Source organism: Paenibacillus sp. UNC496MF, from assembly GCF_900113915.1.
GTDB lineage: Bacteria > Bacillota > Bacilli > Paenibacillales > Paenibacillaceae > Paenibacillus_Z > Paenibacillus_Z artemisiicola.
Genome location: NZ_FORE01000007.1, coordinates 113,225 through 227,916 on the forward strand (window position 1 = coordinate 113,225; position 114,692 = coordinate 227,916).

Sequence of the window (114,692 nt, forward strand, 5' to 3'; positions counted from 1 at the left end):
TGGGTTTATCGTTATTCGGAAAGGAAATGGGCCGGATCTTCCGCAGCCCGAAGCTGCTCATTCCGATCCTCGGGATTTTGTTCATTCCGATCATGTACAGCGGGATGCTGATCGGCGCGTTTTGGGATCCGTACGGCAAGCTGGACCGGATGCCGGTCGCGGTCGTCAACGCCGACGCCGGCGCGGACTTCCGGGGCAAAGCGCTCGCCGTCGGGCAGGATCTCGTCGACGAGCTGAAGACGAACAAGACGTTCCATTGGGCGTTCGTGGACGCGAAGCAGGCCGAAGACGGCCTGAAGCACGGCGATTATTATTATGTCATCGAAATCCCCGCGGCATTCTCCAAGCAGGCGACGACGCTGCTGGATCCGGAGCCGCATCCCGCTGCGCTGCGCTACTTGACCAACGACAGCGAGAACTACTTGGCCGCGAAGATCGGCTCCTCCGCCATCGAGAAGCTGCAGACCGACATTTCGCAGCAGGTGACGAAGGCGTACGCCAAGGCGGTCTTCGGCAGCCTCGGCGAAGCGTCGGAAGGTTTCGCGCAGGCGAGCGACGGCGCCGGCAAGCTGGCCGGCGGCGCGAAGGACGCCGAGCAAGGCGCCGCTCGGCTGCGCGACAACGTGGCGAAGCTGGCGAGCGGCTCGAAGGAGCTGGCCGGCGGCGTCGGCGCGCTGGATAGCGGAGCGGGCCGGCTGAAGACCGGCACGGCCGCCGTCCGCGACGGCGCGGCGAAGCTGTCCGCCGGCCTCGGCAAGCTGGAAGCCGCCGGCGGCGAGCTGAGCGGCGGCGCGTCGCAAGCGGCGACGGCCGCGGCGTCGCTGGCCGACGGCCTGGCGACGGCGAAGCAGGGCAGCGCCGATCTCGCCGGCGCGGCCGCGAAGCTGTCGGCGGCGCTGGACGCGTACGCCGCCGCGAAGCCCGACGCCGCGCAGGACGCCGCGCTGCAAGGGCTGGTCGCCGCCGCCCGCGAAGTGTCCGCGGGCGCGGCGAAGCTGTCGGGCGGCAGCGGCGAGCTCGCCGCCGGCGGGGCGCAGCTGCGGCAGGGGCAGGCCGCCCTGCAGCAAGGGCTGGCCGCGCTGCACGCGCAGCTCGCGGCCGCGGACAAGAGCGGCGCCGAGCTGGCCGCCGGCGCCAAGAGCGCCGCGTCCGGCGCGTCGCGGCTCGCGGACGGCGCGGCGGCCGCGGGCCGCGGCGCGGCGGAGCTCGCGGGCGGCGCCGGCAAGCTCGCGGACGGCTCCGCCGCCCTGGCGAGCGGCGCGTCGCGGCTCGCCGCCGGCTCCGCCGAGCTGCAGGGCAAGCTCGGCGACGCCGCGAGCCAAAGCGCGGGCGTCACCGGCACCGACGCCCTGTACGACATGTTCGCGAATCCGGTCCATGTCGAGGAGCGGAAGCTCACGAGCGTGCCGAACTACGGCACGGGCTTCGCGCCGTACGCCTTGTCGCTCGGCCTGTTCGTCGGCGCGCTGCTCTCGACGATGGTCATCCCGATGCGCGAGACCGGCGCGAAGCCGCGTTCCGGCTGGAGCTGGTACCTCAGCAAGGCGCTGCTGTTCATCGGCGTCGGCATCGTGCAGGCGCTGATCGCCGACGCGATCCTGCTGTACGGCATCGGCCTGCACGCCAACCATCTCGGCGCGTTCGTCGGCTTCTCCATCCTGACCAGCGTCACGTTCATGATGATCATCCAGTTCCTCGTGACGCTGCTGGACCAGCCGGGACGTTTCGTCTCCGTCATGCTGCTCATCCTGCAGCTGACGGGCAGCGCCGGCACGTACCCGGCGGAGCTCGTGCCGGCCTGGCTGCAGCGCATCGGCGACTGGCTGCCGATGAGGTATTCCATCCGCGCGTTCCGCGAGATTCTGACGGGCAACGACCTGCGGGTCGCGGGCGGCTGCGCGGCGTTCCTCGCGGTCGTCGCCGTCGTCTTCGCGGCGCTGACGCTGGCCGTATTCCAGCTGATGCACCGCAAGGAACGGAATCGCGGCGCGGGAGCTACGGCCGAGCTGTCGGTTTGATGATCGCACTGTCGGTTTGAGGACCGAGCTGTCTGTCGGTTTGATGATCGAACTGTCGGTTTGAGGACCGGATTGTCGGTTTCATCGGTCGGATCGGCATGTAGACGACTCATGTATAAGGCACCGTAAGTATTATGCATTCCAGGTACACGACGAAAAAGGGCGGGATCCCCGGCGCAGCGAAGGCTGCCCGGGCGATCCCGCCCTTTTCGAATCGTCCTCTAGTTGCATAGCCGGCTCTGGCGTACTTCGCTCTTGCCCTAGGAGCAGCGTCGCGCCAGCCGTGCTACGGATTAATAAACACCGTCGCGATCGGCTTCCGGTATTCGACCTGGTAGCCCAGCCCGCGCGAAAGCGCGGCGAGCGGCAGATACGTGTAGGCATGGCCGCCGGACGTCTGCAAGTAGGCCGGCGTCTCGAGCGGCACGGTTTGGCCGTCGACCATCATCGTGTTCGCGCCGATCGTGAACGCGACCTTCTTGCCGTTCGAGGCGATCGTCGCCGTTTGCGTCTTGGGCTCCCAATTCAGCGTCGCGTGCAGCGCGTTCGCCACGTCGCGCATCGGCAGGAACGTCGCGCCGTTCTTCAGGACGGGCTTGTTGCCGCCCTTCAGGTCCGCCCCGTTCACCACGACGCGCAGCGGCGTGCCGGCGGGAAGCGCGCCCGGCTCCCGGTAGCTCCCCCAGATGCCGTCCGCGAACGCGCGGCCCATGAGATCGTAGCCGTATTGGTTCGGATGGATGTCGCCTTTCGCGATATAGGTGTACGTCAGCTCTTTGCCGCGGAACGGCTTGGAGACGTCGACCGCGCGGACGTCGTAGCCTTCCTTCGTCAGCTTGGCGGCGAGCGCCTCGTTCAGCCCTTTCAGCCGGTCGACGCCCGCCGTCAGAACGTCGTACTGCGACTGCGTGATCGCCTTATTGATGACCGAAGGCGCCGGCACCGGCAAATACTGGTCCGCGAACGCGATCGTCGCCTTCGGGTTCAAGCTCAGAATCGTCCGCAGCGACGCCTCGAACTGCGGGATGTAGCCGTCCAGCATGGCGTTCAGCTTGTCTCCGAGCCCGGCGTCCGTCAGACCGCCCTGCTTGATCGCGTCGAAGATGGGCGTAAAGTCGTTGCCCCCGATCGTCACCGTCACGAGATCGGCTTGCTTCAGGTCCGCCGCGAGCGCGGCCGTCTTGGCGACCGTTTCCGGGGCGAGCGGGTACGTCGACAGGTTCGCTTGGACGTCCTCGGCGGCAATCGTCTTGCCGTCGGCCGCCGCTTCCAGGAATTTGCCGAGTCCCGGCGTCTTGAGCGCGATGATGCCGTAGTTCTTGAGGTCGGCCCGGCCGCGGTACAGCGCCTGCTCATAGACGCGTTCCGCGTAGCCGTACGGCACGGAGGCCGTATTCATGCCGAGCTCGTACCCCACCGTGAGCGAATCGCCGACGGCGACGATATGCAGCGGCTCGTTCGCCTGCGCTTTCGGCGCGGCAGGCGCGGCCGCGGCCGCGGCCGCGTAGGGCCGAAGCCCGGCAGCCGCGGCGCCCGCGGTTATCCGGTTCCCTTCCGCGGCGGCGCTTCCCGCGGCTGCCGTTACGGCAAGCAGCGCAGCCGCCGCGAGCAGGGCCGCGAGGCCAGACGGTTTTCGAATCGCAAGGAACAAGGCCAACACATCCTTTTGCATAATTATGCGCCCGAGTGAAAAGAAATGTACAAATAGTACAAGTCTTGCCCGCGGGTGCGCGTTGCTCCGTTAAAGAACTCTTATCACTTTCATAAAAATATTAAATTGATATCGTTTGGGGGTGATGATAAAATAATATAATAACGAAAATCCATCTAGATGTTTGCTTTGCCGAGGGATGCTGATGAATACGGCATTTTTATCCAGCCGCAGCTCAGCGTCTTTTTTTGAAGCGAGCCATGAAAGCTTGGAGGAAGGTTTTTCATGTCTTCTCCATTGTACGCGATCTTGGCCCGGAAATGAAGTCGCGACCGATGCATAAGAATCCATCCCTTGGGACGTTCCCAGGATGCGGCCAGGGGCCGGGGGGACCCGCCGTTTGCTTCGTTTATCCAAAAATTTCTTTATAGAAAGGTTGCATCCAAGTGAAAGAGAACCGTTTAGGATTGCCGCCGAAGCAAGGCCTGTACGACCCGCAGTTCGAGAAAGACGCCTGCGGCATGGGCTTTGTGGCCAACATCAAGGGATTGAAGTCGCACACGATCATTCAGCAGGCGCTGACGGTGCTCGAGAACATGGAGCATCGCGGCGGGCAAGGCAGCGAGCCGAACACGGGGGACGGAGCCGGCATTCTGCTGCAGATTCCGCACGCGTTTTTCGCGCGCGAGCTGAAGGCGCAGGGCGTCGAGCTGCCGGCGGAGGGCGACTATGCCGTCGGCATGCTGTTCCTGTCGCAGGACGAGCGCGTCCGCGGCATGCAGGAGCGCGAATTGGAAGCCATCATCCGGGAGAAGGGCCAAACGCTTCTCGGCTGGCGGACCGTTCCGACCAACGACGAGAAGCTGGGCCAATCCGCGAAGTCGGTGAAGCCGTACGTGCGCCAGGTGTTCATCGGCAAAGACGCGTCGCTTCGGGATGAGCTCTCGTTCGAGCGCAAGATCTACGTCATCCGCAAGCGCGCCGAGCTGGCGATCCGCTATGCCGGCATGGAAGGCGCGGACACGTTCTATTTCTCGAGTTTCTCGAGCAAAAAAATCGTTTACAAGGGGATGCTGACGACCGAGCAGGTCCGTTCGTTCTACGTGGATTTGAACGACGAAGCCGTGGAAACCGCGCTCGCGCTCGTTCACTCCCGCTTCTCGACGAACACGTTCCCGAGCTGGGAGCGCGCGCATCCGTACCGCTACCTGATCCACAACGGCGAGATCAACACGCTGCGGGGCAACGTCAACTGGATGCACGCCCGCCAGACGCTGTTCGCGTCCGAACTGTTCGGCGACAGCCTGGATCAGATCAAGCCGATCGTCAACCCGGACGGCTCCGATACGGCGATGTTCGACAACACGCTGGAGTTCCTGTACCTCTCCGGCCGCTCGCTCCCGCACGTCGCGATGATGATGGTGCCGGAGCCGTGGGCGAACCACGAGGGCATGAGCGACGAGAAGAAAGCCTTCTACGAGTACCACAGCACGCTGATGGAGCCGTGGGACGGACCGGCCGCGATGGCGTTCACGGACGGCACGCAGATCGGCGCGATTCTCGACCGGAACGGCCTGCGTCCCGCACGTTATTATGTAACGAAGGACGACGTCATCATTCTCGGCTCCGAGGCGGGCACCGTCCACGTCGATCCGGAGAACGTGCTGTACAAGGACCGTCTGCGTCCGGGCCGCATGCTGCTGGTCGACACGAAAGCCGGCCGCATCGTCTCCGACGAAGAAGTCAAGGCGCAGATCGCCGCCGAGCACCCGTACCGCGAATGGCTCGACGAGCATCTCGTCGGCCTGGATGAGCTGCCGGACGCGCCGGAGCTTCCGGAGCCGGACCACGAGACGGTCGAACGGCGCCAGCAGTCGTTCGGCTATACGTTCGAGGACCTGCGCAAGGTGCTCGAGCCGATGGCGGGCAGCGGCGTGGAGCCGATCGCGTCCATGGGCTACGACGCGCCGCTCGCGGTGCTGTCGGAGCGTCCGCAGCGTCTGTTCAACTACTTCAAGCAAATGTTCGCGCAGGTGACGAACCCGCCGATCGACGCGATCCGCGAGGAGATCATCACGGCGACGGGCACGACGCTCGGACCGGAGCGCAACCTGCTGAACCCGGAGCCGGAGAGCTGCCGCCAGATTCGCCTGGCGACGCCGGTGCTGTCCAACGAGGACTTCGCGAAGCTGCGCCACGTTCGCCGTCCGGGCTTCAAGTCGATCACGCTGCCGACGCTGTTCAACGCCGCCGACGGCGTGGAAGGCTTGCGTTTCGCGCTGAAGCAAATGTGCGAAGCCGCGGACCGCGTCATCAAGAAGGGGCATAACGTCCTGATCCTGTCCGACCGCGGCGTGGACCGCGAGAACGCGGCGATTCCTTCGCTGCTGGCGGTATCCGCCCTGCATCACCATCTCATTCGCGAAGGCACCCGGACGAAGGTCAGCCTGCTGCTGGAATCCGGCGAGCCGCGCGAGGTGCATCACTTCGCGCTGCTGCTCGGCTACGGCGTGAGCGCGGTCAACCCGTACCTGGCGTTCGAGACGCTCGACGACATGATCCGCCAGGGCATGCTGAAGGGCGTGACGCACGAGAAGGCGGTGAAGAACTTCATCAAGGCGGCGACCAAAGGCGTCGTGAAGATCCTGTCCAAGATGGGCATCTCCACGATCCAGTCGTACCGCGGCGCTCAAATTTTCGAAGCGGTCGGCCTGACCGAGGAAGTCGTCGACGCGTACTTCACGTGGACGCCGACGCGGATCGGCGGCATCGGCCTCGAGACGATCGCGGAAGAGACGCTGAAGCATCACAACCGCGCGTTCGCCGAACAGGAAGGCCGCGTGCGCGAGCTCGATTCCGGCGGCGAATACCAATGGCGCAAGGACGGCGAAGACCACCTGTTCAGCCCGCAGACGATCCATACGCTGCAGATGGCTTCCCGCGCCAACGATTACAAGCTGTACAAGAAGTTTTCGCAGCTCGTGCAGGGCGAAGACAAGAAGCATCTGACGCTTCGTTCGCTGCTCGACTTCAACTATACGGCGGATCCGGTGCCGCTCGACGAGGTCGAATCGGTCGAATCGATCGTGAAGCGGTTCAAGACGGGCGCCATGTCGTACGGCTCCATCTCGAAGGAAGCGCACGAGTCGCTGGCGATCGCGATGAACCGCATCGGCGGCAAGTCCAATACCGGCGAGGGCGGCGAAGATCCGGCGCGCTACGTTCCGGACGCGAACGGCGATTCCCGCCGCAGCGCGATCAAGCAGGTCGCTTCGGGCCGCTTCGGCGTCACGAGCAACTACCTGGTCAACGCCGACGAGATCCAGATCAAGATGGCGCAAGGCGCGAAGCCGGGCGAAGGCGGGCAGCTGCCGGGCCGCAAGGTGTATCCTTGGGTCGCCGAGGTTCGCGGCTCCACGCCGGGCGTCGGTCTCATCTCGCCGCCGCCGCATCACGATATTTATTCGATCGAGGACTTGGCCGAACTCATTCATGACCTGAAGAACGCCAACCCGCGCGCGCGCATCAACGTCAAGCTCGTATCCGAAGCGGGCGTCGGCACGATCGCGGCGGGCGTCGCCAAGGGCCGCGCGGACGTCATTCTCGTCAGCGGCTACGACGGCGGCACGGGCGCGTCGCCGCTCGCGTCGATCCGCCACGCGGGCATGCCGTGGGAGCTGGGCCTCGCGGAAACGCATCAAACGCTCATGATCAACAACCTCCGCGACCGCGTCGTCGTGGAGACGGACGGCAAAATCATGAACGGCCGCGACCTCGCGATCGCCGCGCTGCTCGGCGCGGAAGAATACGGCTTCTCGACGGCGCCGCTCGTCGTGCTCGGCTGCATCATGATGCGCGTCTGCCAGCTGGACACGTGTCCGGTCGGCGTCGCGACGCAAAATCCGGAGCTGCGCAAGAAGTTCATGGGCGATCCGAGCCACGTGGCGAACTACATGCTGTTCGTCGCGCAGGAATTCCGCGAAATCATGGCGGAGCTCGGCTTCCGCACCGTCAACGAAATGGTCGGACGCGTCGACCGCCTGCAGACGAAGGACCTGATCGACCACTACAAGCTGAAAGGCATCGATCTTCGTCCGCTGCTGCACCAAATGGACGTCCCGCAGGACGCCGCGCGCTACAACACGCAGGCGCAGGATCATAAGCTCGAAGAGTCGCTCGACCTGCAGAAGCTGCTGCCGCTGGCGCAGCCGGCCATCGAAACCGGCGAGCGCGTCCGCGCGACGCTGCCGATCACGAACATCAACCGCGTCGTCGGGACGATCGTGGGCAGCGAAGTGACGCGCAAGCACGGAGCGAAGGGCTTGCCGGAGGACACGATCTCGTTCCACTTCGTGGGCTCCGCCGGCCAGAGCTTCGGCGCGTTCGTGCCGAAGGGCGTCACGCTCTCCCTGGAAGGCGACTCCAACGACTACGTCGGCAAGGGCCTCTCCGGCGGCAAGATCATCGTCGCGCCGTCGCCGAAGGCGACCTTCAAGGCCGAGGAGAACGTCATTATCGGCAACACCGCATTCTATGGCGCGACGAACGGCGAAGCATACATCCGCGGCATCGCGGGCGAACGGTTCGCGGTGCGCAACTCCGGCGTGAACGTCGTCGTCGAAGGCGTGGGCGACCACGGCTGCGAATACATGACGGGCGGACGCGTCGCGATCCTCGGCGCCACGGGCCGCAACTTCGCGGCCGGCATGTCCGGCGGCGTCGCGTACGTCCTGGACGAGAGCGGCGACTTCTACAAGCACTGCAACATCGAAATGGTGCTGCTGGAGCGCGTCGAAGACGCCCGCGACATCGACGAACTGCAGGGCATGCTGAAGCGCCACGCCGAGTACACCGGCAGCGCCGTCGCCGACCGCCTGCTGTCCGACTGGGACAACGCCTTGACGAAGTTCGTCAAGATCATCCCGAAAGACTACAAGCGGATGCTCGAGCAGATCGAGAAGATGGAACAAACCGGCCTCGCCGGCGAAGAAGCGCTCCTCGCGGCGTTCGAAGCCAACATGAAGGAACTGGCGCGCGTGGGCGGGAATTAAATAACGAAGGAAGGGTAGTATCCTTCCGCTTGAAAGGGATGCCGCAGATTGCGGCATCCCTTTTTATGCATTTCCAGCTAACCGGATAGATTTTAACAGATCGTAGGCGAACTGCCGTTCACGGTCTTTTTTCATGCGACTAAACGGCCAAATAAGAAGATTTTATGATACGAATAGTAGCGCCTTGAAATATGCGGACGAACTATGTTACATTATGTATACATAAATTGTTCAGATGGAGGTCATTTTACGATGGATTTCGAGTTAAAAGAGTACGTCAAGCTCCTCAAGAAGCGAATTTGGCTTATTGCGGTGATTGTTCTTGTAATCAGTCTGGGAACCGGGTTTTTCAGCCGGTATATCATCAAGCCCCAGTATGAAGCAAGCAATAAGCTTATCTTCACCGCGGATAAGCAAGAGGAAGGCTCGAATGTAATCACGGATGACGTCGACGCCAGCATCAAACTCGTCGGTCTGTACAAGGAGCTTCTCGTTTCGCCTGCCACGCTGCAGCAGGTGGTTACCAATCATCCCGATCTTAATGTTACCGCCGCTTCCCTTGCCGGGATGATCCAAGTCGAAAAGATAACGGACGCTCCCATCATTAACGTGACCGTAACGAGCGAAAGCGACAAACTCTCCAGAGACGTGCTTGCCGATTTGACCCATGAATTCAAATCCAAAGCGATGAATCTTATGAAATCGGGCCAGATTACGGTGTTGAACGAGACCGCCACGGAACCGGAGCCCATCCAAGCGAATATGGTCATTAATGTGGTGATTGCCTTCGTCGTTTCGCTCATGCTCTCATTTGGCTTAATCTCGCTGCTGGATCATTTGGACGATTCCATCAAGACCGCGAAGGACGTCGAGCAAGGGCTTGGCATCCCGAACCTGGCGTTTATCCGTTACACGCGGACCAAGGATTTCATCAATCGCTCCAAGGATAAGCCTTTAAAGAAAATCATGGGGGAAACCGCACATGCGAACATCAACCAATAACGCTGCCTTGGCATCCTACTTAAGTCCGCAGTCCGCGATCGCCGATACATACCGCTCTTTGATGACGAACATCAGCCATATTTCCAAGGAAACGGAAATGCGCTGCATCCTCGTGGCTTCGGTGCACGGTAAGGAAGGGGCGACGACGACGGCCTCCAACTTGGCGGTTGCATACGCGCAAGCGGGAAGAAAAGTACTGCTCGTCGATATGTCTTGGCGGAGCCCGAACTTGCATCAGGTATATTCGCTCCAAAACCATAAGGGGACCACGGACATTTGGTACCGGAACCTCAATTGGCGGGACATGGTCAAGGATACGGATATCGCGAAGCTGTTCGTCATGACATCGGGCTCGAAACCCGATAAAACGTCCAACTTGTTTTCTGCCCGACATGTCGAACGATTCCTGGCCGAGGCAAGGGAAGAATATGAAGTCATTATCATCGATTCTTCGCCGGTGCTGGAGTCCGCGGACTCCAAGATTCTGGCGGCTCTCTCCGATGGGGTACTGCTGGTCGTGAAGGAAGGCAAAACGAAAAAGCCCGAAGCGGCGAAAGCGCTGAAAGAGTTGGATTACGTCCACGCGCGCGTAATCGGCACCGTCATTAAGCAGAGAAAGTAATGGTGAATATGGAACGGTTGCTGGCGATCGATGATCGGCTCGGGAGCCGCTATGCGTCGGTCAATCAATTTCATAAGGGACTCACGCTGTTGGCGGCGCTGATGATTTACGGTTTGCTCAGCTCGCCTTTCCCGGATAGCCCCGGTCTTATCGAGGGTATGGTCGCTGGGCTGCTGGTTCTCTTCGTGACGATACCGGTCGGTTTTGTCGTCATGATCGGCGATTTTCCGATCTACCGGAAGTACAATTTATTTCCGGTTTGGATCCATGTCGGTTTCTTCGCCTTGCTTTGGATCGGATTGTTTAACGGGATCGTTGTGCAAGGGTGGCAGGCGTCGGACTTAATCCGCGACGTCATCCCTTTCATCTACTTGTTTATGCCGCTGCTGCTCGTTCCGGTGATGGTGCGCACGCGGCTGAATTGGAAGGTCATCCTTCCATGGGCGCTCTCGCTAGTCGGCATCATCTTTGCGGTCCGGTTTTTTATCGTCATCGGCATTGCTCCGTGGGAGATCGGAACGCGCAGTTATTTCGATAATTTTCTCTATCTTCCCTACGATCCTAGCGTCGTCTTTGCTGCCGTCTTTCTGCCTATCATGGCAATCCAGCATTTCAAGGTCACTCGTTTGAACAGCTGGTTGGCAGGGCTGCTCATGCTGGTAGGAGGTATGCTTTGCCTCGCATCCTTAATGGCGATCGCTCAGCGCGCGCCGATCGGACTTGCCGTCGGTTGCTATTTCGTTTACGGCCTGTGCCACTCGCTCAAGAAATTCATTGCCTTAGCGCTCATCTTGGTATTTGTTTTCTTTGCCGCGCAAAGCCAAATCAGCGGGTCGTTCCAACTGCTGGCAGATAAGCAGGAAGAGGTTGGCGCGAACGGAAAATTGGACGAGCTGAGGACGGTGTTTCACGAGACTTCCGACTCCGTGGAATCGTTGTTTTTCGGAACCGGCTGGGGAGGGTTGTTCAATGATCCGATCTACGGTGACGAGCCGGTGTCGTATACCCATTCCGTGATTACGTTTTTTCTATTAAAGGCAGGACTGACGGGACTCTTTCTTTTCTTCTCTTACTTTTTCTGGGTCGTTCGCAGAGCACTGCGGAACGTAAGCTTCAAGGTTCTTCCCGGCCTACTGGCAGCGATTGTGCCGATTGCCGTCGGGTTCGCGTTTCAGCCCAGCTATAAAACCTTGACATACGGAATTGTATTGGCTTATTTATGCATGCTGCATAAACGCCAGGAGCGGGAGGACGGCAACGTTGGAACTTAAGACGACATCTCCATCGGCAAGCTTGTCGCTGCCAAATAACCGTAAAGGCGCAAGCTGGAGCGGGTGCGCATTTATCGTGGCGCTGCTGTTGTACGCTACGTTGAGCGGACCGTTTCCGGCTCAGCCGGGCATGCAGGAAGGCTTAATTGCGGTATTATTGATAGGTTTCGTGTCACTGCCGCTTGGCATGCTCGTCATGTGCGGGGGATTTTCCATCTATGAAAAATTTCAAACCGTCCCCGTGTGGCTGCATATTAGCTTCTTCCTGCTTTTTTGGCTGGGGCTGTACAACGGCGGCGTCATTAACGGTTGGGGGATGACGGACATCGTCCGGGACGCCATTCCTTGTCTCTATTTATTCCTCCCGATCTTGCTGCTTCCCGTGATGCGCAAATCAAACCTGGACTGGCTTCGCATCCTTCCGTGGGTCCTTGCGGCGGTCGGCGTTATCTTGTCCATTCGCTTCTTCATGACGATTCATGCATCGCCCTTGGACGTCGGCAAGATGCACTTCTTCGATAATTTTCTCTACCTTCCTTATGATCCCAGCGTCGTATTCGCGAGCATCTTCCTCCCGATCATGGCCATCCATACGTGGCGTAGCCGTCCGCTGCATTGGGGGCTTAGCCTGCTGATGGTCGTCGGCGGGCTCGTCGCGTTAAGCTCGCTCATGGCCGTGGCGCAGCGGGCACCGATTGCGCTGACGTTCCTGTGCTATGTCGTTTATTGCATCGCCATCTCCCGGAAATCGTTCGCCAAGCTGCTCCTGCTAGTACTCGTATGGGCGGGGATCCTCTATTTCGCGCAGGATCAGATTTCCGGCTCTTACGGGCTGCTTGCGGAGAAGCAACAAGAATTCGGGTCAAACGGTAAGCTGGATGAGCTGCACTCCGTGCTGCGCGAGACATCTCATTCCGGCTTCGCGATGCTGTTCGGAATGGGGTGGGGCGGGTTATTCTCGGACCCGGCGGTTAAGGGGGTTAGGGTGTCTTACACGCATTCGGCCGTTACGTTCTTTCTATTAAAAGCCGGGATCGTCGGGCTGTCTCTATTCCTGCTCTATATCGCCTGGGTTGTTTACCGGGCGCTCCGCTTTTTCCGTTCCGGGCACTTGCCGCTAATGCTCTCGCTGACGGTGCCGCTCATCATCGGGCTATTATTTCAAGTCAGCTACAAGACGCTCACGTTCGGAATCATCTTGACCATGTTTTGCCTGTTTGCGGAATCGCGTCGTCAGGCATACGGGCAAAATCAATCGACGACATGGGGCCGGGAATATGCTTAAGAAACTGACGGATACGCGGAATACGAAAATCATATCGGTCATTCTCGTCATCATCAGCGCTTTGTCTTCCTTGCTGGGCATTCTGCGAGAATCTCAGATCTCCTATCTATTCGGGATGTCCGCCGAGACGGACATCTTTTACATCGGCGCGATCATACCGGACTTGATCTCGAACATGATCGCCAATATCTGTTTGAATGTGTATATGCGTCAGTACGAGATGAGCTCGGACAAAAAGGACTTTACCGTATCGGTTTTGGCCATGTTCCTTATTTGTGCCACGGCAATCATCATCGCGGCCTGGGCGGTCTTCCCTTTTTTAGCTCACCTGATGGCACCCGGTTTAAATGGCGAGCAACTCCAGGATTTAGTACATATCAGCAGAATTATGATTGTCTCTATTTTCTTCTCGGTGCTTTGCTTCGTAGCAACGGTAACGATGAATATTAATGGAAAGTTTTACTTAACCGGCATTACATCTTTGATACAGAACACTTCGCTGATTGTCCTTACCTTTTTCTTCTACGAGAAATTCGGATTCTACGGCTTGGCGTGGAGTTACCTGGGTGCGAACGCGATAAGGGCTCTGTTAATCCTTCCCGCCGGCTGGAAGGATATGAAGGGTAGAATCAAGCTGAAGAAGTCCTATCGGGTTATGCGGCATCTACCGCAGATTTCGCTCAACGAGATCGTGCTTAACATGCAAATCTTCGTGGAACGCAGCCTGGCTTCTACGTTCAACGGGGGTACGGTCACCGCGTTGTATTACGCCGGAAAGATCAATGCGCTCCCGAATAACATGCTCATTAATTCGGTTATTACGGTCATGTACCCGAAGATTATCAAGGAGACGAAGGATAACCAAGGAGAAGCAGCTTCGAGAACCATCATCTCCACGCTTCGCATCATTCTGTTCTGCTTGGCTTTCTGCGGTTGTTACTTAATTATCTTCCGTCAACCGGTTACCTCCCTGCTGTTCGAGTACGGTAAATTCAATGCGGAGGACAGCAGAACCGTAGCGAGCCTGTTCGTGTTCTATGCGCCTGCGGTGCTGCTGAACGGAGCGGCCCAATTGTTCATGAAGGTCGCCTACGCTATCGGCAAAGTAACGAGCGTGCTCGTCGCCATGATTTTATCATCAGTGGCTTATATCGTGTTCGCGTATGCGCTGAAGTTGATCTGGGGGGCCGAAGGCGTCGCCGCCGGATATGTCGTCTACAACTTCGTTATGGCGGTGTCCCTCGTCATGGTCATCCGTTCGTTAGGCCGCAATATTAGGCTGCAGCTGAAGCCGAGCCAATGCATGGGTCCGGTGATCGTCATCGTCGGTATTCTAGCCGGGTTCAGTTGGATTCATGTTGAGGGATTCCTATCTTTAATCGTGTACTCGCTTATTTACGTAGCGGCATTCCCCGTCTTAGTTGCAATCGCCGACCGGGAAGTAAGAATGATCGTATGGAGGTTCATGGCGAAAGTCGTAAACAGGCATGCCCGAGAGACCAAAGAGAAAGAGAGGGGAAGAGATGTCGCAACGCGATAATAGGCAAAGGGCTAAACGGAAGAAGCCGGGAGAGAGCCCGTTCTTATCGGTCATCACGGTCTGTTTGAACAATCTTGACGGACTGAGGAAGACGAAGGACAGCCTGGGACTGCTTTCATGCCGGTATGAATGGATCGTAATCGACGGCATGTCGACAGACGGAACGGTAGCTTATCTGGAAACCTTGGATCAAGATAACGTGAATTGGGTCAGCGAGCGGGATCGCGGCCTATATGACGCGATGAACAAAGGAATCGCGCGCAGCTCGGGGACGTATGTGATCTTTATTAATTCAGGCGATGAAATCGCCGGCGATTGGTCGGCCTCTTTGCCGGATGAAGCGCAACGCGAAGGGATGCCCGACCTGATCTACGGGGATTCATACGAGCGGACGATGGAGAACAAGCTTCTTTACAAGAAAGCCAGATCGCATCGATGGTTATGGTACGGCATGTTCACGCATCATCAGGCAATGCTTTATAAGAGAAGCGCCATCTCACAGACGGCCTACCAAGCGCAGTATCCCGTCGGCGCGGATTACGCGTTTACAGCCGAGGTGCTGCTTAAGCGGGGAAGAGCAATGTACGTCCCCGCGGCGGTTTGCATCTTTGAGCAGGGCGGTATTTCGTCCAAGCAGCGGCTGCAAGGCCGGCTTGATCAGTGGAACATAAGAAAAGACATCATAAAGATGCCTTTTGTGCAGCGCTGGTCGATTCGGTTGTTTCACGACGCGTCCTTTCTCTGTAAATCCCGGTTTCCTTTCGTCTACCGGAAACTGCGATTCAAGAGCCGAATCAGCGGCTAGCTAGCAAATCTCCGTCCATGCATAGCTGCCGTCCGCGAGTTTCTTGCAAAGATAGACGATATCCGTGGCTTGATTTACGGCCGACAGCAGGACCATCCGTCCGCGCTGGGTTTCGTCCGCCGCCGGCAGCTGATTCACCTTCGCCACGCTCGACGCCTCACCCAATACCCCGAAGGGCATCCACTGATTCGGCGAGACGCACACCCAGCCGAGCTCCTTTCCCGCCGCGGGCGCGGCATTCAACGTCAGATCTCCGACTCGGCCTCCCGTCGAAGGGGCGGATGTCCCATGCTTAATGGCGCTTCCGCCGAGGAACAGCTGGGAGGCCGTCACATGCTCCGAGCCGTAAGGCACCTCGTACGTATTGTTCGGCACCACGTACATGCTGTAGATATCCAAATCAAGCGAATTGTACACGACAAGATCCAATAGATTCGTCGTTTGCTTGCGCAATGTGAAGGGCAGCGTGAACTGCGCGTCCGACGAGGGCAAATAATACGGTCCGTCATTGCCGTCTCCGCCCAAATCGATCCAGAGCGGGATACTGCGGCCTGTGCGGTTTCGGCCGACAAGGAACAGCGTATAGATGTCGTACTTATCCAGCGCCATGGACGTGTAGAAGCGAAGACGGTACGGGATGTCCGGCGCGGTAAGCTTCTGAACGACCTTGCAGCCCGACGGAGCCAGCTGCGTGAACGCGTAGTCCCCCGAGAGCACCTCGATGCCAAACGGAACCGAGGAGGGGGAATCCGCATACAACGCGGGGTTCATTAACAGGTTTGCCGCCGATTCGCCAAGGCGGGAGGCGAACCGCCGTTCCGTCAAGTAGAAGGAGTCGGCGAAAGGCGTCGCATCCGCGAAGCCCTCGAATTTGACGCACTGGACGGGATCGCTGATGATGACGCCGTGCGTCGTGGCGGGATGGTTGGATTGCGTGTGGTAGTTGCGCTTGCCGATGACAATATCGCGGGAGTATGCGGATCCTGGGTCGACGGCGACAATGTAGCCTTGTTGCTGGTTGTAGTCCGAAATTGCGTAGTGATCCAGTCTGCAGCCATCGATAAGCACGTTGGAGGAGTGGTTGTAGATGCCGACGAATGCCGGGTAAGCCGCTTCGGCATGGCTTTCCAGAATGGAAATGGCCGTTGATTGATCCAGCCGGATCAAAGGAGCCGTAATTAGGGCATTCGCTTCGACTGCCATCTTTTTAAGAATGTTTTCCTTCTCTTCCGGCGTCAAGTCCGGGTTATTGGCGACGTCGGGAGGAAGCGAGACCTGCTGTTCCGTCCGTTCAAAGGCACAGGCCGTGATATGGACGCCGTAGCAGCGATAAAGCTCCAGGTGCGGAGCATTGGTGACGGCCCGCGAGAAGAAGCAGTTGTCGAACGTGGCGCAGAGCGCCATGTCTTCCAGGCGGACGCCGGTACCGTTATACCCCTGCTCCGACCAAAAGCGGCAATTGCGAAACGTCGTCATATAAGAACCGTATCCGGCGGTTGAATCGGTATTGGCCGTGCTGCCTTGGATAAGCACGCCGAATTTGCCTGTCCCGCACGCGCTGGAGAAGAAGCGATCGAAGATTTGATGTGCGCCCTGCGGGAGACGAATCCCTCCGCCGCGAGCGTGATTGATGTAGAAGTTCTCGAAGCAAATCGCTTCGGAAAATACTTTGTCCGAATAGATGGCATAGTCGACGCCTGTATAGACGATGCCGGAATCGTACATGCCGTTGCCGGTGATGCTGAAGCCCGAGCCTTGCGTTCCGTTCGTATTCGGTCTGACGGGTTCCGGGAGAACGAGCGGCTTGGTCGTTTTGTAGCGACCGGAAGGTAAATATACGGCATTGCTGCCCAGCGCATGAGCATCGTTAATCGCAGCCTGCAGGGCGGCCGTATCATCCTTGACGCCGTCACCCGCAGCGCCGTAATCCATGACGTTGAGAATGCCGAAATCTTTTCGAATCACGTCAATTCCTCTCCTTTCTATAAAACTGGTAGTACTGCATTCTATGCATTGGCTAGGAATATAGTAATGGGTGTAAACGAAAAACTTACAACAATTAGCAAAACACCGTAGACGTACTAAAGAATCAGTGATATGATACATATTGTATCATATACGACAAAGATGTTCCTGAATGTATCGGAAATTCTACCAAGTTAGCTGAATTTAGGGGAGTGGCAGCAAATGCAGAAGGATTCGGTGATTTATGTTTCTGGGCATAAAGGCCTAGTTGGATCTTCCATAGTTCGGGCTTTGGATCGGCAAGGCTTTACGAACGTCATCTATCGGACAAGCTCGGAGCTGGATCTGCGAGACGCTGCTCAGGTGGAGGAATTCTTTCGTCAGCATGCGATTGAATATGTGTTCTGCGCGGCGGCAAAGGTAGGGGGGATCGTCGCGAACGATACCTACCCCGCGGATTTCATTCGGGACAATCTGATTATCCAGACGAATCTCATCGATGCGTCCTATCGTCATCAGGTCTCGAAGCTGCTCTTTCTCGGCTCGACTTGCATCTATCCGCGTCTTGCGCCGCAGCCGCTCAAGGAGGAATACCTCCTGACGGGCGAGCTGGAGGAGACGAACAAGCCTTATGCGGTGGCGAAGATTGCAGGAATCACGATGTGCCAGTCCTATAATCGTCAGTACGGCACCCGGTTCATCTCCGCGATGCCCACGAATCTATATGGGCCGAACGATAATTTCCACCCCCAGAACTCCCACGTGCTGCCGAGCTTGCTTCGTAAATTCCACGAAGCCCGCGTCGAAGGCAAGCCTTTCGTGGACGTATGGGGATCAGGTACGCCGCTGCGCGAATTCCTTCACTGCGATGACTTGGCGGAGGCTTGCTTGTACCTCATGGAGCACTATGAAGGAAACGACATCGTCAACATCGGCGTCGGCCAAGATATCTCGATCCGCGAGCTGGCCGAGCTGATCGGCGACATCGTCGGGTACGAGGGCGAGATTCGCTTCGATGCCTCCAAGCCGGACGGCACGCCGCGAAAGCTGGTCGACGTGACCAGAATCAATCAATTAGGCTGGCAGTCGCGCATCTCGCTGCGGGAGGGCATTCAATGGACATACGAATGGTTTCTGCAGTCTCAGCAGCAGCTCCAATACCGATAAGGGGGATAATTAAACAATGAAACAAGCATTGATCACGGGCGTTACCGGGCAAGACGGCTCCTATTTGGCCGAGCTGCTGTTGGAGAAGGGCTACAAGGTGTTCGGACTCCGGAGAAGAACGAGTACGCCGAACTATGAAAATATCGAGCATATCAAAGACGAGATCGAATGGGTGTCCGGCGATTTGACCGATCTGGGCTCCTTGATCGAAGCGGTTCGTTACTCGAATCCGACGGAAATTTATAATCTCGCCGCGCAATCGTTCGTCGCCGCTTCGTGGCCGCAGCCGATGACGACCGGTCAAATCACGGCTCTCGGCGTGACGAACATGCTGGAGGCGGTAAGACTGATCAAGCCCGATGCCCGGTTCTACCAAGCGTCCAGCAGCGAGATGTTCGGGAAAGTCGTCGAGGTGCCGCAAAGCGAATCGACGCCGTTCTATCCGCGCAGCCCTTACGGCGTGGCCAAGCTGTACGGTCACTGGATTACGGTCAACTACCGCGAGAGCTTCGACATGTACGCCTGCTCCGGCATTCTCTTCAATCACGAGTCTCCCCGCCGCGGCGTTGAATTCGTCACGCGCAAGGTGACCGACGCCGTCGCGCGAATCAAGCTGGGACTGCAGTCCGAGCTTCGCATGGGCAACCTCGATTCCTTGCGCGACTGGGGCTTCGCCGGCGATTATGTCAAGGCGATGTGGCTGATGCTGCAGCAGCCGGTGCCGGATGATTACGTCATCAGCACGGGCGAGATGCATACGGTCCGCGAACTGCTGGAAGCGGCTTTCGGCTACGCTGGATTGGACTACCAAGACTACGTCGTCATCGATCCGAAGCTCGTTCGTCCCGCCGAGGTCGATCTGCTGCTCGGCGATTGCTCCAAAGCCAAGGAGAGACTGGGCTGGGAGCTGGAAGTCAGCTTCAGGCAGCTGATTCATATGATGGTCGACAGCGATTTGGAAAAATACCGTTTCGCGCAGCGTCAATTTGCCGTGGCGCGCAGTGTCTGAAGCAATTCAAGGAAGGACGGCTCAAAAAATGGAAAAAATTCCGCTCTCCGTCATCATCATGACGAAGAACGAGGAGAAGAACATTCGGAAATGCCTGAACTCCGTATCGGCCTTCTCGCAAATCTTCGTCGTCGATTCGGGCAGCACCGACCGTACCGTCGAGATCGCGAGCGCGATGGACGCGACGGTCGTGCCGTTCGACTGGAACGGCAAATACCCGAAGAAGAAGCAATGGTGCCTGGACAATCTGCCCTTTGCGCATGATTACGTGCTGTACGTCGACGCCGACGAGGAAGTCGTGCCGGATTTCGAACGGGAAGTCCGGGGGCTGTTCGAGCGCGGCAACCTGAAGGACGGGTACTTCGTCGGCTTCTATATACTCTTCATGGACAAGCTGCTGAAGCATGGCCATCGGAGCTATAAGCTCGTGCTGTTCAACCGGCATAAAGGCCGGTTCCTCGACTACGACGACTTGAACGCGTCGAACATGTGGGAGGTCGAAGGCCATTACCAGCCGGAGATCCAAGGCAGCACGGCCGTCATCGGCTCTTGCTTGATTCACCACAACCACGATTCGCTCTACGATTATTTTCACAAGCACAACCGCTACTCCGATTGGGAAGCCATGGTCCGTTCGAACGGGGCGTACAGCAACCTGAAGGAATCGCAGATCTGGATCCGCGCGCTGCAGAAGAAGCTCTTTCATAAATTCCCGCTGAAGTGGGTCGTGTCGTTCCTGCATTCCTACGTGCTGAAGATGGGCTTCCTCGACGGCAGCCCGGGCTTCCATTATGCGCTGGCCCGCTCGCTCTATTATTGGCAGGTCGAGATCAAGATCAAAGAGCTCTATTATATGAAGGAACGTTCGGTATGAAGAAGCGGATCATATTCGTCATCAATTACTTCTATCCGGACTATGCCTCGACCGGACAGCTGTTGACGGAGCTATGCCTGGAGCTGCAGCAGCACTTCGACATTACGGTTATCGCCGTCCAGCCGGAGGCATACAAGGAGCAGGGCAAGCATAAGCTGTTCGATGTGGCGTACTACGAGCAGATCAAGGTCATACGCATCCGGACGCCGCGCGTGGACAAAACAAGCAAGCGAAGCCGGGCGACGTTCATTCTCTTCTACTTCTTCGCGGCGCTCTGCGCGCTGATGCGGGAGAAGAAGGCGGAGATCATCTATACGATCTCGTCCCCGCCGATATTGGGCGGATTAATCGGCGCGATCGGCAAGATCGTCCGGCGTACCAAGCATGTGTACAATATCCAGGACTTCAATCCGGAGCAAGCGGAAGCCATCAGCTACACGAAGCAGAAGTGGTTGTTTCGGCTGGCCAGGAAGGTCGATACGTGGAGCTGCCGTTGGGCCGACCATATCGTCACCGTGGGCAGAGACATGCAGCAGACGCTGTATAAGCGATTCGAGGGCGGGAAGGTGCCGCCGAACTCGGTCATCAACAATTGGACGGACGAGAAGGACATCGTGCCGCTCGCCAAGGACCACGCGGAGGTCGCGGCGTTCCTTGCGGACAACGGCCTGGAGAACAAGTTCATCGTCATGTATTCCGGCAACCTGGGGTTGTATTACGATCTGGAGAACATCATCCGGGTCACGGAGGCGTTCAAGGATCATCCGCGCATTGCCTTCGTCTTCGTCGGCGACGGCGCCGTGAAGCCGGCGATGATGGAATTCGTGGAGCAGCATGGCATCGGGAACGCGTACTTCCTGCCTTTCCAGGATAAAGCGAAGCTCAAATATTCGCTCAACGCGGCGGATGCCCATCTGGTCGTCAATCAGAAAGGCATTAAAGGCGTTTCCGTGCCGAGCAAGATCTATGGCGTCATGGCAACCGGCAAGCCGATTCTCGGCATGCTCGAGCAGGGCAGCGAAGCATCGAACCTGATCCGAGACGCCGGCTGCGGCTTGATCATGGAGCCGAACCAATACGAAGAACTGAAGCGGGCCATCGAACGGCTATATATCATGAACGAAGACGGGCGCGGGCAGATGGGGGCGAGCGGCCGGCTTTATCTGGAGAAGCACTTGGCCAAGGAGCAATCGCTGCGGAAGTACAAACTGCTGCTTGAAAGTATTTAATGTACTGAAAAGAAGCACCATCCGACAAAATAACAAAAAACATGTGACTTTCGGGGCAGAGGGTTCGACACCATTTTTGGATAGGGATGGATATAATGGGAGGAGATAAATGTTAGACAAGTATGAGCACGTATAGAGATGGTAAAGGGAGAGGTTCCAGTGGCACAATTGGTAATGAGAAATCGTCTGTGGAGGAGTAGGAGCCAGGGGATGACGATGAAGCGCGATCATGCGAATGAGGGAAGTACGGCTACGCCGGCCGTACAAGTGGACGTTCTTGAAATTCTCGAGCAGCTCGGAATCGATCGTGCGAACTGGCCGGATGACCTGCCGCCTTTAACCCAAAAATAATCAGGCATACATAACGATACCCCATTAACAAAAACCATAGCTGGCCGATAGGGCCGGGCTATGGTTTTATGTTTTGACTCGTATTTATTTCATGTGTTTTATTTCATGTTTCGTTCGGCTCGAACGAACGCGATAAACCGGCGTGCTTCTTCGGAGGATAGTTTTACACCGTCTATCGTCAAATCAAATTTTTTGAGAATCTCTTCCTCGGACAGCTCAAGCTGATCCACGAACTGCTTGATCGGCTCGTCCAGCGTGACATGCGGCACGTTGGTGCGGCCAACCAAGTAGTCGACGGACACATGGAACAAATCGGCGAACTTCGACAACGTCTCCGTGTCCGGTTCGCGACGATTTTTCTCGTAGTGGGACAGCGCGGCGCGCGAAATGCCGAGCAGCGCGGCCGTCTGTTCCTGAGTCCATCCTCGGTCTTCCCTCAGTTTGAAAATGATGTTTCCAATGTTCATATTTCTCCTCCTAACTAGCTATAACTCCATATTATAACGAAACGCTTACAAATGCATGCATAGTTACGAAACGTCGCAATGGAGCGATTTTAACGAAAAAAGTGTTGACATGTTACGTTCTGTATCGTAAAGTAAGAACTGTCAAACGATACATATTGTATCTATTTGTAGCTTTAGCATGACCCAACGGCAGCCATTCTAAACGTGCTTTTTAGGCAGTGCATGACAAATTTTTTTTGAAGGTGGCCAGCATGATCGAGATCCACTCCCATATTCTACCCGGGATAGATGACGGAGCCCAGAGCAAGGAAGAATCGCTGGAGATGGCCTTTCAAGCCGTCGAGCAAGGCATCACCGACATTATCGCTACGCCGCATCACGGAGACGGAACGTTCGAGACCCCTCCGAATATCGTCAGACGCCATGTGGAAGCACTGAACGAATGGTACAACCGGAACGAGGTTCCCGTCAAGGTCCACGCGGGCCAGGAGATCCGGGTGCATGCGGAGCTGATGGACGACTGGGAGCGCGAACAGCTGCTGACGTTGGCCGGCAGCCGCTATATCCTGATCGAGCTGCCCTCGAGTCACGTCCCGTCCTACATGAACGACCTGATCCACGAGCTGCGCGTCAGGGGCTTGGTGCCCGTCATCGCGCATCCGGAGCGCAACAAGGAAATCGCATCATCGCCTGGCATCCTCGGAACTTGGATTGAGCATGGCGCGCTGTGCCAAGTCACCTCGCATTCGCTGACCGGTTATTTCGGCCGGAAGGTCCAGCGCCTGTCGCTGCAGCTTTGCAGGGATAGAATGATACATTTTGTTTCATCAGATGCCCACCATTATCAGCAGCGAGCGTTTGCCCTGCAAGCTGCGATTCGTAGCATCGAGCGGTCGCTCGGCTGGGAAATCGTCGACCGGTTCCGTGAAAACGGCGAACGTCTGCTGCGCAACGAAGCGATCGAAGCCGGGGCGCCGAACAGGGCGAGGCGCAAGCGGTTCTTTTGGTAATTTCTTATTCCATTAACGGAGGTTGCTTACGTGGAACTAAAACGATATATGATGATTCTTCGCAAAAAAATGTGGCTCATCAGCGCGATCGTAGTCGTCATATGCGCGCTGACCGGGGTTAAGAGCTTCTTTTATACGGATTCGGTTTACAAGGCTTCCGCCAAACTGATTGTCAGCCAATCGTTCAACGTGGAAGGCACGCAAATGCTCGATTGGACGAATATTCAGAGCAACATCATGCTGATCAGCTCCTACAAGGAAATTATTAACTCCTCGGCCATCCTGGATAAGGTCGTGAGCAAATACCCGGACTTGAAGATTACTCCGAACGAACTGGGCGCTCAGTTGACCGTTAGCGCGGCTAGCGATTCGCAGGTCATGAACATCGACGCGACGGACACCTCTTATCCGCGCGCGGTCAAGATCGTCAATGCGGTCTCGGAAGTGTTCAAGAACGAAATTCCTTCCATCATGAAGATCGACAACGTCACGATTCTCTCCAAGGCCAACCTCAAAGACGAAGCGGGACCGATCAACACAAGCCCAATTATTACCGTTATTCTGAGCTTCATTGTATCGCTGTTCCTCGGTATAGGCATCGTGTTCTTGCTGGATTACCTGGACGACACGATCAAGACGGAAGACGATGTGCTCGGTACGCTGGATCTCCCGATGCTGACGTACATCTCGAAGATCAACAAGTCGGATCTGTCGCCGCGCAGAATGCGTGCCAAAAACAAACAGGTAGGAGAGGGCGCATATGCCACAGTCGAGCACTAACCATAACTTGATTACGATGGAGAATCCGAAGTCCCCGATCTCCGAAGCGTATCGTTCCTTACGGACGAACATTCAATTCTCCGCCATCGACCAGAACATGAAGGTGCTGATGGTCGCATCCGCCAAGTCGGGCGAGGGCAAGACCACGACCGTCACGAATCTCGCCATTACGTATGCCCAGGAAGGCAAGAGCGTCCTGCTCATCGACGCCGACCTCCGCAAGCCTTCGCTGCATCAGGTGTTTCAATTGACCAACCGCACCGGGTTGACAAGCGCGCTGATGAACCAACACGCGCTCCCCGAGCTTATTCGGAGCACGAGCGTCGATAACTTATCCGTCATTACGTCCGGACCGATTCCGCCGAACCCTTCGGAGATTCTCGGGTCTCAGCGCATGCTGTCGCTGCTCGAAGAGTTCAAGGGGATGTACGATGTCATCCTCTTCGATACGCCGCCGGTGCTGGCCGTGACGGACAGTTCAATCGTCTCCTCGTTCTGCGACGGCGTCATTCTAGTCGTCTTGGCCGGCAAAGTCAAGAAGGACCTCGTGAAGAAGGCCAAAGCAAGCCTGGATCACGTTAAGGCCAAGATATTGGGCGTCGTGCTGAATAACAACACCCGCTCGAAGTCGGGCGAACATTATTACTACTATTACGGAACAAGGGAATAGCGGCAGGCAACGAGCATTACAGGCGTAGGAGTTCAGGTAATGTCTACTGTACCTTTATCACCGTAGGCACTCGGTCATGCTGTGGGCTACCCAGCCTTAGACGTTCATCGTCGAGGGTGTGACGTGAGGCGGGGTTGAATGCCCCTTGATTTACCACTTTGCCATCTAAAAAGGCGAGCTATGCTTTCGATGCGAATGGAAGGCATAGCTCATTTTTTTAGCAGCTTGTTCAGGCATAGCCAAAGTAGAGAAAAGAAGACTATAGGATAGGGTGAGCGATGATGAAGAAAGTCAGAAAAGCGATTATTCCCGCAGCCGGGCTAGGTACGAGGTTCTTGCCGGCTACCAAAGCCATGCCGAAAGAAATGCTTCCGATCGTAGACAAGCCGACGATCCAATACATCGTAGAGGAAGCCGTACAGTCGGGCATCGAGGACATCATCATCGTCACGGGCAAAGGAAAGCGCGCCATCGAGGATCACTTCGATATTGCGTTCGAGCTGGAAACCAACCTTCAGGAGAAGGGCAAGCTCGAGCTGCTCGGAGAGGTGCGCAAATCCTCCAACGTCGACATTCACTACATACGCCAGAAGGAACCAAAGGGGCTTGGACACGCGGTTTGGTGCGCGCGGAAATTCATCGGCGACGAGCCGTTCGCAGTGCTGCTGGGCGACGATATCATCATGAGCGAGGTACCGTGCACCAAGCAGCTGATGAATCAATATGAGATGCTCGAGCGCTCCGTTATCGGCGTACAGACGGTATCCATTGAACAAACCGAACGATACGGCATCGTGGATCCGCTCATTGCCGACGGCCAGCTCTATCAGGTAAACCGGTTCGTCGAGAAGCCGAAGCTCGGCCAGGCACCTTCGAATCTAGCGATCATGGGTCGTTATATCCTCACTCCTGAAATTTTTGAGTTTCTTGAGAAACAGGAAGCAGGAGCAGGCGGCGAAATTCAATTGACGGACGCCATACAGAAGCTAAATGAAATTCAAGGTGTATATGCCTTTAATTTTGAAGGAAAGAGATATGACGTCGGAGAGAAATTAGGGTTCATTACGACAATGCTTGATTTTGCGTTGCTGAATCAGGAATTACGTCATCCGCTGCTTATGGCATTAGAAGACATAATCGAAAATGAACGGTTGAAAAAGTATAACCAATAATAGGGGAGCGGTTAAGAGATGAGTTTATCGACGCAGCGCAACGAAGGCGACGCACTGTTGGAAGGAAACTTTTATACATCGACTCATTTGATGGAAAGAAAGCGGAATATAAGATTTTATTTAATGACCAAACGGGCTATTGATATTATTGGGGCTGCAGTTGGGCTTGTGTTATTGTCGCCGCTGTTTTTTATTGTGGCTATCTTGATTAAGATGGAAGATCCAAAAGGCCCGGTTTTCTTTCAGCAAACACGCGTTGGAAAACATCAACGTGCGTTCCGCATGTATAAGTTCCGTTCTATGGTATCGAATGCCGAAGAGCTGTTGAAGGACCTCCTGGCGAAGAACGAAATTCAAGGCGCGATGTTCAAGATGAAGGACGATCCTCGAATTACGAGGATTGGCAAATTCATTCGCAGAACAAGCATCGACGAACTGCCGCAGCTGTGGAATGTCATTCGCGGAGACATGAGCCTCGTTGGCCCGCGCCCGCCGCTCCCACGAGAAGTTGAGGAATACACAACATACGATAAGCGTCGGCTTCTTGTACAACCTGGTTGCACTGGACTTTGGCAGGTGAGTGGACGCAACAATTTAGGTTTCAGTGAAATGGTAGAACTTGATATTACATATATTCGGGAACGGACTCTTTTCTATGATTTTAAAATTATATTGAAAACAATAAGAGTACTCTTTGGAGCTAAGGATGCATTTTAAGGGGGGAAATTCAATGATCTCCGTGTTGATACCAACTTATAATGCCGGGAAAGACATTTTCGATCTTATTCAAATGTTATATCGACAGAATCGTAATGAATCCGAACTGGAAATAATTATTGTTGATTCTTCTTCTAGAGATAATTCATTACATACCGTACGATCACACTTTCCTGAAGTGAAAATAATTATTATTGATAACAGAACTTTCGATCACGGTGGAACAAGAAATAAACTCGCTTCTTACGCAAGAGGCGAGTTCTTGTTGTTCATGACCCAAGATGCAATTCCTAAGGATGAGTTCTTATTGGAGGAACTTGTCCGTCCATTTCAAGATAAGAAAGTTGCTGTAAGCTTCGCTAGACAGATACCGAAAGAAGATGCTTCTGTACTCGAAAGGTTCGCCAGGGGATTTAATTATCCTGCACACAGTCGGCTAAAGACAAAAGAAAGCATCAAGGAGCTTGGTATCAAGACGTTTTTTAATTCTAATGTATGTTCCATGTACCGTGCGGAAACCTTCGTCAAATTAGGCGGATTTCCTGAAAACATAATTTTAAATGAAGATATGGTGTTTGCATCGAAAGCAATCCTTAATGGTTATGCGGTATCGTATACAGCATCGGCCGTAGTGTTCCATTCCCATAATTATTCTTTAAAGCAGCAATTTAAAAGATATTTTGACATTGGAATGGCTTTTCATCAAACAAGTTATTTACTTCAATATGCTTCCAATGAAAAAGAAGGCTTTCGCATGGTGTTTAATCAAATCAAATTTTTAGCCGGCGAGAGTAAGTACTTTATCATTCCAAGGGCTGTCTCCGAAGTTGTTTGTAAATATGTCGGTTACAACTTAGGGAAAAAGCATACTATTTTACCACTGAAACTAAAGAGAAAATATTCTGCGTACATGAAAACATAAAAGGCGGGATAGGAATGGGAGCCTTCCATATTAATTCTTTGTTTTTATCAGATCAGCCAACGGGGTTAGGCGTCTATACACGGGAGATATTAAAACGTTCCATTGAATTTGTTAATCTCAATCAGTTCAATGTCTTATTAACCAAAAACCAAACAATTGAATTGATGGGAATTGAACGAAAAAAAGAAATAACCCCTCATATTGCCCTTAATCCACTGATCCGTCCCATGTACTTAAATCGTATTTCTACCGAGTTCATGTACTCGCTGACCCATCATGGCCGTACAAGCAAGAGAGGAAGACAAATAATTACGATTCACGATTTAATTCCGTTAAAATTTCCCAAACAATATAAAAGTCAATATTATTACTACAAATACATATTACCTAAAACAATTGCTGCCAGCGATCTCATTATAACTATTTCTGAACATACGAAAAAAGATATCATAGAACAATTTAACGTCAGAGAAGAAAAAATAAAAGTCATCTATAATGGTTATGAGCATATAGTAAACGAGAATGACGTTGTAGAAGAAAGTACTTCCGGAAAACCTTATTTATTAATGGTTGGTGCTACATATGCGCACAAAAATATTCATACTGTACTACAAGCTTATGCAAAGATAAAAGATAAGACTGAACTGAATGCGATTATTGTAGGTAAATCTTCAGAGTACTTTGACGAAATCAAAAAATTATCTAGTGATCTGGGGATTGAGAATCGTGTGCAATTCCTAGGATATGTAAGCAATAAAGAATTAAGCGACTTATATAGAAATGCACGGATCTTTATATATCCGTCTTTATATGAAGGTTTCGGCTTGCCAATATTAGAGGCAATGCACTACGGAACTCCGACCATCGCAGCCAATGCATCGGTTATTCCGGAAATTGCCGCTGATGCAACGGTGTATATAGACCCTTTAAATACTGAGGATATCGCTGATGCTATACTATTGTTAAATCATGACTCCGCGTTGCGAGAAAAGATGATTAGAATCGGCAAGGAGAACGTTAAGCGGTTTACTTGGGATAACGCGGCGGCTGATATAAAGGAGCTGCTTCAATCCTATGTTTAACAAAGCTATTTTAAGAAAAAGCAGTCCTTTCTTTGACCAAATCATAATAGCTGCATTTAATTTTTTACTACTGTTTTGCTCTTCGTTTCTGTTGAATACAAAAGAGTTCGTGTTGCTTAGTAATTTTATTCTGTTCAACATGTTGTTATTAAATATTTTAAATGCCGGAATTCTCCAGCCCTTCATGCATAAGAGTAGAACAACGAAAGATGACTGGCTGGTTTTTTCAATTATAGCATCTGTTTTATTATGTTTCCTTTTTTCCGGTTTCGTTTTCTTGCTTAAAGAGCATTATGGTTTTTCATCGAAGCAAATCGCGATATTAGCTACGCTAAATCTATTTTCTTCCTTATTTGAATTATTTAGGCGCCGCAATATGCTTTTACAGAAGTGGTACTCGAATATAGTAGCTGGAGTAACATTGGTTACCTTAACCGCAATGATTTCGTTTTTTACGGGAATTCATCGCTTCGAGGGCATTATTGAAGGTGTGACGCTTAGTTATATTATTGTTGTAGTTTTACTTGTTATTCAAAATAGCAAAGTAGGAGTTCCCTTAAAGATTGCTCTGAACAAAGAACATGTTCGGAGCTTTTTTACATTTGGATGGTGGCTGCTGGGAAGTGCCATCGGCTTTTGGTTTGTAAGCGGAGGCTACTTACTTTGGTTAAGCCATATCATTCATGATTCTCAAACCATAGCAGAACTTCGTATTACGCAGAACTTAATGAGCGGAATTGTTATTTTGCTTACGGTCGTTGATAATCTTCAAATGACTGGATCGCGTAATTTCGTCTTACAGAAACGAATGATATTCTTAGGAACTCCAGTTGTAATCGTTGCATATGGAACAGCGATGTCTTTATTTTTTTACGCAAGCTATGATCAGCTGCGTTCTTCATGGAATCTTATATTTCTATGGACAGCCGTATACATATGCTTAGCGATAATTCGGATAATGACAGGGTACTTAAAAAGCCAAGGAAAGGCCAGACCATCTTTTTATTCTCAAGTAGGAGTTGTACTTCTTTTTATTCTAATTACCGAATTAGCTTCAATAACTCAACAAGGATTGAATCCATTCATTATTGTGGTTTATTGGCTAGTTTCGTATTTAATAATATCCGCTATAACTATGACGGTTGTTTTTAGACTTACTCGAGCAAACCGGCTCTACCAGGAGGAGAACATGTCCAAGAAGGAAGTAACATTTTTTGGTTCGGTTGGCTATAACATCGGTGATGAGGCAATTGCGATTATTTCAGCTAAATATCTTAAAAAATTGAACAATCAATTAAATATTCGGATTGGTACGATCACCGAAGGCGCAGTCAAAAATAGATATGATGGCATCGATGAATTCGTAATCGACCGTACTTCGGTATCGGGATGGCGCAACATCATAGATGCGATAAAACGTTCGGATATTGTCGTTCTAGGCGGAGGGACAATGATTCAAGATAAGTTAGGAATATCATTAACCCGTGGAATGATACCCTATATGCTGCAAATTACGATGATTGCGAAGTACTTTAAGAAAACAGTGATCACTTTGCCTATTGGCGTGGATGAATTGCATACTCGTTTTGGAAAGTTTTTGGGACGCCAACTTATCAAAAGAATTGATTCTCTAAATGTGCGGGATGAAAAATCTAAGCAATTAGTCAATGCGTATTGTCCTGCTAATAAGAACGAAGTCAATGTTATTGCGGATCCGGCATTTTTGATTGATGAAGTCATGCACGACGAGATGATTAATGACGAATACATCAACCGCATTGTTGAGAAACCATTCATTGCCCTCAGTTTGGTCAATGAAAATATTATTGATCAAGAGAAGACCAATCTGTTTGTCAAATTAATGAAGGAAGTAGTGAGTAATACCGACTTTAATATATTGCTTGTTCCGATGGATAGAAGAATGTCGGAAGAACTGTCGTTATTTGAATCGATTAGGCAAGAATTGATTGAAGATACAGATCGGATAACGATACTTAATCCTGATTTAAACTCTATCCAAATATCTTACGTACTTAGACAAGCAAAATTATTAATTGGTATGAGATTACATGCGATGATTTTTTCAGTTGGCCATATTCCAATTATCGGCATTAGCAGAACAACAAAGACGGATACATTTCTAAAACAGTTCGGGCTAGAGGGCATGAGGATCGACGAGTTTCAAAGTTGGGATTATAAGAAGATTGCTAAGCAGATCGAATCGATCGCGAGTATCGACTCAAATGTTAGTGATCAATATCAAGTTAAATCAAAATTGGTTGAGACCTTAAAATTAGGTATGAATACAATAGCGGCTAGGCTTGGAAATGAACGACTAAAGGAGTCGGCCTTATGACGGTTCTACTACTAACGGCTTTACTGCTAATTACATTTATTTTTTTGATTATGACGATTTTTAGGCACGGAAGACAACAATTATTCAAACCCATTGTTGTAACTGGAATCGTATTTAGTATCTTTTATATTTTCGATATGTTCTTTACTTTATGGGATGCAAGCCGATCGAAATCTTTCTTATTATCCAGTCGGATGTTTATTTATGAGGAAAAGTCATTAGTGTTAACCGGACTTTTTATCGTAGTTTGCATATGGGCGTGGACCATAGGAGATCATTTTGCTGGTCGAATACTAACCAAGAAAAATAAAAGCGTCTTAGCAGAAGAAGTAAACGTAGGTTTCTACTCGATCGTCAATAAAAAGCACCACGTAGTGGTTTTAGGATTAATAGCACTATTAATAACGGGCAGTATTTTTTCCGTGTTTAATAGCTTTATTAATTCTTTGGGAGGATTCGAATGGTACAGTAACAATATTTCTGCAAGATCCTTGATTTTCCAAAATGCGTCCGTATTGTATTCCGGTTTGCAAATCATATCCGTATTTTCTTCCATCGTGTGTGCAATGTTATACATCCACTGCTTTAAAATCAAGTTTTCTTGGTCTGTATTCCTAATCGGAACAATGCTGTTTCTTGCTATCATTGCTATAGGGCTTCTAACCGGCGCTAGAGCAAATGTTATCAAAAGTTTATTTATCGTAGGTTTTGTTTGGAGCATGTATGGATCCAAATTAAAATTAAACTTTAAAGCCGTGATTGTAATCATCTCGATTGCGATACTTTCAATATTCTATTCTCAGTCCACAAGGAATCTTGAGAGTGATCAATCGTATATCAGTTCGGTTTTTAATACCGAGGAAGTTTCGCAGGCTAACAACTTATATTTGTTAATTCAATACAATCCGCATTTACATTTAGACGGCGGTTCCATTATTAATGGAGCGCTGGCAGCAGTCCCGCGAAGCGTTATGGGTATAATCGGCTTAGACAAAGAAAAAGGTGCGAATGCTGTATTCACTCAAACATTTTGGCCAACACGATGGACGGATTCAAAGTCGGAGGTCGCGTTAGGGGTAATTGGTGAAATCGTGCTGAATTTCGGGTTTTGGATTACTCCATTTATTCTTTTAATCATTGCGGGACTATACAATTTATTATTCGTGTTTTTTGCGAAAGCCAAGCTATTCCAGCCCTGGCTCCAATTGCTTCAAGTTGGTTTATTATGGTCGATCTTTCAATTGCTTCGTGGTGACATCTTTAATACAATAAACAATTTTGCTTTATTCGTAATTCCGGTGTTATCTCTCGCCGGTATTTCGTCTTTAATGTCTTACTACAGCACGAGTGCGTCCAGTAAGAATAATCTTAACCAGCTTAAAAAAATAAATGTACATCCTGTTTTTATCAAATAGGAGCCTTGATATGAAAGCCAATTTTAAACGAATTGCTTTTTTCTTCTTTCTCATCGCCGGCATTTTAATCAGTACTAATAGTAATATTTCTTACGGACTTAAATCAAAAACAGAATATTACGATCTTGCAGTAGTCGGTTGCCATTCTTCAGGTTTTGCCGCAGGCGTTACGGCAGCAAGACATGGATTAAGAGTCGCGCTTATTTGTAAAGAAAAGATTGCAGGCGGAATGTTGACGGCCGGTCAAATCGGGTTCGTTGATGGTTCGCCTCTTTTTAGTTGGTATGAGCTGCCGGGTTCAGAATTAAACAATTTAAATGGCGAAATCATGAAAGACAGATCATCATGGAGTTTGACCGGGGGGATTTGGAAAGAATTTAGAGAGCGATTAGCAGCGAAAAACCTAGAACTAACGGAACGATTTGAGCCAAGCCAGGCAATAAAAGTAGTTAACCGAATGATCTCTGAAGAGAAGAAGCTGAAAGTCTTCTATGAGAGCTATCCTACTGCGGTCAACAAAAAGACCGATCATGATGGAAATACTACGATAAGTTCGATCCAGGTTGGTGGAAAGTGGGAAGGGAAAATAGTAGCATCCTACTGGATTGATGGCAGTGACACGGGAGAGTTAATTAGTCTTGCCAAATTGCCTTACCACATGGGGAATGAAGCTGGAGGCGGGGGTCTTGGTGATCAAGCGGTTATGGACTACTCCTATCGTTGGACTGCTGTCGAGAACAGCAGCGGTTACTATCCAACGACTCCCCCCAAGTACTACGAAGTCAATGTAAAAGATTATCAAGCGGCAGCAAAAGAACGGTGGAATCCCTACAAGCAGGCTATGGGTATAACGGACGATCAAAATTATGAGGTTCATCCGCTTCGATTGTTCAACAATCAAGGTAGATTAACGGGCAGCAGCAAAGACAACGTCGGCAATCCTGTTAATCATGCCTCCCCCGGCGGGATCCCCGATAAATCGCCAGTTCAAAAGTGGGATGTCAATGGCGGGATGAATTCTGCAGGGAGTCTTGCTATTGCTAAGATGCTGCGAACGAACGCTGAGGTTGTTGAAGTATTCAGAAGAAACAATATTGCATTCCCATATGGTCAAGTGATTGATCATAAATGGACGAATATTAGTTTTATTCAAGACACTGTTCTATTGAATAGTAAGGACAAAGATATGCTGGTATCGGAAATACAAAGCGCGGTAAAATTCCGAGCGCTGGGGTTTTTGTGGTTTATTAGAAGCGGGGATTTAGAACGAGCCTTAAAGAGTTTTCCGGGAGGTAAGAACATAAAGGTCAGATCTGATTGGAGCATAAGCATTGAAAACAAGAATCAACCAGACGGAATGCCCGAATTAATGTATCAGCGCGAGGGTCGAAGAATTGTTAGTGAGTACTTCGAAACTATATATGATCTGTGTCCCACTTATGATAAAGATGTGTTAACGGATCGAGTTTGTCATTCTGATCCGCTCCAATTAAAAGATTCCATCGCCATCTCGGATTATCCCATGGATATACACGGCACTAACGGGCTTCCTCCAAAATCGTTCGTTCTTCCGAAGCCGCATCAATTATCATTTCGCACAACCATACCTGTAAAGACTAGCGGATTATTAGTTGGGAGTGCCTTGGGTGTTGATCGGGAAGCGTTCGGCTCTTTTCGAACCGAACCATTTCGACTTGCTGTAGGAGGAGCGCTGGGGGAAGCGGTTGTGCTTGCCATGGAATCGAAAACGCTGAATTTTAGCAAAATTAATATTACCCAATTGCAGTTAAGGCTTGCGGAAAACGCTCAAGATTCTATCTACTATCCGTATCGAGATTGGAACCAGCAAGAAAAAGCCTGGACAAATGCTGGCACGGCAAAGGCAATTCAAAAGTTACTTATAGTTGGTTGGATCTCTATGAATGATCTAACCGGTGATTTAAACCCTAACAACGCTCTGACCGGCACGAGAGGCAAAAAGCTTGCATTATTGCTAAAGAAGCATCAAGATGCACCAAGCCAACTGCCCTGGTATCAATTTGGAGGCGACCTAAGGAAAACAACTTTAAGTCAGTTTGGTTCGAATTCAAAATCAAACGAAACCGCAAAAGTCTCGGATGCTTATTTATGGTTAGAGAAAAAGATAAAATTAAAATAAGGGAGATGGAGACATGAGAGGAATCATTCTAGCAGGCGGTACGGGATCAAGGCTTTATCCGTTAACGAAGGTGACGAACAAGCACTTGTTGCCGGTCGGGCAGTACCCAATGATCTACCACGCGATTCACAAACTCATAGCAGCCGACATTAACGACATCCTCATTGTCACGGGACGTGACCATATGGGCGATGTCGTTAATTTATTAGGAAGCGGATATGAATTCGGCGCTTCCTTTTCCTACAAGGTGCAGGATCAGGCCGGCGGGATTGCGCAGGCGCTAGGATTGGCGCAAAGTTTCATTAAGGACGAACCGATGGTCGTCATTCTCGGCGATAATATCTTCTCGGATGATCTTACTCCATATATCGAAAACTTCAAGCGCCAGGGAACTGGCGCTAAAATATTGCTTCAAGAGGTCCATGACCCGGAGCGCTACGGCGTCGCGGAGCTGAACGGCCCGCTGATCGTCGGCATCGAAGAGAAGCCGAAGGCACCGAAGAGCGCGTACGCGGTAACAGGCATTTATATGTACGACGCCTCCGTCTTCGACATCATTCGGACGCTGAAGCCTTCCGGGCGCGGCGAGCTGGAGATCACCGACGTGAACAACGCGTATATCGCGCGCGGTACGTTGACGTACGATATCCTCTCCGGCTGGTGGACGGATGCGGGGACGCATGAATCGTGGGCGTATGCGAACGAATTGGTTCGGCATAATGAGTTTGATTTAAGCTTCGGGAAATTGGCGGCTGCAGTAAAGTAAAAGGGGAAGTCAATTGAACATTGCCGTCTTTGGAGCCGGTACAACCGGATTAGCATCAGGCGTGTGTTATGCGGAACTTAACCATTCAGTAATTTGCATGGATGTCAAAAAAGAACACACCGGAGGTTATTTGCGAGGCGAAGTTGTGATCTACGAACCGGGCCTCCAGGAGCTAGTCGTCCGCAACATGAATGCCGGGCGCTTGTCCTTCACGACGGATATCGACCTGGCGGTCCGGCAATCGGAGATCATTGTTCTGGCGGTCGGGACGCCTTCCTTGCCGAACGGCGAGGCCAACCTGGCGTACATCGAGCAGGCGACGCGGGACATCGCGCTTGCAATGAACGGGCCGAAGACGATCATGACGAAGAGCACGGTTCCGGTCGGCACCAACCATAAGCTGCAGACGCTGCTCGCGTCGCTGACAGACCATCCGTTCGATGTCGTGTCCGTGCCGGAATTTCTTCGCGAAGGCTCGGCGGTCCGGGATACGTTCAACCCCGACCGGATCGTGATCGGCGCGGATCGGCCGGAAGCGGCGGAGGCGATCGTCGCCCTCCATCGGCCGCTCACGACCAATATCGTGCAGACGGATATCCGCAGCGCCGAGATGATCAAGTACGCGTCCAACGCCTTTCTCGCGACGAAGATCTCGTTCATCAACGAGATCGCCAACATCTGCGAGAAGGTCGGCGCGGACGTAACCAAGGTCGCCGAAGGCATGGGACACGATCACCGGATCGGGCATTCGTTCCTTCGGGCCGGCATCGGCTACGGCGGCTCCTGCTTCCCGAAGGATACGCAGGCGCTCATTCAAATCGCGGGCAACGTGGATTACGAGTTCAAGCTGTTGAAGTCCGTCGTGGACGTGAACCAAGACCAACGCTTCAGCATCATCCACAAGCTGCAGCACATTTTCGGCGAGCTGCAAGGCCGGACCGTTGCCGTCTGGGGGCTTGCCTTCAAGCCGAACACGGACGACGTCCGCGACGCGCCGGCGCTCGACATCATCCAAGCGCTGATCGCGCAAGGGGCGAATGTCCGGGCTTGCGACCCCATCGCGCTGCCGAACTTCCGGGCGCGCTGCGATCATGAGCGGATCGCCTGGTGCGCGGACGCGCTGGAAGCCGCATGCGATGCCGATGCGATCTGCCTGCTCACGGAGTGGCCGGAATTCGGCGGCTTCGACCTCGCCCGGCTGAAGCAGGTGATGAGGCGCCCGGTGCTGATCGACGGCCGCAACGTGTACAGTGCCGAGCAGGTGGAAGCGTCCGGCTTCATCTACAGCTCGATCGGCCGGCCGGCCCTGAACCGCGGCTTGGACGCACCCGCGCCGCTGCCGCTCGCTTAAACCGAATACTGGATCCGCGAACGCGCCGCTTCAATCGAAGCGGCGCGTTCGCTTATAAAGGAGTGCCATCATGAACATTATTCAGACCAAATTGGAAGGCGTCCTGATCGTCGAGACGGACGTGTTCGGCGACCATCGGGGCTTCTTCACCGAGTGCTACTGCAAGCCGAAGTTCGAAGCCGCAGGCATCGCGCATGATTTCGTGCAAGACAATCATTCGTATTCCGCGGAAGCCGGTACCTTGCGCGGGCTTCACTACCAGCTGGCGCCGTACGCGCAGACGAAGCTGGTTCGCGCCATCGCCGGGGCCATCTACGACGTGGCCGTCGATATCCGGAAGGGCTCCGCGACGTACGGCAAGTGGGTCGGCGTCATTCTGAGCGAGAGCAACAAGCGGCAGCTGCTCGTGCCGAAGGGCTTCGCCCATGGCTTCTGCACGCTGACCCCGCATACGCAGGTCATGTACAAGGTCGATCAGATCTACTCGAAGGATCATGACCGCGGCATTCTGTGGTCGGATCCGTCGCTTGCGATCGATTGGCCGGCGACGAAGGTCGTCCTGTCCGACAAAGATAAAACGCATCCGCCGCTGAGCGATGCGGACAACAATTTCAGGGTATAGGAGAAGGATTCAGATGAAACTACTGGTTACCGGCGGGGCGGGCTTCATCGGCAGCAATTTCATTCGCTATATGATGGACTGCTATCCGCATTACACGATCGTGAATTATGACCTGCTGACGTACGCAGGCAATTTGGAAAACCTGGCATCGGTCGCGGGAAGCGATCGCTACGCGTTCGTCAAAGGCGATATCGGCGACGCGCAGCTCGTCGGCGAGACGATCCGGGAGCATGGCATCGACGCGATCATCAACTTTGCGGCCGAGTCGCATGTCGACCGCAGCATCGCGGAGCCGGACGTCTTCATCAAGACGAACGTGCTCGGCACGCAGGTGCTTCTCGATGCCGCCCGGAAGCACGGCGTCGCCAAATACGTGCAAATTTCCACGGACGAGGTGTACGGCTCGCTCGGCGAGACGGGGTACTTCACGGAGTCGACGCCGCTGGCGCCGAACAGTCCGTATTCCGCCAGCAAGGCGGCCGGCGATCTGCTGGTACGCGCTTACTACGAGACGTACGGGATGAACGTGAACATTACGCGCTGCTCCAACAATTACGGGCCGTACCATTTCCCGGAGAAGCTCATTCCGCTCATGGTGACGAACGCGCTCGAAGATAAGCCCTTGCCGGTGTACGGCGACGGTCTGAACGTCCGCGATTGGCTGCACGTCATGGATCACGCGTCCGCCATCGACCTGGTGCTCCATGAAGGCAAACCGGGCGAAGCGTACAACATCGGCGGCCATAACGAGCGGCGCAACATCGACATCGTCAAGCTCGTGCTGAGCCTGCTCGACAAGCCGGAGACGCTGATCCGCTTCGTGGAGGACCGCAAGGGGCATGACCGCCGCTACGCGATCGATCCGGCGAAGCTGACGTCGGAGCTGGGCTGGAAGCCGAAGTATACGTTCGAGACCGGCATTCGCGAGACGGTGCAATGGTACCTGGACAATCCGGGCTGGTGGCAGCGGATCAAGAGCGGGGAATACGCCGCTTACTACGAGAAGCAATACAGCGTGATGCACCATGGCTAAGCTCACGGTCGTCGTGACGGGGGCCCAGGGACAGCTGGGCCGGGACATGGCGGAGCTGCTGCAGGCCCAAGGCCACGACGTGCACGGCTTTGGGCGGCAGGAGCTGGACATTACCGATCCGGCTCAAGCCGAGGCGAGGCTGGCGGCCATCCGGCCGGATGCTATCGTCCATGCAGCCGCGTATACGAAGGTGGATCAAGCGGAGACGGACCGGGAGGAAGCGCGGCGGGTCAACGGGGAGGGCGCGCGCATCCTGGCGGTCGTCGCCGAGCGGATCGGCGCCAAGCTGGTCTACGTCAGCACGGACTACGTGTTCAACGGTCAGGGGACGCATCCCTACGAGGAGCAGGAGCCGACCGATCCGATCAACGAGTACGGCCGGTCGAAGCTGGCCGGCGAAGAAGCCGTGAAGCAGCATTGCTCGCGGTTTTTTGTCGTGCGCACGTCATGGGTGTACGGCGCGCACGGGCAAAATTTCGTGAAGACGATGCTGAAGCTCGCCGAGGACCGGTCCGAGCTCGGCGTCGTCAATGACCAGTTCGGCTGCCCGACGTTTACGAAGGATTTGGCCGCCGTCATCGCGGAGCTGGTGCAGACGGAGAAGTACGGCGTCTATCACGTGTCCAATTCCGGCAGCTGCTCCTGGCATGAATTCGCGGTCGCGATCTTCGAACTGGCCGGGAAGACGCACGTCAAGGTCAATCCGATCTCGTCGAGCGAGTTTCCCCGTCCCGCGAAACGTCCGGCCTATTCGGTGTTCGCGCACAAGGCGCTCGCGGACAACGGCTTTGGCCCGATGCGGCATTGGAAAGAAGCGCTCGCCGACTATTTCGCGGAACGCCGCGTCGGCGTCAATTGATTAGAGAAGGCATGGAGGGGCACAAATGAGACTCGTACTATTATCCGGGGGTTCCGGAAAGCGGCTGTGGCCGTTGTCCAACGACTCCCGCTCGAAGCAATTTCTGAAGGTGCTCGAAGATCCGGACGGCGGCACGGAATCCATGGTGCAGCGGGTATGGCGGCAGATCGATTCCGTCGGCCTGGCGGACCGGACGTTCATCGCCACCAGCAAGCCGCAGGTGGAGGTGCTGCAGAGCCAGCTCGGCTCGAACGTGCCGCTGATCGTGGAGCCCGAGCGCCGGGACACGTTCCCGGCGATCGCGCTCGCCGCGACCTATTTCTATTCGATTCAAGGCGCCGGGCTGCAGGAGACGATCGCCGTCCTGCCGGTCGACCCTTTCGTCGAGGCGGCATTCTTCCGGCAGGTCGAGCAGCTCGACCGCGCCTTGGACGATTCCGGCGCCGACCTGGCGCTGATCGGCGTGAAGCCGACCTACCCGTCGACGAAATACGGCTATATCATTCCGAACGTCAAGACGGTCGATTATGAATCCGGCGACTGCGTGCAGGTCGCGCGGTTCCAAGAGAAGCCCAGCGAAGAAGCGGCCGCCGCGATGATCGAGCAAGCGGCGCTTTGGAACTGCGGGGTGTTCGGGTTCAAGCTCGACTTCATGATCAACCTGCTGCTGGCGATGAACCTGCCGATTCAGTACGACGAGATGCTGAAGCAGTACGCCAAGCTGCCGAAGATCAGCTTCGATTATCAGGTCGTGGAGCGGGCGTCCAAAATCGTCGTGACGCCGTACGACGGCGAATGGCGCGATCTCGGCACGTGGAACACGCTGACCGAGGAGATGAGCAGCCGCATTCTGGGCAAAGGCAGCATGACCTCCGATTCGGTCAATACGCACGTCATCAACGAGCTGGACATTCCGGTTGCGGTAATCGGTTTGTCCAACGTGGTCGTGGCGAGCAGCCCCGACGGCATTCTCGTGAGCGAGAAAGCGGCTAGTCCCCGGATCAAGGAGGTGCTGGGCGACTCCGCCAGCCGTCCGATGTACGAGGAACGCCGCTGGGGACACTACCGCGTCGTCGATTACGTCAAGTACCCGGACGGCAGCGAAGTGCTGACGAAGCGGATCTGCGTCACCGCCGGACGGAATTTGAGCTACCAGTACCACCAGAAGCGCAGCGAGGTATGGACGATCGTGCAGGGTACCGGGGAAATCGTCCTGAACGAGACCGTTCGGGTCGTTCGCGCCGGCGACGTGGTCATTGTGCCGCAGGGAAGCCGCCATACCATCCGGGCAATCACGGATGTGGAGATCATCGAGGTGCAGACGGGCACGGAGCTCGTGGAAGAGGACATCATCCGGCTCAGCCTGAGCTGGGACGAAATTGAAGCGAAGTGCTACTAGAAGGGGGGAGACGCCGTGATGCTCATTGATTTTCTCCAGAACATGTACGATGAATCGGACATGACCTGCAGCGAGCCGGAAGGGCTGTGGGAGGAAATCGAGTACTACAGCGTCGCTCCTCAGGTGTATCATCTTCTTCGCGCCCGGGGCGGGCTGGACGGCCTGCAGGAGGAACTCCGGGCGAAGCTGAAGGAGGCGGCCGACGCCGTACTCTTCCATAACATGTTCGTCCGGAGCGAGATGAACAAGCTGCTTGCGCTGTTCGAGCGCGAGGGCATCGCGGTCATCCCGCTGAAAGGCACGATTTTCGCCGAACGGTATTTCGGTCACTTCGCCGCGCGCGGCACGTCGGATATCGACTTGCTGATCGCGCCGGCGGAATTGGCGAAAGCTTCCGGTCTGCTGCGCGGGATGGGCTATGAGCAGCAAGGGGCGGCGGACAAAACGCATTTCCATGTGCTGTTCAATAAGACGTTCCCTACGGGCAACTTCGGCTTCATCGGCGTGGAGCTGCACTGGGGGGTGCTGCGGACGCATGTATCGAGCACGGACATCGACCAGCTGTGGAGGGATTCCGCGCCATACGGCGTCTATCAACATGTACGCGAGCTGCGGCCAGAGGCCGTATTCTACCATATCTGTCTGCATGGCTACCATCATCAGCTGTTAGGCTTCAAATATATCCTGGACGTCGCGCACCTGCTCTTCGCGATCGGGGGGCAGATCGATTATGACGAGCTGTTTGCCCAAGCGAAGCGGGACGGCAACCTGGCCAAGGTCAGGATCGTCCTCACGCACGTCTATGGTCTCTTTCCCGCGCTTGAACACCTGAAACCGCTTCCGAAGCGAAAGCGGTGGCCCTTCTGGGGCATGGGGCTTGTTCGGGATGCGGTCGTCGGCGCCAAGGGCTGGCGGTATTACGCGTTCCGGATCGCCGCGTCCTTCGTCACGTTCGACAGCTGGAAGCAGAGCGTCTCGGACATCCGCTACAGCTGGTTCCCGACGAAGGAGTTCGCGCAATACGAGGAGCTCCAGCTTCGGGAGAGCGATTCCACCTTCAAGCTGTACCTGAAGCTGTACGCCAAGCGCTTCCAGCGCATTCGCAATTCCCAGCAGCCCAAAGCGAAATAATAAGGAGTCTTGTACCATGAAGAAAAAGATGAAGCGCGTCTTCATTTGGTCGGGATCCGCCGTCGCGCTCATTCTGATCGCGGCCGGTGCTTTTACCTGGTATACCTACCACTCCGTCAAGTCGACGGCAGCTAAAATGTACGAAGATCTGGGTCCGGTCAAGCCGGTTTACGTCAGCAAGGACACCGAAGTCAAGAAGCCGGCCGAGCCGGTGAAGATGAAGCAGCTGGATCCGTTCACGGTCCTCGTGCTCGGCGTCGACCAGCGCGCGGGCGATCGGGGCCGCTCCGACACGATGATCGTCCTAAGCGTCAATCCGGAGAAGCACAACATGCTGATGTTCAACATTCCGCGCGATACCCGCACGGACATTATCGGACACCATACGGTCGATAAAATCAATCACGCGTACGCCTTCGGCGGCGTGCAGATGTCGATGGCGACCGTGGAAAATTTCCTCGATTATCCGATCGACTATTACGTTAAAGTGAACATGGAAGGTTTCGCCCGCCTGATCGATCTGATCGGGGGCGTTGAAGTCGATAATCCGTTCGCCTTCGATTACGAGGGCTATTCGTTCAAGCAAGGCCACCTCGCGCTGAATGGCGCCGAAGCGTTGAAGTATTCCCGGATGCGGTACGACGATCCGCGCGGCGATTTCGGACGCAATTCCCGGCAGCGGGATATTTTGCAGGAAATCATGAACAATGCCGCCAGCGTCAACAACGTCGTCCACCTGCAGTCGATGCTGAGCGAGCTCGGGGACAGCGTCAAGACGGACGTGACGTTCGGCGAGATGAAGACGTTCGCCGCCGATTACCGGCCTCAGATCAAGAGCATCGAGACGGTGGAGATCAAGGGCACGGGCAAGATCATCGACGGCATCTGGTATTACCTCGTGGACGAGAAGGAGCGCGCGCGAATCCATAACGAGCTGAAGGCCCACATGAGCAAGCAGACGCAGCTGGCGTCCAAATGAGCGCCGCGGCATGGGTGAGGATCGCCCGGCTTGCGCTCCTGGGCTGGGTCGCGCTCATCTTCGTCTTCTCCTCGCAAACCTATCAAGAACAGAGCATCCAACCGAAGCTGCACCACAGTCTGTCGGAGTCCCGCGCCAAGGCGCTGCTGCCCGACATGACGTTCCGTTATCACGACGCCGAGTACGTCGCGCACCAGGATCCGTACGGCGTGCTGGAGTTTCTGTTCCGCAAGGGCGCGCATCTGTTCGTGTACGCCGTGCTCGCCTGCCTTGGAGCCGTCGCGTTCCGAGCCGGCCGCCGCCTGTCGAGGCGGTGGCCGATTCCCTTGTTGCTCGTGCTGCTGGTCGCTTCGCTGGACGAAATCAACCAGCGGCGCATCCCCGGCCGGACGTCGAATCCGGAGGACGTGCTCGTCGATCTGGCGGGAGCCGCCGCCGGCCTGCTCCTCTGGCTGATCTGGCTGCTCGTCTCCCGGCTGCGGCATAAACGCTTCTCTCCCGTCATAAAGTGAAGGAGCTTTAGGACAAGGGAGGGATCGCCGTGGGACGCCTTGGACGAGGCAGGCGGCTGCCGGTGCTGCAGCTGTTCGTCGGCGCGGTCATCGTCGCCGTCATCGGGCTGGCCTGGCACAACGCCAAGCGGCTGCTGCCGGGCAGCGACAGCGAGGGCGCGCTTCAAGCGGTGGAGCAGTTCTACCGGTTCGAGCAGGCGGGAGACTTCGGCAGCGCCTGGGAGCTGTTTCATCCGCTCATGCAGCAGCGCTTCGACAAAGCCGGCTATATACAGAAGCGGGCGCACGTTATGATGCAGGATTTCGGCGTCGACACCTTCGACGTGGAGCTCGGCGCGGCGAAGGCGGTCGCCGACTGGCGGATGGACGCGGCCGCCGCGCCGATTCCGAAGGTCTACCAGGTGCCCGTAACCGAAACCTTCTACAGTCCGTACGGCAACTTCCAGCTGGTGCAGAACTGCTTTGCGGCGTACGAAGCGGGCGCGTGGAAATTGCTCTGGTCATATCAAGCCGACCCCGCACAAGCGCAGCTAGCCGGCGCGAAATAATTGTGCGGAAACGCTTGACTTGATACAATTTGTATCATAAATTAAAGGAAAAGGAGAGTGATTCTCATGAAGAGGTATACGAAGCCGCGGATTCTGACCATTTCCAACCTGAACTTCGGCACGCACATCCCGTCCAACTCGGATTTTGCGAAATGGTGCCGTACGCCGCCTCACGATCCGTTCGAGGCGAAGTTGAAAAAGCTTCTCTGCCGTCATATCCATTAATCGGTAACCGGCAAGCTTGCGGCGGAGCGGACTTCGGTCCGCTCTTCTGCGAAATGGGCGCCAGCCCGACTAACTTCCATAAGGATGGAATCCCATGTACAAATACGAAGCCGTTGTCGGACCGAACCTCCTCTATTTCCAAATCGCGACCGCGCATCTGTACGAATGGGTCGCGGCGCATTTCAAGGCGCTTGAGCCCGGCGTCCGCCCGGACGTGACGGAAACCCGGGGCGCCGAGCTGCGCATCACGATCCACGACTTCTACGGCGGACCCTACGACGATGAAGATCCCGTCATCGAAGACACCGGCTCCGCGATCCTATATATGCGTTCCGACTACAAGCTGATCGCTTCGTCCCATTATTGCGAAGCCGAGATCTACGTCTTCGACGAGCTGGCGATGAAGCACGCGCTGATCAATCTGTACAGCGCCTTCCTCATACACCGCCGCGAAGGGCTGCTCGTGCACTCCTCCTGCCTGATCCAGGACGACAAGGCATACATGTTCGCCGGTCCGTCCGGCGCGGGCAAGTCGACCGTCGTCGAGCTGTCCTATCCGCGCCCGATTCTGTCGGACGAAGCGACGTACCTTCACGTGGAGAGCGACGGCGCGATCCGCGTGTACGATTCGCCTTTCCGCAGCGACGTGGAGACGCCGTGCAGCGTGCCCAGCTGCGCGCTTGCGGGCATCCTGTTCCTGAACCAGTCGCCGGACGTCTACACGACGCCGCTCAGCAAGAGCGACGCGTTCCTGACGCTGCTGGATAAAGTGTTCTATTGGAAGCATAACCGGTTGGAGACGGCCAACATGATTTGGCTGACCAAAGCGGTCGTCCAGCATGCGTCCGCCCATCAGCTTTATTTTCAAAAAAACGCGACTTTCTGGGAGAGGATCTCATGATGAACGAAACGGAGCTTTCGCGCAGAGCGCTCGTGCGCAATGACGCGCAGTTGGAGGTCGCGGAATTGGACGACGAATGGGTGCTGATGAACGTCGACACGCAGGTCGTCATCAAGCTGAACGGACTCGGCGGTTACATCTGGTCGAAGCTGCCGGAGTATCCGAACGTCCATTCGCTGGCCGGGCAGATTCGGCTGGAGTTCGAGGACGGCGGCGACGAGGTGGCGGCGGACGTGGAAGCGTTCATCGAGGATCTGCTCGCGGCGGGGCTCGTGTCCTATGCCTGAACAGCCGTGGCTGACCTTGCAGGCGGATGTCGCCCGCGACCACCGGTTCGAGCGGTATCAGATCTTTGCGACGTCTAGCGCTTTCCAAGTCTCGGACGCGAGCGGCCGCATCGCCATGACCGTACCGAAGGCGTCGATTCTGTCGTTCGAGGTACGGGAGGCGGTCGGCGGCGGCGCGCTCCTGCTCGCGACGGCGGGCGGAACCGTGGAAGCGGGGCGCTTCACGCTCCCTTACCTGGAAGCCTGCCGTCATGCGCTGCCCGCGCTGACGGCGTGGCTCGCCGTATCCCCCGCGGACGAGCCTTCGGAAGCGGAAACCGCCGTCCGGGCGGACAGCCGCGCCTGTCCCCGCTGCGGCAAGCCGGTGAAGCTGGGCCGGTCCAAATGCATGCGCTGCAGCAATAAATGGAGCATGCTGAAGCGCATCCTCGCCTACAGCACCCCGTACCGCAAAGCGCTGCTCGGCAGCGCGATTCTCCTGATCGCCTCCGTTATGCTCGAGCTATTCCCGCCTTTCCTGACCAAGCTGCTCATCGACAATATCGTCTCGCCGGGCGCGAGCTTCGCCGTGCTGGGCGCCGCCGCGGCAGGCCTCGGACTGATCTATGTCGTCAGCGCCGGCATGCAGATGGCGCGCAACTACCTCGGCACCGTGATCGGGGGCAAGCTGATCGGCGATATCCGGCGCGACATGTTCCGCTCGCTCATGCGGCTGTCTCTCCGATATTACGACCGGCGCCAGGTATCCCAATTCATCGGACGGATTCAGGGCGACACGGAGTCGCTCAAATTCGTGCTGAACGAAGGCATCATCCAGTTCGTGTCGCAGCTGCTGCTCGCGGCCTCCATCCTCGGCATGCTGCTCTATATGAGCTGGGAGCTCACGCTCTATCTCCTGCTGCCCGTGCCGCTCATCGGCGCCGGGTTCCTCTGGATCTGGCCGCGGGCAAGGAGGCTCTGGTACAGCCAGTGGCAGTCGCAGATGACCATGCAGAACCGGATCGGGGAGACGCTCCAAGGCATTCGCGTCATTAAAGCCTTCGCCCAGGAAGGGGCGGAGCGCGAGCGATTCGACCGCGCCAACGAGGAGCAGGTCAGGCGGACGGTGTCCATCTCCAACCTGTGGCTCGGGATGGGACCGTTGTTCGCGCTGTCGACGTCCTTCGTCGGCCTGATCATTTGGTTCAAAGGCGGCCGCTTGGTTATGGACGGGGAAATGACGGTCGGGACGCTGATGGCGTTTTCGAGCTACCTGCTTATGTTTTACGGACCGGTGCAGCTGCTGGCCTCTTCGATGAATTGGATGACGCAGGCCTCCAGCGCCGCCGAGCGGGTATTCGAGACGATGGACGCGCCGATCGACGTGGCGGATAAGCCGGAAGCCGAGAGGCTGGAGGCCGTGGAAGGCGAGATCCGGTTTCAGAACGTTCATTTCGGCTACGAGCGCGACACCACGGTGCTGAAGGGCATTCAATTCACGATCCAGCCCGGCGAAATGATCGGCGTCGTCGGTCATTCCGGCGCGGGCAAGACGACGTTGATCAACCTGATCTGCCGCTTCTACGACCCGAGCGAAGGCGCCATCCTGCTCGACGGGCGGGATTTGCGGGACATCGAGCAGGAGAGCTTGCGCCGCCACATCGGCGTCGTGCTGCAGGAGACGTTCCTCTTCGACGGCACGATCGCGCAAAACATCGCGTACGGTCTGCCGGACGCCGATCCGGAGGCCATCATCGCGGCCGCCAAGACGGCGAACGCGCACGCGTTCATCAGCCGGATGGCGGAAGGCTACGACACCATGGTCGGGGAGCGCGGTCACCGGCTCTCCGGGGGCGAAAAGCAGCGGATCGCCATCGCCAGGGCGGTGCTGCTCGATCCGCGCATCCTCATTCTCGATGAAGCGACCGCCTCCGTGGACTCGGAGACGGAGCGGCAAATCCGGCAGGCGCTTGACCGCTTGATCCAAGGACGGACGACGATCGCCATCGCGCATCGGCTGTCGACCCTGCAAGGCGCCGACCGGCTGGTGGTGCTGGACAAGGGCCGGATCGGCGAGGTCGGCACGCACGAAGAATTGTACGCGCGCCGGGGCGCCTACTACCGGCTCGTCGAATCGCAGCAGCAGCTTACGGAATCCCCGCTGGAGGTTGGTTAACCATGTCGAACGTCTTGTATTTGAAACCGAAGCCGAAGCCGGCCGTCGCGCTGCTTCGCCTGCCCGACGGCTCGCTGGCCGCCGAGAAGGACGGCGTCACGCACGAGCGGATCAGATTGATCCGCAATTTCCCTTTCTCGTTCCCCGACAGGTTCATCTCCGTCCGAACGGAGGACGGCGAGGAAATCGCGCTGCTGCGGGATTTGACGGATCTGGGAGAGAGCGGGCTGCGTCTGGCGCAGGAAGAGCTGCGCAGGCAGTACATCGTGCCGTCCATCAAGCGTATTCTTGCCGTGGTCAAGCAGCGCGCCGAATGGGTGTGGCAGGTGGATACCGATTACGGGAAGTGCGCGATACGCATGGAAAACCTGCACGAGCACATCCATCCCGTCGCGCCGGGCCGGTTCGTGCTGACGGACGCGGACGGCCGCCGTTATCTGCTCGCCGGCGTGGAAGAGCTGGATCCGGAAAGCCTCGGCTTATGGCGGAAGATGAATTGAGGGTTCGCGCGAAAGACAATGGCGATCCATGAAAATTTTTGATACATAGTGGAATATTTTCGCAGGTAGTGATACAATTCGTATCATAACGGGATCAAAAATAGGAGAGGGGTCGCATACGCATGAGCACGAACGCGCAGCCGCTGGCGGCGGATACGTGGATCGTTCAGACGTCGGGCCACTTGGCCAGCGATATGAACGGCGAGAAAGTCCTTCTGAGCATAGGCAGCGGGAACTATTACAACCTCGGCCGGGTCGGAGGGCGCATCTGGGAGCTGGCCGGGCAGCCCGTATCGATCGGCAAAATCGAGGCCGTCCTGCTGGGCGAGTATGACGTCGAGGCGTCGGCATGCCGCTCCGAGCTGCTGGCGTTCGTCGAGCTGATGCGTCGCGAATCGCTCGTCCGGGTCGGCGGCGCCGCAGGCGAACCGATCGCGTGAGGCGGGCCGCTCGGCTTGCCCGCGCCGTGAAGCGATTCCGGGCGCTGGACCGGGAACGCCGCTCGCTGCTGCTGGAGGCGTATGCCTATCTGGCTTGGGCCCGCATCCTGAAGGCGCTGCCGTTCCGCTGGACCGTGCCGTCTCTGGGCAGCAGCATGGTCGAAACGCCGCATGAAGGCGATCCTTCGAATGAGGAGCGGCTGCGGCGAATCGCGAGCGCGGTGCATCTCGCGAGCCGGCACAGCTGGTGGGAATGCGCGTGCCTCGTCAGGGCCGTGGCCGCCATGAAGATGCTGGAACGCCGCGGCATCGAGAGCACGCTGTATCTTGGCACGGCCAGAGATGCCGACGGCGCGATGATCGCGCACGCTTGGCTGCGAAGCGGCTCCCGCGTCCTGACCGGCGCGGAGGAGATGGCCGGGTTCGCGGTCGTCGGCGTCTTCGGGAAACGAATCGAAACGGGGGAGAAGCGGAGGGACGCGGCTTATGGCTGATACGGGCGATATGGAAGGGGAATCCCTGCCGAAAGAATTGTCGTTTCTTCTCGGCTTGCTTCGGGAAGAGGAGGAGCCGGACCTCGACGGGATCGACGACCGTGGACCCGATCCGGCGCTGGATTGGAACGCGGTGCTCTACTTGGCGCAGCATCATCGGATTTATCCGACGGTCTACGAACGGCTGAGCCGGCTGGAGGGCAATCGCGTGCCGGAAGCGGTGGGCCGCGAATTCGAGGCGCTTTACCGGCTCAATACGTTTCACATGCTCCATCTCTCGGGCGAAATGGAACGCGTCTGCGCGGCCTTCGCGGAGAGAAGCGTTCGCTGCCTGCAGCTCAAAGGACCGATCCTGGCCGGCGAGCTGTACGGCGATCTGTCCAGACGGACGTCGAAGGATTTGGATATGCTGGTGTACGAAAGGGAGTTAGAGCAGGCGGAACGCGTTCTCGCTGAGCTCGGCTATGTCTCGGAAGAGGAGCCAGCGGTCTTGAATTCTCGCAAGCGGGTATCGCATCATGCCTCGTATTGGAACGACGAACGCGGCGTGCAGATCGAGATTCATTGGAAACTGAACGGTTACGGCATGCCGGAGCCGGGGTTCGAGGCCTTATGGGAACGTCGCCGCCGCAGCGAGCGGTCGGGCGACCCCGTTTACTTTCTCGGTCCCGAGGACCTCTTCCTTCACTTGGTGACGCACGGCGCCCGCCATGGCTGGTTCCGGCTGCGCTGGCTGACGGACCTGGACCGGCTGGCGCGCCAAGGCTTGGACTGGAAGGGGCTGCTTCCGCACCTGCGGCGCTATGACGCCGAGCATCTGGCGGGACAAGCCTTCCTGCTGATGTTCCGCCTCTTCCGCACGCCCGTGCCGCAGGAAACGGCGCCGATCACCTGCAGCCGGCAAGGAGAACGGCTGGCCGAGGCCGCGTTCGAGCTGATCCGGACGCCGCTCGACCCGCGCGTGAATTTGAAGTTCGAGCGCTACTTGCTCGCGTTTCTGCCATGGCGCCAGCGGCTGCGTTACGTCGCCGCCCTCTTGTACCCCAGCGCAAAGGACGCAAGGGCCGTTCCGCTGCCGAAGCCGCTGCACGTGCTTTATTTCGGCCTGCGTCCGATGCTGCTCGTATGGCGGCTGCTTCGCGGCGGCGAACGGAGTGACGCTGCCTGATTGGGGCGGATTTGTCGCGCTCTTGGTGATACATATTGTATCTGAAATCGATTTTATTGTGGAAGAGGCGGAATGCTGTGAACATGACGAACGGCAAAGCGCGAAGAGGCGCGGTGCGCATCCGGATCTGGAACGGCGTGAAGGCCGACGTGGCGATCGACGACGTCTTGGGCAGCAGAGTGGAGTCGAAGGCGACGCCCGTTCTGATACGGGATGTCTGCCCGATCGGCGTGCGCTTCCTGACCCATCTTCGCTTCCCGGTCAGCCCGGACTACCGGATCCGGCTGTCCTTGAGCTTCGGCGAGTGGACGTTCAGTCTGGCGGGGTACGTCGTCTGGCGGCGGAAGGAAGAGAATCTGTACGCGTACGGCTGCCGGTTGATACCCGATCCCCAAATCCGGCGGGCGCTGTCGGCCGCCCTGAAGGAGAAGCTGGGGCTGATGATTCCCGAACGGCGGCGCATTCTCAGCCTGTACCAGCAAATGCTGGACGGCGCCGCGGTCCCGTCCTCCGCATACATGGATACGAGTCTATGAGGTCGTCGAGCGCGTCCGACTATCGTCCGGCAAAGGCCGGGATATTTTTTGATTCCTTAGTTACAAAATGTATCGAAATAGGGTAGAATCGAACTAGTCGAACAAGTGGGCAAATCGAACCGGCATTGGAGTTGGAAGGACCTATGAGCGCGATCATCGGCTTGCTCTATGAGGACGAAGCCCGTCCGGGCGATGACGCGATCCGTACGATGATGCGCGCGCTGGATCGCTATCCCGCCGACGATAGGCGGGTTTGGAACGACGGGCGAGCGGCGCTTGGCTGTCATGCGCAGTGGATTACGCCGGAGTCCGTTAAAGAACCGATGCCGTATTACGACGAAGCCGGCCGGCTGGCCATCGCGGCGGACGCGATTCTGGATAACCGGCACGAGCTGTACGACCGGCTGAACATCCCGTACGGCCAAGGAAAATGGATGTCCGACGGCGAGCTGATCCTGCGTGCGTACCGCCGCTGGGGAGCGGACGCGCCGGGTTATCTGATCGGCGATTTCGCCTTCGTCATTTGGGACGAACGGGCGCAAACGCTGTTCGGCGCCCGCGATTTGGTCGGAAACCGTACCTTGTATTATCATGCATCGGACCGGCTGTTCGCCTGCGCGACGGTGGCCGATCCGCTGTTCGCCCTGCCCGGCCTGAAGAAACGGCTGAACGAAGCGTGGCTGGCCGAGTTTTTGGCGATCCCGTCCATGCTCGACTGTGCCGATCTGCACGCCGCGCCTTATGACGGCATTCGGCATTTGCCGCCGGGCCATTCGTTTACGGCCGGAGGCGGGAAGCTTAAGCTGCGCCGATACGGATCGCTCATTCCGATGGAAGAGCCGCCGGGGCTCCGGTCCAACGGCGAGTACGAGGAAGCATTTCGCGACGTATTTATGAAAGCGGTATCATCGAAGATGCGCGCCCGCAAAGGAATCGGGTCCAGTCTCAGCGGCGGCTTGGACTCCGGCGCGGTGGCCGCTTTCGCGTCGGCCGCCCTGCGCGGCACGGGGAAGATGCTGCGGGCTTACAGCTACGTGCCGCAAGCGGATTTCTCCGACTGGACGCCGAAGAGCCGGTTCGCCGACGAGCGGCCTTATATCCGGGCGACGGCTCGCCATATCGGCTTAAGCGAGCAGCAGGACTTGGAGTTTCCGGGCGGGAGTCCTTGGACGGCGGTGGACGATTGGCTGGACCTGTTGGACGCTCCGTACAAGTGCTTTGAAAATTCGTTCTGGATGACCGGGATCTTCGAGCAAGCGGCGCGGCAGGACATCGGCGTGCTATTGACTGGCGCGGGCGGTAACCTGACGGTGTCGTGGGGCTCGGCCGTCGATTATTACGGCTTGCTGGCCAGACGGCTGCGGCTGCTGAAGCTGGGCCGCGAAATCCCGCGCTTCAGCGAACGGATGGGCATCGGCAGGTCCCGGCTGCTCAAGATGGTGCTGAAATCCGCTTTCCCCGTGCTGGACAAGCCGGCCGGAGAAGAGCCCGCCTTGATTCATCCGGATTTCGCCAGGACGTCCGGGGTAGAGGAGCGGCTGAGACGGCGGGGAATCGGACCGGCTGCCTCGCCCGCCGATTTTATTCGAGCCCGGCTGGACGAGTTCGAGTCGCTGACGTTTCCCCATATGACGGGCAACTTGGAGACGAGACTGTCGCTGCGTTACGGAATCTGGGAGCGGGACCCGACGTACGATCCCCGGGTAATCCGGTTCTGCTTGTCGGTACCCCTCGAGCAGTATGTACAGGACGGCGTCGACCGCTCGCTCATGCGGAGGGCCACTCGCGGTTATCTGCCCGACGAAGTCCGGCTTAACCAGCGTTATCGCGGCGTGCAAGGGGCCGATTGGATCCATCGGATGCGGCCGGAGTGGCGGGCGTTCATGGACGAATTGAAGCGGTTATGCGCCGACAGCGTCTCCGCGCAGTTCCTGAACGTCCGTCAAATCAAAGCGTCCATGGAGGCGGTCGGCACGGAGCCGCGTCCCGAGTTGGCCTTCGATTCGAACGCGAGACTGCTGATGCGCAGCCTGATCGTCTACCGGTTTCTGAAACGGTTGGCCTGAGGCGGCGCTTCGGCATTGAAGGGAGGTGAACAACGTGGAAAAGCAGTCGAAGAAAGAATGGACGACGCCTACGCTGGAAGTGCTCGACATCAAGAATACGATGCATGGAGCCGGTGGCTCGATCGTAGACAAGAATCGTATCGATGCGAAGCATCCGAGCTAATCCGCCCGGGCATGTAACGGGACTGGGGAGGTCATGGCCGATAGGCGGCCGAAGTGAAGGCGCCTATCGGCTAGACTCATAAGCTGGATACGTAGGCTGGGAACGTAGGCTAGATAGTAGGCTTGGTACATAGGCTGCTTAATAGGCTAGACACAGCGCTAGGTTCAATATAATAGATAGGTAAATAAGCCAGATACATAAGCCAGATACATTAGCTAACTATTTCAACTCTATACATATGAGCTAGACTCATCGGCGAAAGGAGACAATCATGATCACGACCGCACGCGACTATCGCTATACCGTATTCGGCCTGCGGGTCGCGAGCGAGTTCGAGCTCGCCGAGCTGCGGGTCGCTAGCGCAGAGGATGATGCGGCCGGCGACGCCGGCGGGAGCGCCGTCGAGATTCGGCGCGGCGAGCTTGCCGCGGAATGGGCCGCGCACGGCGCCGAGGCCGAAGCGAACGACGATTGGCTCGCGTTCCCGGCGCACGGCGTACTGTTCCGCGTCCCGGACGTCGCGATCTATCGCATCAGCGACGGGGAGCGGATCGTCGTGTCGCCGTTCCCGGGCGCGGACGACGCGCTGCTGCGCCTGTACCTGCTCGGCACGTGCATGGGCGTGCTGCTGATGCAGCGCCGCATGCTCCCGCTGCACGGGAGCGCCGTCGTCATCGAAGGCCGCGCGTACGCGATCGTCGGCGAATCCGGCGCCGGCAAATCGACCTTGGCGGCGGCCTTCTTAAGCCGAGGATGCCGGCTGCTGACCGACGACGTCATCGCGGTCGCGCCGCGAAGCGCCGACGGCGCGCCGCTCGTCTATCCCGCCTATCCGCAGCAGAAGCTGTGGCAGGCGAGCCTGGAGCGGCTTGGGATGGACGCGGGCGCGTACCGGCCGCTGTACGACGCCAAATTCGCCGTGCCGGTCGCGGCCCGCTTTTGCGAGCGGCCCGTCCCGCTTGCCGGCGCGTTCGAGCTCGTCCGATCGGAGGACGACGCGGCGGTCGGGCTGCGGAGCATCGCCGGCATCGAGCGCCTGCCGGTGCTTCGGCGGCATACGTACCGCGATTTTCTGATTCCTCTGCTCGGCGGGGAGCAGTGGCACTTCGAACGGATCGCGGACTTGGCGGGCCGCATCGGCCTGTATCGGCTGAGCCGGCCGGCAGTCCGGTTTAGCGCGGGCGAACTCGTCGACGCGGTGCTCGAGGCCGTGCGCGGCGAAGCGCGGACCGGGGAGCGGACGACGTGACGGAACTCTATCAATATATGAAGCAGCTGCATCGCTACGCGGGCATCCGGCTGTACGCGAATTTGGCCGGCATGCTGGCGACCGGCATGCTGGAGGGAATCGGCCTGTTCCTGATGGTGCCGATGCTGGCGCTGATCGGGGTGTTCGATTCCGGCGCGGCGGCCGGCGTGCCGTTCGTCTCGCACGCTGCCGCCCTGCTGGGCGGCATCGAAGACCGCTGGAAGCTGCCTGCCGCGCTCGGCCTGTTCGCGGCCGTCATGGCGGGACAGGCGTATTTGACGCGGAGCCTGACGGTGTTGAACGAATCGATCGAGCAGGGCTTCATCCGCCGGATGCGGCTGGACGTCTACCGGGCGCTGATGCGCGCGGAGTGGTCGTTCTTCCTGAAGAAGCGCAAATCGGATTTCATCCATATCATGACGCAGGAGCTGTCCCGCGCGAGCTACGGCATCTACCTGGCGCTCCGGCTCGCGACGACGCTGCTGTTCACCGCGGTGCAGGTCGGTCTGGCCGCCTGGCTGTCCTGGCAGCTGACGGCCTCCATTCTCGCCGCCGGGGCTGCGCTGGCCCTCGCGCTGCGGCCGATCGTCCGGAAGTCCAAGACGAACGGCGCGGAGTCGACGGAGCTGCATCAACGCTACTATGCGGGCATGACCGAGCATTTCAACGGCATCAAGGACATCAAGACGAACGGCATGGAAGCCGCGCACCTGAGCTGGTTCGAGCGGCTGTGCGAGGGGCTGGACGACAACGCCGTCCGGTTCGCGAGACTGCAGGCATCCTCGCAATTCTATTACAAGGCGGTCTCCGGCGCGCTGATCGCGGGCTTCGTCTACCTCGCCTTCGAGGTGCTCCGCGTCGAATCGGAGAAGGTGCTGCTCGTCGCCGTCCTGTTCTCCCGGCTGTGGCCGAGGTTCCTTGCGCTGCAAGCCAGTCTGGAGCAGCTCGTCCAATCCCTGCCCGCCTTCAAAAGCCTCTCGGAGCTGCAGCGCGAATGCGAGACGGAAGCCGAGGAGAACGTGGCGGAAGCCGATGACGACGACAATACGCCGGGCATGCGCATGGAGCGGGGCATCGAATGCCGCGGCCTCGATTATCGGTACGACCGGAACGGGGCCGCCTACGCGCTTCAAGCGATCAACCTGACCATTCCGGCCAACGGCATGACCGCCATCGTCGGCAAATCCGGCGCGGGCAAAAGCACCTTGATCGACCTGCTCGTCGGCCTGCTTCGGCCCGAACGGGGCGAGGTGCTCGTGGACGGGCGGCCGCTGGCCGGCGCGGAAGCCCGCGCGCTGCGCAGGAGCGTCGGCTACGTCTCGCAGGACCCGTTCCTGTTCCATGCCAGCATCCGGGACAATCTCGCGATCGCCCGCCCCGGCGCGAGCGAGGACGCGATGTGGGAGGCGCTGCGCGCGGCCGCGTCGGAGACGTTCGTCCGGCGGCTTCCGCTCGGACTCGACACGGTGCTGGGCGACCGGGGCGTCCGCCTCTCCGGCGGCGAACGCCAACGGATCGTGCTCGCGCGGGCGCTGCTGCGCCAACCGGCCGTGCTCGTGCTGGACGAAGCGACCAGCGCGCTCGACGGCGAGCACGAAGCGCGGATTCAGGAAGCGCTGGACCGCCTGAAGGGCAGCATGACGATCATCGTCATCGCCCACCGGCTGTCGACGATCCGGGGCGCGGATCAGGTCGCGGTGCTGGAGAGCGGCCGGCTCGCGCGGCTGGGGGAGTATCGGCAATTGGCCGGCGAAGAAGACGGGCCGTTCGGAAAACTGCTGAGCTATCAGCGCACGAGCAGCGGGTGAGGCGAAAGCCGGGCCTGCCGCTTTTTTTGTTTTGCCCATTTTCGTAAGCGATTTCAGAAAAAAGCGTCTTCACGGCGACAAAATTTCGGCCCTTCCGATTGACAATTGGCGAATGTTGTCATATTCTAATCTTAATTGATACGAAACGTAACATGTAATTCATATTTTGATACAAAAGGTATATAAATAGAGGGGACATTCGATACCGTAAAAGGGGAGATCCATGATGAATAAGGATCAATTTTATTGCGTCGGCTGCGGGAAACTGACGGGCAACGCGGAAGCGGACAAGCTGTTCACGACGGGCTTTTACCGGATCGTTTACCGTCTCGGCTGCTGCAAGGCTTGCTTGAAGCGGGCCGCCGAAGAGGACCGGCAGCAGCGGAGCCGCACGCTCCCGCAGGATGCGCCGCCCTATGGCAGGTTCTCGGCGATCGGCTTCGAAGCGCCGAAGGAACGGTTCCTCGTCTTTAATTGATCGCCGACCGATTCACTACGTTTCCCGCGCATGATCTCGCCGCCCGCTTCGCCCCCGTTACCTTCCCGCCTTCCAATCGCTTCCTGCATTCGGTATACTGATGGGGACAAGACGCGGGTCCGAGCGGCAACGCCAGGGCACCGCGGTTACGGGGGGTTAGGACAATGGCGTATGGGACCGTATCGGACGAGCAGCCGATCGTGCGGCTGCAGCAGGTCACGAAGGTCATCGGCAAGCGGACGATCATCGACGGCTTGACGCTCGACATTCCGCGGGCGGAGGTGCTCGGCTTTCTGGGGCCGAACGGCTCGGGGAAGACGACGACGATCCGGATGATGGTCGGGCTGATGCGCATGACCAAGGGCGACGTGCTGATCGGCGGGCACAGCGTCCGCGACGAGTACGAGCAGGCGATCCGGCATGTGGGCGCGATCGTCGAAAATCCGGAAATGTACAAGTATTTGACCGGGTATCAGAATCTGCTTCATTTCTCCCGGATGGTGCCGGGCATCACGAGCCAGCGGATCGACGAGGTCGTCGAGCTGGTCGGGCTGAAGGAGCGCATCCACGATAAAGTGAGGACCTATTCGCTCGGCATGCGGCAGCGGCTCGGCGTGGCGCAGGCGATCATGCACAAGCCGTCCCTGCTCATCCTGGACGAGCCCACGAACGGGCTCGATCCGGCGGGCATCCGCGAGCTGCGCGACTACCTGCGCAAGCTCGCCAAGGATGAGGGCATCGCCGTCTTCGTCTCCAGCCACCTGCTGAGCGAGATGGAGCTGATGTGCGACCGGGTCGCCATCATTCAGGGCGGCAAGCTGATCGACGTGCGGCTGATCCAGAGCGGCGCGCAGCTTGCCGAGACGAGCGGGCCCGTGGTGTTCGAGGTCGACCGGCCGGACGACGCCGTGCGGCTGCTGGCGCGGCACGAGCCGGCGCGCGTGGAGGAAGGCGCGCTCGTGCGGGCGGACCGCGAGACGGTGGCGGGGATCAACGCGGAGCTGGTCGGAGCGGGCATTAAGGTATACGGGATTCGCGTCCTGAACAAATCGCTGGAGGACCAATTCCTCGAGATGACGGGAGGCCAACAGCTTGTATAACTTTTTGCAGCTCGTCCGCAACGAGAATATGAAGATTTACCGGCGCATCGGCACGTGGATCATGTTCGGCATCATTCTGCTGATCGTCATTCTGCTCAGCGTCCTGTCGAAGTCGTTCGACAAGGGCGGGGAGTCGATGTGGAGCGTCATGAACAGCATCGAGCAGTTCAGCTACCTGCTCGTCACGATTTTCACGGTCGTGGTGTCGGCGGAGAGCGTGGCGGGGGAATTCTCCTCGGGTACGATCAAGCTGCTGCTCATTCGGCCGTGGAGCCGTTCCAAAATCCTGCTGTCCAAGTACGTCGCGCTGCTGCTGTTCGCGCTGCTCATGACCGTTGTCATGCTGGGCAGTTCGTTCGTGCTGAACCTGATTCTGTTCGGCTACGGCGACGCCAAGACGGCGAGCGACGCGCTCGGCGTTCCGAACAGCTCCGGCCCGTTCAGCTATATGATCCAAGCGTACATCCTCGATTATATCGGGCTCATCATGATCGTCACGTTCAGCTTCATGCTCTCGACGCTGTTCCGCAGCGGAGGGCTGGCGATCGGCCTGTCGATGTTCATCTACTTCTTCGGGATGATCGGGAGCAACCTGCTGATGATGCTCGAGTACAAGTGGGTGGACTACCTGCTGTTCCTGCACCTGAATTTGAAAGGGTACTTGGGCAGCAAGGAAATCGCCCGCGGGATGACGCTCGGCTTCTCGCTCGCCGTGCTCGCGGGCTACTACATCGTGTTCGTCGCGATTACGTGGCTCGTGTTCAACCGGCGGGATGTCGCGACCTGACGGCTTCCCGGGCATCGCGTTCCAAGACGGCTCCTGACTTCGGTCGGGGGCCGTTTGCGTTGGTATCAGCCATTCAGATGCCAGGCATCGGTATCTCGTATTAACCGCGATGACAAGAGGCGCGGTATGCTGGAGATACAAGCTTGCGTCTAGCGCAGATATCGGGAGGGAACGGTAACCATGGAACGACCTGCAAGCGAACGTAAAACGATCCTCGTCCTGCTCGGAGGCGCGGCTGCTTTAATCGTCGCGATGGGCATCGGGCGGTTTGCCTTCACGCCGATCCTGCCGTCGATGCTGGATCGGCAGTTGTTCACGGCCGCGGGGGCCGGTTATTTGGCTTCAAGCAATTATTTGGGGTATTTGCTCGGCGCGGTCGCGCTCACGCTGGTCCGGGTGAAGAACCGGTCCGCGGTGCTGGCCGCGGGACTGCTCGCCAGCATCGCGACCACGTGGGGCATGGCGGCTTGCGGCAGCCTCGACGGCTGGCTGGCGCTCCGCTTCTTGTCGGGCTTCGCCAGCGCGGTCGTCTTCATCCTCGTATCCGGCATCGTGCTGGAACGGCTGTCGGCGCTGCAAACCGGTGTGTTTTACGGCGGCGTGGGCACGGGCATTCTGCTGACCGGGCTTTCGGTTCCGCTGCTCAGCCGGCAAGGCGACTGGAGCGCGGCCTGGCAAGGCTTGGGGGCGATCAGCCTCGTCTTGGGCGCTGCGGCGTGGCCGGCGCTGCGGGTTCGCTCCGGCGGGGCGAAGCCGTCCGTCCAGGCTGCGATTGCCGCTCCGCCGTCCGACGCCCGCCGGATCGTCATCGTGCTGATGATCGCCTACGGGCTGGAAGGCTTGGGGTATATCGTAACGGGGACGTACTTGGCGGCCTTCGCCAAGACGGTCTCGAGCCTGCCGAATTTGGCGTCGGTCAGCTGGATGGTGGTCGGCGTCGCCGCGGCGCCGTCGTGCCTCGTCTGGTCGCTGCTTGCCTCCGCGTGGGGGAAGAAGCGGACGCTGACCGCCGCCATGCTGCTGCAGGCAATCGGCATCGCCCTGCCGGTGCTGGCGCCGTCGTCCGTCGCCGTGTTCGTCGGCGCGTTCCTGTTCGGGGCGACGTTCATGGGCATTACGACGCTATTCGTCGCCTACGCCAAAGAGCTGTATCCGCAGAACAACCGGACGATGATCGGCTGGCTGACCGCGTTCTTCGGGCTCGGGCAGATGATCGGGCCGCTCGTCGCGGGCATCCTGCTCGCGGGGAACGGCGGTTATCGCGAAGCGCTGCTCGGCGCGGCGAGCATCGTTTTGCTGGGTGCGCTGAGCCTGTCGCTCGGCATCGGCCGTTCGTCGGGACGGGCGGCGTTGAATCGGACGGTTTAGGAAGGCTTCGCGGCCCGCGAAATCGAAAGCGCCCGGAATTTTTTCGTTTTTCATGCGGTTCGTGGCTTTGCAGACGCGCTCACCCGGTTCGTTCGGCGCCTCTGATGTCCGCCCGGCTACCCGCCTGCCGGGATTTTTCCTTGGCGGGGATCTCCTTGGCCGGCTGAGGGGCAGGCTGCGACGGATCGTGCTCCCGCAGATGGCGCGGCTTGGATTCCGTCTGGCGTTCCATGCGACAATGGCCGTTATAGATCCCTCCGTCCTGAACGAGTATCGAATGCGCCAAAACGTTGCCGTGCGGCTGGCCGGAAGCGGCGATGGTCAGGCGTCCCTTGACGTTGACGTCGCCGAAGACCTTGTCGGCGATCGTCAGGATCTGCGCCGCGATGCCGGCCCGCGCGATGCCGTATTCGCCGACGATGACGTCGCCTTTGCATGCGATCTCGCCTTGGAATTCGCCTTCGATCCGAATGCCGGAATCGCTCGCCAGCTTGCCTTCCGCGCGCGTCCCGAGGCCGATGGTCGTTTCGGCGTAACCGATCCGTTTGGAGTCTTGGACATCGCGTCGATTCATCCTCCTTCCTTCGGTGGTAACGTGCTAATAGCTATTTATTCTTGGACATGAGGAACATGCTATGGCGCATCGGGGATCGTCCCTGCAAAGGGGATCCGCGATGTATAGGGCCCGGCGGTTGCGAGCAAGCTAAGGGGTGCGGCATCCGGGCCGACTCGGGGGGAGGGGCGCCATGATTTGGGCATTGCTCGTACTGATCGTCTTCATTTTTCAAATCGCGACGATACTCGTGCTCGAGTACCGCCGCCCGTCCAAAACGGTGGCCTGGCTGCTTATCCTGTTCGCGCTGCCGATCATCGGCTTCGTCATGTACTACTTCCTGGCGCAGGAATACAGGCGGCGGCGGACGCTGCGCCGGCGGGGCGTCGTCCCGAAGGAGACGATGCTGCAGGCGCTGCTGCGCTGCAAGCTCGTGCACCGGCCGGAGGACATGCGCGGCGAGGAATTCCGCAGCCAGGAACGATTGTACCGGATGCTGCAGAGCATGACGTTCTCGCCGATCACCGGCTGCAACGAGACGACGGTGCTGACCAACGGGGACGCGACGTTCGCGGCCATGCTGGCGGCGATCGAGGAAGCCCGGCATCACGTGCACGTGGAATTTTATACGATCCGCGACGACGGCATCGGACGCCAGCTGAAGGACGCGCTGATCCGCAAGGCGCGGGCGGGCGTGGAGGTGCGGGTCATCTACGACGGTCTCGGCAGCCTGGAGCTTCCGGCCCGCTACGTCCGCGAGCTGACGGAAGCGGGCGTCGAGACGCAGTGCTTCCTGCAGGCGAAGCTCGCCTTCTTCAACAAGCGGATGAACTTCCGCAATCATCGCAAAATCGTCGTCGTCGACGGGCTGGTCGGCTTCGTCGGCGGCATCAACATCGGCGACGAATACCTCGGCGGCAACCCGAAGCTCGGCTTCTGGCGGGACACGCATTTGCAGGTGAAGGGGGATGCCGTGTACTTCTTGCAGGAAGTGTTCATCCAGGACTGGTGGTTCACCGCCCGTAAGCGGCTCGCCAAACCGGCGTACATGCCGGCGCACGCCTGCAAGGGCGAGGAGCAGGTGCAGATCGTGGCCAGCGGGCCGAACAACAAGGACGCGGCCATCCTGGAATGCGTCTTCGCCGCTCTGGCGGTCGCCAAGACGCGCATCTACATTACGACGCCGTACTTCATCCCCGACCCCAGCGTGCTCATGGCGCTGCGCACCGCGGCGCTGAGCGGCGTGGACGTGCGCATCATCATCCCTTACGTGGCGGATACGAGGCTCGTGCTGTTCGCGACGTTGTCGTACGTGGAGGAATTGGTCACGGCGGGCGTGCGCGTCTACCGGTATCACGGCGGCTTCGTGCACGCGAAGGTGGTGATCGTGGACCGGCTGCTCGCGTCGGTGGGGACCGCGAACATGGACATGCGGAGCTTCTTCAGCAATTTCGAGATCAACGCGCTGCTGTTCGACGAGAAGGCGATCGAGCGGCTCGAGAAGGACTTCATGGCGGATTTGGCGTCGTGCGAGGAAGTGAACCGGTCGCATTTTCAGCGGCGGCCGGCGTGGCAGAAGGCCGGCGAGATGGCCGCGAGAATGCTGTCGCCGCTCCTGTGAAGGAGCGGCTTTTCGGCAGTTTGCTTATTGGCGAAGGACGGTATCGCGGAATGGCGGGACGACGAAAAACCGGCAGGGGCGGCGTCGGACGCCGGGTCAGCTCGGCTGGAGCGACGGGCGGTCGAGCCCGACGATGCCGGCAAGGGGATGCTTGCGGCCGAGAATGAGCGCGCGGAGCAGCCCGGCGCCGATCATGCTGTAGACGGTGCCGTTGCCCCCGTAGCCCAGGCAGTAATAAACGCGGGGCCACTTCGGATCTTCGCCGATGAACGGCAAATCGTCCCGCGACCGCGCGAAGGTCGCGTTCCATTCGTAGTCGGGCCGCGCGTCGAACGACGGGAAGAGCTCCTGCACGCGCGCCGACAGCTTCTCCGCGATGCGGTCGCGGGCATTGTGCCCGGCGAGGGGCTGGCCGTATGGCTCGTCGTAGCCGCCGGCGATGACGCGGCCGTCCTCGGTCAGCCGGGTATAGAAATAAGGACGGGCCGTCTCCCAGATCATATAGCGCCCGTACCAAGGCGACAGCTCCCGCTGCGGCGGGGTGACGATGACGCTCGAACGGTCCATCTCGGACCGGATCAGGCGGCCGCGCAGCTCCTCCGGCTCATAGCCGACGGCGTAGACGACGTGCTTCGCGCGGAGTTCGGGGCCGGCGGCGGTTCGCAGAACGTGCGTGCCGTCGCCGGCCGTTTCGTGGGCGACGATATCGGTTTGTTCGTGTGCTTGCAGGCCGAAGCGCGCGGCGGCCTCGTCGACGACGGCATGAACGAACCGGTACGGATTGACCTGGGCGTCCCCGTGCGTGACGATGGCGCCGGGCTTGCGGAACGGGTAGCGGGCGCCGATCTGCTCCGGCTCCCAATATTCGACGTCGAAGCCGGCGGTCTTCAGCGCTTCGTATTCCCGCTTCAGCTTCGGCACGTCCTGATCCGTGCTGGCGCAGTACAGGCTGCTCGCGGGTCTGTACTCGGCGTCGATCGGGAGCGCGGAGGCGATCGCGCCGAGATCCTGAACGGCCTCGGCGCAGGCGCGGTAGAAGCGGACCGCGTCCCGCTCGCCGATCCGGCCGATCAGCTCCGAGAGCATAATGTCGTTGCAATACTGCAGCAAGCCCGTATTGGCGAGCGAGCTGCCGGCGGCGACGCCGCCGCGCTCCACGAGCGCGGTCCGCAGGCCGGCGCTTGCCAAGACATAGGCGACGACGGCGCCGGACATGCCGCCGCCGACGACGGCGGCGTCGACGTCCGCCGAATCGCGGAGCGCCGGGTACGTACGGGGATGGGGCAGCGTTTCCTGCCAATACATGCGGCCTTCGTGCAAATCCTTCATCTCTCATCATGCCTCCCGCGGGTATTATGCCCAATTCCGGCCGCAAAATGAACCGGCGGAACCGGCGACGGACCGGACCGTCCGGCCGCGCGACGCGGACCCGTGCCGCCGGCAAGCGGCGGACGGGCGGCGAACGCCGCGGCCCGGTCCGGGGGCAGCTCAAAAAAGAGGGGGAGCGCCCCTCTTTCGTCCTTGCCGCGCCTACTCCTGTATCGGATCCGGAACCAGCCCTTCTTCCTGCAGCTGGCTGTTCGTTTTCATCTGCTTCATGTCGTGGCCGAGACGCTTCAAGTCCTGCATATCCTGCACCATCGAGCCGTTCTTCGCCCGCTCGACCGGCTCGGATTTGCGGCCCGCCTGCCCGGCGGACGAAGCCTGCTGTTCCCGGAGCGGATTCGCTTCCGTCATCGTCGTCACTCCTTTCGGGTTCGGCTTAAGCTTTACTACACGCGCGGGCGGAGATTTGAAACGCTCCCGGCGGAACGTCGCGGCGGCAGGCGCGTCTGTCGAATCGCGGAGATGCGAAGCGGCGCCGCGGCGCATAGGCTGTCGTAGCGCGTGGGATGGTAGGAGACAAACGCGATTTCGTGGTACAATCAGGTGTTGGCATTATACGCTGTACAGCTTTGGAAACGACAGGGGATAGCAGGATGATCAATCAAACACCGACGCCGGCGGACGTGCTGGGCGTGCCGCTTGTCTGCTCGACGCGCGGCGGCGTCGTGGAAAACGTGCACGCCGGCCATGCCGCGGTCGTCTCCGCCTCCGGCGAGCTATTGGCGGAGGCGGGCGACGCCTCGATCCGGACGTATATGCGCTCGACGGCCAAGCCCGTCCAAGCGCTTCCGGCCGTCATGGGCGGCGTGGCCGAAGCCTTCGGCCTGGGGGACGACGCGATCGCGCTCATGTGCGCGTCGCACCAAGGCACGCCGGCTCATGTCGAGGCGTTGGAGCGCATGCTCGCGCTGACCGGCGTCCGCGAGGAGCAGCTCGTGTTCGCGCCGCAGCTGCCGGCGAACCGGGAAGCCCGCGACGAGCTGCTTCGCCGCGGGGGCGGCCCGCGCAAGCTGTACCACGTCTGCGCGGGCAAGCATATCGGCATGCTGGCGCTGTGCAAGCTGCGCGGCTGGCCGATGGAGACGTACGCGGAGCCGGAGCATCCGCTGCAGCGGGAGGTGCTGCGGACGGTCGCCGCGCTCGCGGATCTCGAACCGGACGCCGTCGGCTGCGCCGTCGACGGCTGCGGCTTGCCCGTGTTCGCGCTGCCTTTATGGCGGCTCGCGCTGATTTACGCGCGCTTCGCCGCGTGGGACGCCGCCGCCGGCCCCGGCGGCGCGACGGGCGCTTCGCCCGCGGGCGCGGAGCGGGCGGGCGGCGCCTGCGCCGCGGCGGCGGCCCGCATCGCCGCCGCCATGCGCCGCCACCCGGTCCTGGTGGAAGGACCGGACCGGCTGGCGAGCGTGCTGCTTGGCGACGGGAACGTCGTCGCCAAGAGCGGCGCGCAGGGCGTGTTCGTCTTCGCCCTGCGCAAGGAAGGCATCGCCGGCGTCGTCAAGCTCGCAGACGGAGGCGAAGCGCCGTGGCCGGAGGCCGTCTGCGGCATGCTGGAGCAGCTCGGCCTCGGCGAAGACATCGTCGCCGCCGTTCGGCGGAGCTTGCCGCCGGAGATGGTCAACGACGCCGGCCAGGTGACCGGCCGGCGCGAGCCGTGCCTGCGGCTGCGCCGCTTCGATCGGGGCTAGCGCCCTTGCAAGCCCCTTGAACCGGTTTCCGATCGGGACCGGTTCAAGGGGCTTTTTTGCGCGGTTTCGCGCCGTTCGGGCCGCCCGGCGGAGACGCGTTCGCGGGGCCGGGGCGTTTCAAGCCGCGGGCAGACGGTGTATAAGCCAAGTAGCAAGGGGCGGCAACGCCGACAACGAAAAACCGAAAGGGTGATGGTTATGTTAGGGTACGCGGTATTGTTTTTGATTGTTGCGCTGGTGGCGGGGGTGCTGGGGTTCTTCACGTTGGCTTCGGCCGCCGCGGGCATCGCGAAAATTCTGTTCGTCGTATTCCTCGTCCTGTTCATCCTGTCGTTCTTCTTCGGCAGAAGACGCGCCTAGCCGGACGGCCTGATGAACGAAAGGCGAACGGCAGACCGCGCATGAGTTCGGCTCGGCGTTCGATCGCGGCTTAGCCCGATGACGGCTTTGCGATCGCGACGCCGGCGCGCGCATCGTGCGGCGGTCAGCAGGACAAGCATGAGCGTAGGAAGTCCACGCACGGCAAGAAGCCTCCACATCCGCTTGAATAGTGGACGTGGAGGCTTTTTAGCTTGTTGATGTAGAAAAACCGGAGGTGCCCGAAGCTTCCCTAGGGATCGAGCGAACCTGCCTCGTATTAGATGAAGGGGGCCGGTTCGCCTTCATTCCCCGAAATGCCATGCAATCCAACCAAGGCAGGTAGTCGAAGCATCTTCATCTTCCGAAATGCCCTGCGTTCCGGCCAAAGTAGGTTACTGGAACACCTTCACGTCCCGAATTCCCCTGCGTTCCAACCCATATAGGTAACCGGATCACCCTCATCCCCCGAAACGCCGCGCCTTCAAACCGATGTAGGTAACTGAATCCCCTTCACGCCTTGTAACGTTGTGCATCCCGCATATGTAGGCTGCCGAACCGCCTTCATCCCCCGAAACGCCCTGTTTTTAACGCATCAAGGCTCCCAGCTCGCCCTTCACGCTCCGGCCCGCCAGCGGCCCCCTCCGCCGACCGCGCCGATTCACGCCTTCCCGCCAGTTCGGCTCTCCTTCTCCCGCAGCGACTTCATCGCGTCCCGGTACGCGGTCGGCGACTGGCCGTAGAACCGGCGGAACTGCTTGGAGAAATAGAGCGGGTCCTGGAAGCCGACCGACGCCGCGATCTGCTCGACCGTCAGCTCCAGCCGTTCGCGCAGCAGGAGATGCGCCTTGTCGATGCGCAGCTTGAGCAGGAAGGTAACGGGCGTGACGCCGGTCTGCCGCTTGAATTGGCGCGAGAGATAGGCGCGGTTGTAGCCGAGCGTGTCCGCCATGTTTTCGATCGTGATCGGCTCGGCGTACTGGGTGGACAAGTACCGGAGCACCTGCCGGGTGAGCGCCTCGCCCTCGCCGCCGCGCGGCTGCGCGCCCGTTTCGCCGTCCGTCAGCGCGGAAGCGTACTCGGCGAACAGCAGCTGCAGATAGCCGGCGGACCGCAGACGGGCGGCCGAAGCGCCCTGCCGGAAGGCCTGCATCGTCTGATGGTACAGCACGCCGATCCGGCGGTTCCGTCCCGCGTCGGCGACGGGAGCGGGCAGGCCGAGGCCGGCTTCCGCGACGAGCGCGGCCGCCTGGCGGCCTTCGAAGGCGAGCCAGCGGTAGCGCCACGGATCCGTTTCGCTCGATTCGTAGCTGATCAGCGTGTCCGGATGGATCAGAAAGGAATGGCCGGCCCGCAGCTCGTGCCGCCGCCCGGCGCACGTGAAAGAACCCGAGCCGGAGAGGACATGATGAATCAAGTAGAAGTCGTACACCTTGGGCCCGACCGAATGGCCCGGCTTCGTCTGGCTTTCGCCGGCGAACAAGACATATAAATCACCATGCGGATTGGGGTCGGGATTGGACAGCACCTTATAGGTTGCGCGCAGCTCCATCTTCAGGAAACTCCTTTGTTTACAATTCGTCCATCTGTCTCTCATTGTACCATAGGCGATGGCGCGACTTCGATGCGGGGTCACAAAATTCCATCCTATCCTCACATCGTACCATTTCGCTCCGCGCGCCCTTCGGCTATACTGATTCTAGAATCAGACCCCAACATTCGACGGAAAGCGGTGCGGCATAATGGCGAACCTGCAAGAACTGACCCAACGATTTTTGAACGTATACGGCGAATCCTCCGAATCCATCGCGATTTTCCACGCCCCGGGCCGCGTCAACCTGATCGGCGAACATACGGACTACAACGGCGGCTACGTGTTTCCGGCGGCGCTGACGTTCGGGACGACGATGCTGGTCCGCAAGCGCGGCGACATGCGGCTCGGCCTCGCGTCCACCAACTTCGAGGAGCATAAGCATCTGCCGATCGCGCCGATCGTCTACGACGAAGCGGACGACTGGATGAATTATCCGAAAGGCATCGTGCACGAGCTCGAGAGCCGCGGCGTCGTCTTCGGCAGCGGCTACGACCTGCTGTTCCACGGCGAGATTCCGAACGGCGCGGGCCTCTCGTCCTCCGCCTCCATCGAAGTCGTGACGGCCTACGGGCTCTTGACGATGGAAGGCCGCGAGACGGACACGGTCCAAATCGCGCTGCTCGCGCAAAAGTCCGAGAACGCGTTCAACGGCGTGCAGTGCGGCATCATGGACCAGTTCGCGGTAGCCAACGGCAAGAAGGACCACGCGATCCTGCTCATGTGCGATACGCTCGAGTACGACCTCGTGCCGTTCAACTCCGGCGATTACCGCCTCGTGATCGGCAACACCAATAAGCGCCGCGGCTTGGTCGATTCCAAATACAACGAGCGCCGCAGCCAATGCGAGCAGGCGGTCGGGGACCTGAAGGCGGCCTTCCCGGACCTGACGCTGCTCGGCCAGCTGACGCTCGGGCAGTTCAACGCGAACAAGCACCTGATCAAGGACGACGTCGTGCGCGCCCGCGCCGAGCACGTCGTCGAGGAGATCGACCGCGTGCTGCAATCCATGAAGGTGCTGAAGGCCAACGATCTGGCGGCGTTCGGCCGATTGATGAACGCGTCGCACGACTCGCTGCGCGACCTCTACGAGGTGACGGGCGCCGAGCTCGACGCGATGGTGGCCGCGGCGCGCACGGTGGACGGCGTCCTGGGCTCCCGCATGACGGGCGCGGGCTTCGGCGGCTGCACGGTGTCGCTGGTGCGCAAGGACGGCATCGAGACGTTCAAGGCGGAAGTAGGCCGCAAGTACACGGAAGCGACGGGCTTGGTCGCGGACTTCTACGAGTGCTCGATCGGGAACGGCGTCGAACGCCTCGCCTAAGCAATACGGCAAGGCACGGCGGAGGTTCGCCGGCAAGCCCGGTCAGGGAGCAGGGTTTTCCGAAGAAGCATGGTTATCGCACGATCGCACGACAATACGGATTGGAAATCGAGAAGGGAGAGGAAACATATGGCGGTATTGGTAACGGGAGGCGCGGGCTACATCGGCTCGCATGCGGTGGCGGCGCTCCTCGAGCGCGGAGAGGACATCGTCGTCGCGGATAATTTGCAGCAGGGTCACCGGAACGCTGTGCTCGGGGGCAAGCTGTACGTCGGCGATCTGCGCGACGGCGATTTCCTGGATACGGTGTTCGGGGAGAACGACATCGACGCGGTCATTCATTTCGCGGCGAACTCGCTGGTCGGCGAGAGCATGAAGGATCCGGCCAAATATTACCACAACAACGTATACGGCACGCTCTGCCTGCTGGAGAAAATGAACGCGCACGGCGTGAAGCGGATCGTCTTCTCGTCCACGGCGGCGACCTACGGCGAACCGGAAAACATCCCGATCCGCGAGGACGACCGCACGCTGCCGACGAACACGTACGGCGAAACGAAGCTCGCGATGGAGAAAATGATGAAATGGTTCGACGTCGCGCACGGCGTCAAATACGTCTCGCTCCGCTACTTCAACGCCGCGGGCGCCCACGCGGGCGGACGGATCGGCGAGGACCATCACCCCGAGACGCATCTCGTGCCGCTCGTCCTGCAGGCGGCGCTCGGCCAGCGTCCGCATATCGCCGTCTTCGGCGAAGACTATCCGACGGAGGACGGCACCTGCATCCGCGACTACATCCACGTGAGCGACCTGGCGGACGCGCACGTGCTGGCCGTCGACCGGCTGCGCCAAGGCGGCGACAGCGCCGTCTATAACCTCGGCAACGGCACCGGCTTCTCGGTCAAGCAGGTCATCGACATCGCCCGCCAAGTGACGGGGCGCGACATTCCGGCCGTCGTCGAAGCGCGCCGCGCCGGCGATCCGGCGGTGCTGGTCGCCTCGTCCGAGCGCGCCCGCCAAGAGCTGGGCTGGAACCCGACGCGCAACAAGCTGGAAGACATCATCGGCAGCGCGTGGGCCTGGCACCAGGCGAACCCGAACGGCTACGGCGACCGCTAAGGCCCGCGAACGAACGCGCGGCGAGAAGGAGACTAGAACATGACGGAACAACAACGAACCGGCGCGAACGACGCGCTGCTGCTGATTGAGCGGCTCGTGCGATTCGCGGCCCGGCGCGGCATGATCGAACCGCCGCTGGATGCGATCGCGTCCCGCAACGCTTTGCTCGACCTGTTCGGCTTCGCGGAAGCCTACGACGGAGAAGTGCCGGAGGAGCAGCTGGACAGCCCGGCCCCGCTGCTGGAGCCGCTGCTCGACTACGGCGCCTCCATCGGCCTTATCCCGGACGATACGACGACGTTCCGCGATCTGCTGGACGCGCGCGTCATGGGGATGCTCATGCCGCGTCCGTCCGAGACGGCCGCGCGGTTCCGCCGCACGGCGGAGCGCGACGGCATCGAGCGGGCGACGGACGACTTCTACCGGCTCAGCATCGATTCCAATTACATCCGGATGGACCGCATCGCGAATAACCAATATTGGGAGCAGCCGACCGCGTACGGCAAGCTGGAGATCACGATCAACCTCTCCAAGCCGGAGAAGGATCCGCGGGAAATCGCGCTGCTGAAAACGGTGGCGCCGAGCAATTATCCCAAATGCCTGCTCTGCGCGGACAACGTCGGCTACGCCGGGCGCGCGGACCATCCCGCGCGGCAGAACCTGCGCGTCGTGCCGCTTGAGCTGCAGGGCGAGGCATGGTACTTCCAGTATTCGCCGTACGTGTATTACAACGAGCACAGCATCGTGTTTCATAGCAAGCACGTGCCGATGCGCATCTCGCACGCGACGTTCGCGCGGCTGCTCGACTTCACGGACGCGTTCCCGCATTACTTCATCGGCTCGAACGCGGACCTGCCGATCGTCGGCGGCTCGATCCTGAACCACGACCATTTCCAGGCGGGACGCCACGTGTTCCCGATGGAGACCGCCAAGGCGGAGCGGCTGTTCGTCCGCCCGGAAGACGACGGGCTGACCTACGGCATCGTGGCGTGGCCGATGAGCGTCGTTCGGATCGGCGGCGCGGACAAGGCGAAGGTGCGCGAAGCGGCGAACGCCATCTTGGATGCTTGGCGCGCTTACGGCGATCCGGAAGCCGGCGTGTACGCGTTCACGGAGAAGGACGGCGAGCAAGTGCCGCACAACACGATCACGCCGATCGCCCGCGTCCGCAAGGGCGGCGGCTGCGAGCTCGACCTGGTGCTGCGGAACAACCGCACGAGCGAGGAGCATCCGGACGGCATTTTCCATCCGCACGCGAACCTGCACCACATCAAGAAAGAGAACATCGGCCTCATCGAGGTCATGGGCCTCGCCGTCCTGCCGGGCCGGCTCAAGACCGAGCTCGAGGGGATCGCGGGCTTGCTGACCGGCGAGGCGGCGTACGACGCGGCGTCGCTGCAAGGCGGACCGCTCGCGAAGCACGCGGACTGGATCGCCGCGATGATCGAAGCGCACGGCACGAGGCTGTCGGCGGAGCGGGCGCAGGACGTGCTGCGGGACGAAGTCGGCCGCAAGTTCCTCGACGTGCTGAAGGACGCCGGCGTGTATAAACGGACGCCGGAAGGACAGGAGGCGTTCGCCCGGTTCCTGCGTTCGCTCGGCCTCGTCGAGCGGGAAGCGTAAGGCGATAGACGGCCGAAACGGAGGCCGGGCAAGACGAGAAGGCTGTTCGCGCCCCCGGGCCGAACGGCCTTTTTCGCCGCCGGCGCAAGCCTTAATGCTGACATAATAATCGTTTGTTATGCTGGCGGGGTAACAGATCACGCATACTGCGGGCGGGAGTGGGACGAATGAGAATAACGGTAGTCGGAACGGGATACGTAGGGCTGGTATCGGGCACGTGCTTCGCGGAGCTGGGACATGACGTCGTCTGCGTCGATAAGGACCAAGCGAAAATCGCCCTCCTGACGGGCGGGGACATTCCGATCCACGAACCGGGGCTTCGGGAGCTCGTCGAGCGGAACGCGGAAGCGGGCAGGCTGGGCTTTACCACGGATCTGGGGGCGGCCGTCGAGCGGGCGGAAGCCGTCATCCTCGCCGTCGGCACGCCGTCGCTGCCGAACGGAGAAGCGGACCTGACGCATCTCGAGGGCGCCGTCCGGGAGATCGCCTCCGCCATGAACGCGTACAAGCTGATCATGACCAAAAGCACCGTGCCGGTCGGCACGAACGCGCGGCTGCGCGCGCTGCTCGCGTCGCTGACCGGCCGGCCGTTCGATATCGTGTCGGTACCGGAATTTCTCCGCGAAGGCTCCGCGGTGAAGGACACGTTCCATCCGGACCGGATCGTCGTCGGGGCGGACCGGGAGGAGGCCGGAGCGGCCGCCGCGGCGCTGCACCGGCCGCTGACCGACCGGATTTTCGTGACGGACGTCCGCAGCGCGGAGATGATCAAGTATGCTTCGAACGCCTTTCTGGCGACCAAGATATCGTTCATCAACGAAATCGCGAACATCTGCGAGAAGGTCGGCGCGGACGTCGAGCAGGTCGCGGCGGGGATGGGGCTGGACAACCGGATCGGCTCGTCGTTCCTGAAGGCGGGCATCGGCTACGGCGGCTCCTGCTTCCCGAAGGATGCGCGGGCGCTCATCCAGATCGCCGGCAACGTCGATTACGAGTTCAAGCTGCTCAAGTCCGTCGTCGACGTCAACCGCGACCAGCGGTTCGGCGTCGTCCGCAAGCTGCGGCGCCTGTACGGCGATCTGGCGGGGCGGACGATCGCGGTGTGGGGGCTGGCGTTCAAGCCGAATACGGACGACGTCCGGGAGTCGCCCGCCGTCGACATCGTCGCCGCGCTGCTCGACCTCGGAGCGCACGTCCGCGCGTGCGATCCGATCGCGCTGCCGAACTTCCGGAGCCGCCATGACCACGAACGGATCGCGTGGTGCGGCGACGCGCTGGAGGCCGCCCAAGGGGCGGACGCCGTCTGCCTGCTGACGGAGTGGCCCGAATTCGCGGCGGTCGACCTCGGCCGCTTGCGGCAGGCGATGCGGCAGCCGGTGCTGATCGACGGGCGCAACCAGTTCGACGCGGAGCGGCTCGAGGGCGCCGGCTTCGCGTACAGCTCGATCGGTCGCCCGGCATTGAACCGGGAAGAGGGCGAAGCGGCCGAGCCGGCGGACGCGCAGCCGAACCGAAACCATATCGCGTAAACGACGAATACAGCCTTGAACTCATCGCGCTTCAGGCTGTATTTGTTTAAATATTGATAATTTCACGCGAATATGACAAAATAACTGGAATATTTTTATAAAATGAAAAGGAAAAACGGAGGTTACGGCGAAACTATGAACGAAGCGTAATTTCCAGATTCGGAGGGACAATCTGATGCCGCAGCCGATATTACCGATTGACGAATTTCTCGCGCTGGAGACCGACGAGCAGGTGGAGAAATTAAAGCAGTGGAAAATGGACTACACGCTCAAGGATATCCGCGAAGCGTGGGGCTTCAAGCATTCCGCGCAATATTACATGCTGCTCAAGAAGCTTCGCATATACGAGCGCGTCGTCAACAAGTCCGATAAATTTTCGCCGGAGCAGCTGCTCGCTTCCCGCGGCGGCGCCGACGCCTATGCCGGTGCGCCTTACTCGGCTGCGGGGCGGACGTCGCCGGAGGACCAGTTCGGCTACGAGCTGAACGTGACGCTGACGGGACCGGAGCTCGCGGAGAAGCTGGAACGGCTGGCGTATTTCCTTAAGGGCGAGCACAAGACGGTATCCGTCAAGCTGTCGATTTCGGCGTCGGGCGCGTTCGCGCAGCAAGAAGAGGAACACGAAGAAGAGCGGTAAGCCGGGGACGAGCCGGCGATTCGCTGGCAGTATTAGACAAATAGTGGAAACGAAACAACCCGGACGCAGCGCGCGTCCGGGTTGTTTCGTTGTCAGTTTACGCCGATAATTGTAAATTAATGTAATTCCTATCGGATCAATCGCTGCCGCGCAGCTGGCCGAGCTCCGAGACGATCGCTTCGACCTCGCTGATGCTGAATTTGTCTTTGGACGCGACGATGTCGTACACGTCCCGCAGATCCTCGTATTTGGCCAGGCTGAAATTCGACGCCTGCATGGCGGCTCCGGAAGCCATGCGCAGCTTGTTCTTGATCGCTTCGATCATGAAGGCGATGTTGTCCTCGTTCGGTTCTGCCAAGTTTCGCACCTTTAATCTCCTCCCGTTGTCTACGTGACTGCTCGTATTGTAGCATGCCTGCCGTATGGCCGCTACACCCGGACCGCGCCTCGCCGCGGGCGCATTTGAAGCCGCATGGCGATTTCGGTACAATGGGGACAGCCGTAACGAGGGGGAAATCGAGATTATGGGAAACCGGGCCAAAGCCCGCAGGGCGCGGCTGGACGATCCGGTGCCGCGGGAGCGCGTCGGCATCGAAGGCGCGGCCGCGCTCTTGCGCAGGGCGGCCGCCGCGGAGCCGGACCGCGGCCGGGTCGCGTTCCTGTGCATCGGCACGGACCGCTCGACGGGCGACGCGTTCGGGCCGCTCGTCGGGACGCTGCTGGCCGAGGCCGGCTGGGCCAACGTCGTCGGGACGCTGGAGCACCCGTGCGACGCCGACATGTACGACGCGATGCGCGCGGCGATTCCGGAGGGCATGCTCACGATCGCGATCGACGCGTGCCTGGGTATAAAAGAAGAGGAGCCCGGCTACGTCGTCGGCGAAGGCCCGCTGTTCCCGGGTCATGCGGTCGGCAAGCGGCTCGCGCCCGCGGGACATTACAGCATCGCCGGCATCGTCGGGCCGAAGAGCCCGAAGCCGTACTGGACGATCCAGCATGCCTCGCTGCGCGAGGTGCTGGAGCTGGCCCGCGCGCTGGCGGATGCCGTTCAGGCGGCATGGGGGCAGCCCGCGCCGCCGGGTTCCGGGCCGCAAACGGCCATTACGCCATACACGGCCATTACGCCATAAACGACCATCGGCGCCTAAGGCGGCCGAATACGAAGGGATGAGAGACGCATGACAACGAATCCACGCTCGATCGCAAACCGGACGTTCGCGACGCCGGACGGCCATACGATCGCTTATTACGATTCGCAGGAAGCCGGCACGGGCAGCGACGGCCGGGTCGTCGTCCTGCTGCACGGCTTTTGCGGCAGCTCGGCTTACTGGGAGCGGACGCTGCCGCTGCTGCGGGGCGCGGGCCGCATCATCGCGCCCGATCTTCGCGGCCACGGCCGCAGCTCGGCGCCGGAAGCGGACGCGTACGCGATGGAGGATTTCGCGGAGGACCTTTCGCGGCTGCTGGCGCATTTGAATGCCGGGCCCGTCGCGCTGTTCGGCCATTCCTTGGGCGGCTACGCCGCGCTCGCCTTCGCGGAGCGGCATCCCGGGAAGCTCGCGGCGTTCGGGCTCGTGCATTCCACGGCGAAGCCCGACGGCGAGGAAGCGAAAGCGAACCGCGACAAAGCGGCGCGGGCGCTGCGGACGGACGGGATCGGACCGTTCGTCGAGGGCTTGGTGCCGAAGCTGTTCGCGCCGGCGCACAGGGAATCGATGGCCGATGACGTGCGGCGCATGATCGACGTCGGCCAATGCACCAGCGCGGCGGGGGCGGCCGCGACCGCGCTCGGCATGAAGGCGCGCCCCGACCGGACGGGCGTGCTGGACGGCCTCGAGGCGCCGCGGCTGCTGGTCGCGGGCTCGGAGGACGGCGTCGTGCCGCCGGCCAATACGTTCACGGCGGACGGTCCCGGGGTGACGCAGGCGCTGCTGGAAGGCTGCGGCCACATGAGCATGGTCGAGGCGCCGGAACGGCTGGCCGCGGAGCTGCTCGGGTTTTTGAACGATAAGCAATAAAGGGAAGCGGCACGGCCGCAATTCATGGATGACGTCGCCAATCCGCGGAGCGATGCGCGCCGCCCTGCCGCAAGGCAAGTGCCGGCCGTTTCGCTCCGGGCATGCTTAGAGCTTTTGACCGGCGCTGCCGGAAGGGGAGGAGAACCGAATGTTCCAGCGGGATTTCTTTATGCGGATGATCCAGCAGATGGGCGAGGCCGCCGGCGTCATCATGGGCCTGCGCCAGCAGCGCAAGCACGAGGAGGCACTGCTCGTCATCGACGATTTGCTCGACCGGCAGTTCCGGATGAACGGCAAGCTGATCAGGCAGCTGTCCGACGCCGATCTCGTCCGGATGATGACCACGAACGGCGTCGTCGAGACGGCGAACTTAAGCGGCGTGGCGCTGTTGATGAAGGAAGAGGCGGCGATCCTGAGCGAGCTCGGGCGGACCGATCAAGCGTATCCGATCGAGCTCAAGGCGTTCCACCTGTTCATGCGGCTCGCGCTGCTGGACGCGCCGGCGATGCTGCGGACGCCGTCGGAAGAGGCGGAGGAGCTGGCCGGCCGGCTCGGCGAATACGAGCTGCCCGGCGCCACGAAGCTGCTCATGCTGGAATGGTACGAGGGCGACCGGCGCTACGACGAGGCCGAGAACATGCTGCACGAGCTGCTGGAGGACGGCGCGCTGACCCGCGCGGAAGCGGTCGATTTCTACAGCCGGCTGCTGCTGCTGCCGGACGAGTCGCTGGAGGCGGGGGGACTGCCGCGCGACGAGGTGCTGGACGGGCTGGGACGGATCAAGCAAGACACTGAGAAGGTTTAGTCAGATACGGTTTAGGAGCTGAAGAACGGACTATGGATAGCAACGAGCAGTGGCGGCGCGACCTGGAGGGCTGGGTGGCGGAAGGGCGGATGGGCGGCGCGACGTTCAGCCAGCTTCGCCGGAAGGACGGCGGCATCCCGGCCAAGACGGTGATTCGCCCCGTCGAGCTGAAAGGCGCGCTGCATTATCAATTTCAATATTACGCCGACAACAAAGTCACGCACGAGAACGTGCCGCAGGCGGAAGCGGCCGGGCGCATGGCGGATTGGCTGGAGGCTCATTACCGGCAGGCGCTGATCCGGACGGACGAAGCCGACGTGCAGGTGCTGTTCTCCAAGAAGGGCAAGGCGGCGGTGCTCCGCAAGCCGTCCTCGCAGCCGCAGGCGAAGCGGGAAGAACCGCTTTCGCACAACCGGCAGAAGCAGCGGGTGGTGCGGGAAGGGGAAGCCGCGCCGTTCCTGGTCGAGCTCGGCATCATGACGAAGGACGGCCAGGTCGTCGCGAAGAAGCAGGACAAGTTCCGCCAGATCAACCGGTTTCTCGAGATGGTCGAGGACGTCCTCCCGCATCTGCCGGCCGACCGGGAGATCACGATCGTCGATTTCGGGTGCGGCAAATCGTACTTGACGTTCGCGCTCTACCATCTGCTCGCCGTGAAGCGGGGACGCCGCATTTCCGTCGTCGGGCTGGACCTGAAGGCGGACGTGATCGCCTTCTGCTCGCGGCTCGCCGAGAGGCTCGGCTACGACCGGCTGCGGTTCCAGGTCGGGGACATCGCCGATTACAAGGATCGGTCCGAGGTGGATATGGTCGTGACGCTGCACGCCTGCGACACCGCGACGGACGCCGCGCTCGCCAAGGCGGTGGAGTGGGGCGCCTCCGTCGTGCTGTCCGTTCCGTGCTGCCAGCACGAGTTGTTCCGCCAGGTCGCGAACGAGACGATGAAGCCGCTGCTGTCCCACGGCCTGCTGAAGGAGCGGTTCTCCGCGCTCGCCACGGACGCGATCCGCGCGCAGCTGCTCGAAGTGCTCGGCTACCGCACGCAGCTGCTGGAGTTCATCGACCCCGAGCATACGCCGAAAAACATGCTGATCCGCGCCGTCAAGACCGGCGCCAACCGCGCGGACGCCGCCGCCAAATGGCAGGAATACGCAGCGTTCCGCAATATGCTGCAGGTCTCGCCTTATCTGGAGCGGGCGCTCGAGGACAAGCTTCGCCTCGCCGCCGGCGATGTCAAATAAGGTGACAACTTTTATTGTCGGATATCCGGGCATTGTGATAGAATGGAAAAGTGTATACGAAAAATCGTCCCAGGCCTTTTGTCATGGCATATTAAATAGTGATTTGGGTGGAGCTCATGGGACTAACGGCAGGTATGGATCTTGGCTTGCTCTTAGGTTTGTTCGCTATCTTCGTCTATGTGTTCGTCAAGAACGTCATCACTACGCAATATAAGGTTTATCTGCTCTTCCACGTCTTCATGATGCTTTGGCCCATCGGTCAGATCGGCGTCCACTCGACAGATCGCCCGCACCTTCAGATTATCTTCATCACGCTCTCTTTTGTCGGATTCACGATGCTCGGCTTCGGCTGGCTGCTGTTCGCGAAATTTTTGGTGAACGGCGCCTACTACAGGCCGGGCCGAAACGTCGTTCTGCTCACGTTGGCGCCTTCGCTGCTGCTGTCCGCGGCCATGATCTGGAACCCGGATAATCTGTTCGTTGCGCCGGTCGGCGGCGGGTACGCCGAGCGGGTGTACGGGCCCGTCTTTTGGGCCGTGATCGTGCAATTGGTCGGTTATTTTCTTTATGCGATCGGGATTCTCCGGAAAGCGTACCGCTCCGGGGACGCCCGGTCCGGCGGGCCGCGGGTCGGCAACGCGCTGATCGGCCTCGTCATTCTGGTGGCCCTGCCGACGCTGGACCTCATCGTCAACGTCGCGCTGGACCCGTGGCTTCCGGTCGTTCCCGGCATGACGTCGCTCAGCATTCTGCTGTCGGACATCTACTTTCTGTTCTCGCTGCAGAAGCACCGTTCCTTCGATCTCGTGAAGGTGGCGAAGCAGGACGTCATCGACACGCTGTCCGTCGGCATCGTCGTGCTGGACGAGCAAGACGTCGTCATCGAGATGAACCGGAACGTCAACCGCAGCCTGAACATCGCGCGGGGCAAGCGGCTCGACATGGAAGCGCTTTTGGCGGCCCATTCCTTGGCGGGCGGCGTCGACGAAGCGTTCCTGAACGGCTTCCGCGCGCACGCGGGCGACCGCATACATACCGAGATTTCCATCGGCGCCGGGAACGGGCCGAGGCAGTACATGGCGATGCACGCCGCGCGCGTCCGGGCGGGCGCGAGCTTGCGGGGGAGAGTCATCACCCTCCAGGATATTACGGAGCTGAAGTCGCTCGTCATGAAGTCGCAGGAACACAACCATTCATTGCAGGAGCGCAACCGCGCGCTGATCTACATGCAGGACGAGCTGTTCCAGGCGAACCGGAAGCTGGAGCAGATGGCCGTCACGGACAGCTTGACCGGCTGCTTCAACCGCAGGTTCATGATGCAGCAGCTCGAGCACGAAGTCCTGACCAACCTTCGTTACCGCATCCCGTTCGCCGTGTTTCTGTTCGACATCGATCTGTTCAAGCTCGTCAACGATACCTACGGCCACGTCGTGGGCGACGAGGTCATCCGGCGAACGGCCGAAGCGGTCCGCGGCACCCTGCGGCGGACCGACATCCTGGCGCGGTACGGCGGCGAAGAATTCGCGGTCTACCTGCCCCACACGAACAAGGAGCAGGCCGAGATGCTGGCGCAGCGCGTCCGCGAAGTGGTGGAGTCGAACGAGATTCCGACGGGCCGCGGCCGCGCGCCGATCTCGGTGACGATCAGCATGGGCGTCCACGTCGTGGAAGAGCAGACGCATCTGCAGGTCGACGACGTGAAGACGTATTTGAAAGAGTTGTTTTCGAAAATCGACACGGCACTTTACAGGGCAAAGGACAACGGGCGAAACCGGGTCGTCAATCACTGAGTCGAAAGGGGATCGGCGGGATGGCGAAGAACGGGCAGGTTGTCGGGGTTGCCGCGGCATTGGGCATGACGGCGGCGTCCGCGGGTTTATGTTATATGGCGTCGCAAGGACGCGCGCTGCTCCCCGTCGAAGCCGGACTCGGCGCGTTCGCGGCCGTCGTCCTGCCCGCCGGCTGGCTGCTCGGCCGCTGCTACGACCGGCTGAAGACGGACGCGACGGTCGACGCCTTGACGGGCGTCTACAACCGGAGGTTCATCGAAACGACGTTCCGGAAGCTGCAGCGCCAGGCGTCCCGCAAGCGGAAACGGATGGCGGTCATGCTGCTCGACGTCAACGATTTCAAGGACGTGAACGACCGGTTCGGCCATCAGCAGGGGGATTCGGCGCTCGCCCTCATCGCGGAGACGCTGCGCCTCTGCGCCGAACGCGGCGAGTTCGTGGCCCGGTGGGGCGGAGACGAATTCATTCTGATCTGCCCTTACGCGGACGACAAGGCGATCGAACGGATCACGAAACGGATCCACGACCAGCTGCTCGCCCTATCCCGCAAGATCGGGCTCCGCTTGTCGGTCTCGACGGGCTGCTCCGTTTTCCCGGATCACGGGAAGGACCTCGGCCAGCTGACGCTCGGCGCCGACAAGAAGATGTACGCGGACAAACACGCAAGCAAAACGCAAGAAGCCGAACCGGCAGCGCTGCAGGCATGAACGGCCAGCGCGCGATAAAGGCGGGAGAACATCTATGAGAAAAATGCACATTACCTCCGTTGCTCCGGGAGAACGGCTTGCCCGCCCGATTTTGCAGGAAAACGGAAACGTGCTGCTCGGCGCCGGCGTGGAGCTGAACCAGCGTTTCATCGACAGATTGATGGGGCTCGGCATCGATATCTTATTTATCGACGATCCGTTGACGGAAGGCTTGGAGCCGAGCGCCGCCATTCAGGACGACACGCGGAAACGGGCAACGGAATCGATATTCAAAACGATGACCTCGATCATGGATCAGCCGGTCATCAAAGGCCGCACGATCGCGCCGGAGCTCGGGCGGACGTTCCGCAAAGTATTCGGCGACATCGTGCAGGATCTCGTCGGCCGCGAGGAAGTGATGGTCAGCCTGACCAACATTCACGTCGCCGACAGCTATCTCTTCCATCATTCGCTCAACGTCGCGATTCTCGCAGGTATTATGGGCCTCGCAAAAGGGTATAATCGAAATCAATTGGAAGAACTCGGCATGGGCGCGCTGCTCTTCGACATCGGCATGACGCGGATCCCGAAGGAGCTGCTGAAGAAGACGGGGCCGTACGCGCCGGCCGAACGGCTGCAGATGCAGAAGCATACGGAGGAAGGATTCAACCTGATCCGGGCGCAGCACGACATCTCGCTGCTGTCGGCGCACTGCGCGTTCCAGCATCATGAACGGTACGACGGCTCCGGCTATCCCCGCAAGCTGAAGCGGGACGAGATTCACGAATACGCGCAGATCGTCGCCATCGCCGACGTCTACGACGCGCTGACCTCCGCGCGGCCGCACCGGAAACGGTTCACGCCGACCGAAGCGATCGAATTTTTGTTCGCCGCGGGGAATACGTATTTCGACTTGGAATTGATCCAGATTTTCTGCAGGCATATATCCATCTATCCCGTCGCGACGACGGTCCAGCTCAATACGGGCCAGATCGCGGTCGTGGCCGTGAACAACCCGCTCGCGGTGCACCGGCCGGTCGTGCGGATCATCCGCGAAGCCGACGGATCGTCGCCGCCGGCCGCCTACCAGATCGACCTGAAGGACGAGCACGGCCTCATGATCGTCAAGGAAGTCTAGGACGATGAGCACCGCCGATTGTCATTCGAATTCACAACTTCATAGACATCGATACTAGCAAACTTGCCGAAAGGCAAGGACGCAAAGCCAAAGGGTCTAAGGTTCGCGAACGCGGACGATTGACAGCCTGGCTGCCGAAATGTACCCCCGGTCGACGCCGGGGAACAGGAAGCGGCTCCGTTGTGAAGGATGCGCTTTTTTTCATTATGGGGGAGGAAAAGGAGAATGGCAGGAGGCATGAAGGCAAAAATCCAGGACGTATACGGCAGCGGCGATCGCGGGAAGTTTTCGCTGAAGGCGCTGCTGCACAGCCGCACGGTCGTCGAGAAGGACGGCTACGTGTCTACCGGCGTCCTCACGCACGCCGAAGGCGACATGATGGAAATCGAGCTGACGGAATTCCGGAACTTCGAACTCGGCGATCCCGTCAACCTGACCGTCTACTCGCCGGTCGGCATCCATCGGCTGCGGTCGTCCGTGATCGCGAAGGCGAACGGAGCGCTTGCCGTCCTCTTCCCGGAACGCGCGCTCGCCGGCTTGGAAGAACGGCGCGAATCGCCCCGCGTCGACGTCGCGGTGCAGGGCAAGCTGAAGCATCGGCAGACGGAGACGGTAACGGGCAAGAACGACGAGCGGCACACGTTCGAGATCGAAGAGGAATTCGAGCTCGTCACGCGCAACATGAGCGATTCCGGCATCGGCTTCAAGCTGCTGTTCGGCGGGCCGAAGCTGGACGTCGGCGACGTCTTCGACGTCACGCTGGCGCTCGAGACGCAATTTCCGTGCAGGCTGGAAATCATCCGCAAGGACGACACCGGCCAGCGGGAGGGCTACGGCGCGCGGTTCGTGGACTTGAGCGAGCAGCAGCGACGCGGGGTGCGGGCATTCCTGATCCGGGAGCAGGTCGGGACGTATTTCCGGTTGAAGCAGCAGAAGCTGAGCCGGTGAACGATGGCTCGCACGATATCATCGCAGGGGAAGACGTTGACCGGGAAGCCGGCGGCGTCTTCCTTTTTTGAACGATCGGGTAAGCAGAAGTAAGCCGGTTGGCAGAGAAGGGGACGGCATGCGAACAATTTGGCTCGGCATCGGCTCGCTCGCCGCCGCGGCGGCGCTGGCGGGGGCGGCATTCCGGTACGGCATGTATTTCGATGAACGGTTTTACCGTTGGGAATGGCCGCTTTGCCTAGGCGGCGCCGCGGTCGCGGCTGGCTGCGCGATCCGGACGCGAATCGCCGGGGGGCGCGGCGAATGGTTCGTTGGGGCGCCCGCCGCGCTAGGGCTCCTGCTCCTTGCGCTGCTTTACGCGCTGGCGCTCCTTCGCGAGCCGGCGTCCGTGCTCGGCACGCTGCAGCAGGCGCTGCGGTATGCCGCGTACGCGGCGTTCGCGCTGCTCCTTCACGCGGCGTTCGGCGCGCGGGAACGGCGCGCTTGGCTGGAAGCCGCCTTGCAAGCCTCGGGTCTCGCCGTGGCCGGCTACGCCTTGGCGGGCTGGCTCGGGTTCGCGTCGTTCCCGTCCATGATCCTGACGACGGCGGACGCCCGCGTGTCCGCCGTCGGCGCGCGGTTGGCGGGCTCCGTGCAGTATCCCAACTTCCTGGGCACGATCGCCGCCGCGTACGGGATCTGGAGCGTGCTGCAGCTCGCGCGCGCCGGTTCGGAAAGCCGGTTCGGCCTGTACGCCGCCGGCGCCATGCCGTACCTGCTTGCCGGGCTGCTGACCGAGTCGCGCGGAGCTTGGCTGGCCGCCGCCGCCGCGTGGGCCGCCGGCTGCGCGCTGCTCAAGGGCAGAGAGCGTGCCGCCTGGCTCCTGTACGGCGGCTGGACGGCGCTGTGCGGCGCGGCGGCGTACCGCGCCGTCGTCGCCGCCGGCCTGCGGGGCGCGGCGGACGGGAGCGGCGGCGGCGCCAGCGCGCCGGAGACGGCGCTGCTCCTGCTGCTGTGCGCGGCGTCGCCGGCGGGCTTGTACGCGCTGCGCCGGCTCGTTCGGCGCGGCGGGGAGCGGCGGCTCGGACGGCTCGCGTGGCCGGGGCTGGCGGTTCTTGCGGCGGCGTCGGCCGCGCTGCTGCCGCCCGCGATCCACGGACGGATCGCGGGAGGCGGTACCGGCGGCGGCACGGCGGGCGCGCGGGCGCTGTTTTATCGCGACGCGTGGACGCTGATCCGCGAGGCGCCGCTGCTCGGACGGGGCGGCGACGCCTGGCGGAGCCTGTTCCGGCGCGTGCAGTCGCAGCCGTACGTGGGCAGCGAGGTGCACAGCGGGTACGCGGAGCTCGCGCTGGATCTCGGCGCCGCCGGCCTGCTGGCGGGCGCCGCCGCGCTGGCGCTGCTGCTGCGCCCCGTCTGGCGCGGCGACCGGGCGGGGCTGCTGCCGATCGGCGTGCTGCTCGCGCACGCCTTGATCGACTTCGACATGTCCTTCGGGTATTACTGGCTGTTGCTGGGCGGCTGGAGCGTATATTACGCGAGCGGCGGAGAGCGGCGGACGCGGCTGCCCGGCTTAGAACGCGGGCGCGGGAGCGGCCTTGCGGCGGCGTTCGCAGGGGCCGTTGCCGGGGGCGCGGCGCATGCGGCGACGGCCGGCGGGGAGCCGGCGCCGGAAGCGCGGCGGGCGTCCGGCGGCCGGCCGCTGCCGGCGTCGGCCGCGCGCGAGAGCCGCTCGGCGGCGCGGCGGCTGCGGCTCGCGCGCCGCGCGCGGGCCGCGGTGCTCGCCGCGGCCTGCGCCTGCTTCGCCGCCGCCGCCGCGCTCGGCTGGCGCTTCGACGCGGCCGTGCGCCACCGCGAGGCGGCCGCGGCCGTCTCCGGCGCCGCGCGCGCGGCCGCGCTCCGCGCGGCGCTCGAGGCGAATCCGTATTGGACCCGGATTCGCCTCGAGCTGGCGCCGCTGGCGCCGCCGCGGGAACGGGCGGCGCTGCTCGCGGCCGGCCTGCGCCGGGAGCCGCAGTCCGTGCCGCTGCTGTGGGCGCTCGGCCGGCTGTCGGCCGAGCGCGGGGACGTCCGCGGCGCGGCGGCGTTCATGCGCCGCGCCTTGGCGCTCGACCGCTTCGATCGCGGCAAGCAGACGGAAGCGGTCGTGACGATGGCGCGGCTCGCGCGGGCGAAGCGGTCCGCGGCGCGCTTCGCGGAAGCGCGGCTGGCGGCCGGCGCCGCCGAAGCGTTCTACGCGGGCTTCGAAGCGCTCGACCGGCGCTACGCCGCCAACGGGCGCCGCTTCGCGGTGACGCCCGACGCCGCGGCCGCCGCGGAGCAGAGCCGCCTGCTGACGGCCCGGCTCGCCCCGGACGCCGCCGCCGACTGAGGCGGCGCGCGTAACCCGCGCGGCGGATGCCGGCGGCGCATACCCGCACAAGCACGAACAAGGCCAACCGGCCCGGCCCGGTTGGCCTTTTCCTATTCTTGCGCCGTCGACACCGCCGGCATCGCGCCCTCGCAAGCACCTCCTCCGAGAACGGGCCTTTGCACCGCGAGGATTGTCCACTCCCCGCGCCGGCTCGCCGCATATAGTGAAGCAACTCACCACGAGGAGTGATGAAAATGGCGTCCAAACGCGTCAAACCGCAGCCGTACGTGACCGGCTCCGGCAAAATGGTGCGCCGCGAGGTGCCGAGCAGGCCCATCCGGCAGACGGGCCCGATCTTCGACCGGCTGACGGTCGTCTGGGTGCAGTTCAACGGCGTGCCCTTCGATACGACGGGCTTCTTCGCCCAGCTCGTCCGCAACGGCCGCGTCGTGTCCACGGCCTCGTTCGACCGCTTCGGCGTCGTGCGGTTCAACAACATCCCGACGCTGACGAACGTGTCGTACACGATCCGCACGTTCGACCGGAACGGCTTCCTGTTCCGCTCCCGCTTCATTCCGGCGCGCGTCGAAACGTTCGCGATCATCGGCTGACTTTATGCGCGATCCTCATTCCCGACAACGGCAGCGCGGCTCTTCCGAAGCAGAAGGGCCGCGCTGCCGTTCCATGTCCGCGGCGGCCGGCGGTCATCCCCCGAACGCTTCCCGGAACGCCCGGCACAGCTTGTCGCGCTCCACGCCCCACAGCTCGGCGATGTCGGCGCTGACGTTCTCGTCCCACCAGTCGGAGAGCAGTCTGCGGTTGCTGGCATTCTCATGGATGAACTGGTAATTCAAAAACACCTTCTGCACGTAGAGCTTCTCGGCCAGCTCCATTTTGTCCTTCGGAATGTAAGCGCCGAGCCGCTTGACGGCGCGGTACAGTTCGTTTTCGCAGGCCCGCTTGATTTTGCGCGCGCTGGGGAAGACGGTCTCGTGCTTCTTGGCGGGACCGGATGGCTTCATCGTCACCGACTCCTCTCTACCCCTATATATGCGCCCGGCGGGCGATGCGTCACCGGTCGTCCGGGCCTGCGGGGGCCGTGCCTTTCGATGCGGACGAAGAAGGGAGCCTTCACGCCATCCGCCGCCGTACGCGGCATGCCATGCCGCCGGCAACGGCAAGAAGACCGGCCGCATCCGCGGCCGGTCTTCGCGTTCTTCCATTACGTTTGCCGGGAGATTCGGAGCCAGGCTCGGGCCCAGCCAATACCGCGAAGCGAACGGGGCGTTTGCCTAAGCCTTGCCTTGACCGCGACGCCCTAAGCCCTGCGCCGCTTCTCGACCTCGCCTCACAGCACCGTGATGTACCCCACCATCGGCCCGCCGTTCGCGAGCGACGTATGCGTCAAGCACTCGATGGCGAACGTGCCGCGCTGCTCCGCCGTGAAACGCACCACCGTCGTCTGCCCCTTGTTCACTTCGCCCTTCACGCCGAGCTCGTGAATGACGAACGGATGGGACGCGCCGTTGACGCCGGTAATCCGAAGCTCCACGGCTTCGCCTTTATGCACGACGATGGAGGCCGGATCCCAGCGGTACACCTCCAGCTCCTTGCCGTCCTTCGTGGTCGTCTTGAATTCGCCGGTCACGAGTTCGAATGCGCGCGTCTCCCGCGGGGCGGACATGGCGTCGCGCGACGCCGTCCACTTCAGGCAGACGGCCGCGAACGCGATCGCGAGCAGCAGCAGGCAGACGAGCCGAAGCTGTTTTTTGCTGACGACGAACATCTTGGGCATGCCGCGTCTCCTTTCCGTTATCGGTCTGCTTGTCTTACTGCCAGTCTATGACCGGACTTGGCCCGCGATGCCTGCGGTGGAAGGCATGTCCGCAAATATGCTAGAATACCGTAAGAGAGAGACGAAATCATCCATGTACGGCATAAGCGGCACGAGCAGAGAAAACGACGGACGGGAGATGGAGCATGCTTCATGATTTGATTAACACCTTGTTGGATTGGATTGAAAGTCTCGGGTACTTCGGCATTTTGATCGGACTGATGATCGAGGTGATTCCGAGCGAAATCGTGCTGGGCTACGCGGGCTACCTGGTGTCGCAGCATTCGATTTCCTTCTTGGGCGCGTTCCTGTTCGGCCTCGCGGGCGCCGTCGCGCAGCAGTGGATTCTGTACGCGATCGGGTATTACGCCGGCCGCCCGTTCTTCGAGAAGTACGGGAAGTATATCAAAATCAAACCGAAGCATCTCGACCTGGCCGAGCAGTGGTTCCAGCGGTACGGGGACGGCATCGTGTTCACGGCCCGGTTCGTGCCGGTCATGCGGCAGGTCATCTCGGTGCCGGCGGGCATCGCGCGCATGTCGTTTTGGCGGTTTACGATGCTGACCGGCATCGCCTCCGTTCCGTGGGTGCTTCTGTTCGTCTATTTGGGCCGTTCGCTCGGCGATAATTGGCAGAACATCGACGAGAAGGCGGCGCCTTACGTGCAGCCGGCGATCTTGATCGCCATCGCGCTGCTGATCGTCTACGTCGTGTACAAATTGCTGAAGCGCAGGGGCAAATCGCTCTGAACCGTTTGTGCGGGCCTAACGCGGTTTGATACAATGGAAGCGACAGGCAGATTTGGAATCGAATAAGCCCGAACGGGCGATAGGGAGGCATCCTACGATGGGGAAAAACGTAGCGAACAAGCTGGGCAAAGGCATCAGCCCGCGGCAATTCGTCGACGGCATGACGAAGAACCAGGACGCGTTCAAGGACTGGGGCAGCCGGTTCGAATGGACGAACGAGGAGGATCGCGAATTCTTCGCGTCCCTGAATAACCGCGACGACCTGCGCAGCGTCATCATCGCCGCGGATTGGTGCGGCGACGTCGTGCGCAACATTCCGGTCGTGTTCAAGGCGCTGGAGCTGACGGGCATGCCGGTGGAGGTGCTCATCATGGAAGAGCATCTCGACGCGATCGACCAGTTCCTGACATACGGCGGACGCTCCATCCCCGTCGTGCTGATCGTCGACACCGGCGGCGCCGTGCTCGGCCAATGGGGACCTCGCCCGACCTACATACAAGAGCCGATGGCGGCATTCAAGCAAGCCAATCCGGACCGCGGCGCCGCGGACTACCAGGAGAAGCTGGCGGCAACCCGCCAAGAGATCGGACGCCGCTACGGTGAAGGCACGGCGTATCAGCAATTGATCGTCTCCGAGCTTCGCGAGCTGCTCGCTTCCGTCTAAGATGAACATCGAGACGTTTACGCTCGGCCCGCTGCAGACGAACTGCTACCTGATCACCGAGGAAGCGGGCAAGCGGGCGTTCGTGGTCGATCCCGGCATGGGACCGAAGCGCTTGATCGCGCGCATCCGCGAACGCGGGCTGGAGCTGGAAGCAATCGTGCTGACGCACGCGCATTTCGATCACATGGGCGGCGTCGAAGAGGTGCGCCGGGCGTTCGGCTGCCCGGTCTACCTGCACGACGAGGAAGCCGACTGGCTGGCGGACGCGCGGAAGAACGGTTCGGCCCGCTGGTCGGACGTCACGCCTCCGCTGACGACGGCGCCCGCGGAATACGCGCTGGCGGAGGGGCAGCGGCTGGAGCTGATCGGCCGGACGTTCACGGTGCTGCATACGCCGGGACACTCGCCGGGCAGCGTAAGCCTGCTGTGCGGCGGCCATCTGATCAGCGGCGACGTGCTGTTCAAGCAGTCGGTCGGCCGCACGGACCTGCCGGGCGGCAAGGAGCGCGACTTGTACGATTCCATTCGGACGAAGCTGTACAAGCTGGATCCGGCGGTTCGGGTCTATCCCGGCCACGGGCCGCAAACGACAATCGGATTTGAAATGGCCAACAACCCTTACGTGCCGGCCTAGCGCCGGTACGAAGGGTTCTATTCGTTATTGATGGAGGAATCGCAACGTGGCTGAGACGAAGCAGCGGTTGAAGGATGAAGAGGCGGAAGGCGCCTCGGGCAAAATCGAGCTGACGCCGGAAGAGCGGGCGGCGGAGCAGGCGGCCATCGTCAAGCGGGTGTCGGCGGAGTTGAACCTGCCGCACGGCAAAGTGAAGGCGGCGGTGTCGCTGCTGGACGAGGGCAACACGATCCCGTTCATCGCCCGGTACCGGAAAGAGATGACCGGCGAGCTGGACGAGAACGAGCTGCGTTCCATCGAAGAGAAGCTGCAGTACTTGCGCAACCTGGAGACCCGCAAGCGCGAGGTCGTCCGCCTGATCGACGAGCAGGGCAAGCTGACGGAGGAGCTGCGGGGCGCGATCGTCGCGGCGGCGAAGCTGCAGGAGATCGAGGACCTGTACCGCCCGTACCGGCAGAAGCGCAAGACCCGGGCCAGCGTCGCGCGGGAGAGAGGACTGGAGCCGCTCGCGCAGTGGCTGCTGTCTCAGCCGCGCCAAGGCGAGCCGCTGAAGGAGGCGGCCCGTTACGACGATGCCGGCAAGGGCGTCGTCGCGGCGGAGGACGCGCTGCAGGGCGCCATGGACATCATCGCGGAGCAGCTGGCGGACGACGCCAAGACGCGCGCGTGGGTGCGGCGCTATACGTTCGACCACGGCGTGCTGCGCACGGAGGCGAAGGACGCTTCGCAGGAGACGGTCTACGAGATGTATTACAGCTATCAGGAGCCGCTGAAGAAGCTGCCGCCGCACCGGACGCTCGCGATCAACCGCGGCGAGCGGGAGGACGTGCTGCGCGTCGCGCTGGACGTGCCGGCGGACAAAATCCGCGACTACATGGACCGCCAGCTCGTCCGGGTAGGCACGGCGCCGGAGGTGCGCGCGGCGCTGGTCGCGACGATCGAGGACGCCTACAAACGGCTGATCGCCCCGTCCATCGAGCGCGAAGTGCGCGGCGAGCAGACGGAGAAGGCGGAGGAGCACGCGATCGGCATCTTCTCGGCCAACCTGCGCAATCTGCTGCTGCAGCCGCCGGTGCGCGGCAGCGTCGTGCTCGGCGTCGACCCGGCCTTCCGGACGGGCTGCAAGCTGGCGGTCGTCGACGAGACGGGCAAGCTGCTGGAGGTCGCCGTATCCTATCCGACGCCGCCGAACAACAAGGTGGCGGAAGCGGAGAAGCTGATCAACGGCCTGATCGACCGGTACGGCGTGGGCTTGATCGTCATCGGCAACGGCACGGCGTCGCGGGAGACGGAGCAGTTCATCGCGGGCCTCATCGGGAAGCGGAAGACGGACAAGAAGGCGGGGGCGGGCGACCTCAAGTACATTATCGTCAACGAAGCGGGGGCGAGCGTGTACTCGGCCTCGAAGCTGGCGGCCGAGGAATTTCCGAAGCTGGACGTCGCCGAGCGCAGCGCCGTGTCCATCGCGCGGCGGCTGCAGGATCCGCTGGCCGAGCTCGTGAAGATCGAGCCGAAGGCGATCGGCGTCGGGCAGTACCAGCACGACGTCAGCCAGAAGCGGCTCGAGGAGACGCTCGGCGGCGTCGTGGAGTCGGCGGTCAACCACGTCGGCGTCGACGCCAACACGGCGTCGCCGTCGCTGCTCGCCTACGTGGCGGGCATCAACGCGACCACGGCGAAGAACATCGTGAAGTTCCGCGAAGAAACCGGCGTCTTCACCGACCGCAAGATGCTCCAGAAGGTGCCGCGGCTCGGCGCGAAGACGTACGAGCAGTGCATCGGCTTCATCCGCGTGCCCGAGAGCGCCAATCCGCTCGACCGGACGCCGATTCATCCGGAATCGTATGCCGTCGTGGACAAGCTGTGCGCCGAGCTGGGGCTGAAGCTGGACGGCCTCGGCAGCGAGCCGTTCCGGGCGGCGCTCGCCGCGCTGAAGCCGGACGAGATCGCCGCGCGGATCGGCGTCGGGGCGCCGACGCTGCGCGACATCGTGGACAGCCTGCTGCGTCCCGGCCGCGACCCGCGCGAGGAGCTCCCCGCGCCGATCTTCCATACCGACGTGCTCGGCATCGAGGACTTGACGCCGGGCATGGAGCTGCAGGGCACCGTGCGGAACGTCATCGACTTCGGGGCGTTCGTCGACATCGGCATCAAGAACGACGGGCTCGTCCACATCTCGCAGCTGAGCGGCAAATTCGTCAAGCATCCCCTCGACGTAGTGGCCGTCGGCGATACGGTGACGGTCTGGGTGCTGAACGTCGATCTCAAAAAAGGCCGGGTCGGCTTGACGATGCGCAAGCCGGGCTGACCGGCGCCCGCGGAAGCAGCTGCCGCGGAGCGCCAAAAAAGGGTGTTATCTCCGAGCAGTCGCGGACGTCCGTCACTGCAAAGAGATAGCACCCTTTTCCTTGAACGCCGATTGTCCGCGCGCGCCTCGTTTATAAGCTTGCGGAATCGTCTTCGGGCCGTTGAGTGGTACGATAGAAATACCAGCAGTCGTTCAGCAGCCGGATCTGCCGGCGGTCCTTCTTCAGGAACGCGCGCATCAGTTGGTTGCACAGCCATTGCGGCATCGCCGTCGCCCTCCTTCCAGTCTTCGCTCGTTGTACTAACAGTGTATGGAAGTAGGCGGATGTCCGTGCAAGTCCAGCTGCCGCGCGCGCAACAAAAGTCGGTTTTTCGCGTTTTACTGCTCGTATTCTTCTTCGTACCACTGCTCGAGCTGCGCCTGCAGGGCGCGGATCTCCGTCAGCAGCGAGACGAGAGGGTACGATTTCTCTTCAATGGAGGCGAAGTCGCGTTCCAGCAGATTCAAATAATCCAGGCCGGAGTGGACGGCGATCGACTTGTCGTGCAGCTCGACGTCCGCGCATTCGGCGATCGCGTAGGGCAGCGCCGGCACGTGGCTGGCCGTCAGCTTGTCGATCTCTTTATGGAGGCGAAGATTAAGCGCGCTCAGCTGGTACGCGTGCGACGCGGGCATTTCGACGAACGACACCTCCTGCCCGTGTTTCATGACGATGTATCGCATAATTGCCATAGTGATGAATCTCCTTTCGATAGGATTCCGAGTAAAGCCTCTTGACAGTGTAGCGTATTCGTCCTTTAAAATTCAAGTATAACCGGGTAAGGAGATTGAAGATGCAGGATCAAGTGTTGCAGAAATGGGTAGAGCGGGTGTCGCTGCAATATTTCGGCTTGCCGTTCCGCCATCGCGCTTCCTTTAACGGAAGGCTGAAGTCCACGGGCGGCCGTTACTTCACCAAGACGCACGATATCGAGATCAGTCCGCACCAGCTGCGCAACTTCGGCGAGGAAGAGACGGAGAAGATCATCAAGCACGAGCTGTGCCACTATCACCTGCATTTGCTGAAACGCGGGTACAACCACCGCGACGACGACTTCAAGCAGCTGCTGGCGAAGGTAGGCGGGACGAGGTACTGCAAGGCGCTTCCGGCGGGCGAGAAGCGCAAGGCCGAGCCGTTCCGGTTCAAGCTGCAGTGCCGCAGCTGCGGGATGGAGTATATGCGCAAGCGGAGGACGGATCCGCGGCGTTACGCGTGCGGCAAATGCCGCGGACAGCTGGTGCTTTTTCAGCTTGACTTCGCTTCCAAGACATGATACATTATTGCTTGTCACTAATTGCTATTCCCTGATAGCTCAGTTGGTAGAGCACTCGACTGTTAATCGAGTTGTCACAGGTTCGAGTCCTGTTCGGGGAGCCATTTCTCTTGGAGAAGTACCCAAGTGGCTCAAGGGGACCCTCTGCTAAGGGGTTAGACTGCGTAAGTGGTGCGAGGGTTCGAATCCCTCCTTCTCCGCCATTTTATTGGCTTAAGGCCGCAGGGCCGTTTTAGCAAGTCCGAACTCGCGATCCAAGGAGAACGGACGTTAGGGCCCGTTGGTCAAGTGGTTAAGACACCTCCCTTTCACGGAGGTAACAGGGGTTCGAGTCCCCTACGGGTCACCAATTGAATACTCGATATGGCATTTCATATCGCTTTGCGGTCGTGGTGGAACGGCAGACACACCATCTTGAGGGGGTGGCGCTCACAAGGCGTGAGGGTTCAAATCCCTCCGACCGCACCAACCTTAACTCGGACAAGTCCTTTAATCGAAAGGGCTTTTTTTATTGCCGCAATGCGTCCTTCGATGCCGGAGCCAGGGGCTCTGCATACGAAGAAGGGGTGCTTTCGTTGCATAGACCGTCAGGCTAACGCGAACAATACGGATTATGTCGGCCGGACAGCCGGACAGCCTTCCGTTCAACCGGGCCGATGACGGGGAAGCGCCTCGCGTATCTGCCCCCATGGTGCTCGAAAAAAAGTCTTGCCATCGCCCCGAGGGTTCGCTATAATAACTTTTGTTGTTTGCGAAAAGCTTGTCGAAAAACAACAAAACGCGGCCCGTTGGTCAAGTGGTTAAGACACCTCCCTTTCACGGAGGTAACAGGGGTTCGAGTCCCCTACGGGTCACCATTCTCGCTTTCATGCGAGTCATTAGCTCAGTTGGTAGAGCACCTGACTTTTAATCAGGGTGTCGTAGGTTCGAGTCCTACATGACTCACTTTACCTTTTTCGATATGGACAACTTCATATCGCACTCCGCGGTCGTGGTGGAACGGCAGACACACCATCTTGAGGGGGTGGCGCCCACAAGGCGTGAGGGTTCAAATCCCTCCGACCGCATCGAAGCAGGGCCGGTTTTCGGAATGGCGATCATTCTGGGGACCGGCCTTTTTCGCGTTTTCAGGCAAAGGTGATATAACGGCAATCGACTCCCGTGCCGGGAGGTTTTTTTGCGTTCGGGACTGTATGCGGGGCGGGGTCTTCGTTTACAATTGTAAGATGCTGGACAACCCGGCGGAAAGGATGCCGCACTCATGCTTAAAAAACTATTGACCGTGCTTTCGCCGGCGCAGCTCATCTCGGCGGCGTATTTCGTGGTCGTCATCCTCGTTGGCTTGCTGCTCATGCTGCCGATCAGCTTGAAGGCGGGCGTCTCGATCTCGCCGCTCGACGCCATGTTTACGTCGGTCAGCGCGATCAGCGTCACGGGATTGACGACGGTCGGGACCGGAGATACGTTCAGCGGCTTCGGCATCGCGGTGCTGCTCGTCGCCTTCCAGTTCGGCGCGATCGGGATCATGACGCTCGGCGCCTTCTATTGGATGCTCATGGGCCAGCATATCGGCCTGCTGCAGCGCAAGCTGATCATGATCGACCAGAACCGCAACAATTTGGCGGGCCTTGTCGAGCTGATGCGGCTCGTGCTGCTCATCTCGCTTTCGATCGAGCTGATCGGCACGGCGCTGTTCGCCGTCTATTTCTATGCGAGCGGTTATTCGCACAGCGTCGCCCACGCCTTGTATTACGGCTTGTTCCATGCCGTCTCCTCCTATACGAACGCCGGTTTCGACCTGTTCGGCGACTCGCTGATCCGTTATTCCGGCAGCTTCTACATCCAGGTGCTGTCGATGGCCCTGATCTTCTCCGGGGCGATCGGCTTCCCGGTGATGGCGGAGCTCTGGCATTACTTGCGGAGACCGAAAGGGAAGCGGTTCCGCTTCTCCCTGTTCACGAAGCTGACGCTCGTCACGCATGCCGTGCTGCTGTTCGGGGGCGCGTTCGTCATCCTGCTGACGGAAACGGGCCATTCGTTCTCGGGGCTGTCCCCCGGGCGGCAGGTCATGAACGCGTTGTTCCTCTCGGTCACCGCGCGCAGCGCCGGGCTGACGACCGTCGACGTGTCGACGCTGCACCAGGCTACGCTCCTGCTGGTCTCCGGCCTGATGTTCATCGGCGCGAGCCCGTCGAGCGTCGGCGGGGGCGTGCGAACGACCACGATCGCCGTCATCTTCGTCACCATCGTCATGTTCTTCCGGGGCGAACAAACGCCGCGGGCGTTCGGCCGTTCGTTCAACCGCGAGGACGTGACGAAGAGCTTCGTCTTCTTCATGCTGTCGCTGCTGCTCGTGACGGCGGGCATCTTCGCGCTGCTCATCTCCGAGCAGCATAAGTACGACCTCTCGGCGGTCATCTTCGAGGTCGCCTCCGCCTTCGGAACCTGCGGCATGTCGACGGGCATCACCGCCTCGCTGCATCCGCTCGCCAAGGTGACGCTCATGCTGCTCATGTATTTCGGCCGCATCGGCATGTTCCTGTTCATCTCGCTGTTCCAGGCGCGGAAGAAGCAGACCGGCATCAAATATCCGGAAGAGAAGCTGATCATCGGCTAGAACGCCGGGCGGTTTGTCTCCGACGCGGCGCTCCTTTATAATCAGAAGGAGTGAAGCGACTTCAGGCAGGAAGGGAATGGACCAGATGACGGAGCTGTACCATGTGCTGGGAGCCAAGCAGTTCGACCGGGCGTTTCTGGACGAGCTGTTCGCGGCGGCGGCGGAAATGGAGCGGGTGGCCGATGAAGGCGGCGAGCAGCGCTACCCGAACAAAATCATGAGCACGCTGTTTTTCGAAGCGAGCACGCGGACGCGGTTTTCCTTCGAGTCGGCGATGCACCGGCTCGGCGGCCGGGTCATCGGAACGGAGAACGCGAGCCAATTTTCCTCGACGATCAAAGGGGAGACGCTCGAGGACACGATCCGGATCATCTCGGGCTACAGCGACCTCATCGTCCTGCGGCATACCGAAATCGGGGCGGCCAAGCGGGCGGCGGCGGTATCGGACGTGCCGGTCATCAACGCGGGCGACGGCTCCGGGGAGCATCCGACCCAGGCGCTGCTCGATCTGTACACGATCCAGAAGGAACTCGGCGGCATCGACGGCGCGCAGATCGCGATGATCGGCGATTTGACCTACGGCCGGACCGTGCATTCGCTCAGCTACCTGCTGGCCAATTATCGGGACGCGCGCATTACCTTCGTTTCGCCGGACAACGTGCGCATCCCGTCGTACGTGAAGCGGTATTTGGACGAGAAAGGCGTCGCGTACGCGGAAACGGCCGATCTGGAGAGCCTCGCGGGCGTCGCGGACGTGTTCTACCAGACGCGCATCCAGAAGGAGCGGTTCCCGTCGCTCGAGGAGTACGGCAAGGCGGAAGGGAAGTTCATTATCGACCGCGCCCTCGTCGATGCCATGAAGCGCAGCGCGCTTATCCTGCATCCCTTGCCGCGCGCCGGCGAAATCCATCCGGACGTCGACGCCGATCCGCGGGCGGCGTATTTCCGCCAGGCCCAGAACGGTTTGTATATCCGGATGGCGCTTATCGAGCGCTGCTTCGGCGGCGGGCGGTAACCCCAGGGCAGGACGCGTACAAGGGAAAGAGCCTTCCCGCCGGCGGCGGGAAGGCTCTTCTCATGCTATGCGGTTATTGCTTCGTCAGAATGATCGGGCCGTCTTCGGTGATCGCGATCGTGTGCTCGTATTGGGCCGAGAGGCCGCCGTCGATCGTGCGCGCCGTCCAGCCGTCGGCATCGATCTTGCTCTGCCAGGCGCCGGTGTTCAGCATCGGCTCGATTGTCATGACCATGCCGGCTTTCAGGCGAATGCCGCGTCCCGGCGGGCCGTAATGCGGCACCTGCGGCTCTTCGTGCATGTCTTGCCCGATGCCGTGGCCGATGAAGTCGCGGACGACGGAGAAGCCTTGCGCTTCGGCGTATTGCTGGATCGCGTTCGACACGTCGCCCATGCGGTTGCCGACGACCGCCTGCTCGATGCCTTTGTACATCGAGGCTTCGGTCACTTCCAGCAGCTTCGCCGCTTGCTCGGAGACGCTGCCGACGGGATAGGACCAGGCGGAATCCGCCAGCCAGCCGTTCAGGTTGACGACCATGTCGATCGTGACGATGTCGCCGTCCTTGAGCGGCGCCGCGGACGGGAAGCCGTGGCAGATGACGTCGTTGACGGACGCGCAGGTCGCGAACGCGTAGCCTTTATAGCCCTTTTGCTCCGGCGTGGCGCCGTGCTGCTTCAGAAACTTCTCGACGAACTGGTCGATTTCCTGCGTCGTGACGCCGGGTTTGACCATCGTCCGGATTTCGCGGTGGCAGGCAGCAAGGATTTCGCCCGCCTTGCGCATGTGTTCGATTTCGTCTTTTGTTTTTAGAATGATCATGCTACACCTCTTTAATCGCTTATTATAGAGAAAAATACGGTCAAGGTAAAGAAACGGGCCGTCCGCGGACGGACGCAGAACTTACGGCAAAGGAGTCGGTGCGGGATATGAAACCGGTGGTGGCGAGAGTGGAAGCCGTCCTGATGGCGGACCACGGCGCGAAGAGCTTCGAGACGAGAAGGCTGGCGGAGGCGGAACTGGATTTCGGCGGCATACGCGGGGACCGGCACTTCGGCATGACGGCGAAAGCCGACGTCCGGCAGCCGGAATATCCGGGGGGGACGGAGATTTTCAACCGGCGGCAGCTGACGATCGTCTCCGCGGAGGAATGCGCGGCCATCGCCGAGGCGCTGGGCATTCCGCAGGTGAAGCCGGAGTGGCTGGGCGCGAATCTGCTGCTGTCGGGTCTGCCGGACCTGACGGCGCTTCCGCTCGGCTCGCGGATGATCTTCGAGAGCGGCGCGGGCCTGAACGGACAAGGGGAGAACTTCCCGTGCCGGGGGCCCGGGGAGCTCGTGCAGGCGAATTACCCGGATCATCCGAAGGTCGCCTCTCGCTTCGTGAAGGCGGCGTACCGGAAGCGGGGCATCGTCTGCTTCGTGGAGCGGAGCGGCGTCGTCCGGCCCGGCGATGCGGTCCGGATCTGGGTGAACGACGGGACGCTGCAGTAACCGGAGCCGAGCGGGACCAGGTTGAGGCGGAACGCGGGCCGGCTACCGCTCGCGGTAGGCCGCCGGCGAGACGCCGTGCTTCTGCCGGAAGACGCGGTAGAAGTACGAATAGCTGCCGAAGCCGCACGTCTCCGCGACCTGCTCGAGCGTCATGCTGCTGTATTTGATCCGCTCGATCGCCATGGATAAGCGAACGTTTTGGGTATACTGTATGATGGTCAAGCCGAAGCATTCCTTGAACAGGTGAACGGTCCGCGACACGCTGAGGCCGACGTGGGCGGCGACGTCCGCGACGGTGAAGGAGAGCGCGGCTTGTTCGTCGATGAAATTTTTCATCCGCGTCGCGATGAACGACTTGCCCTGAAGCTCGGACTGCGTGTCCGCGGCGCGGTCGAGACCGAGGCAGAGCGCGCGGAGCAAGTAATCGGCGAGCTCCGAATCGCCGTTCTCGAAGCGGCGCTTCTCCAGGATCAGCGCCTGCCAGAGCGACAGCCACCGCTCGTCCGGGACGACTTTGACCCGCTGCAGCCGCTCCTTGCGGCTCCACCAGTGATCGAGCCACTCGCCCCGGCAGATGACGAAATAATCGCCGCTCGAGACGCCGGGGCCAGCGCCGGACGACTCGTCCTGCGGCTGCGCGGACACGTTCAGGCTGTAGGAATCGCCCGGCTTGAACATCAGCAGGTCGCCAGCTACGATGCGCTGCATCCGTCCGTCGACGAGCGCCTCGCAGGCGCCCTCGGTCTGCAGCCGGAAGAGGTAGGCGCGCAGCCCCTCGGGATTGGTCATCTGGAACGGCTGCGTGTGGTAGGAATAGCCGCAGCTCATGATTTCGGCGTACACGGGACAACCTCACTTTGTAGCAATATTGGACATGTCATGGTTATATAATACATCTTATTAACGCTCGTAATCCACTATAATGGGTGTCAGATCGGTAAACCAACCACGCGTGAACGGCGCTCGCGCCGGGACGCGGAAGGAAAGGACGATAACGAAGATGAAAATCGGATTGCAGCTGTACACGCTTCGCGACGAAACGGCGAAGGACATGAAAGGCACGCTCCGCAAAGTGGCGGCCATGGGCTACGAGGGCGTGGAATTCGCCGGCTACGGCGACGTTCCGGCCGAAGAAATGCGCGACCTGCTTCAAGAGCTGAACCTGGTGCCGTTCGGCAGCCACGTGGGCCTCGCGAACCTCGAGAACAAGCTGGAGGAAGAAATCGCCTACCTGAAAACGATCGGCGCGACATACGCCGTCTGCCCGTGGATTTCGCCGGACAACGTCGCCCAAGGCGAATCGTTCTGGCGCGCGCTGATCGACAAGTTCGCCGGCATCGGCGAGCGTCTGAAGCAGGAAGGGCTGCAGTTCGCCTACCATAACCACGATTTCGAATTCGCGCTCAAAATCGACGGCGAATTCGTCTTCGACGCCATGTACACGAAGCTGCCGGCCGATCTGCTGAAGGTCGAGATGGATATCGGCTGGGTGCAATATTCGAACCAGGATCCGCTCGCGTACATCGCGAAATACGCCGGCCGCCTGCCGCTGCTGCACTTGAAGGATTTCCGCAAGGGCGAGCCGGGCAAACAAATCGACACGGTCGAGCTCGGCCGCGGCGATCTGGCCCTGAACGACATCATCGCCGCAGCGGCGAAAGCGGACGTGGAATGGATCGTCGTCGAGCAGGATACGTGCGCGAACCCGCCGCTGGAATCCGTGCAGACGAGCATGGACTGGCTCAAGGCGAACGGTCACAAGGCGTAACGCAACGGAGATCGGTGCGCGCGTTCAACCGTGGTTGGACCTGCGTCATATCGCTATTAACGATTCATTAGGGAGAAGGAGCAAGCTATCATGACAACCATTCGCGTAGCCGTCGTCGGCTGCGGCGCGATCGCGCAGCGCCGCCATATTCCGGAATACGCCGTCAACCCGAACGTCACGCTCGTCGCGTTCGTCGATCCCGTGCTGGAGCGGGCGAACAAGCTCGCCGACGAGTTCGGCGCCAAGGCATTTGCCTCGTACGAAGAAATGCTGAAGGAGATCAAGCCGGACGCGGTCAGCGTCTGCACGCCGAACTACCTGCACGCGCAGGTAGCGATCGCGGCCGCGAACGCGGGCGCGCACGTGCTCGTCGAGAAGCCGATGGCGTCCACGGACGAGGAAGCGGCGACGATGATCGAAGCGGCGAGCAAGAACGGCGTATACCTGATGGTCGGCCATAACCAGCGCCTGATGCCGCCGCACGTGAAGGCGAAGGCGATTCTGGACAGCGGCGTGCTCGGCCGCGTGCTGACGTTCCGCACCTCCTTCGGCCACCCCGGTCCGGAAGGCTGGAGCGTCGACGGCAAGGGCAGCTGGTTCTTCCGCCGGGACGAAGCGATCATGGGCGCCATGGGCGACCTCGGCGTGCACAAGTCCGACCTCATCCGCTATCTGCTGGGCGACGAAGTGGCGCAGGTCACGGGCTTCATCGGCACGCTGGACAAGAAGGACACGGACATCGACGATAACGCCACGTGCCTGCTGCGGATGAAGAGCGGCGCGATCGGCACGCTCGTCGCCAGCTGGACGTATTACAAGGGCGAAGACAACAGCACGGTGCTCTGGTGCGAGAACGGCGTCATGAAGATCGGCACGGATCCGCACGACCAGATCATCGTCGAGCTGCGCAACGGCTCCGTCGAACGGCATAACGTCGGCGCGATCAGCACGAACGAGAAGCAGCAGACGAGCGGCGTCATCGACGCGTTCGTGGAATGCCTCGTGACGAATACGCCGCCGAGCATTTCCGGCGAAGAAGGACGCAAGTCGCTGGCCGTCATCCTTGCGGCGTTCGAATCGCAGGCGACGGGCAAAGTCATCAGCTTGTAAATAAATCGGCGCGCGGCGCTGCGATGCGGGACCGCATACGGTCCGGCGCACGCTCGCGCCGGCCGTAATAAAAAGCCCGGCTTCGACCATTGGTCGAAGCCGGGCTTTTCGGTAGGGGCGAATCAAGCTTTGTACACGAGCGGATTGAGCTCGGACGCGGCCAGGTCGCCCGGCGCGAGGCCCGGGAACCAGGCCCGCAGGTCGTTTTGCCGCGCGCTGCTGTCCGGCTCGGCGATGCGGACGCCGTCCGCGACGTAGATGATCGTCATGACTTCGCGCATCGTCTCGGACGGGTTGCCCGGGGCGGAATGCAGCGTCCAGCCGGCATGGAACGTCGCGTCCCCGGCGGCGAGGGCGCCGTAAGTCGTCGTCGGCAGCTGCTTGCCCGCGATGAACGAGCCCAGCGTCTTGTGGGACTCGTCGGAGATCGCTTGGCGGCTCATGTAGCCGAGCTTCTGCGATTCGTCGACGAACGTCATGGAGCCGACCTCTTCGGACACCGGCACGAGCGGCATCCAGAGCGTGATCGTGTGCGGCGTGTCGAGCGGCCAGTACACTTGGTCCTGATGCCAAGGCGTATGCCCGCCGCCCGGCTCCTTGAACAGCGCTTGGTCGTGATAGACGCGGACGCCGTCGACGCCCATCAGCTCGGCGGCGATTTTGGCGAAGCGCCTTGCCATGACGAACCGTTTGGCGCCTTCGTTCAGCTGCCACAGGTTGCCGATCTGGATGAAGGCTTTGCCGTACGTGTCCCGCTCCGAGACGGGCTTCGTGTGGTAATCGCGCTCGCGGACGACGCCGGAGATAATGGGCTCGTACGCCGCGATTTCGTCTGGCGTCGCGACGTGCGCCAGCTTGATGTGGCCCTTCCGCTGGTACGAAGCGATCTGCTCCGGCGACAGCGGATAATCGGATTGCAGCGAAGGAAGCTGCGCGTAGTCGGTTCGGATGGCCATGTCGTTCTAACGTCTCCTTTTGGGGAACATCCGGACGGATGCAGGTTGGAATGACTCCATTATAGAGCGAGGCGCGCGGGGAATCTTTGTACCAAACCGCTGACTCTTTTGTCAAAAACGACTGCGTCGTCTATAATGGATTCGAAGGAGAACGCGTCGCGCGGGAAAGGATGAAAGCGCTTGTTTCTGTCCGAATTGTTGGTTCGCCATCCGGTCGTGCCGTACGTCCGCGAGGGCGATTATGCCGTCCGCACCCCGTGGACCGTGGCGGCCCGCCGGCTGCTCGATTACTTGCTGGTCTACATTCAGGAAGGCGAATGCCTCTTTCACGTCGACGGCGAGCCTTATGAGTTCCGGGCCGGGGAGTTTTGTCTGATTCAACCGGGGAGCTTGACGGTGCTCGAGGGAAAAACGAATTCGATCACGCCGTTCGCCCACCTCGACTGGTTCTATGACGACTTTCGCGAGACGCGTTATCCGACGCGGCCCGGCCAGGTCGATCTGGCGCCGTACCGGCATCTGCTGCAGCCGCGGCTAAACGACCTGCAGGGCGTCCATATCCCCGTCAAGCTTCGGCCGAAGCAGCCGGTGCAGCTGCGCGACCGGTTCCTCGAGGTGGTCGAGAATTGGCAGAACCGCAGCCCGCTCGCGCAGCTTCGCGTCCAGACGCTCGCGTCCGAGCTGCTGCTCGCGATCCTCGACGATCACACGGAAGGGCTGAAGGAAGCGGAGCGCGCCGCGCCGCAGCCGCTCAGCTGGGTCACGTCGTTCATGTCGTTCCGCTTGTCGGAGCCGCTGTCCGTGCAGGAGATGGCGGCGCGCGCGAATTTGTCGCCGTCCCGCTTCAGCGCGAAGTTCAAGGCGCAGTTCGGCGTCGCCCCGCACCGGTATTTGCTGCGGCTGCGCATTCAGTACGCCCGGGAGCTGCTTCGCCATACGGCGCATTCCTTGGAGGACATCGCGGCTTATTGCGGGTTCGCCGACGTCCACCATTTCGCCAAGACCTTCAAGAAGGAAGAAGGGATGGCGCCCGGCGCCTACCGGAGTGGCGGCGGGCCGACGTGAACGTTCGGGAACGGGCGGGCGAAGGCGGACCAGCACGAACGGGCGGACGAAAAAAGCACGGCGCCTTCCGCTTGCGGAAGAATGCCGTGCTTGATCTGCCCGTTTACGGACGGATGAATTCCTGCGTCCAGTACGGGTTCATGCTGCCGCCCTTGGCATAACCGACGCCAAGCTGGGTGTAGTTGGGGCTGAGAATGTTTTGGCGGTGGCCCGGGCTGTTCATCCAAGCGGTCATGACGGCTTGGACGCCTTGCTGGCCGGCCGCGATGTTCTCGCCCGCGTACGAATAGCTGACGCCGAACGATTTCATCATATCGAACGGACTGCCGTACGTCGGCGATTGATGGTCGAAATAGCCTTTGTCCCGCATGTCGACCGACTTGGCTTGCGCGACTTTGTTCAGTTCGGCGCTGAGCGTCAGCGGCTGAACGCCGGCTTTGGAACGCTCCGCGTTCACTTGCTGAAGGATTTGGTTCGCGATGCCGGAATCGACCGTACCTGCGCTTCCGCCGGCTGCCGTGCCTGTACCAGCGCCGGCACCCGTGCCGGTACCCGTACCCGTGCCTGTGCCGGTACCCGTGCCGGCGTTCGGGTTCCGATAGTTCCCGGCGTTGCCCGGATAACCGGCATTGCCCGTATTGCCGTTGTAATACCCGTTGCCGGCGTTACCGGCGCCCGCGTTGCCCGCATTGCCGGTCGTGCCGTTGTAATTGTTGCCCGCGCCCGGTACCAGCTGGCGCAGCCAATCGTTCAACGGATTGACGTCCACGCCTTTGGCGCGCAAGGTACGGTCGTTGTCGTACGCGTTGACGTTGTTCGGTCTGTCGGTCCGCGCGTACATCGGCAGACGGTCGACGGAGTTCGTGCGAATGCGTTGCGCTTCTTTGCTTGCCGAGTGATACGTTCCGTTCGGCGTCGTGCCCCTGACGGAGTTATAGATGAGTGCCCCTACCCCGAAAGCCAACACGATGCCCAGCAGCGTTCCGAAAAATCTTTTCATCTGAGTATCAAGCTCCTTTCTAACCACTAATATGTTCAGCGGCAAAAAGGGCTATGCGACTCGGAGGCGAGGGAGTTCAAGCAAAATGCTCCACGATCAGGACGTCGCGTCCCGCCAGCCGGACGTCGCCGGAGACGGCCCGGCCCGTGATCAAATCGGTGCCGGACAGGCCGTCCAGGCGGACGGTCGCGTCGTGCTCGTTATGGTTCAGCACGAACAGGTACGACTTGCCTTCGCGTTCGCGGCGCGTCACTTCCACGCCGGGCGCCTTGCCCGGAAGCGGCCGGATGCCCTTCGCGCGGCACAATTCCCCCAGCAGGCCCTGCAGGAAGGCGGCGTCGGGGGCGGAGGCGACGTACCACGCTTCCCCTTCGCCGAACCGGTTGCGCGTCAGCACCGGCATGCCGCGGTAGAAATCCTCGCCGTATTCCGCCAGCACGTCCGCGCCTTCGGCATGGATCAGGTCGCAGAGCAGGGAACAGGAATAAGCGCCTTCCAGCGCGCCGTGCGCTTCCTTCATGACGATCGCGTTCGTACGGCCCGGGAACAGCGCGTCGATCTCTTCCGCCCAGATGCCGAGCAGCTTGCGCAGCTCGCCCGGGTACCCGCCGAGCGCGACGAGGTCGTTCTCGTTCACGATGCCGCTGAAGAACGTGGTCAGGAACGTGCCGCCGTTCGCGACGAACCGCTCCAGCCGCTCGGCCATGCCCGGCTTGACCATGTACATGACCGGCGCCAGCACGAGGTCGTACCCCGTCAGCTCGTCCTCGAAGGAAATCAGGTCGACCTGATGCCCGAGCTCGTACAGCGCGTCGTAGTACCGCTGGATTTCATTGACGTACTTCAGGTCGACGGACGGTCCGCTCGACAGCTCGATCGCCCACCGGTTCTCCCAGTCGTACAGGATCGCGATGCGGCTCGGAAGCCGCGTGCCGAGCAGCTTCGCGCCGAACCGGTCCAGCTCCCGCCCGAGCTCCGCGCATTCGCGGAAGACGCGGGTATGCTCGTGGCCGACGTGCTCGATCAAGGCACCGTGGTATTTCTCGCAGGCGCCGGCAGAGCGGCGAAGCTGGAAGAACATCACGCTGTCGGAGCCGTGCGCCACGGCCTGGTAGCTCCACAGCCGCATGACGCCGGGGCGCTTCAGCGTGTTGTAGGCCTGCCAGTTCTGCTGGCTCGGCGTCTGCTCCATGAGCAGGAACGGCTGGCCGCCCTTCAGGCCGCGCATCAGGTCGTGCGTCATGGACGTGAAGCTGACCGGCGTATCCATGCCGGGATAATTGTCCCAGGACACGATGTCCATTTCCTTCGCCCATTTGAAGTAGTCGAGCGGCTTGTACGTGCCCATGAGGTTGGTCGTGACCGGGACGTCCGGCGTATGCCGGCGGACCGCGTCGCGCTCCAGCTTATAGCAGTCGAGCATGCCGTCGGAATTGAAGCGGGCGTAATCGAGCGAGATGCCTTGGAAGTTCGTGCGCGTCTCGGCCCATTGCTCGGACAGCGCGTTCGGCGGGACGATCTCGTCCCAGTCATAGAACGTATGGCTCCAGAAGCGGGTGTTCCACTGCTCGTTGAGCTTCTCGAGCGTGCCGTATTTCTTTTGCAGCCAGACGCGGAACGCCGCGGCGCAGTTGTCGCAATAGCAGTCGCCGCCGTATTCGTTGGAGATATGCCACAGCAGCAGCGCGGGATGGTCCTTGTAGCGGTCCGCCAGCTTGTCCGCCAGGCGTTCGGCGTACATGCGGTAGGAAGGGCTGTTCGGGCAGGAATTGTGCCGGCCGCCGAATTTGCGCTTGCGGCCTTCGAAGTCCGTGCGCAGCACGTCCGGATGGCGGCGGGCCATCCAGGCCGGATGGGCGCCCGTGCCCGTGGCCAGGCAGGCGTGAAGGCCGTTGGCCGCCAGCATGTCCATGATGCGGTCGAGCGTCGCGAAATCGTACGTATCTTCAGCCGGCTGAATCATCGCCCACGAGAACACGTTGACGGTGGCGACGTTCATGCCGGCAAGCTCCAGCATGCGCATATCCTCCGGCCAGACCGAAGGATCCCACTGCTCCGGGTTGTAGTCGCCGCCATATAACATTTTGGGCAGATGCGTCGTGTCCATGTTTTAAGCTCCCCTTTGCTGTGAATAGTGATAATAAGTCCATTTTATGGTATGCTTGTCCGTAAGGATATATAAAATACGATTGGCAGGATATGATAATATGGAACAGCTGGATGAACATCGCATCTTGCAGGCGAATGCCCATCGGAACCGTTACATGTTTACCCTCGGCGAATTCGATTTGCCGTTATATATGGACAGCATCGGCTACAATCCGGATCAGGAATCGGTCGACCGGACGAAAGGCTATCCCAATTTTCATTGGCTGCAGACGCTGGAGGGCGAAGGGGAGTTCTTGCTGAACGGCCGCCGCTACGCGCTGCCGCCGGGCAACGGCTCGCTGCTCTTTCCCGGGGTGCCGCACGCCTACGCCGCCAAGGGCGGCAGGAAGTGGTCCACCCTGTACGTGACGTTCGGCGGCGAATTGGCCGGCTCCATGCTGGCGGCGCTCGGCATCCGGCATACGGAATGGCTTCATTGGAACCAGGACGCGCCGATCACGTCGCAGCTCGTGCAGATGATCGAATTGGTGCAGAAGGACGAGGACCGGACGGGACTGAACGCCTCGGCGGCGCTGTACCGGTTCCTGACGATGGTGAAAATTTACGGCCAGAAGGGCGGGCGCTCGTCCGTCCATCAGCATCTGGAGAAGCTGGACCCGCTGCTGCACTGGCTCGACGAGCAGTACGGCGACCCCGAGATCGGGCTGCCCGACATGGCGACGCAGCTCGACATCAGCCCCCGGTACCTGAACTCCCTCTTCCGGCAAGCGTTCGGCATTACGGCGTACGCGTACCTGATTCGACTTCGCATCATGAAGTCTAAAGAAATGATGAGCTTCGGCGATAACAAGCTCTCCATCAAGGAAATCGCCCAGCTGTCGGGATACCGGGATTCCAGCCATTTCATCGCGGCATTCGGCAAAGCGGAAGGCATGACGCCGGAGCAGTTTCGCAAGCTGCACGGGCTTATGATATGAACGAGACGAACGGAGCGGAAACGAAGATGACGGAATTGAAAGCATGCGCGGTCTGCGGCACGGAAAAGCCGCTGTCCGCTTATACGAAGCGGTCGGGAGGCGCGGGAAGGCGCGGCACCTGCCGGGCGTGCCTGCGCAAGCGCAAGCGCGACGTGACGCTTCCGGCCGGAGCGGAGGGGCCGACGGCGATGACGTCCGCGGCCGCGGAGACGACGGCCCCGGCGCGGCAACGGCCGCGGACGGCGGCGATCGCGGGCGAACCGGCCGCGGCGGCGGAAGGCGCCGCGGCGGAGATCGCCGCCTCCGAGGGCGGCGCCTTCGAGGGCGAGACGCCCGCGAAGCCGAAGCGGAAGCGGCGCCGCAGAAGGAAGAAGCCCGCCGAGCTGCGCCGCCCGGACGCGGCGCGCGAGGCCGCCGAAGCGGCGGAGCCCGCGGCGGCAGCGCGCGCGGAGGCGCCGGCCGCTCCTGGGCCGGCGGCCGAGGACGGCGGCTCCCCGGCGGCGGAAGCGCCGGCGGCGGGGACCGGCGACGCGGCGGCCGAGCAAGCGCCGCTGCGCAAGCGGAAGCGCAAGCGCCGCCGCGGGAAGGCGGCGAAGCGGCAGGCCGGGCGGGATGCCGAGGCGGCGTCCGGCGGAGGCCGGCGGCCGCCGAACCGGGTCATCCATCCCGTAAAGGGCAATTTCTCGTTCAAGACGTCCCTCTTGAACGACCGCGGCCGCGGCATGATCCGGCTGCGCGGCCGCCGCGAGACGGGCAAGCGTTGGTCGACGGAAATCCCGACGGAAATGGCCGTCCGGATGGTGGAGGAAGGCGCGGCGGGCATCATTCATCCCGGCCTCATCCACAAGCTGTACACGAAGGCCGATTTTCGGATTCTCGTGCTGCAGCGGGACGATTACGTCTGCCGGTATTGCGGCAATTACGGAGACACGATCGACCATGTGCTGCCGAAGTCCAAGGGCGGCTTGTCCACGCCGGCCAACTGCGTCTGCGCCTGCGCGGAATGCAACCTGAAGAAGGCGGACAGCCTCGATTACGTGGACGACGAAGCGCTGCCGCATTACTATTTGCAGTCCTGATCCCCGTGCCGATTCCCGCCTTGATTAAGGTCGTGCTGGAAAATTTTATGGGGTTATCATGAGATTACTCCCGTGTTACCATGGGTGGCGTCGGAAGGCCGGCAACACTTTAGCACATGAGGAGGATCATTTCATGAACATGCAACCGTTTCGCGTAGGCGTCGCAAGCGTTCTCGCGGCAGGACTGATCGCGCTTGGGGGCGCAGCGCTGAACAAAGCGGAGGCAGCGGCTCCGAACGCTTCCGTAACGTATAAAGTGACGAGCAACGACACGCTTTATCAAATCGCCCAACAATACGGCATCGACCTGAACGCGCTCATCGGCGCGAATCCGTCCATCGCCAACCCGAACGTGATTTGGCCGGGCATTATCGTGAAGGTGCCTACATCCGGCGGATGGTACCCGAGCACGGGTACGGGCGCGGGAACGAACACGGGCTCGAATACGGGCGCGGGCTCGAACGCGGGCACTGGCTCCAACGCAGGGACGGGCACGAACCCAAGCACGGGCGCGAGCACGACGGACAAGAGCCAATTCGCTTCGCAAGTCGTGACCCTCGTGAACAAGGAGCGCGCGAACGCGGGTCTGCCCGCGCTGAAATCCGACGCGCTGCTGTCGAAGGTCGCCATGGACAAAGCGAAAGACATGTACGCCAAGAACTATTTCGACCATAACTCCCCGACTTACGGCTCGCCATTCGATATGATGCGTGCCTATGGCGTGAACTATTCTTACGCCGGCGAGAACATCGCCAAGGGCCAGCGCACGCCGCAGGAAGTCATGACGGCTTGGATGAACAGCGCCGGCCATAAGGCGAACATCCTGGGCAGCCACTACGGCAAAATCGGCGTGGCGTACTACAACGGCGAATGGGTACAGGAATTCACGAACTAAACGCTTATAACCGCGCTTTACGCCAAAGGCGGCCCTTCCGGGGCCGCCTTTCTTTACATTTCGAGGGGCGCCGTATATGATATAACCAATGGTTAGCAAATAAAAGGGGGCTTGTCGCAAACGATGACGACGACGCGAAGAAAGCAAATGACCGAAGACATGAAGGCGGCGATCCGCCAATCCGCGGCCGAGCTGTTCGCCGAGCAGGGCTACGAGCACGTGACGATGCGCGAAATCGCGAAGCGGGCGGGGTGCTCGCATACGGCGATTTATTTGTATTTCAAGAACAAGGAGGAGCTGCTGCAGCATATCGCCATTCCGTCGCTGCTGGAGCTCGAGCGCGGCTTCCGCGAGGAATTGGAGAAGGCGGACGCGTCGCCACTGGAATGCCTAATGGCGGTGTGCGGCCGGTACGTCGTCTTCTGCCTGAGCAGCGGCAGCCTGCATACGGTTCTGTTCATGTCCGGTTCCGTGCGGGTCGACGATCCCGCGCCGGCGCTCGAAATCAACGTCATCCGCAACCGCTTGTTCGCGACGATGCGCGATTCGCTGAATCGGGTCGTCCCTCCCGCCGAGGCGGAAGGCGGCGAGAGCGGCGAGGCCGCGACGAACCGGGCCCGGGTGCTGTTCTACTATATCCAGGGCTTCGTCAGCACGTATGCCGGCCATACGGAGCCGACGGCCATCCTGCTCGACCGCATCCTGCCGATCTTCGGCGAAGGCATCGTCGTCCTGACGAAGGGCATGGCGCAACATTAATTGTTTTTAATGTCGCAGGGTTTGGCGAATCCGAAGCGAATTAAGCCTAAGAGACTCGTTTCGGGGGATGGATCGGACCATGAGGCGCAAAGCCGTTTACTGCAATCGCGTGCTTGCTTCGAAGTTAAAACGAACGCTTACGCTCCGGACGATCGGGCGCAAGGAACCGGTGGCGAACGATCTTCATCCCGATTCCATGAGCTACCGCCGGCTCATCAAATATTTGCCGGAGCCGATCTTCGTGCATGACGGCGATACGGTCATCTTCACCAACCAAGCCGGACTGCGCCTGCTCGGCGTGACGGAAGCGGAGCTGCTGGCGAGGCCGTTCGTGAGCCATTACCTCCATCCGGACGTCCGCGAGAAGGCGAGGCACCGCCTGAAGGCGATTCTGGGCACGGACGAGCCCAACGAGTTCGAGGAGTCGAAGCTGGTGAGCGCCGCGGGCGAGATCATCGACGTCGAAGTCTCGAGCACCCGCATCCGCGACTATCCCGGCAAAGGGACGGTCGTGCAGAGCGTCTTCCGCGATATCCGCGACCGGAAGCGGGAAGAGGAGGCGCTCATCCAATCCGAGAAGCTGTCGGTCGTCGGCCAGATGGCGGCCGGCATCGCGCACGAGATTCGCAACCCGCTTACGTCTCTGATCGGATTTTCCAAATTTCTCAAAACGAGGATCAACAGCTACCACGATTATTTCGACATCATGCTCGTGGAGCTGGACCGGATCAATGCCATCGTGCAGGAATTCATGGCGCTCGCCAAGCCGCAGGCGAACCAGTTCCGCCGGCACGACCTGATCAAGACGATCCAGAGCGTGCTGACGCTGCTCGAGACGCAGGCGATCATGAACAACGTGCAGCTGTCCGCCAACTACGACGCCGAAGCGGCGGAGCTCCTCTGCGAGGAGAATCAGCTCAAGCAGGTGTTCGTCAACGTGCTCAAGAACGCGATCGAGGCGATGCCGCAGGGCGGAACCGTCGCCATCCGGCTGAAGTCGGCCGGGAGCGGGGACATCGCGGTGTCGATCGAGGACCAGGGCGTCGGCATTCCGGAAGAGCAGCTGCCCCTGCTCGGCGGCCCGTTTTTCACGACGAAGGACGGCGGAACGGGGCTCGGCCTCATGATCTGTTACCGCATCATCGAAGGCCACCGCGGCAAGATCGACATCGCCAGCGCCCACGGCAAAGGCACGACGGTGACGATTTCCTTGCCCAAAAACGAGTGAAACGATGCGCCGGCCCGGCCTGCTGGACGGATTTACCGGTAGGTTGGCCGAAGCAGCTGTGTTATCCTATTACGCGAGCCGAAACGATAACTCGTACGGGGGATCTTTTGGGAGCAAGTCACGTTGCTCCGTTCCCGTCATCTGATGCGTATCACATGACGGGTTCACCGCGCTTTTGGCGCTGGGGTGAATCGCGCGTTCCGCGCGTAGGGTCGAACTCCTCGACCCGAATCCGACAACTAACCTCGTAGGCCGCATGCGAAGATGGCGTCTTCGTTCCGCACCCGCTCGGCGGATCTGTCCTCTTCGTAATGACGTTCTTATGCCTGCTTTCCGGGCATGCGACCGTAAATCCTAAGGAGGCAACCGACAACATGAATCGTCATCATTGGAAGAAGGGCATCGTGGCCGCCGCGCTCGGCCTCGTCATTTTCGCCCAAAGCGCAGCCGCGCACGCGGAAGGCACGTACAAAGCACAGAACGACGACACGTTCTGGAAGCTGTCCCAAAAGTTCGGCGTCAGCGTCGATCTGCTGCAGCAGGCGAACCCGTTCGTGGAAGCCGGCAACATCTACGACGGCTTGATGCTGGTCATCCCGGCGGCCGAGAAAGTCAAGACCGCGGGTCCTGCGCGCGTCCTGAAGCAGGAAGCCAAGGTTGCCGTTGCGAAGAAAGCCCCGGCGGCCGTGGCGAAGAAATCCGCGCCGAAGGCGGCTAAGAAAGCGCCGGCGAAGAAAGCGGCAGCGACTGCTTCGAAAACCATGAAGACGGGCGTCAAGAAAACGACGGTCAAGCCATCGGCCGCCAGGAAGCCGCAGCGCGACCGCGTGTCGGTGAACGGCAAGTCGTACGTCTACTCGGACGTCATGACGGTCAAAGCAAGCGCCTATACGGCAGCGGCCTCCGAGAACGGCTGGGGCCCCGTCGACTACTTCGGCAACCCGCTGAAGCTCGGAACGATCGCGGTCGATCCCGACGTCATTCCGATGGGAACCAAAGTGTACATTACCGGCTACGACCACGGCGGTTTGCCGTCCGGCGGCATGCTCGCGGTCGCGTCCGACCAGGGCAGCGCCATCTCCGGCAACCGAATCGATATTTTCGTTCCGCAATCGCAGAAGCAAGCCAGCGAGTTCGGCTTCCAGAACGTCAAGGTCTTCATTCTCAATAAATAAGCGCACGATGACAAACGGCAGCCCGCGGGGGGCTGCCGTTTTCTATGCTGCGTTTATTCGTGCGCGGTAGCTTCATCACGGGCAGTGCGACAATCGTCTCCGGGCGCGGCGGCTCGGCGAAAGCAAGCCGTTCGGCCCGCTCAGGGCAGCCGGCGGGCCGCCGGACGGCCGAGCAGCTCCGGCAGCGTGACGATCGCGTAGCCTTTGCTCCGCAGCAGCTTGATCAGGCGCGGCAGCGCCGCGACCGTGCCGGACAGATCCTGCCCCGTGCCGCCGCCGGCATGCTGCAGGACGATCGAGCCGGGCTGCAGCGTCCGCTTGATGTTGATGAGAATGGCGCTGCTGTCGATGCTTCGCCAGTCTTCGGAGTCGACGTCCCAGTTGACGACGGTGAAGCCTTTGCCGCTCAGCCATTCCACCTGCGCCGGCGTGATCTCGCCGTACGGCGGACGAACGAATCTCGGGCTGTAGCCGACGAGCGGCCGCAGAATCCAGTCGGTCCGCAGAACCTGCTGCTGCATGGCGTACTGCGAGATCCGCGAGAAGACGGGATGGTTCAAGGAATGATTGCCGATGATGTGGCCTTCCCGCTGCATCCGCCGCACGATCGCGGGATGGGCGGCCGCGCGCTGGCCGACGACGAAGAACGTCGCGCGGACCTTGTAGCGCGCCAGCGTTTCGAGCACCTGCGGCGTGTAACGGGGATCCGGCACGTCGTCGAACGTCAGCGCGACCCGGCGAAAGCGCCGGGAGCCGCCGATGACGAAGGCGCCGGGATAGCGCTGCTGCAGCGCCACCCACGAAATCGCGGGCTTTTTCTTCTTCGGGCGCCGGACGCCGGAGAAGGCGCCGGTCTCTTCGGACGGATGCTGCGCTTGAGGTCGGTATTCGCTTCCCGCCGCGGCGGACCGCTTGCTGCTTGCCGGCTCGGCCCCCGCGGACGCGGCCAGCAGCATGCATGCCGCCAGCAGCAGCGCTTTTCGCGCTTCCCACCATCTTCGCATGGCCGTCCCTCCTTCATGAAGTCATTTTGCCCGCCTGCGTAATCGCGCATTCACGAAAATCGGAATCGGCACTTTACAGCGTTGCATTGAAGACGTAACATGAGAAGGAACCGATCACGCGAAAAAGGGGATAGCGTTCCAATGCCAACGATCGATATGCCGCTCAAGGAATTGCAAACGTATTCAGGACTCAATCCGAGGCCTGCCGATTTCGACGATTACTGGGAACGGGCGCTGGCGGAGATGCGCGCCGTCGACGCCGCGGTCGAGCTCGTGCCGAGCGAATTCCAGACGCCGTCGGCCGAATGCTTCGATTTATATTTCACGGGCGTCCGCGGCGCGCGGATCCATGCCAAGTACGCGCGTCCGCGCGATGCGGAACGGCCGCATCCGGCGGTCGTCCAATTTCACGGCTACAGCGGCAACGCCGGCGACTGGACGGACAAGCTGGGCATCGTATCGCTCGGCTTCTCCGTCTTCGCGCTGGACGTCCGCGGACAGGGCGGTTATTCCCAGGACGGCGGAGGCGTAACGGGCACGACGCTGAACGGCCATATCATCCGCGGGCTGGACGATCATCCGGACGAGCTGCTGTTCCGGCACGTCTTCCTGGATTGCGCGCAGCTGGCCGGCATCGCGATCGGCAGCCCCGAAGTGGATCCGGAGCGCGTCTATGCCATGGGCGGCTCGCAAGGCGGCGCTTTGACGATCGCCTGCGCGGCGCTGGAGCCGCGCGTCAAGAAGCTGGCGCCGGTGTTCCCGTTCCTGAGCGACTACCGCCGGGTGTGGCAAATGGACCTGGCCAAGGACGCGTACGCGGAGCTGCGCACGTACTTCCGCCATTTCGATCCGCAGCATAAGCGGGAGGACGAGATCTTCACGAAGCTCGGCTACATCGACATTCAGCATTTGGCGAACCGCATCCGGGGCGAGGTGATGATGGGCGTCGGCCTCATGGATACGATCTGCCCGCCGTCGACGCAATTCGCCGCGTACAACAAGATCACCGCGCCGAAGCGGCTGGAAATCTACCCGGACTTCGGCCACGAAGGCTTGCCGGGCTTCAACGACAAGACGATTCGATTCTTCCTGGGCGATTATTAAGAGGAGGCTGACGCGGCATGCTTATCGGCAATAACGAAAGATTGGTCATGATCGGCGATTCCATCACCGACTGCGGCCGGGCGAGACCGGTCGGGGAAGGCTTGTTCGACGCGATCGGCAAAGGCTACGTAGGCCTCGTCGACGCCCTGATTTCGGCGGCCTACCCCGAGCGCGGCATCCGCGTGACGAACATGGGGATCGGCGGCAACAACGTGCGCGATCTCAAGGAACGCTGGCAGACCGACGTAGTGGACCTGAAGCCGGACTGGCTGTCGGTCATGATCGGCACGAACGACGTCTGGCGGCAGTTCGATACGCCGACGATCAAGGAATCGCACGTGTACCTGGACGAGTACGAGGCGACGCTGGATTCGCTCGTCGCGGCGACGCTGCCGCAGCTGAAAGGGCTCGTCCTGATGACGCCGTTCTACATCGAATCGAACGAGAACGACCTCATGCGGGCGCAAATGGACCGCTACGGCGCGGCCGTCAAGCGCGTGGCCGAGAAGTACGGCACGCTGTTCGTCGACACGCAGGCGGCGTTCAACGCCGTGCTGGAGCATCTCTACGCCGGCACGCTCGCCTGGGACCGCGTCCACCCGAACCAGATCGGCCACGCCGTGCTGGCGCGCGCGTTCTTGAGCGCGATCGGCTACGAATACGGCAAAGGGCTGTAGAGCTGCGCGAGTAACGTAAAGTCACGCATGCAGACGCGCGCGTCCCGGCGCGATAAGCGAGCAGACGAAAGAGCCGCCCCCCGGCTTTGACCGGGGGCGGCTCTTTCCGCGTCGCGACCGCCGCGCAAGGCGTCGCGGGCGGGACGCGGATTAAATTTTGAAGATCGACATCGTGCGCTGCAGCTGCATGACGATCTGCTGCATCTTCTCCGTCTCGGAGACGACCGCCTGGACGGAGCCGATCTGCTCGTTCATGGCGGCGGACACCTGCTCCGTCCCGGCCGCGGACTGCTGCGTGATGGCGGAGATGCTCTGGATCGCTTCGGAAATCTTCCGCGCGCTTTCGAGCATCGCGTCGCTCTCGGCGGAGAAGCGGGCGATCTCGGCCGTGATGAACTCGACGCTCCCGACAAGCTCCGAGAAGACGTGCTCGGAATCCCGCAGCATGTGCAGCTGCAGCTGCACGACTTCTTCGTTGACCTTGATGTTCGCGATCGCCTGCCGCACGCCGGCGTCGATGTCGCGGACGAGCGTGAAGACTTCCTTCGTGGAGGAAGTGGATTCCTCGGCCAGCTTGCGGACCTCCTGCGCGACGACGGCGAAGCCGCGGCCGTGCTCGCCGGCGCGGGCCGCTTCGATCGAGGCGTTCAGCGACAGCAGGTTCGTCTGCTCCGCCAGGTCGGAGATCGTGCGCGTGATGGACGAGATGCCCTGCGCCTTGCGCGCCAGATCCTCGATCGTGGCCGCGACCTGCGCCGTCGCCTCGACGTTGCGCGTCATGCCCTGCGCCTGGCTGTCGACGGCCTGGCGGCCGCGGGCGACGAGGCCGAGCGTCTGCTCGGAGCGCGCGTTCATCTCCTGCGTCGCGTGGGCGTAGGCGCCGACCTTGTCTTCGATCTCGCGAATGGATTCCGCCATGTCGCCGACGTCCTCGGAGATTTCGCCCGCTCCGGTCGCCAGCTCGCCGGCCGACGCGGCGACCTGCTCCATAACCTGCTTCAGCTCGACGTTTTTATCGAAAATGCTGCGGCTCGTATCGTTGACGACGCGCGAGATCGTCGAGGTCTCCTTCAAGATGTCGCGAAGCTTGTCCACCATGCTGTTGAACGAATGCCCGAGCTCGCCGAGCGAGGAGGAGGAAACGTCCACCTTCTGGGTGAAGTCGCCCTTGGCGATGCCGAACGCGATGGACGTCATGTCTTGGATGGAGGATGTAAGCGCTGTCTCCATCACGCGGACAAGCGGATACGCGACGATTGCGGCG

General features: G+C 60.1%; 106 protein-coding genes, 7 tRNA genes and 2 riboswitches (2 of these 115 running past the window's edge). Of the genes, 94 read left to right on the forward strand and 19 right to left on the reverse strand.

What is annotated here, in order from left to right; translation table 11 throughout:
- Positions 1-2,018, forward strand: partial view of a YhgE/Pip family protein gene (locus BMZ79_RS12230; protein WP_177222117.1) — the 3' portion only. Its footprint begins 4 nt before the window's first position; only the last 2,018 of its 2,022 coding nucleotides appear in the window; the start codon falls outside the window, past its left edge; it ends in the stop codon at positions 2,016-2,018.
- Positions 2,019-2,304: 286 nt separating this feature from the next.
- Here BMZ79_RS12230 and BMZ79_RS12235 read toward each other — a convergent pair whose 3' ends face one another.
- Complete coding sequence (locus BMZ79_RS12235) at positions 2,305-3,690, reverse strand: SGNH/GDSL hydrolase family protein (protein ID WP_090640483.1); 1,386 nt, start codon at positions 3,688-3,690, stop codon at positions 2,305-2,307.
- 425 nt (positions 3,691-4,115) lie between these two features.
- Between BMZ79_RS12235 and gltB the strand changes: the two genes are divergently transcribed.
- The 7 genes from gltB (at position 4,116) to BMZ79_RS12270 (ending at position 15,245) form a co-directional block, all read left to right on the forward strand.
- Complete coding sequence (gene gltB, locus BMZ79_RS12240) at positions 4,116-8,720, forward strand: glutamate synthase large subunit (protein WP_090640485.1); 4,605 nt, start codon at positions 4,116-4,118, stop codon at positions 8,718-8,720.
- Positions 8,721-8,972: 252 nt separating this feature from the next.
- On the forward strand, positions 8,973-9,722 hold the full coding sequence (locus BMZ79_RS12245) for a YveK family protein (RefSeq protein ID WP_177222118.1): 750 nt from the start codon (positions 8,973-8,975) through the stop codon (positions 9,720-9,722).
- The gene (locus tag BMZ79_RS12250; protein ID WP_090640490.1) at positions 9,703-10,344 is read left to right on the forward strand and encodes a CpsD/CapB family tyrosine-protein kinase; all 642 of its coding nucleotides are present in this window, start codon (positions 9,703-9,705) and stop codon (positions 10,342-10,344) included. Before BMZ79_RS12245 ends, BMZ79_RS12250 begins: the two co-directional genes overlap by 20 nt.
- Positions 10,345-10,352: 8 nt before the next feature.
- Positions 10,353-11,615, forward strand: a complete 1,263-nt coding sequence (locus tag BMZ79_RS12255; RefSeq protein ID WP_256252698.1) for a hypothetical protein — start codon at positions 10,353-10,355, stop codon at positions 11,613-11,615.
- Positions 11,605-12,900, forward strand: coding sequence for a hypothetical protein (locus tag BMZ79_RS12260; protein WP_256252699.1), 1,296 nt, complete (start codon positions 11,605-11,607; stop codon positions 12,898-12,900). Before BMZ79_RS12255 ends, BMZ79_RS12260 begins: the two co-directional genes overlap by 11 nt.
- Complete coding sequence (locus BMZ79_RS12265; RefSeq protein ID WP_090640492.1) at positions 12,893-14,440, forward strand: lipid II flippase MurJ; 1,548 nt, start codon at positions 12,893-12,895, stop codon at positions 14,438-14,440. The genes BMZ79_RS12260 and BMZ79_RS12265 overlap by 8 nt, the downstream gene beginning before the upstream one ends.
- On the forward strand, positions 14,424-15,245 hold the full coding sequence (locus BMZ79_RS12270) for a glycosyltransferase (RefSeq protein WP_177222119.1): 822 nt from the start codon (positions 14,424-14,426) through the stop codon (positions 15,243-15,245). The genes BMZ79_RS12265 and BMZ79_RS12270 overlap by 17 nt, the downstream gene beginning before the upstream one ends.
- Here BMZ79_RS12270 and BMZ79_RS12275 read toward each other — a convergent pair whose 3' ends face one another.
- A complete protein-coding gene (locus BMZ79_RS12275) occupies positions 15,246-17,351 on the reverse strand; it encodes a glycoside hydrolase family 55 protein (protein ID WP_218154689.1) in 2,106 nt (701 codons plus the stop codon).
- 81 nt (positions 17,352-17,432) lie between these two features.
- Between BMZ79_RS12275 and BMZ79_RS12280 the strand changes: the two genes are divergently transcribed.
- The 5 genes from BMZ79_RS12280 (at position 17,433) to BMZ79_RS34260 (ending at position 21,840) form a co-directional block, all read left to right on the forward strand.
- Positions 17,433-18,377, forward strand: coding sequence for a GDP-L-fucose synthase family protein (locus BMZ79_RS12280; RefSeq protein WP_090640498.1), 945 nt, complete (start codon positions 17,433-17,435; stop codon positions 18,375-18,377).
- A 16-nt stretch (positions 18,378-18,393) separates the two neighbouring features.
- Entirely contained in the window at positions 18,394-19,386 is a 993-nt protein-coding gene (gmd, locus tag BMZ79_RS12285; protein WP_090640501.1) for a GDP-mannose 4,6-dehydratase, read from the forward strand.
- A gap of 28 nt (positions 19,387-19,414) precedes the next feature.
- A complete protein-coding gene (locus BMZ79_RS12290) occupies positions 19,415-20,260 on the forward strand; it encodes a glycosyltransferase family 2 protein (RefSeq protein ID WP_090640503.1) in 846 nt (281 codons plus the stop codon).
- Entirely contained in the window at positions 20,257-21,489 is a 1,233-nt protein-coding gene (locus BMZ79_RS12295) for a glycosyltransferase family 4 protein (protein ID WP_090640506.1), read from the forward strand. Before BMZ79_RS12290 ends, BMZ79_RS12295 begins: the two co-directional genes overlap by 4 nt.
- Positions 21,490-21,699: 210 nt before the next feature.
- Positions 21,700-21,840: a hypothetical protein gene (locus tag BMZ79_RS34260; RefSeq protein WP_177222121.1), complete on the forward strand. Its 141-nt coding sequence runs from the start codon at positions 21,700-21,702 to the stop codon at positions 21,838-21,840.
- A 98-nt stretch (positions 21,841-21,938) separates the two neighbouring features.
- On the opposite strand, the gene BMZ79_RS12305 is transcribed toward BMZ79_RS34260, so the two are convergent.
- Positions 21,939-22,307, reverse strand: coding sequence for a helix-turn-helix domain-containing protein (locus BMZ79_RS12305; RefSeq protein ID WP_090640511.1), 369 nt, complete (start codon positions 22,305-22,307; stop codon positions 21,939-21,941).
- Positions 22,308-22,558: 251 nt separating this feature from the next.
- Between BMZ79_RS12305 and BMZ79_RS12310 the strand changes: the two genes are divergently transcribed.
- From BMZ79_RS12310 to BMZ79_RS12480, 37 genes are all read left to right on the forward strand, one after another.
- Positions 22,559-23,317: a tyrosine-protein phosphatase gene (locus BMZ79_RS12310; protein WP_143088944.1), complete on the forward strand. Its 759-nt coding sequence runs from the start codon at positions 22,559-22,561 to the stop codon at positions 23,315-23,317.
- A 30-nt stretch (positions 23,318-23,347) separates the two neighbouring features.
- Positions 23,348-24,097: a YveK family protein gene (locus tag BMZ79_RS12315; RefSeq protein WP_090640516.1), complete on the forward strand. Its 750-nt coding sequence runs from the start codon at positions 23,348-23,350 to the stop codon at positions 24,095-24,097.
- Positions 24,078-24,767, forward strand: coding sequence for a CpsD/CapB family tyrosine-protein kinase (locus tag BMZ79_RS12320; protein WP_090640518.1), 690 nt, complete (start codon positions 24,078-24,080; stop codon positions 24,765-24,767). Before BMZ79_RS12315 ends, BMZ79_RS12320 begins: the two co-directional genes overlap by 20 nt.
- 281 nt (positions 24,768-25,048) lie before the next feature.
- Positions 25,049-25,939 (forward strand): UTP--glucose-1-phosphate uridylyltransferase GalU, encoded by an 891-nt coding sequence (galU, locus tag BMZ79_RS12325; protein WP_090640993.1) that lies wholly within the window; start codon positions 25,049-25,051, stop codon positions 25,937-25,939.
- An 18-nt stretch (positions 25,940-25,957) separates the two neighbouring features.
- Positions 25,958-26,656 (forward strand): sugar transferase, encoded by a 699-nt coding sequence (locus tag BMZ79_RS12330; protein WP_090640521.1) that lies wholly within the window; start codon positions 25,958-25,960, stop codon positions 26,654-26,656.
- 13 nt (positions 26,657-26,669) lie between these two features.
- Positions 26,670-27,578 carry a glycosyltransferase family 2 protein gene (locus BMZ79_RS12335; RefSeq protein WP_090640524.1) on the forward strand — a complete coding sequence of 303 codons (909 nt, stop codon included), beginning with the start codon at positions 26,670-26,672 and terminating at the stop codon, positions 27,576-27,578.
- Positions 27,579-27,592: 14 nt separating this feature from the next.
- Entirely contained in the window at positions 27,593-28,660 is a 1,068-nt protein-coding gene (locus BMZ79_RS12340) for a glycosyltransferase family 4 protein (protein WP_090640526.1), read from the forward strand.
- Positions 28,653-31,016, forward strand: a complete 2,364-nt coding sequence (locus tag BMZ79_RS12345; RefSeq protein ID WP_090640529.1) for a polysaccharide pyruvyl transferase family protein — start codon at positions 28,653-28,655, stop codon at positions 31,014-31,016. Before BMZ79_RS12340 ends, BMZ79_RS12345 begins: the two co-directional genes overlap by 8 nt.
- A complete protein-coding gene (locus BMZ79_RS12350; RefSeq protein WP_090640532.1) occupies positions 31,013-32,431 on the forward strand; it encodes a hypothetical protein in 1,419 nt (472 codons plus the stop codon). Before BMZ79_RS12345 ends, BMZ79_RS12350 begins: the two co-directional genes overlap by 4 nt.
- A 10-nt stretch (positions 32,432-32,441) precedes the next feature.
- Positions 32,442-34,589 (forward strand): FAD-dependent oxidoreductase, encoded by a 2,148-nt coding sequence (locus BMZ79_RS12355; protein ID WP_177222122.1) that lies wholly within the window; start codon positions 32,442-32,444, stop codon positions 34,587-34,589.
- Positions 34,590-34,602: 13 nt separating this feature from the next.
- Positions 34,603-35,355: a sugar phosphate nucleotidyltransferase gene (locus tag BMZ79_RS12360; protein ID WP_090640537.1), complete on the forward strand. Its 753-nt coding sequence runs from the start codon at positions 34,603-34,605 to the stop codon at positions 35,353-35,355.
- A gap of 13 nt (positions 35,356-35,368) precedes the next feature.
- On the forward strand, positions 35,369-36,706 hold the full coding sequence (locus tag BMZ79_RS12365) for a UDP-glucose dehydrogenase family protein (protein WP_090640539.1): 1,338 nt from the start codon (positions 35,369-35,371) through the stop codon (positions 36,704-36,706).
- Positions 36,707-36,776: 70 nt separating this feature from the next.
- Positions 36,777-37,328 carry a dTDP-4-dehydrorhamnose 3,5-epimerase gene (rfbC, locus tag BMZ79_RS12370; RefSeq protein WP_090640542.1) on the forward strand — a complete coding sequence of 184 codons (552 nt, stop codon included), beginning with the start codon at positions 36,777-36,779 and terminating at the stop codon, positions 37,326-37,328.
- A 13-nt stretch (positions 37,329-37,341) separates the two neighbouring features.
- Positions 37,342-38,361: a dTDP-glucose 4,6-dehydratase gene (rfbB, locus tag BMZ79_RS12375; RefSeq protein ID WP_090640545.1), complete on the forward strand. Its 1,020-nt coding sequence runs from the start codon at positions 37,342-37,344 to the stop codon at positions 38,359-38,361.
- The gene (gene rfbD / locus BMZ79_RS12380) at positions 38,354-39,220 is read left to right on the forward strand and encodes a dTDP-4-dehydrorhamnose reductase (RefSeq protein WP_090640548.1); all 867 of its coding nucleotides are present in this window, start codon (positions 38,354-38,356) and stop codon (positions 39,218-39,220) included. Before rfbB ends, rfbD begins: the two co-directional genes overlap by 8 nt.
- Positions 39,221-39,245: 25 nt before the next feature.
- Positions 39,246-40,619 carry a sugar phosphate nucleotidyltransferase gene (locus BMZ79_RS12385; RefSeq protein ID WP_090640551.1) on the forward strand — a complete coding sequence of 458 codons (1,374 nt, stop codon included), beginning with the start codon at positions 39,246-39,248 and terminating at the stop codon, positions 40,617-40,619.
- A gap of 18 nt (positions 40,620-40,637) precedes the next feature.
- Positions 40,638-41,750, forward strand: coding sequence for a nucleotidyltransferase domain-containing protein (locus tag BMZ79_RS12390; protein WP_090640554.1), 1,113 nt, complete (start codon positions 40,638-40,640; stop codon positions 41,748-41,750).
- Positions 41,751-41,766: 16 nt separating this feature from the next.
- On the forward strand, positions 41,767-42,729 hold the full coding sequence (locus BMZ79_RS12395; RefSeq protein ID WP_090640556.1) for an LCP family glycopolymer transferase: 963 nt from the start codon (positions 41,767-41,769) through the stop codon (positions 42,727-42,729).
- Positions 42,726-43,241, forward strand: a complete 516-nt coding sequence (locus BMZ79_RS12400) for a VanZ family protein (RefSeq protein ID WP_090640559.1) — start codon at positions 42,726-42,728, stop codon at positions 43,239-43,241. The genes BMZ79_RS12395 and BMZ79_RS12400 overlap by 4 nt, the downstream gene beginning before the upstream one ends.
- A gap of 29 nt (positions 43,242-43,270) precedes the next feature.
- Positions 43,271-43,789 carry a hypothetical protein gene (locus tag BMZ79_RS12405; RefSeq protein WP_143088946.1) on the forward strand — a complete coding sequence of 173 codons (519 nt, stop codon included), beginning with the start codon at positions 43,271-43,273 and terminating at the stop codon, positions 43,787-43,789.
- A 66-nt stretch (positions 43,790-43,855) separates the two neighbouring features.
- Entirely contained in the window at positions 43,856-44,014 is a 159-nt protein-coding gene (locus BMZ79_RS34265) for a hypothetical protein (RefSeq protein WP_177222123.1), read from the forward strand.
- 94 nt (positions 44,015-44,108) lie between these two features.
- Positions 44,109-44,915 carry a hypothetical protein gene (locus BMZ79_RS12410; protein WP_090640565.1) on the forward strand — a complete coding sequence of 269 codons (807 nt, stop codon included), beginning with the start codon at positions 44,109-44,111 and terminating at the stop codon, positions 44,913-44,915.
- Positions 44,912-45,202, forward strand: coding sequence for a PqqD family protein (locus BMZ79_RS12415; RefSeq protein WP_090640567.1), 291 nt, complete (start codon positions 44,912-44,914; stop codon positions 45,200-45,202). Before BMZ79_RS12410 ends, BMZ79_RS12415 begins: the two co-directional genes overlap by 4 nt.
- Positions 45,195-47,357, forward strand: a complete 2,163-nt coding sequence (locus tag BMZ79_RS12420) for an ABC transporter ATP-binding protein (protein WP_090640570.1) — start codon at positions 45,195-45,197, stop codon at positions 47,355-47,357. Before BMZ79_RS12415 ends, BMZ79_RS12420 begins: the two co-directional genes overlap by 8 nt.
- Before the next feature lie 2 nt (positions 47,358-47,359).
- Positions 47,360-47,857, forward strand: a complete 498-nt coding sequence (locus BMZ79_RS12425; protein ID WP_090640574.1) for a DUF1854 domain-containing protein — start codon at positions 47,360-47,362, stop codon at positions 47,855-47,857.
- Between the two features lie 122 nt (positions 47,858-47,979).
- Positions 47,980-48,297 carry a lasso peptide biosynthesis PqqD family chaperone gene (locus tag BMZ79_RS12430; RefSeq protein ID WP_090640578.1) on the forward strand — a complete coding sequence of 106 codons (318 nt, stop codon included), beginning with the start codon at positions 47,980-47,982 and terminating at the stop codon, positions 48,295-48,297.
- A 26-nt stretch (positions 48,298-48,323) separates the two neighbouring features.
- The gene (locus BMZ79_RS12435) at positions 48,324-48,791 is read left to right on the forward strand and encodes a lasso peptide biosynthesis B2 protein (protein WP_256252701.1); all 468 of its coding nucleotides are present in this window, start codon (positions 48,324-48,326) and stop codon (positions 48,789-48,791) included.
- Positions 48,784-49,959, forward strand: a complete 1,176-nt coding sequence (locus tag BMZ79_RS12440; protein WP_090640584.1) for a nucleotidyltransferase domain-containing protein — start codon at positions 48,784-48,786, stop codon at positions 49,957-49,959. Before BMZ79_RS12435 ends, BMZ79_RS12440 begins: the two co-directional genes overlap by 8 nt.
- Before the next feature lie 77 nt (positions 49,960-50,036).
- Positions 50,037-50,495, forward strand: a complete 459-nt coding sequence (locus BMZ79_RS12445; protein WP_143088947.1) for a hypothetical protein — start codon at positions 50,037-50,039, stop codon at positions 50,493-50,495.
- Positions 50,496-50,638: 143 nt separating this feature from the next.
- Complete coding sequence (locus tag BMZ79_RS12450; RefSeq protein ID WP_090640588.1) at positions 50,639-52,561, forward strand: asparagine synthase-related protein; 1,923 nt, start codon at positions 50,639-50,641, stop codon at positions 52,559-52,561.
- Positions 52,562-52,595: 34 nt separating this feature from the next.
- Positions 52,596-52,724, forward strand: a complete 129-nt coding sequence (locus BMZ79_RS33605) for a paeninodin family lasso peptide (RefSeq protein ID WP_143088948.1) — start codon at positions 52,596-52,598, stop codon at positions 52,722-52,724.
- Between the two features lie 271 nt (positions 52,725-52,995).
- Positions 52,996-53,973: a phosphoenolpyruvate carboxykinase (ATP) gene (locus BMZ79_RS12455; protein WP_090640591.1), complete on the forward strand. Its 978-nt coding sequence runs from the start codon at positions 52,996-52,998 to the stop codon at positions 53,971-53,973.
- Positions 53,970-55,781: an ABC transporter ATP-binding protein gene (locus tag BMZ79_RS12460; protein ID WP_371263715.1), complete on the forward strand. Its 1,812-nt coding sequence runs from the start codon at positions 53,970-53,972 to the stop codon at positions 55,779-55,781. The genes BMZ79_RS12455 and BMZ79_RS12460 overlap by 4 nt, the downstream gene beginning before the upstream one ends.
- 226 nt (positions 55,782-56,007) lie before the next feature.
- Positions 56,008-56,259, forward strand: coding sequence for a hypothetical protein (locus BMZ79_RS12465; protein ID WP_090640597.1), 252 nt, complete (start codon positions 56,008-56,010; stop codon positions 56,257-56,259).
- A 164-nt stretch (positions 56,260-56,423) separates the two neighbouring features.
- On the forward strand, positions 56,424-57,359 hold the full coding sequence (locus BMZ79_RS12470) for an ABC transporter ATP-binding protein (protein ID WP_090640599.1): 936 nt from the start codon (positions 56,424-56,426) through the stop codon (positions 57,357-57,359).
- Entirely contained in the window at positions 57,352-58,146 is a 795-nt protein-coding gene (locus BMZ79_RS12475; RefSeq protein ID WP_090640601.1) for an ABC transporter permease, read from the forward strand. Before BMZ79_RS12470 ends, BMZ79_RS12475 begins: the two co-directional genes overlap by 8 nt.
- A gap of 180 nt (positions 58,147-58,326) precedes the next feature.
- A complete protein-coding gene (locus BMZ79_RS12480; RefSeq protein ID WP_090640603.1) occupies positions 58,327-59,514 on the forward strand; it encodes a YbfB/YjiJ family MFS transporter in 1,188 nt (395 codons plus the stop codon).
- 79 nt (positions 59,515-59,593) lie between these two features.
- Here the strand turns inward: BMZ79_RS12480 and BMZ79_RS12485 are convergent, their stop codons facing one another.
- Positions 59,594-60,088, reverse strand: coding sequence for a bactofilin family protein (locus BMZ79_RS12485; RefSeq protein ID WP_090640605.1), 495 nt, complete (start codon positions 60,086-60,088; stop codon positions 59,594-59,596).
- Between the two features lie 172 nt (positions 60,089-60,260).
- Between BMZ79_RS12485 and cls the strand changes: the two genes are divergently transcribed.
- Positions 60,261-61,688: a cardiolipin synthase gene (cls, locus tag BMZ79_RS12490; RefSeq protein ID WP_090640607.1), complete on the forward strand. Its 1,428-nt coding sequence runs from the start codon at positions 60,261-60,263 to the stop codon at positions 61,686-61,688.
- Positions 61,689-61,784: 96 nt separating this feature from the next.
- On the opposite strand, the gene BMZ79_RS12495 is transcribed toward cls, so the two are convergent.
- Together BMZ79_RS12495 and BMZ79_RS12500 are read right to left on the reverse strand one after the other, a co-directional pair.
- Positions 61,785-63,017, reverse strand: coding sequence for an NAD(P)/FAD-dependent oxidoreductase (locus BMZ79_RS12495; protein ID WP_090640608.1), 1,233 nt, complete (start codon positions 63,015-63,017; stop codon positions 61,785-61,787).
- 201 nt (positions 63,018-63,218) lie between these two features.
- The gene (locus tag BMZ79_RS12500; RefSeq protein WP_090640609.1) at positions 63,219-63,425 is read right to left on the reverse strand and encodes a hypothetical protein; all 207 of its coding nucleotides are present in this window, start codon (positions 63,423-63,425) and stop codon (positions 63,219-63,221) included.
- A 242-nt stretch (positions 63,426-63,667) separates the two neighbouring features.
- On the opposite strand from BMZ79_RS12500, the gene BMZ79_RS12505 reads away from it, so the two are divergent.
- Both BMZ79_RS12505 and BMZ79_RS12510 read left to right on the forward strand, forming a co-directional pair.
- Positions 63,668-64,759 carry an asparaginase gene (locus BMZ79_RS12505; protein ID WP_177222124.1) on the forward strand — a complete coding sequence of 364 codons (1,092 nt, stop codon included), beginning with the start codon at positions 63,668-63,670 and terminating at the stop codon, positions 64,757-64,759.
- A 198-nt stretch (positions 64,760-64,957) separates the two neighbouring features.
- Positions 64,958-65,119: a DUF1328 domain-containing protein gene (locus BMZ79_RS12510; protein WP_090640995.1), complete on the forward strand. Its 162-nt coding sequence runs from the start codon at positions 64,958-64,960 to the stop codon at positions 65,117-65,119.
- A 658-nt stretch (positions 65,120-65,777) separates the two neighbouring features.
- Here BMZ79_RS12510 and BMZ79_RS12515 read toward each other — a convergent pair.
- Entirely contained in the window at positions 65,778-66,668 is an 891-nt protein-coding gene (locus BMZ79_RS12515) for an AraC family transcriptional regulator (protein WP_090640612.1), read from the reverse strand.
- A gap of 190 nt (positions 66,669-66,858) precedes the next feature.
- On the opposite strand from BMZ79_RS12515, the gene BMZ79_RS12520 reads away from it, so the two are divergent.
- From BMZ79_RS12520 to BMZ79_RS12540, 5 genes are all read left to right on the forward strand, one after another.
- Complete coding sequence (locus BMZ79_RS12520; RefSeq protein ID WP_090640613.1) at positions 66,859-68,031, forward strand: galactokinase; 1,173 nt, start codon at positions 66,859-66,861, stop codon at positions 68,029-68,031.
- A gap of 129 nt (positions 68,032-68,160) precedes the next feature.
- Entirely contained in the window at positions 68,161-69,150 is a 990-nt protein-coding gene (galE, locus tag BMZ79_RS12525) for a UDP-glucose 4-epimerase GalE (RefSeq protein WP_090640616.1), read from the forward strand.
- A gap of 39 nt (positions 69,151-69,189) precedes the next feature.
- Positions 69,190-70,773 carry a UDP-glucose--hexose-1-phosphate uridylyltransferase gene (locus BMZ79_RS12530; RefSeq protein WP_090640618.1) on the forward strand — a complete coding sequence of 528 codons (1,584 nt, stop codon included), beginning with the start codon at positions 69,190-69,192 and terminating at the stop codon, positions 70,771-70,773.
- Between the two features lie 167 nt (positions 70,774-70,940).
- On the forward strand, positions 70,941-72,302 hold the full coding sequence (locus BMZ79_RS12535; RefSeq protein ID WP_090640619.1) for a UDP-glucose dehydrogenase family protein: 1,362 nt from the start codon (positions 70,941-70,943) through the stop codon (positions 72,300-72,302).
- Between the two features lie 175 nt (positions 72,303-72,477).
- On the forward strand, positions 72,478-72,939 hold the full coding sequence (locus tag BMZ79_RS12540) for a hypothetical protein (RefSeq protein ID WP_090640620.1): 462 nt from the start codon (positions 72,478-72,480) through the stop codon (positions 72,937-72,939).
- A 136-nt stretch (positions 72,940-73,075) separates the two neighbouring features.
- Here BMZ79_RS12540 and BMZ79_RS35100 read toward each other — a convergent pair whose 3' ends face one another.
- Entirely contained in the window at positions 73,076-73,306 is a 231-nt protein-coding gene (locus BMZ79_RS35100; protein WP_256252704.1) for a DUF1128 domain-containing protein, read from the reverse strand.
- A gap of 157 nt (positions 73,307-73,463) precedes the next feature.
- Here BMZ79_RS35100 and yyaC point away from each other — a divergent pair, with 157 nt between their 5' ends.
- From yyaC to BMZ79_RS12595, 10 genes are all read left to right on the forward strand, one after another.
- Positions 73,464-74,069: a spore protease YyaC gene (yyaC, locus tag BMZ79_RS12550; RefSeq protein WP_256252705.1), complete on the forward strand. Its 606-nt coding sequence runs from the start codon at positions 73,464-73,466 to the stop codon at positions 74,067-74,069.
- Positions 74,070-74,117: 48 nt separating this feature from the next.
- Entirely contained in the window at positions 74,118-74,957 is an 840-nt protein-coding gene (locus BMZ79_RS12555) for an alpha/beta fold hydrolase (RefSeq protein ID WP_090640625.1), read from the forward strand.
- Between the two features lie 148 nt (positions 74,958-75,105).
- Positions 75,106-75,762 carry a DUF6483 family protein gene (locus BMZ79_RS12560; protein WP_090640626.1) on the forward strand — a complete coding sequence of 219 codons (657 nt, stop codon included), beginning with the start codon at positions 75,106-75,108 and terminating at the stop codon, positions 75,760-75,762.
- Positions 75,763-75,794: 32 nt separating this feature from the next.
- Entirely contained in the window at positions 75,795-77,003 is a 1,209-nt protein-coding gene (locus BMZ79_RS12565; protein ID WP_090640627.1) for a class I SAM-dependent methyltransferase, read from the forward strand.
- 134 nt (positions 77,004-77,137) lie between these two features.
- Positions 77,138-78,793 (forward strand): histidine kinase N-terminal 7TM domain-containing diguanylate cyclase, encoded by a 1,656-nt coding sequence (locus BMZ79_RS12570; RefSeq protein ID WP_090640628.1) that lies wholly within the window; start codon positions 77,138-77,140, stop codon positions 78,791-78,793.
- Positions 78,794-78,813: 20 nt separating this feature from the next.
- Entirely contained in the window at positions 78,814-79,500 is a 687-nt protein-coding gene (locus BMZ79_RS12575) for a GGDEF domain-containing protein (RefSeq protein ID WP_090640630.1), read from the forward strand.
- Positions 79,501-79,534: 34 nt separating this feature from the next.
- Positions 79,535-80,617, forward strand: coding sequence for an HD-GYP domain-containing protein (locus BMZ79_RS12580; protein WP_090640631.1), 1,083 nt, complete (start codon positions 79,535-79,537; stop codon positions 80,615-80,617).
- A gap of 46 nt (positions 80,618-80,663) precedes the next feature.
- Positions 80,664-80,756: riboswitch (cyclic di-GMP riboswitch) on the forward strand.
- A gap of 98 nt (positions 80,757-80,854) precedes the next feature.
- Positions 80,855-81,565 carry a PilZ domain-containing protein gene (locus tag BMZ79_RS12585; protein ID WP_177222126.1) on the forward strand — a complete coding sequence of 237 codons (711 nt, stop codon included), beginning with the start codon at positions 80,855-80,857 and terminating at the stop codon, positions 81,563-81,565.
- 118 nt (positions 81,566-81,683) lie between these two features.
- Positions 81,684-83,915 carry an O-antigen ligase family protein gene (locus tag BMZ79_RS12590; protein ID WP_090640635.1) on the forward strand — a complete coding sequence of 744 codons (2,232 nt, stop codon included), beginning with the start codon at positions 81,684-81,686 and terminating at the stop codon, positions 83,913-83,915.
- A gap of 236 nt (positions 83,916-84,151) precedes the next feature.
- The gene (locus tag BMZ79_RS12595; protein WP_090640636.1) at positions 84,152-84,508 is read left to right on the forward strand and encodes a hypothetical protein; all 357 of its coding nucleotides are present in this window, start codon (positions 84,152-84,154) and stop codon (positions 84,506-84,508) included.
- A gap of 93 nt (positions 84,509-84,601) precedes the next feature.
- Here the strand turns inward: BMZ79_RS12595 and BMZ79_RS12600 are convergent, their stop codons facing one another.
- Both BMZ79_RS12600 and BMZ79_RS12605 read right to left on the reverse strand, forming a co-directional pair.
- A complete protein-coding gene (locus BMZ79_RS12600; protein WP_090640638.1) occupies positions 84,602-84,919 on the reverse strand; it encodes a dehydrogenase in 318 nt (105 codons plus the stop codon).
- A 326-nt stretch (positions 84,920-85,245) separates the two neighbouring features.
- Entirely contained in the window at positions 85,246-85,692 is a 447-nt protein-coding gene (locus tag BMZ79_RS12605; RefSeq protein WP_090640640.1) for a cupredoxin domain-containing protein, read from the reverse strand.
- A 185-nt stretch (positions 85,693-85,877) separates the two neighbouring features.
- On the opposite strand from BMZ79_RS12605, the gene BMZ79_RS12615 reads away from it, so the two are divergent.
- The 4 genes from BMZ79_RS12615 (at position 85,878) to BMZ79_RS12630 (ending at position 90,086) form a co-directional block, all read left to right on the forward strand.
- On the forward strand, positions 85,878-86,480 hold the full coding sequence (locus BMZ79_RS12615) for an undecaprenyl phosphate transporter UptA (protein WP_090640644.1): 603 nt from the start codon (positions 85,878-85,880) through the stop codon (positions 86,478-86,480).
- A gap of 97 nt (positions 86,481-86,577) precedes the next feature.
- A complete protein-coding gene (locus BMZ79_RS12620; protein WP_090640645.1) occupies positions 86,578-87,144 on the forward strand; it encodes a thioredoxin family protein in 567 nt (188 codons plus the stop codon).
- Between the two features lies 1 nt (position 87,145).
- Positions 87,146-87,778, forward strand: a complete 633-nt coding sequence (locus BMZ79_RS12625) for an MBL fold metallo-hydrolase (RefSeq protein ID WP_090640647.1) — start codon at positions 87,146-87,148, stop codon at positions 87,776-87,778.
- A 46-nt stretch (positions 87,779-87,824) separates the two neighbouring features.
- Positions 87,825-90,086, forward strand: coding sequence for a Tex family protein (locus BMZ79_RS12630; RefSeq protein WP_090640649.1), 2,262 nt, complete (start codon positions 87,825-87,827; stop codon positions 90,084-90,086).
- A 130-nt stretch (positions 90,087-90,216) separates the two neighbouring features.
- Here the strand turns inward: BMZ79_RS12630 and cmpA are convergent, their stop codons facing one another.
- Together cmpA and BMZ79_RS12640 are read right to left on the reverse strand one after the other, a co-directional pair.
- Positions 90,217-90,351, reverse strand: coding sequence for a cortex morphogenetic protein CmpA (cmpA, locus tag BMZ79_RS12635; RefSeq protein WP_090640650.1), 135 nt, complete (start codon positions 90,349-90,351; stop codon positions 90,217-90,219).
- A gap of 113 nt (positions 90,352-90,464) precedes the next feature.
- On the reverse strand, positions 90,465-90,818 hold the full coding sequence (locus BMZ79_RS12640; protein WP_090640652.1) for a hydrolase/acyltransferase: 354 nt from the start codon (positions 90,816-90,818) through the stop codon (positions 90,465-90,467).
- A gap of 101 nt (positions 90,819-90,919) precedes the next feature.
- Here BMZ79_RS12640 and BMZ79_RS12645 point away from each other — a divergent pair, with 101 nt between their 5' ends.
- From BMZ79_RS12645 to pyrB, 10 genes are all read left to right on the forward strand, one after another.
- Entirely contained in the window at positions 90,920-91,399 is a 480-nt protein-coding gene (locus BMZ79_RS12645) for a SprT family protein (RefSeq protein ID WP_090640653.1), read from the forward strand.
- Positions 91,400-91,427: 28 nt separating this feature from the next.
- A tRNA-Asn gene (locus BMZ79_RS12650) sits at positions 91,428-91,503 on the forward strand.
- 8 nt (positions 91,504-91,511) lie between these two features.
- Positions 91,512-91,602, forward strand: a tRNA-Ser gene (locus BMZ79_RS12655).
- Between the two features lie 71 nt (positions 91,603-91,673).
- Positions 91,674-91,748, forward strand: a tRNA-Glu gene (locus BMZ79_RS12660).
- A gap of 34 nt (positions 91,749-91,782) precedes the next feature.
- Positions 91,783-91,867 (forward strand) — tRNA-Leu (locus tag BMZ79_RS12665).
- A gap of 314 nt (positions 91,868-92,181) precedes the next feature.
- Positions 92,182-92,256, forward strand: a tRNA-Glu gene (locus tag BMZ79_RS12670).
- A 15-nt stretch (positions 92,257-92,271) separates the two neighbouring features.
- Positions 92,272-92,344: transfer RNA gene (locus BMZ79_RS12675), tRNA-Lys, on the forward strand.
- 40 nt (positions 92,345-92,384) lie between these two features.
- A tRNA-Leu gene (locus BMZ79_RS12680) sits at positions 92,385-92,466 on the forward strand.
- A 194-nt stretch (positions 92,467-92,660) separates the two neighbouring features.
- Positions 92,661-94,016 carry a TrkH family potassium uptake protein gene (locus tag BMZ79_RS12685; RefSeq protein WP_090640654.1) on the forward strand — a complete coding sequence of 452 codons (1,356 nt, stop codon included), beginning with the start codon at positions 92,661-92,663 and terminating at the stop codon, positions 94,014-94,016.
- 76 nt (positions 94,017-94,092) lie between these two features.
- Entirely contained in the window at positions 94,093-95,031 is a 939-nt protein-coding gene (pyrB, locus tag BMZ79_RS12690; protein WP_256252706.1) for an aspartate carbamoyltransferase, read from the forward strand.
- A gap of 73 nt (positions 95,032-95,104) precedes the next feature.
- Here pyrB and map read toward each other — a convergent pair whose 3' ends face one another.
- Positions 95,105-95,851 (reverse strand): type I methionyl aminopeptidase, encoded by a 747-nt coding sequence (map, locus tag BMZ79_RS12695; protein ID WP_090640656.1) that lies wholly within the window; start codon positions 95,849-95,851, stop codon positions 95,105-95,107.
- 107 nt (positions 95,852-95,958) lie between these two features.
- Between map and BMZ79_RS12700 the strand changes: the two genes are divergently transcribed.
- Positions 95,959-96,522, forward strand: coding sequence for an MOSC domain-containing protein (locus BMZ79_RS12700; protein WP_090640658.1), 564 nt, complete (start codon positions 95,959-95,961; stop codon positions 96,520-96,522).
- 42 nt (positions 96,523-96,564) lie between these two features.
- On the opposite strand, the gene BMZ79_RS12705 is transcribed toward BMZ79_RS12700, so the two are convergent.
- Entirely contained in the window at positions 96,565-97,365 is an 801-nt protein-coding gene (locus BMZ79_RS12705) for a helix-turn-helix domain-containing protein (RefSeq protein ID WP_090640659.1), read from the reverse strand.
- A 148-nt stretch (positions 97,366-97,513) separates the two neighbouring features.
- On the opposite strand from BMZ79_RS12705, the gene BMZ79_RS12710 reads away from it, so the two are divergent.
- Both BMZ79_RS12710 and BMZ79_RS12715 read left to right on the forward strand, forming a co-directional pair.
- Complete coding sequence (locus BMZ79_RS12710; RefSeq protein ID WP_090640998.1) at positions 97,514-98,290, forward strand: sugar phosphate isomerase/epimerase family protein; 777 nt, start codon at positions 97,514-97,516, stop codon at positions 98,288-98,290.
- 90 nt (positions 98,291-98,380) lie between these two features.
- Positions 98,381-99,400, forward strand: coding sequence for a Gfo/Idh/MocA family protein (locus tag BMZ79_RS12715; protein WP_090640661.1), 1,020 nt, complete (start codon positions 98,381-98,383; stop codon positions 99,398-99,400).
- A gap of 122 nt (positions 99,401-99,522) precedes the next feature.
- On the opposite strand, the gene BMZ79_RS12720 is transcribed toward BMZ79_RS12715, so the two are convergent.
- Complete coding sequence (locus BMZ79_RS12720) at positions 99,523-100,356, reverse strand: phytanoyl-CoA dioxygenase family protein (RefSeq protein ID WP_090640662.1); 834 nt, start codon at positions 100,354-100,356, stop codon at positions 99,523-99,525.
- Between the two features lie 180 nt (positions 100,357-100,536).
- On the opposite strand from BMZ79_RS12720, the gene BMZ79_RS12725 reads away from it, so the two are divergent.
- Positions 100,537-101,421: an AraC family transcriptional regulator gene (locus BMZ79_RS12725; protein ID WP_256252707.1), complete on the forward strand. Its 885-nt coding sequence runs from the start codon at positions 100,537-100,539 to the stop codon at positions 101,419-101,421.
- A 103-nt stretch (positions 101,422-101,524) separates the two neighbouring features.
- Here the strand turns inward: BMZ79_RS12725 and BMZ79_RS34690 are convergent, their stop codons facing one another.
- Together BMZ79_RS34690 and BMZ79_RS12735 are read right to left on the reverse strand one after the other, a co-directional pair.
- Positions 101,525-102,421, reverse strand: coding sequence for a CAP domain-containing protein (locus BMZ79_RS34690; RefSeq protein ID WP_256252708.1), 897 nt, complete (start codon positions 102,419-102,421; stop codon positions 101,525-101,527).
- A gap of 76 nt (positions 102,422-102,497) precedes the next feature.
- Positions 102,498-104,528 (reverse strand): beta-galactosidase, encoded by a 2,031-nt coding sequence (locus BMZ79_RS12735; RefSeq protein WP_090640664.1) that lies wholly within the window; start codon positions 104,526-104,528, stop codon positions 102,498-102,500.
- A 100-nt stretch (positions 104,529-104,628) separates the two neighbouring features.
- Between BMZ79_RS12735 and BMZ79_RS12740 the strand changes: the two genes are divergently transcribed.
- From BMZ79_RS12740 to BMZ79_RS12765, 6 genes are all read left to right on the forward strand, one after another.
- Positions 104,629-105,507: an AraC family transcriptional regulator gene (locus BMZ79_RS12740; protein ID WP_177222127.1), complete on the forward strand. Its 879-nt coding sequence runs from the start codon at positions 104,629-104,631 to the stop codon at positions 105,505-105,507.
- The gene (locus tag BMZ79_RS12745) at positions 105,504-106,586 is read left to right on the forward strand and encodes an HNH endonuclease (RefSeq protein ID WP_090640667.1); all 1,083 of its coding nucleotides are present in this window, start codon (positions 105,504-105,506) and stop codon (positions 106,584-106,586) included. The genes BMZ79_RS12740 and BMZ79_RS12745 overlap by 4 nt, the downstream gene beginning before the upstream one ends.
- Positions 106,587-106,719: 133 nt before the next feature.
- Entirely contained in the window at positions 106,720-107,481 is a 762-nt protein-coding gene (locus BMZ79_RS12750) for a CAP domain-containing protein (RefSeq protein ID WP_090640668.1), read from the forward strand.
- A gap of 123 nt (positions 107,482-107,604) precedes the next feature.
- Complete coding sequence (locus BMZ79_RS12755; protein WP_090640670.1) at positions 107,605-108,240, forward strand: TetR/AcrR family transcriptional regulator; 636 nt, start codon at positions 107,605-107,607, stop codon at positions 108,238-108,240.
- Positions 108,241-108,319: 79 nt separating this feature from the next.
- Positions 108,320-109,468 (forward strand): ATP-binding protein, encoded by a 1,149-nt coding sequence (locus BMZ79_RS12760; protein ID WP_177222128.1) that lies wholly within the window; start codon positions 108,320-108,322, stop codon positions 109,466-109,468.
- A gap of 66 nt (positions 109,469-109,534) precedes the next feature.
- A riboswitch (cyclic di-AMP (ydaO/yuaA leader) is annotated at positions 109,535-109,736 on the forward strand.
- A gap of 106 nt (positions 109,737-109,842) precedes the next feature.
- A complete protein-coding gene (locus BMZ79_RS12765) occupies positions 109,843-110,643 on the forward strand; it encodes a 3D domain-containing protein (protein WP_090640673.1) in 801 nt (266 codons plus the stop codon).
- A gap of 140 nt (positions 110,644-110,783) precedes the next feature.
- Here the strand turns inward: BMZ79_RS12765 and BMZ79_RS12770 are convergent, their stop codons facing one another.
- Positions 110,784-111,647: a polysaccharide deacetylase family protein gene (locus BMZ79_RS12770; protein WP_090640675.1), complete on the reverse strand. Its 864-nt coding sequence runs from the start codon at positions 111,645-111,647 to the stop codon at positions 110,784-110,786.
- 141 nt (positions 111,648-111,788) lie between these two features.
- Between BMZ79_RS12770 and BMZ79_RS12775 the strand changes: the two genes are divergently transcribed.
- The gene (locus BMZ79_RS12775; RefSeq protein WP_090640677.1) at positions 111,789-112,751 is read left to right on the forward strand and encodes an acetylxylan esterase; all 963 of its coding nucleotides are present in this window, start codon (positions 111,789-111,791) and stop codon (positions 112,749-112,751) included.
- Between the two features lie 17 nt (positions 112,752-112,768).
- Complete coding sequence (locus tag BMZ79_RS12780) at positions 112,769-113,428, forward strand: SGNH/GDSL hydrolase family protein (protein WP_090640678.1); 660 nt, start codon at positions 112,769-112,771, stop codon at positions 113,426-113,428.
- A 150-nt stretch (positions 113,429-113,578) separates the two neighbouring features.
- Here BMZ79_RS12780 and BMZ79_RS12785 read toward each other — a convergent pair whose 3' ends face one another.
- A protein-coding gene (locus tag BMZ79_RS12785; RefSeq protein ID WP_090640680.1) for a methyl-accepting chemotaxis protein crosses the window boundary here: on the reverse strand, positions 113,579-114,692 show its 3' portion. Its footprint extends 143 nt past the window's final position; 1,114 of the gene's 1,257 nt are visible here — the last part of the coding sequence; the start codon falls outside the window, past its right edge — the gene reads right to left on this strand; its stop codon occupies positions 113,579-113,581.

Excerpts from the sequence above, each read along its gene's own strand:
- BMZ79_RS12235 (WP_090640483.1), bottom strand. The coding sequence starts at position 3,690 with ATGCAAAAGGATGTGTTGGCCTTGTTCCTTGCGATTCGAAAACCGTCT.
- BMZ79_RS12245 (WP_177222118.1), top strand. The coding sequence starts at position 8,973 with ATGGATTTCGAGTTAAAAGAGTACGTCAAGCTCCTCAAGAAGCGAATT.
- BMZ79_RS12250 (WP_090640490.1), top strand. The coding sequence starts at position 9,703 with ATGCGAACATCAACCAATAACGCTGCCTTGGCATCCTACTTAAGTCCG.
- BMZ79_RS12255 (WP_256252698.1), top strand. The coding sequence starts at position 10,353 with ATGGAACGGTTGCTGGCGATCGATGATCGGCTCGGGAGCCGCTATGCG.
- BMZ79_RS12265 (WP_090640492.1), top strand. The coding sequence starts at position 12,893 with ATGCTTAAGAAACTGACGGATACGCGGAATACGAAAATCATATCGGTC.
- BMZ79_RS12270 (WP_177222119.1), top strand. The coding sequence starts at position 14,424 with ATGTCGCAACGCGATAATAGGCAAAGGGCTAAACGGAAGAAGCCGGGA.
- BMZ79_RS12275 (WP_218154689.1), bottom strand. The coding sequence starts at position 17,351 with ATGTATCATATCACTGATTCTTTAGTACGTCTACGGTGTTTTGCTAAT.
- BMZ79_RS12280 (WP_090640498.1), top strand. The coding sequence starts at position 17,433 with ATGCAGAAGGATTCGGTGATTTATGTTTCTGGGCATAAAGGCCTAGTT.
- gmd (WP_090640501.1), top strand. The coding sequence starts at position 18,394 with ATGAAACAAGCATTGATCACGGGCGTTACCGGGCAAGACGGCTCCTAT.
- BMZ79_RS12290 (WP_090640503.1), top strand. The coding sequence starts at position 19,415 with ATGGAAAAAATTCCGCTCTCCGTCATCATCATGACGAAGAACGAGGAG.
- BMZ79_RS12295 (WP_090640506.1), top strand. The coding sequence starts at position 20,257 with ATGAAGAAGCGGATCATATTCGTCATCAATTACTTCTATCCGGACTAT.
- BMZ79_RS34260 (WP_177222121.1), top strand. The coding sequence starts at position 21,700 with ATGACGATGAAGCGCGATCATGCGAATGAGGGAAGTACGGCTACGCCG.
- BMZ79_RS12305 (WP_090640511.1), bottom strand. The coding sequence starts at position 22,307 with ATGAACATTGGAAACATCATTTTCAAACTGAGGGAAGACCGAGGATGG.
- BMZ79_RS12310 (WP_143088944.1), top strand. The coding sequence starts at position 22,559 with ATGATCGAGATCCACTCCCATATTCTACCCGGGATAGATGACGGAGCC.
- BMZ79_RS12320 (WP_090640518.1), top strand. The coding sequence starts at position 24,078 with ATGCCACAGTCGAGCACTAACCATAACTTGATTACGATGGAGAATCCG.
- galU (WP_090640993.1), top strand. The coding sequence starts at position 25,049 with ATGAAGAAAGTCAGAAAAGCGATTATTCCCGCAGCCGGGCTAGGTACG.
- BMZ79_RS12330 (WP_090640521.1), top strand. The coding sequence starts at position 25,958 with ATGAGTTTATCGACGCAGCGCAACGAAGGCGACGCACTGTTGGAAGGA.
- BMZ79_RS12335 (WP_090640524.1), top strand. The coding sequence starts at position 26,670 with ATGATCTCCGTGTTGATACCAACTTATAATGCCGGGAAAGACATTTTC.
- BMZ79_RS12340 (WP_090640526.1), top strand. The coding sequence starts at position 27,593 with ATGGGAGCCTTCCATATTAATTCTTTGTTTTTATCAGATCAGCCAACG.
- BMZ79_RS12345 (WP_090640529.1), top strand. The coding sequence starts at position 28,653 with ATGTTTAACAAAGCTATTTTAAGAAAAAGCAGTCCTTTCTTTGACCAA.
- BMZ79_RS12350 (WP_090640532.1), top strand. The coding sequence starts at position 31,013 with ATGACGGTTCTACTACTAACGGCTTTACTGCTAATTACATTTATTTTT.
- BMZ79_RS12355 (WP_177222122.1), top strand. The coding sequence starts at position 32,442 with ATGAAAGCCAATTTTAAACGAATTGCTTTTTTCTTCTTTCTCATCGCC.
- BMZ79_RS12360 (WP_090640537.1), top strand. The coding sequence starts at position 34,603 with ATGAGAGGAATCATTCTAGCAGGCGGTACGGGATCAAGGCTTTATCCG.
- rfbC (WP_090640542.1), top strand. The coding sequence starts at position 36,777 with ATGAACATTATTCAGACCAAATTGGAAGGCGTCCTGATCGTCGAGACG.
- rfbB (WP_090640545.1), top strand. The coding sequence starts at position 37,342 with ATGAAACTACTGGTTACCGGCGGGGCGGGCTTCATCGGCAGCAATTTC.
- rfbD (WP_090640548.1), top strand. The coding sequence starts at position 38,354 with ATGGCTAAGCTCACGGTCGTCGTGACGGGGGCCCAGGGACAGCTGGGC.
- BMZ79_RS12385 (WP_090640551.1), top strand. The coding sequence starts at position 39,246 with ATGAGACTCGTACTATTATCCGGGGGTTCCGGAAAGCGGCTGTGGCCG.
- BMZ79_RS12390 (WP_090640554.1), top strand. The coding sequence starts at position 40,638 with ATGCTCATTGATTTTCTCCAGAACATGTACGATGAATCGGACATGACC.
- BMZ79_RS12395 (WP_090640556.1), top strand. The coding sequence starts at position 41,767 with ATGAAGAAAAAGATGAAGCGCGTCTTCATTTGGTCGGGATCCGCCGTC.
- BMZ79_RS12400 (WP_090640559.1), top strand. The coding sequence starts at position 42,726 with ATGAGCGCCGCGGCATGGGTGAGGATCGCCCGGCTTGCGCTCCTGGGC.
- BMZ79_RS34265 (WP_177222123.1), top strand. The coding sequence starts at position 43,856 with ATGAAGAGGTATACGAAGCCGCGGATTCTGACCATTTCCAACCTGAAC.
- BMZ79_RS12410 (WP_090640565.1), top strand. The coding sequence starts at position 44,109 with ATGTACAAATACGAAGCCGTTGTCGGACCGAACCTCCTCTATTTCCAA.
- BMZ79_RS12415 (WP_090640567.1), top strand. The coding sequence starts at position 44,912 with ATGATGAACGAAACGGAGCTTTCGCGCAGAGCGCTCGTGCGCAATGAC.
- BMZ79_RS12420 (WP_090640570.1), top strand. The coding sequence starts at position 45,195 with ATGCCTGAACAGCCGTGGCTGACCTTGCAGGCGGATGTCGCCCGCGAC.
- BMZ79_RS12425 (WP_090640574.1), top strand. The coding sequence starts at position 47,360 with ATGTCGAACGTCTTGTATTTGAAACCGAAGCCGAAGCCGGCCGTCGCG.
- BMZ79_RS12430 (WP_090640578.1), top strand. The coding sequence starts at position 47,980 with ATGAGCACGAACGCGCAGCCGCTGGCGGCGGATACGTGGATCGTTCAG.
- BMZ79_RS12440 (WP_090640584.1), top strand. The coding sequence starts at position 48,784 with ATGGCTGATACGGGCGATATGGAAGGGGAATCCCTGCCGAAAGAATTG.
- BMZ79_RS12450 (WP_090640588.1), top strand. The coding sequence starts at position 50,639 with ATGAGCGCGATCATCGGCTTGCTCTATGAGGACGAAGCCCGTCCGGGC.
- BMZ79_RS12455 (WP_090640591.1), top strand. The coding sequence starts at position 52,996 with ATGATCACGACCGCACGCGACTATCGCTATACCGTATTCGGCCTGCGG.
- BMZ79_RS12465 (WP_090640597.1), top strand. The coding sequence starts at position 56,008 with ATGAATAAGGATCAATTTTATTGCGTCGGCTGCGGGAAACTGACGGGC.
- BMZ79_RS12470 (WP_090640599.1), top strand. The coding sequence starts at position 56,424 with ATGGCGTATGGGACCGTATCGGACGAGCAGCCGATCGTGCGGCTGCAG.
- BMZ79_RS12480 (WP_090640603.1), top strand. The coding sequence starts at position 58,327 with ATGGAACGACCTGCAAGCGAACGTAAAACGATCCTCGTCCTGCTCGGA.
- BMZ79_RS12485 (WP_090640605.1), bottom strand. The coding sequence starts at position 60,088 with ATGAATCGACGCGATGTCCAAGACTCCAAACGGATCGGTTACGCCGAA.
- cls (WP_090640607.1), top strand. The coding sequence starts at position 60,261 with ATGATTTGGGCATTGCTCGTACTGATCGTCTTCATTTTTCAAATCGCG.
- BMZ79_RS12495 (WP_090640608.1), bottom strand. The coding sequence starts at position 63,017 with ATGAAGGATTTGCACGAAGGCCGCATGTATTGGCAGGAAACGCTGCCC.
- BMZ79_RS12500 (WP_090640609.1), bottom strand. The coding sequence starts at position 63,425 with ATGACGGAAGCGAATCCGCTCCGGGAACAGCAGGCTTCGTCCGCCGGG.
- BMZ79_RS12505 (WP_177222124.1), top strand. The coding sequence starts at position 63,668 with ATGATCAATCAAACACCGACGCCGGCGGACGTGCTGGGCGTGCCGCTT.
- BMZ79_RS12510 (WP_090640995.1), top strand. The coding sequence starts at position 64,958 with ATGTTAGGGTACGCGGTATTGTTTTTGATTGTTGCGCTGGTGGCGGGG.
- BMZ79_RS12515 (WP_090640612.1), bottom strand. The coding sequence starts at position 66,668 with ATGGAGCTGCGCGCAACCTATAAGGTGCTGTCCAATCCCGACCCCAAT.
- BMZ79_RS12520 (WP_090640613.1), top strand. The coding sequence starts at position 66,859 with ATGGCGAACCTGCAAGAACTGACCCAACGATTTTTGAACGTATACGGC.
- galE (WP_090640616.1), top strand. The coding sequence starts at position 68,161 with ATGGCGGTATTGGTAACGGGAGGCGCGGGCTACATCGGCTCGCATGCG.
- BMZ79_RS12530 (WP_090640618.1), top strand. The coding sequence starts at position 69,190 with ATGACGGAACAACAACGAACCGGCGCGAACGACGCGCTGCTGCTGATT.
- BMZ79_RS12535 (WP_090640619.1), top strand. The coding sequence starts at position 70,941 with ATGAGAATAACGGTAGTCGGAACGGGATACGTAGGGCTGGTATCGGGC.
- BMZ79_RS12540 (WP_090640620.1), top strand. The coding sequence starts at position 72,478 with ATGCCGCAGCCGATATTACCGATTGACGAATTTCTCGCGCTGGAGACC.
- yyaC (WP_256252705.1), top strand. The coding sequence starts at position 73,464 with ATGGGAAACCGGGCCAAAGCCCGCAGGGCGCGGCTGGACGATCCGGTG.
- BMZ79_RS12555 (WP_090640625.1), top strand. The coding sequence starts at position 74,118 with ATGACAACGAATCCACGCTCGATCGCAAACCGGACGTTCGCGACGCCG.
- BMZ79_RS12560 (WP_090640626.1), top strand. The coding sequence starts at position 75,106 with ATGTTCCAGCGGGATTTCTTTATGCGGATGATCCAGCAGATGGGCGAG.
- BMZ79_RS12565 (WP_090640627.1), top strand. The coding sequence starts at position 75,795 with ATGGATAGCAACGAGCAGTGGCGGCGCGACCTGGAGGGCTGGGTGGCG.
- BMZ79_RS12570 (WP_090640628.1), top strand. The coding sequence starts at position 77,138 with ATGGATCTTGGCTTGCTCTTAGGTTTGTTCGCTATCTTCGTCTATGTG.
- BMZ79_RS12575 (WP_090640630.1), top strand. The coding sequence starts at position 78,814 with ATGGCGAAGAACGGGCAGGTTGTCGGGGTTGCCGCGGCATTGGGCATG.
- BMZ79_RS12580 (WP_090640631.1), top strand. The coding sequence starts at position 79,535 with ATGAGAAAAATGCACATTACCTCCGTTGCTCCGGGAGAACGGCTTGCC.
- BMZ79_RS12585 (WP_177222126.1), top strand. The coding sequence starts at position 80,855 with ATGAAGGCAAAAATCCAGGACGTATACGGCAGCGGCGATCGCGGGAAG.
- BMZ79_RS12590 (WP_090640635.1), top strand. The coding sequence starts at position 81,684 with ATGCGAACAATTTGGCTCGGCATCGGCTCGCTCGCCGCCGCGGCGGCG.
- BMZ79_RS12595 (WP_090640636.1), top strand. The coding sequence starts at position 84,152 with ATGGCGTCCAAACGCGTCAAACCGCAGCCGTACGTGACCGGCTCCGGC.
- BMZ79_RS12600 (WP_090640638.1), bottom strand. The coding sequence starts at position 84,919 with ATGAAGCCATCCGGTCCCGCCAAGAAGCACGAGACCGTCTTCCCCAGC.
- BMZ79_RS12605 (WP_090640640.1), bottom strand. The coding sequence starts at position 85,692 with ATGCCCAAGATGTTCGTCGTCAGCAAAAAACAGCTTCGGCTCGTCTGC.
- BMZ79_RS12615 (WP_090640644.1), top strand. The coding sequence starts at position 85,878 with ATGCTTCATGATTTGATTAACACCTTGTTGGATTGGATTGAAAGTCTC.
- BMZ79_RS12620 (WP_090640645.1), top strand. The coding sequence starts at position 86,578 with ATGGGGAAAAACGTAGCGAACAAGCTGGGCAAAGGCATCAGCCCGCGG.
- BMZ79_RS12625 (WP_090640647.1), top strand. The coding sequence starts at position 87,146 with ATGAACATCGAGACGTTTACGCTCGGCCCGCTGCAGACGAACTGCTAC.
- cmpA (WP_090640650.1), bottom strand. The coding sequence starts at position 90,351 with ATGCCGCAATGGCTGTGCAACCAACTGATGCGCGCGTTCCTGAAGAAG.
- BMZ79_RS12640 (WP_090640652.1), bottom strand. The coding sequence starts at position 90,818 with ATGGCAATTATGCGATACATCGTCATGAAACACGGGCAGGAGGTGTCG.
- BMZ79_RS12645 (WP_090640653.1), top strand. The coding sequence starts at position 90,920 with ATGCAGGATCAAGTGTTGCAGAAATGGGTAGAGCGGGTGTCGCTGCAA.
- BMZ79_RS12685 (WP_090640654.1), top strand. The coding sequence starts at position 92,661 with ATGCTTAAAAAACTATTGACCGTGCTTTCGCCGGCGCAGCTCATCTCG.
- pyrB (WP_256252706.1), top strand. The coding sequence starts at position 94,093 with ATGGACCAGATGACGGAGCTGTACCATGTGCTGGGAGCCAAGCAGTTC.
- map (WP_090640656.1), bottom strand. The coding sequence starts at position 95,851 with ATGATCATTCTAAAAACAAAAGACGAAATCGAACACATGCGCAAGGCG.
- BMZ79_RS12700 (WP_090640658.1), top strand. The coding sequence starts at position 95,959 with ATGAAACCGGTGGTGGCGAGAGTGGAAGCCGTCCTGATGGCGGACCAC.
- BMZ79_RS12715 (WP_090640661.1), top strand. The coding sequence starts at position 98,381 with ATGACAACCATTCGCGTAGCCGTCGTCGGCTGCGGCGCGATCGCGCAG.
- BMZ79_RS12720 (WP_090640662.1), bottom strand. The coding sequence starts at position 100,356 with ATGGCCATCCGAACCGACTACGCGCAGCTTCCTTCGCTGCAATCCGAT.
- BMZ79_RS34690 (WP_256252708.1), bottom strand. The coding sequence starts at position 102,421 with ATGAAAAGATTTTTCGGAACGCTGCTGGGCATCGTGTTGGCTTTCGGG.
- BMZ79_RS12735 (WP_090640664.1), bottom strand. The coding sequence starts at position 104,528 with ATGGACACGACGCATCTGCCCAAAATGTTATATGGCGGCGACTACAAC.
- BMZ79_RS12740 (WP_177222127.1), top strand. The coding sequence starts at position 104,629 with ATGGAACAGCTGGATGAACATCGCATCTTGCAGGCGAATGCCCATCGG.
- BMZ79_RS12745 (WP_090640667.1), top strand. The coding sequence starts at position 105,504 with ATGAACGAGACGAACGGAGCGGAAACGAAGATGACGGAATTGAAAGCA.
- BMZ79_RS12750 (WP_090640668.1), top strand. The coding sequence starts at position 106,720 with ATGAACATGCAACCGTTTCGCGTAGGCGTCGCAAGCGTTCTCGCGGCA.
- BMZ79_RS12755 (WP_090640670.1), top strand. The coding sequence starts at position 107,605 with ATGACGACGACGCGAAGAAAGCAAATGACCGAAGACATGAAGGCGGCG.
- BMZ79_RS12760 (WP_177222128.1), top strand. The coding sequence starts at position 108,320 with ATGAGGCGCAAAGCCGTTTACTGCAATCGCGTGCTTGCTTCGAAGTTA.
- BMZ79_RS12765 (WP_090640673.1), top strand. The coding sequence starts at position 109,843 with ATGAATCGTCATCATTGGAAGAAGGGCATCGTGGCCGCCGCGCTCGGC.
- BMZ79_RS12770 (WP_090640675.1), bottom strand. The coding sequence starts at position 111,647 with ATGCGAAGATGGTGGGAAGCGCGAAAAGCGCTGCTGCTGGCGGCATGC.
- BMZ79_RS12775 (WP_090640677.1), top strand. The coding sequence starts at position 111,789 with ATGCCAACGATCGATATGCCGCTCAAGGAATTGCAAACGTATTCAGGA.
- BMZ79_RS12780 (WP_090640678.1), top strand. The coding sequence starts at position 112,769 with ATGCTTATCGGCAATAACGAAAGATTGGTCATGATCGGCGATTCCATC.